Consider the following 112953-nt stretch of genomic DNA (forward strand, 5'->3'; position numbering starts at 1 on the left):
ACCTCCTACACGAACGGCACGCCCGAATATCGACACCCCGCACGACCGGATCCGGGGAATTTTCCCGCCGAGCGCTCGGGGACGGGGGGCCGGCGGCCGATACCGCCGGAGGGAGGGACGGGCACGAACCTCTCGCCCTGCGCCACCCCGACCGTCCCCCCATGGCCCCGCCCAGTCCGACCGTCCCTCCATCGCCCCGCCCCCGCCCAGTCCGACCGTCCCGCCACCACCCCGCCCCCTCCCAGTCCGACCGCCCCGCCATCACCCCGCCCCCGCCCAGTCCGACCGTCCCACCATCGGCCCGCATCACCCCGCCCCCGCCCAGTCCGACCGCCCCGCCATCACCCCGCCCCCGCCCAGTCCGACCGCCCCACCATCGGCCCGCATCACCCCGCCCCCGCCCAGTCCGACCGCCCCACCATCACCCCGCCCCCTCCCAGTCCGACCGTCCCACCATCGGCCCGCCCCACCCCGCCCCCGCCCAGTCCGACCGTCCCTCCACGGCCCGTCCCGCCTCCCTACGGAGTTCCGCCCCATGAACACCTCCGTCGTCCTGTTCACCGCCGACCTGCGGGTGCACGACCACCCGCCGCTGCGGGCGGCCCTGCGCGATGCCCGTGCCGTGGTGCCGTTGTTCGTGCGGGACCCGGCCGTGGCCGCGGCCGGTTTCGCGGTGCCGAACCGGCTGGGTTTCCTCGCCGACTGTCTGCGCGACCTGGACGCGAGCCTGCGGGCGCGGGGCGGCCGGCTGGTCGTGCGGTCCGGGGACCTGGTCGCGCAGGTGTGCCGGGTGGCCGCCGAGGCCGGGGCCGACGAGGTCCATCTGGCGGCCGACGTCAGCGGGTTCGCCCAGCGCCGGGAGGAGCGGCTGCGGCGGGCGCTGGAGGCGCGGGGCGTACGGCTGCGGGTGCACGAGACGGTGACCGGGGCGGTGCCGCCCGGCGCGGTGACGCCGGCCGCCTCCGATCACTTCGCCGTCTTCACCCCGTACTTCCGCCGCTGGAGCGAGCAGCCGCCGCGCGCTCCGCTCGGCGCGCCCCGCGCCGTGCGGGTGCCCGACCAGGTGGCCTCGGAGCGGATGCCCGCCCGCGAGGACGTGCCCGGCCTGTCGCCGGGGCTGGCGCCGGGCGGCGAGTCCGAGGGCAGGAGACGGCTCACCGCGTGGCTGCGCACCGGCCTCGGCGCGTACGAGGAGCGGCACGACGACCTGGCCGGGGACGCCACCTCGCGCCTCTCCCCGCATCTGCACTTCGGGACGCTGTCCGCCGTGGAACTCGTGCACCGGGCGCGCGCGGCGGGCGGAGCGGGCGCGGACGCCTTCGTACGGCAGCTCGCCTGGCGCGACTTCCACCGCCAGGTCCTCGCCGCCCGCCCCGCCGCCGCGCGCGCCGACTACCGCACCCGGCACGACGGTTGGCGCACCGGGAGCGAGGCCGGTGACGACATCGCCGCCTGGCGGGAGGGCCGTACCGGATACCCGGTCATCGACGCGGCGATGCGCCAACTGCGCCACGAGGGCTGGATGCACAACCGCGGCCGGCTGCTGACCGCGAGCTTCCTCACCAAGACCCTGTACGTCGACTGGCGGGTGGGCGCCCGGCACTTCCTGGACCTGCTGGTCGACGGGGACGTCGCCGCCAACCAGCTGAACTGGCAGTGGGCCGCGGGCACCGGCACGGACACCCGGCCCCACCGGGTCCTCAACCCCCTTGTCCAGGCACGGCGGTTCGACCCCGACGGGTCCTATGTGCGGCGCTGGGTGCCCGAGTTGGCCCGCATCGAGGGACCCGCCGTGCACGAGCCGTGGCGACTGCCGGGACCGGAGCGGGCCGCGGTCGGCTACCCGGACCCGATCATCGACCTGGCGGAGGGGCTCGCCCGGTTCAGGCGGGCGCGCGGGCGCGACTGAGGGCCCGTACACCGATCCACCCCAGCTCTACACATAAAGGGAAAATAAGCGCAAAATGCAGATACGCGGCGGCGGTCACCCGTCACCGCACCAGACGCGGTCAGGCCCTGCGAGTCAAAGGAGACGAGTCATGGCCAACGTCTCGCACCCCAGAGGTGACATCACCAGTCACCCCGACGCCCCGGAAATGCGGGAACGCTACGCCCGCATGCTCGGCGGCCGTGATGTGGCGCTCGTGGACGGACCGGTGTTCCTGCTCGGTCTGTACTGCGCCGTATCCCCGTGGACAGTCCACTACACCACCAGCCAGCCCGACCTCGTGCCGCACAACCTGATCATGGGCATCGCCATCGCCCTGCTGGCCCTGGGCTTCACCCGGGCCCCGGAGCGCATGTACGGCCTGAGCTGGGCCATGTGCGCGCTGGGCGTGTGGATGATCGTCTCGCCGTGGATCGTCGGCGACAGCCCCGACGCGGGCGTGATCTGGAACAACGTCATCGTCGGCGCCCTGGCCGTGATCCTCGGGTTGATGTGCGCCGGTACGGCGGCGAAGAGCGTGCCGAAGCCGTAGGCGCCGGCCGCGACGAGGGGTCGGTCCGCCCTCGGCGGACCGGCCCTCGGCACGCGTCACACGGGACCGGAGGACTGCATCCCCCGCCGCGGGGGACCCGAGCAGCGGGTTTCTGACATGTAAGGGGCAGAGATGGAGATCTCCGGCATCATCAGCGCCATCGTCATCGGCATCGTGATCGGCGTCCTCGGACGGCTCGTCGTCCCCGGACGCCAGCGCATCGGCGTCCTGTGGACCATCGCCGTCGGTATCGTCGCCGCCCTGCTCGGCAGCGCGATAGCGCACGGTCTCGGCGTGGCCGACACGGACGGCGTCGACTGGGTCGAGTGGCTGATCCAGATCGCCCTCGCCGCATTCGGCGTCCTGGCCCTGGACCGGGCGCGGGCCCGCCGCTGACGCCCGCCCGCGCACAGGAACCGCACCCGCCCTCGCGGCCGTCGGCCAACTCCGGCACGCCGTAGGGTGGGTGCGGACGATCGTGCCGCGAGGAGGGTCCGGGTCATGGTGAGCGATGCCGAACTGGCGTATCTGCGCCGGTGCGTGGAGCTGGCGGCGGAGGCCGTTCAGGCCGGGGACGAGCCGTTCGGTTCGGTGCTGGTGGACGTGGACGGCAAGGTGCGCGCCGAGGACCGCAACCGGGTGGCCGGCGGCGATCGCACCCGGCACCCCGAGTTCGAGCTGGCCCGCTGGGCGGCGGCGCACCTGCCCCCCGAGGAGCGGGCCGGCGCGACCGTGTACACCTCCGGCGAGCACTGCCCGATGTGCGCGGCCGCCCACGCCTGGGTGGGCCTGGGCCGGATCGTGTACGTGGCCTCCTCGCAGCAGCTCGGCACCTGGTTCGGCGACCTGGGCGCACCCCTGCCTCCGGTCCGCACGCTGCCGGTACGGGAGATCGCCCCGGACGTGACCGTGGAAGGCCCGGTACCCGAACTCGTACCGGAGGTGCGGGCCCTGGTCCACCGCTTCTACGGGCGGCAGGACGCACAGGGCTGACGAGCCGACGGAGCCGGGCTCCGGTCCGGCCGCCCCCGCCTTGACGTAGGCCGACGAGGCGCGCAAAGTCGTATATATACGACGTAAACGTACTGCATCAGCGTACAGCGCCAACCGCAGGAGCGTCCCCATGACGCACACCGAGCCACGCGGCAGCCGGGCGCCGGTCCCGAGGGAGCCGGTCGGGGCCGGGCCCGCGCCGCCGGGCGGGCACCGGGCGGCCCCGCGCACGCGCGTCGCCCCCGGCGCCCGCCGCCTCCCCGCTCCGAGGGACCGCCGGACCGGACCCGGCCTCGCGATCCCTGCTCTGCCGTTCGCGTCCGCCGCGGCCGGCGGCCCCTCGGAGCCCGCCGCGGTCGCCTCGTGGGCAGTCCGGGGACGGCTGTACCGCGGGGCGGCCTCGCGGGGCCGGTGAGCACCGTGGACGCCAGGACGTCGTACGGCGGGGCCCGGACCGCGAGCACCCCCTCGACGGTCCTCGTCACTGGCGGCGCCGGCTTCATCGGCAGCCACGCCTGCGTCGATCTGCTCGACCACGGCTACGAGGTGATCGTGGTCGACGACTACTCCAACAGCACCCCCCAGGTCCTCACCCGCGTGGAACGGATCGCCGGCCGCTTCGTCGGCGCCGTCTACGAACTGGACATCCGTGATCGGCGCGCCCTCTCGGCCGTCTTCGACCGACACTCCGTGGACGCCGTCGTGCACTTCGCCGCGCACAAGGCCGTGGGCGAGTCGACACGGATGCCCGTCCAGTACTACGACACCAACGTCGGCGGCACCACCTCCCTGCTGTCCGTCATGCACGAACACCGCGTCCACCAGCTGGTCTTCTCCTCCTCCTGCGCGGTCTACGGCGACACCGGCGGCGGTCCGCTGGCCGAGACGACGCCCGCGCGCCCCACCAACCCCTACGCCACCTCCAAGTGGCTGTGCGAGCAGATCCTCGCCGACGTCTGCCGGTACTGGCCCCAGTTCGCGGTGCTCTGCCTGCGCTACTTCAACCCGGCCGGCGCCCATCCCAGCGGCCTGCTCGGCGAGGACCCGGGCGGGGTGCCCGACAACCTCATGCCGTACGTCGCCCAGGTCGCCGTGGGCCGCCGGGAGCGGCTGCGGGTCTTCGGCGGCGACTACCCCACCCCCGACGGCACCGCGATCCGCGACTATCTGCACGTCATGGACACCGTCGAGGCCCACCGCGTGGCCCTGGACCATCTCGCCGACGCCCCCGGCATGCGGGTCTTCAACCTCGGCACCGGGACGGGCAGCTCCGTCCTCGACGTGGTCACCGCCTTCGGTTCGGCCTGCGGACGGGCGATCCCGTACGAGATCGTCGGCCGCCGCCCCGGCGATGTGGCCGAGCTCGTCGCCGACGCGAGTGCGGTGGCGCGCGCCTGGGGCTGGCGGCCCACCCGGGACCTGGCCGCGATGTGCCGGGACGCCTGGCACTTCCAGCAGCTCAACCCGCGCGGCTACGCCGGTTCCGCCCGGCGTCCGAGCGGTGAGGAGTGAGACATGCGGCCGACATCCGGCGCCGCCGCCCGCGCCACCAGGGCCTGATCCCCACGAGATGCAGGCGCGGACCGGCGATGCCTACCATCGAGTTCCGCCCGGACCAGGCAGACGGCCCGGCGCCCTCCCCCACAAGGAGGCGACCGCCCTTGCTGCCGCCGCAGCGGCTGATGGCCGCGCATCTGACCCTGGTCGTGATCCTCACGGCCGTCTATCTGACCGTGCCCGCGACGCGTGCCGCGCTGTGGGCCGTCATCGGACTGGCGGGGGTGGCGGCCGTGGTCACCGGCACCCTGATCCACCGGCCCGCGCACATGTGGCCGTGGTGCGTGCTGGCCGCCGGGCTGCTGTTCTTCGTCACCGGCGACACGTACTACAACGTGATGGAGGAGTACTTCGCGGCCTCCAATCCGTTCCCCTCCCCCGCGGACGCCTGCTACCTGGTCTGCTACCCGCTGTTCGCGATCGGACTGTCCGGCCTGGTGCGCTACCGCTGGTCCGGGTACGACGTGCCCAGCCTGCTCGACGCGCTGATCGTCACCGCGGGGCTGGCGCTGCCGGTGTGGGTGTACGTGGTGGAGCCGACCTCGCGGGTGGCGGGGCTGACCTGGCAGCAGCGGGCCATCAGCATCGCCTACCCCCTCGGTGACGTGCTCGTCCTCGCCCTGCTGGCCCGGCTGCTGATCCGCGGCCCGCTGACCGGCCCCAACCGTTCGGTGCAGTTGCTGGTCCTGGGCACGGCGACGCTGCTCAGCTTCGACATCGCCTACGGCGTCCTGCAGCTCAACTCGATGTGGGAGACGGGCACCCTTCTGGACGCCGGGTGGATCGTCTTCTACACCGCCTGGGGCCTGGCCGCGCTGCACCCGTCGATGGTCGAGCTGACCGCCCCGGCGCCGCGCCGCGAGTCGCTGCTGCCGCTCCCGCGCCGGCTGGTGCTGCTGGCGCTGGCCACCCTGATCGCGCCCGGCATCCTGCTCGTGGAGAGCCTGACCGACCGGCCCCGGCACGCGTCGGTCATCGCCGCCTTCTCCGGCGGGCTGTTCCTGCTGGTCATCCTGCGCCTGGCGGGGATGGTGGTGGCGCACCGCCGGGCCATGACCCGCGAGCACGCCCTGCGCTCCGCGGCCGCCTCGCTGGTGTCGGCGGTCCGCACGGAGGAGGTCGCCCGGTCCTGCGAAGGCGCGGTGGACACCCTGCTCGGGCCGGCCGTGCCCCACCGCACGCTGCTGCTGTCCGCGGAGCGGGTCACCGAGCTGGGTCTGCGCGGCCCCCGGCTGATGCGGCCCGAGGGCCTGGGCCCGGCCCTCGGCGAGGACCTCGTCGGTCTGGAGACGGTGCTGCTGTGCCCGCTCACCCCGCGCGAACGGGTCGCCGAGCAGACCCATGGCGTCCTGCTCGTCGCCGGCCCGTCCCGGCGGCTCACCGAGACCCGGCGCTCCTTGGAGATCCTCGCCTCCCACGCGGGGCTCGCCCTGGAGCGGGTCAAGCTGCGCCAGGAGATCATCCGCAAGGAGAGCGAGGCGTACTTCCGCACCCTGGTGCGCAACGCCTCCGACGTGATCCTGATCGTGGAGGACGACGACCGGATCCGCTACGCCAGCCCCTCCGCCGCCTCCGTGTTCGGCACCGCGGACCTGACCGGCCGGCGGCTGCCCGAGCTGCTGGACCCGCGCGACCGGCCGCGCGCCGCGCGGGAGCTGTCGGCCCTGCGGACGGGCGGGCCGCGCAACGCGCACGACCACTGGTGGGTGCGGCGCGGCGACGAACGGGTGGAGGTGGAGGTCAGGTGCAGTGACTTCCGGGACGAGTCCACGGTCGTCGGGCTGGTGGTGACCCTGCGGGACGTCACCGAGCAGCGGCGCCTGGAGCACGAGCTGACCCAGCGGGCCTTCCACGACTCGCTGACCGGCCTGCCGAACCGGACGCTGCTCCTGGAGCGCATCGAACGCGCTCTGCTGCGGGGCCGCCGCGGATCGTCCCTGACCTGTCTGCTCTTCATCGACCTGGACGACTTCAAGCTGGTCAACGACACGATGGGGCACTCGGCGGGCGACCATCTGCTGATCGCCGTCGCCGGGCGCCTCACCCGCACCTTGCGCCGCACGGACACCGCGGCTCGCCTCGGCGGCGACGAGTTCGCGGTGCTGATGGAGGACGCCCGCCGGCCGCTGGACGCCGAGCTGCTGGCCGCGCAGGTGGTGCAGACCCTCAGCCGCCCCTTCGACCTCGCCGACGAGAAGGTGACCGTCTCGGCCAGCGTCGGCGTGGCCACCGCCCGCGACAGCGTCGACGCGGAGGAGCTGCTGAGCCACGCCGATCTCGCGCTGTACGCGGCGAAGGCGGCCGGGAAGCGGCAGTGGCGGCGCTTCCAGCCGCTGCTGCACACCCGCATGGTGGAGCGGCACGATCTGCAGAGCCGGCTGGGGCAGGCGATCGCGGGACGGGAGTTCGCGCTGCGCTACCAGCCGGTGGTGGACATCGCGGCCGGTGAGGTGGTCGGCTTCGAGGCGCTGGTGCGCTGGCCGCACGCCACGCGCCGCCCGGTGCCGCCGGAGCAGTTCATCTCCCTGGCCGAGGAGACCGGGCACATCGCGGTGCTGGGCTCGTGGGTGCTGCAGAACGCCGTCCACGACATCGCCGGGCTCCAGCGCCTCCCGGCGTCCGGCGACCCGCCGTACATCAGTGTGAACGTCTCCGCCCGCCAGTTCCGTGACGTCGGCTTCCTGGACCAGGTGGCGCAGGCGCTGCGCACGCCGGGGCTGGCGCCGGGGTCGCTGCAACTGGAGCTCACCGAGACGGTGCTGCTGCGCCGGGACGCGCAGATCCAGTCCGTGCTGGCCTCCCTGAAACGGCTCGGCGTGCACATCGCGGTCGACGACTTCGGCACCGGGTTCTCCTCGCTGCGCTATCTGCGGGACTTCCCGATCGACGTACTGAAGATCGACAAGACGTTCATCGACGACATCACCCGCGATCCCCAGCAGGTGGCTCTCGTCGAGGGCATCGTCCGGATCGCCGACACCCTCGGGCTCCAGGTCATCGCCGAGGGCATCGAGGACGTGGAGCAGCGGGATCTGCTGGCGCACATGGGCTGCCGGTTCGGGCAGGGCTATCTGTTCGCCCGGCCCATGACGGTGGAGCAGAGCGAGCGGGTGCTGCGCGACGGCGGGGGCACCCGGCTCGCCCCGCCCGCCCCGGCCACGCCCGTGCCCGTGGCACCGCCGCGGCCCGCGGCCCGCTCGGCGGGCCTTGAGCGGCTGCGGCGCAGCAGCCCGATGAGCGACGCGGTCCTGGACGAGGTGCGCGGCCGGCACATCCGCAGCGGCGACCACTGGCTGATCGACTACGCCTCCTGCAACTACCTCGGTCTGGACTGGGACCCGGAGGTCATCTCCGCGGTCGAACCGGCGGTGCGCCGCTGGGGCACGCACCCGAGCTGGTCGCGGCTGCTGGGCAGCCCCCGGCTGTACCCGGACATCGAGGAGCGGCTGGCCGCTCTGCTGGGCGCCGAGGACACCCTGCTGCTGCCGACGATCACCCTCATCCACTCCTCGGTGATCCCGGTCCTGGCCGAACAGGGCAGCGTGTTCGTGGAGGCCACCGCCCACCGGACGATCTACGACGGCTGTGTCGCCGCCCGCGCCCAGGGCGCCGCCCTGCGTCGCTTCCACGCCGGCCGCGTCGAGGAGCTCGACGGCCTGCTGGCCGCCGCGCCGCCGGGCACGCCCCGGCTGGTGTGCCTGGACGGCGTCGACAGCATGAGCGGCAACCTCCCCGACCTGCCGCTGCTCGCCGATGTGTGCCGGGCGCGGGGTGCCACGCTGTACGTCGACGACGCGCACGGCTTCGGGGTGATCGGGGAGCGCGGCCCGGGCGAGCTGTGCCCGTACGGCTCGCGCGGCAACGGGGTGGTGCGGCACACCGGGGAGTCGTACGAGGGGATCGTGCTGGTCGGCGGCTTCTCCAAGGCGTACTCGTCGCTGCTGGCGTTCCTGGCGCTGCCCACGGAGCTGAAGAACCGGCTGAAGACGGCGGCGGGCCCGTATCTGTACTCGGGCCCCTCGCCCACGGCGTCGCTGGCGACCGCGCTGGCCGGGCTGGACGTCAACGACCGGCGCGGCGATGTCATCCGCGCCGAGCTGTACCGCAAGACGACGCGGGTGCTGGACCACCTGGACGCGCTCGGGGTGGCCACCCTCAACCGGGACCGGCTGCCGATCATGGAGGTGCCGCTGGCCCGCGCGGAGGACCTGGACGCGGTCGGCGCCTTCCTGTGGGACGCCGGGATCTACGTGACGCTGGCGGCCTATCCGCTGGTGCCGCGCGACCGGGTGGGTTTCCGCATCCAGGTGACCGCGCTCAACTCGGACGCCGACATCGAGCGGCTGAACGCGACGCTGACCCGGCTGGCGGAGCGCTTCCCGCTGCGGACGAGGGGATGAGGGACAGGCGATGGAGATCCGTACCACCCACAACGACGACGTGGACTGGGACCGCTGGCCGGTGGCGGACTATCTCGCCGAGAACTACCGGGCGCTGCACCCCTCGGACGCCGCGGTGATCGCCCATCACTCGGCCTTCTACCGCGGCCTGCCGCGCGGCGGCGTGGCGCGGTCGGTGGAGTTCGGCGCCGGGCCCAACCTGTATCCGCTGATCCTGGCCTCCGGCGCCTGCCGGCGGATCGAGGCGGTGGACACCGGGGCGAGCAACATCGCCTATCTGGAACGGCAGATCCTGTGCGCGCCGGACGCGAGCTGGCTGCCGTTCCACGCGCTGTGCCGGCAGCTGAACCCGGACGTGCCGGCCACCCTCGCGGGCGCGCTGGCCGGGGTCACGGTGGTGCACGCGGACGTACGGGACCTGGAGCCGGGCGGCTACGGGCTGGCGTCGATGCACTTCGTGGCGGAGGGCGCGACCGAGGACTTCGCCGAGTTCGCCGAGTTCTGCGGGCTGTTCGTACGGTGTGTGGCGCCGGGCGGGTTCCTGGTGGCCGCGTTCATGGAGAACATGCCCACCTACCGCATCGGGCCCGAGTCGCGCTGGCCGGGCTGCCCGGTCGACCCGGACGCGGTGCGGGAGGTGTTCGCGCCGCTCACCGGTGCGTTGTCGGTGACCCGGATCGACGCCGACCCGACGCTGCCGGACTACGGGGACACCGGGATGGTGCTGCTCACCGGGACGGCGGCGGAGCGTCCCGCAGCGCGAACGCCGTCCCGATGAGCGCGACATGGCTGAAGGCCAGCGGGGCGTTGCCCAGTTGGCGGTGGGCGTCGGGGTCCCAGTGGGCGGCGAGCAGCCCCACGTCGTTGCGGATGGCCAGCACCCGCTCGAAGGCGGCGTGGGCGGGGCCGGTCTCGCCGAGGGCGGCGAGGGCGGCCGCGTACCACAGCGAGCAGGCCACCGAGGTGCCCTCGGGGCCGTCGTCGGGGGTGTGGCGGCGCAGGAACCCGTCGTGCTCCAGGGCCCGCAGGGCATGCACGGTGTCGCGCATCCGGGGGTCGTGGGCGGGCAGGAACCCCAGCGGGGGCAGCAGCAGGGCGGAGGCGTCGAGGCGGTCGCTGCCGTAGGACTGCACGAAGGAGCGCAGGCCGGCGTGCCAGCCGTACCGGCACACCTGGGCGCGCACCCGGTCGCGCAGCTCCCGCCAGGCGTCCGGCACCTCGGCGCCGAGCAGGGCACCGAGGCGGAGGGCGCGGTCGGCGGCGACCCAGGTCATGACCTTGGAGTGGACGAACTGCCGGGCGGGGCCGCGGGTCTGCCACAGGCCCTGGTCGGGTTCCCGCCAGTGCGCCTGGAGGTGGCCCATGAGGGCCTTGACCACGCTCCACATGTGCGGGGGCAGGTCGATGCCGGCCGCGAGCGCCTGGCAGAGGGTGTCCAGGACCTCGCCGTGCGCATCGAGCCGGCGCTGGCCGATGGCGGCGGTGCCGAAGCGTACGGGTGTGGAGCCCTCGTAGCCGGACAGCCAGGGCGCCTCGGTCTCGGGCAGCAGCCGCTGGCCGGCGACGCCGTAGACGGTCTGGAGCTGGGCGGGGTCGCCGGCGACCGCGCGCACCAGCCAGCCGAGCCAGGCGGTGGCCTCCTCGTGGTAGCCGCTGCGCAGCAGGCAGGACAGGGTGAAGGAGGAGTCGCGCAGCCAGCAGTAGCGGCTGTCCCAGTTGCGGGTGCCGCCGATGGTCTCCGGCAGCGAGGTGGTGGGCGCGGCGACGATGCCGCCGGTGGGGGCGTAGGTGAGGGCCTTCAGGGTGATCAGCGAGCGGACCACGGCGTCCCGCCAGGGTCCCTGGTAGCGGCATCGGGCGGTCCAGTGCCGCCAGAAGTCGCCGGTCTCCTTCAGCGCGGTGTCGGCGGGGACGCACAGCTCGGCGGGCGGGGTGCCGTGGTGCGAGGGCGCCCAGGCGAGGGTGAGGGCGAGTCTGCGGCCGGCGGTGACGGTGAAGTCGGCGTCGGTGCCGTCCTGGCCGCGGTCGTCGACGGGTCCGTCGGTGCTCAGCCACACGGCGTCGGGTCCGGCGACGGCGACCCGGCAGCGTCCGGTGTCGCCGTGCGTCCAGGGCACCACGCGGCCCTGGTGGAAGCGCGGCCGCAGTTCGCTGCGCACGGTCACCGCGCCGGCCAGCCCCTCGACGATCCGCACCAGACAGGGGTGCCGGGCGCGCGGCGGCATGAAGTCGGTGACCCGGACCCGGCCCGATCCGGTCTCCCACTCGGTGTCCATCACGAGGGTGTCGCGCCGGTAGCCGCGCCGGGCGCAGGGGCCGGTCGCGCCGCGCGGGGCGATGCGCCAGTAGCCGTTGTCGGCGGTGCCCAGCAGTGCGGCGAGGCACGCGGGCGAGTCGAAGCGGGGCAGGCACAGCCAGTCGACCGACCCGTCCCTGCCGAGCATCGCGGCGGTCTCCAGGTCGCTGAGGAGGGCGTAGTCCTCGATGAGGCTGCTCATGATCGGGATCACGCCGTCGTACACCTGGCCGCATGTCCAGGGTACGCCCGGGTCCGCGCGCCGGCGCGGGCGGACGGGCCCCACCGGGTGGGGCCGGTGGGGAGGACGTCCGGGCGAGGAGGACGCCCGGACGGACGCGGGACGTCCGGAGCGGGGGGTGCCCGTCAGTCGCGTGCGCGGCGGCGGGCGGTGCGGTGCAGGGCGAGCCCGCCGAGGAGGAGGGCGGCGCTGCCGACGGCGGCGGGCAGGGTGGCGTCCGTGCCGGTGTGGGCGAGCGCGGCGTGCTGGGGCGGGGCGTCCTCGCGCGCCGGCGGGCCGGCGGGGTGGGTGCGGGGCGGCTCGGCGTGGGGGGCGGGCCGCGACGGGGGCTCGGGCTTCGGCGGGTGCTGCGGGGTGCGCGGGGGTTCCTGCGGGCTCGCGGGTTCGCCGCCGGGGGTGTTGACGGACTCGTTGCCGAGCACGGGGTTGCCGATGCCGACCACGTTCACGGTGTTGCCGCTGACGTTCACCGGCAGCTCGACCGGCAGATGGACGCCGTTGCCGGAGATCACGCCGGGCGAGCCGGTGGTGCCGCCGCCCGCGGCGGATCCCGGCGGCGGGCCCTCGGGGTGCGCGGCCTCGGCCTCGTTCACACAGGTGGTGCCCGCGGCCGGGTTGAGCAGCCCCACCACGTTCACGGTGTTGCCGCACGCGTTCACGGGGATCTGCACCGGAAGCTGGATGCTGTTGCCGGAGATCACGCCCGGCGAGCCGGCGGCGGTCCCGTCGGCCGAGGAGTCGGCGTGCGCGGCTCCCGCCGCGGCCATCGCACCGGAGGCGGCGACGACGGCGAGCACACCGTTTCGGGTAACCCGTCTCATAGGTTCCCTGCCTTCCAGACATGGATACGGGCACTTGCCCGCACCGGATAAAACGCGGGCGAACCATCGGAGTTATGGCTAAACGACCTTTCACCCCGTCGAGTGCCAGGTTTGACGAACAGGCGGTAAAGGATCGAAAACCGCTCTCGACCCTTGAAAAGGGGCGCATGGTACGCCTGCCGCCGCCGTCCCGCCCGCCCGCGGGCGGCGTCCGCGGGGCCCGCTTATCGTGAGCGAGGGCCCCGTTTCCCGGTCCGTGGCTGTCCGTGGCTGGAGGGATCGATGCCGAGCAAGCTGTCCGCGTGGTGGCCCGCGGTCCGGTGCCGCACGCTCACCGCCGCCGCGGGGCTGGCCCTGCTGGGCACGGCGCTCCCCGCCGCGGCCGACGACGGCGACGCCGCTCTGTCCCGCTTCTACGACCAGAAGATCTCCTGGTCGGCGAAGGCGTGCGAGGGCCACGAGCCACCCAAGGGCATGGAGTGCGGCAAGGTCACCGTCCCCCTGGACTACGGACGCCCGAACGCCGGGACGCTCGAACTGGCGCTCGCCCGCTACCGGGCCACGGGTGACGCACGGGGCTCGCTGGTACTGAACTTCGGCGGCCCCGGAGGCTCCGGCGTCACCGAACTCGCCTTCGGCGCCGACGACTTCATGGACCTGGCCGAGGGCTACGACATCGTCTCCTTCGATCCGCGCGGGGTGGGCCGTTCCTCCCCCGTCAGCTGCGGCGACACCGGCTTCGCCACGGCGAAGGAGACGGAACGCGCCGACGTCCTCGCCGACCCCCAGGCGGTGCTGCGCCGGCTGCGCGCCGAGGCGAAGAAGTGCGTCGAGCACTCCGGACCCGTGCTGCCGCACATCGGCACCGTGAACGTCTCGCGCGACCTGGACGTCATCCGCGCGGCACTGGGCGAGGACAAGCTCAACTACCTGGGCTTCTCCTACGGCACACGGCTCGCCGCGGTGTACGCGGCGCAGTTCCCGGACAACGTGGGCCGGATGGTCCTGGACGGGGTGGACACCCTGACTGAACCGCTGACCGAGCAGGGGATCGCCGGGGCCAAGGGCCAGCAGACCGCGCTGGAGTCGTTCATCGAGTGGTGCGCGAAGGACATCGCCTGTCCCTTCGGGCAGGACACCCGCACCGCCCGCGAGGAGGTCGTCCGCCTGGTCCGCTCGCTCGACGAGGATCCGGTGCCGACGAGCTTCGGCGGCACGTTCAGCGGCCAGGACCTGGTGGGCGCCATCGGACAGGCGCTGTACAGCGAGGATCTGTGGCCGTCGCTGGAGCGGGCGCTCGCCTCCCTGCTGGAGGACGGCGACACCCGCGCCATCGAGACGTTCGCGACCGGCGGCATCACCTGGCCGGTGCGCGAGGGGACCGGGGAGGAGACGGGGGAGGAGACCGAGGGCACGCTCGCGGACGAGGAGGACGTCCCGCCGGACAACCTCCCGGCGGCGCTGATGGCGGTCAACTGCGCGGACGATCCCGACCGCCCGACCGCCGGGCAGATCACCCGTGATCTGGCCCGGCTGCGCGCCGACTACGAGCGTGCCTCACCGGTCTTCGGCACCTACCGGCTCACCCAGGTGCTGATGTGCCACGGCCGCCCGAAGGGCACCGAGTTCATCCGCGAGGAGGTCAAGGACGTCGACACCCCGAAGATGCTGCTGGTCGGCACCCGCGGTGACCCGGCGACGCCGTACCGCTGGACCGTGCAGACCGCCGAGCGCCTCGGCTCCTCGGCGGTGGTGCTGGACAACCGCGGGGAGGGCCACACCGGCTACTCGTCCTCCACCTGCGTGCACCGCAAGGTCGACGACTTCCTGCTCCACGGCGACCTGCCGTCCAGCGGAAGCTCCTGCGGCACCGACGAGGACCGCTGAGCGAGAGCCGCACCGGGCGCACCGAACGCCCTCTTTACCCCGAATGCCCGACAAGCGAATCGGAATTATGGTGCTGTCATGGAGCACGCACTCAGTCCCACGACCCTCAGCGAACTGCGGCGTCCCCGCCCCTATCCCGCGGTGTCCGTGCTGACCCCGACGCACCGCCGGGAACCCGAGAAGACCCAGGATCCGGTCCGGCTGCGCAATGTGGTGGCCGAGGCCAAGCGGCAGCTGGAGGCCGATCCCTCGGTCACCCGGGACCGCCGCGCCGATGTCGTGGCCCACCTCGACCGGGCGCTCGCCGAGATCGACCTCACGCACGCCGAGGACGGTCTGGTGATCTTCGCGGCCCCCGGTGAGCACCAGGTCTGGTCGCTCGCCCGGCCGGTGCCCGAGCGTGTGGTGCTCTCGGACACGTTCCTCACCCGCAACCTGGTCTCCGCGCAGGCCGCCGAGCAGTCGTTCTGGGCGCTGTCGGTCGCGGCCGACCGGGTCACGCTGTGGAACGGCGGCGAGGGCCGGGTGGCCGAGGAGCGCTCCGGCGGCTTCCCGTTGACGCGGCGGGAGGAGAACTTCGACCCCGAGCGCCGTGAACGCATCGGCGACAGTCCCAGCACCTTCCGCGACGAGGACACCCGCCGCTTCCTGCGCGACGCCGACACCGCACTGGGCGCCGTGCTGCGGGTCGCCCCGCGTCCGGTCTACGTCACCGGCGAGCCGGCCGCGCTGGCCGCGCTCGACGAGATCGGCCTGCACACCAGGGACGCGCCCCGCGTCCCGCGCGGCGGGCTCGCCCACGCCTCCCCCGAGGCGGTCTGGCAGGCCCTGCGGCCCCTGGTCGAGGAGGAGACCCGGCGCGGCACCGACGCGGTCGCCAAGGAGCTCGAAGCGGCGCGCGGCCGCCGGGAGTTCGCCGCCGGACTGGACGAGGTCTGGCAGAACGCCCGTGAGGCGCGTGTGCGGTTGCTGGCCGTCGAGGAGAACTACCGGGCCACGGTGCGCGACGACGGCGGGCACCTGGTGCCGGCCGCGAGCGGTGATCTCGACGCCCGTGAGGACATCGTCGACGAGATCGTCGAGCAGTGCCTGGAGACCGGCGCCGAGGTCCGCTTCGTCCCGGACGGCACGCTCGGCGACGCGGGCGGTATCGCGGGCGTCCTGCGCTACTGAGGCCCCGGCCCCCTCTCCCCCTTGTCGCCGCCCGTCCGCCGCGGCCTACGCTACGGCGGGACGGACGGCGACGAGGGAGTGCGTACGTGGGTGACCTGCTGGGCGTGGCGGTGCTGGGTGCCGGACACATGGGAGCCGACCACATACGCCGCCTGGACAAGGTGGTGAGCGGCGCCAGGGTCGCCGCGGTGGCCGACCCGGACACCGACCGCGCCGGGCGGGCCGTCGCCGGGATCGACGGGGCGAGCGTGCACAGCGAGGTCGAGGCGGCCCTGGACGCGCCCGGCGTGCGGGCGGTGCTGATCGCCTCTCCCGGGGAGGCGCACGAGGAGGCGCTGCTGGCCGCGTTCGCGCGGGGGCTGCCGGTGCTGTGCGAGAAGCCGATGGTGCCCGGGTCCGCGGGCGCGCTGCGGGTCGTGGAGGCGGAGGCGCGGCTCGGGCGGCGGCTGGCGCAGATCGGGTTCATGCGGCGCTACGACGCCGAGTACCGGCGGTTGAAGGCGGTGCTGGACGAGGGGCGGCTCGGGCGGGTGCTGATGCTGCACTGCGTGCACCGCAATGTGTCCTCGCCGCCCGGCTTCAGCTCCGCGATGCTCATCGAGAGCTCGGTCGCGCACGAGATCGACGCCGCCCGCTGGCTGCTGGGCCAGGAGCTCACCGCGGTGACCGTGGTGCGCCCGCGCCCCTCGGGACGGGCCCCGGAGGGGCTGCTGGACCCGCAGTTCGTGCTGTTCGAGACCGGCGGCGGGGCCCTGGTGGACGTGGAGGTCTTCGTCAACTGCGGCTTCGGCTACCAGGTGCGCTGCGAGGCCGTGGGCGAGACGGGCAGCGCCCGGATCGGCGAGGGGCACGGCATGGTCCTCACCTCGGCGGGCGCCGCCCGCGAGGAGGTGGCGCAGGACTATCTGGTGCGGTTCGCCGACGCCTACGACCGCGAGGTGCAGTCCTGGGTGGACGCCACCCGCCGGGGCCGGGTGACCGGGCCGAGCGCCTGGGACGGCTACGCGGCCTCCGCGGTCGCCGAGGCCGGGGTCCGGGCGCAGGAGAGCGGCGGCCGGGTGACCGTCGAACTCGCCCCGCGCCCGGCGCTGTACGCCTGACGGGCCGGCCCTCACACCTCGTCGAACAGGGCGCTCAGCCCCTCCTCCAGGGCCTCGCTGACGTCCTCGCGTCCGGCGCCCACGACGGCGTAGGTGCGCGCCAGGAAGCGCTGCAGGGCGGCGGTGTCGAACTGGAGCAGGGCGAGCCCGTAGGGCGAATGGAACTCCAGCACCGTACGGGCCCGGCCGCAGGGCCAGATGTGCACGTCCCCGCTGCCGGCCGGCCCCTGGAGCCCCTCCGACAGCAGCGAGCGGGCGAAGGTCCAGGTCACCCCCGCCTCGTCCAGGGAGACCTCGGCGGGGAAGTCGAGGTGCACGGCGAGGGGGTCCTGCGAGACGTACCGGAGCGTGGCGGGCACCGGCAGCTCCTGTTCCTCCGCGGTGATCAGCCGGGCGCGGGCGGGCTGCTGGAGGGTGATGTCGATGCGCGGGTCCATGTGCGTTCTCCCCCGAGAGTGTTGGGCGCCGGTTTTCCGGCATGTCAGTAGGACCCCGCTGGGGGCGTTCGCATTACACCGGGAGCCGAAAGAATTATGTGACCTGCATCACGCCCGAACAGCAGTCGGCCCCTCGGGAACACATGACCGTCGGACAGGCGTCCGAACCTCGCGCCCGACGACCCGACGGGGCGTCAACTCACGTAGAGTCTCTACGACTTGCCATGGAACGGGCGTAGGCGAAAGACGTGCGACAGCCCCACCGTGAAGACCCTGGCATATGCCAGAAGCACCACCGTATCGTGTGTTGCCAAATCCCTTACAGGGCGTCGCGGGCTGTGCCACAGTCGTAGCGGTCCCCATCGACAGCCTTGGTCGTCCGTTCCCCACTCGGAGTGCGTCATGCCGCCCCATCTCTCCGCGGACCGCCCCGCCGCCCAGCCTCCCCCGCGCGGCGCCGTCGAGGCGCTGATCACCCAGACGCGGCGGCTCAAGGGCGACGTGGACGCGGTGCGCCGGGATGTGCCGGGCGACGGTGCGGACCCGCAGGAGCGCTGGCAGCGCGCGCTGTACGACCTCGCGCTGCACCAGCTCAACGACCTCGACGAACATCTGGCGCAACTGCGCGACGGCCCGGCGGACCCCGCCCCCGAGGCACCGCCCGCCCCGCGCCCCGCGCCCGAGTCACTGCTCAGCCGCGTCGGCAGCGCGGAGTGGAACCTCCTGACCGACGAGGCGCACTGGTCCGCGGAGCTCTACGAGATCCTGGGCCGCGACCCGGCCGGCGCCCCCCTCACCCTCGACGAACTGCCCTCGGTCGTGGCCGAGGAGGACCGTCCGCGGCTGACGGCGATGGTCACGGGCTGCCTGGTCGACGGCAGGCGCATCGACGGGGAGTTCCGGATCGTACGGCCCGACGGCGAGAGCCGGACCGTGCACATGATGGGCGAGCCCGTGCTCGACGGCGACGGCAGCACCGCGTCGATGTGGGCCGTGCTGCGGGACGTCAGCGCACTGCGCCGCAGCCAGCGGGCCGTGAGCGAGACCCGTGACTCGCTCCAGCGCCACCGGCAGCGCGCGCAGACCGAGCACCGGCTCGCGGTCGAGCTGCAGGAGGCCGTGCTGCCACCGTGGCGCGGCTCCCTGCGGCTCCCCCACCAGGGACCGCAGCCCCTGGACCTCGCCGCCCGCCGGCTGCCGCCCCCGGCTCCGGCGCCGGTCGGCGGCGGCTGGTACGACGCCCTCGAACTGCCCGACGGCGAGACGCTGCTGAGCGTCGGCGACCTCACCGGCCACGGGGTCGCCGCGACCTCGGGCATGGCCATGCTGCTCGGCGCGCTGCGCGGCATGGCGATGGCCGGCACCCGGCCCGGCCGGCTGATGTCCTGGCTGAACCAGCTGCTGGACGCCACCGTCCAGCCCGCCCTCGGCAGCGCCCTGTGCTGCCGCTACCGGCCCGCGACCCGCACCCTGGTGTGGGCGCAGGCGGGACACCCCGCCCCGCTGCTGTTCCGCGACGGGACGGGGCACAGGCTGGACGCCCCGAAGGGCCTCCAGCTCGGCGCGAGCCCCGGTGCCGCCTACGGCGAGGCCGAGGTGCCCCTGGAGGCCGGCGACGTCCTGCTGCTGCACACCGGTGGCCTGATGCCCGGAGACGACGAGGAGACCGCCGTGCGGCGCCTCCTCGACCTCGCCCCGCGCCTCGGCGCGGAACGGACCGCACAGGACTGTCTGCGCACGGTCGTGGAGGAGTCGGGCGAGGCGGCGCGCGAGAACGAGGTCTGCGTGCTCGTCGCCAAGGTCATGGCATGAGCCGAGCCGGCCTGGCATAAAAGCCGAACCACGGCACTGGGCGGGCCGCGCCCGCCGGCCGTCACGCCGGTGCGGTCTCACCCCCCTTGCCCCTCGCCTTCGGCAGCGCCTGCCGGATCTCCTCGCGCAGGTCGTTGATCTTCGGGAACTCGGCGTACTCGGCGGTGAGCCGGTACATCTGGCGCAGCCGGTCCCAGGTGCGGCGGGAGGAGTTGGAGCCCATCGACATCAGGGCGAGGCGGGCGTAGCGGTCCGCCTGTTCCGGGTCGTCGGCGATGAAGCAGGCGGAGGCCATGGACAGATGGTCGAAGATCTTCGACCGCTCCCGTCCGTCCACCCGCAGGGCCAGCGCCTTCTCCGCGTAGTGCTGGGCGTGCACGGCCGCGCCCGGGTCGAACTCGGCCAGCGTGCGGTAGGCGAGTGCCTGCATGCCGTACAGGTCCTCGTCCTTGAAGGTCTGCATCCAGTCCGGGGTCTCCACGTCATTGCGCTCGGAGACGAACAGGTCCTCCGCCTGGCCGAGGGTGCGGCGCATCGCCTGCCCCTTGCCCATCGACGCCTGCGCCCATGCCTCGATGGTGTGGAACATGGCCTTGGTGCGCGGCAGCAGCCGGTCGCCGGAGCCGGACTGGGCGAGCTTCATCAGGTCGAGCGCCTCGCCGGGCCGGCCCAGGTGGACCATCTGGCGGGCCGCTCGGGAGAGCGCCTCGCCGGCCCGGGGCCGGTCACCGCCCTCGCGCGCGGCATGGGCGGCGATGACGAAGTACTTCTGGGCCGTGGGTTCGAGGCCGACGTCGTGGGACATCCAGCCCGCGAGGACGGCCAGGTTGGCGGCGACGCCCCACAGGCGCCGCTGAAGGTGAGGAGGATGGCGGTAGGCCAGCATGCCGCCCACTTCGTTGAGCTGGCCCACCACCGCCTTGCGCTGGAGCCCGCCACCGCGGGCCGCGTCCCAGGCCCGGAACACCTCCACCGAGCGCTCCAGTTCCTCGATCTCCTGCGACCCGATGGGGGCGGCCTCGTAGCGGTCGAACCCAGCGGGGTCGGCGTGCAGGGGATGGTCGAGGACGGGGGCGTCGGCGGCGAGAGCCGGGTCGGTGTGCAGCCAGTCGTGCATGGCGCTGCTGAGCGCTGATCCCGCGGCGAGCGCGGCACCCGCGCCCACCAAGCCGCGTCGGTTGAGCATGAGGTCCATTCCCGTGAATTCGGTGAGGACCGCGGCGGTCCGCTCGGGCGCCCACGGCACACCGTCGGGATGCTCCTGACTCCCGCCGCTCGGCCGTTTCCCCGCGCGCCCGTGCCGGACCAGACCGAGATCCTCGATGGTCACGACACGGCCGAGACGCTCGGTGAACAGGGCCGCCAGCACCCGCGGCACCGGATCGCGCGGGATCTCTCCCATGTCGATCCACCGCCGCACGCGCGAGGTGTCGGTCGCCAGCTGCGGGTGGCCCATGGCCGCCGCCTGCCGGTTCACCAGCCTCGCGAGCTCCCCTTTGGACCAGCCGGCCAGGCCGAACAGGTCCGAAAGGCGGGTGTTGGGTTGTCCGCTCACGTCAAGCCCCCAGGTTCTCGGCTGAGTTGACCGTAGCCCCTGAAAAGTTGCCGGGCGACTATTCGCCAGGGTTCGCCAGGGTGCGCCAGATGGTGTGCCACGGGCCACCGGGTGTCAGGTAGGAACGCGCCACCCCGACCCGGTCGCCGGACGAGCACCATCAGGTGCATTCCCCAGGGTGCACCTCGGCGGCCGGGCCGGGCAGCGCATTGTCGTCGGGCTCACGAAGGGATCTGTATCGCCCATGTACGCAGCATCGTCCTCCGTGTCCGCCCCGCCCCGGTCGCTGCGCCCGCGCCCCCCGGCGCCCGGCTCCGCCCGAGTGGGGGAAGCCCCCCTGCCGGCCAGCGGCCCGTACCTCGCCCCCGCGCGACCTGCCGCCCCCGTGCTGGGCCCGGGCCGGGCGCGGCGCGGCGCGGGACTCGGCAACCAACCGCTCAGCGGGAGAATCGACTTGTCCGGCCCCCAGGGCGCCCAGCTGCGCGCGGCGATCGCCGCGGTGCACCGGATCTGCCCGGAGTTCGCCCCGGTGCAGGTGCTGCGCCGCAGCGGCCGCTGCGTCCTCCTGGTCGGCACGACCGGGCGCAGCACGGCCGTAGCCAAGTGTTTACTGGACCAATCCCCCGCCTGGGCCGAGCGGATCCGGCACGAGATAGCCGCATACCGCTCGTTCGTCCGGCACCGCCCGCCTGTGCGGGCGCCCCGGCTGATCGCGGCGGACCCGGACAACTGCACGCTCGTCCTCGAGCGGATGCCCGGACGGCCTGCGGCCCTGCAGCGCCACCCCTCCGAGGCCCCGCAGCGCGCCGACATCCGGGCGGCGCTGGGGGCGATCTGCCGGCTCAACGCCTGGCGGCCGCCCGCGGGCACCTTCGACGCGCCGCTGGACTACGCGGCCCGGATCTCCCGGTACCACGAGCTGGGTCTGCTCACCGACCGGGACCTCGGTGACCTGCAGAAGCTGCTGCACGGCATCGCGGCGAGCGCGGGCCGCCACGGCATGGGCCAGTTCTGCCACGGCGACGCGCTGCTGAACAACGTGCTGCTGTCGCCGGCCGGTCCGGTGCTGGTGGACTGGGAGCACGCGGGCTGGTACCTGCCGGGCTACGACCTGGCGACCCTGTGGTCGGTGCTCGGTGACGCGCCGGCCGCGCGGCGGCAGATCAGCCAGATCGCGCAGTCGGCGGGCCCCGCCTCGCGCGATGCCTTCCTGGTGAATCTGATGCTGGTCCTCACCCGCGAGATCCGTACCTACGAGACGGCCGTGCAGCGTTCGATGCACGATCCGACCCCGGCGGCACCGGGTACGGCCCACCCGGGTGCTGCGCCGTCCGGCGAGGAACAGCGGCTGCTGCTCAGGCGGCTGCACGACGACTGCCAGATGGCCCGGCGGGCCGTCCGCGCGGCGGTCGGCACTCGCTGACGGGGACGGCGGTCCGTGGTGCGCCCGACAGGGCGGCGCACCACGGACCTCGCTGTGTCACGGGGCGGCGCACCACGGACTCGCCGTGTCCAGGGGCCATTGGTGTACTCCACTGACGCCCCGCAGGCCCGTGGCCCGCCGCCACGAAACTCCCGCCCACCCGCGCTGACATGGGAAATCGTCCTCCTGCGGGCATGATTGACGGATCGTCGGAGAGCCGGTAGCACTGACAGGCCCGGCCCCGCACGGCTCATCGCGCCCGACCGTCACAGGAGGCTGCTTTGCGACGACCCGTCACCGATCCCCTCAGAGCCGCCCGCGCGCTGGCGTCGGCCGCGCTGCTGCTGCCCCTGCTCGGCGCCGCCCCGGCCGCGCCGTCGGGCACCGCGGAGGGCGGACTGCAGCGGGCGTTCGCGACCGCGGCCGCCGAGTACCGCGTCCCGCAGAGCGTCCTGCTCGGCGTCTCCTACCTCCAGTCCCGCTGGGACACCCACGCCGGAGCGCCCAGCGTCACCGGCGGCTACGGCCCGATGCACCTCACCGATGCCCGTACGGCGCTGGAGAACGCCCCCCACCACAGCGAGGGCACCGAGGACCCGCGCGGCGACGACGCCCGGACCGCCCTGCTGCCGACCGCCGGACCGCCCGCGCCCGCCGAACTCCCGGCACGGCTGCGCACGCTGCTGCGCGCCGCCGAGCTCACCGGCCTCTCGCCCGAGGAACTGCGCACCGACCCGGCCGCCAATGTGGCGGGCGGCGCCGCGCTGCTCGCCGCCGCACAGCGGGAGCTGGGCAAGCCGCTGAGCGAGGACCCGGCCGACTGGTACGAGGCGGTGGCCCGCTTCGCCGGCGCGGGGGACGCCACGACCGGCACGGCGTACGCCAACGACGTCTACGACGTGATCCGCACCGGCCAGGAACGTTTCACCGACGACGGCCAGCGGGTGGCGCTGGCTCCGCAGCCGGCGGTGGCCCCCGCCGAGGAGCGCCGCCCGCGCCCGGCGGCCGGCACCGAATGCCCTCCGACGGTGTCCTGCGAGTGGATCCCGGCCCCGTACAAGGAGTTCGGGGACGACGACTACGGCAACCACGACCTGGGCGACCGGCCGGTGTCCCAGCCGATCGAGTACATCGTCGTCCATGACACCGAGGGCCGCTGGGAGGGCGTCCTGAACATGGTGCAGGACCCGACGTATGTGTCCTGGCAGTACTCGCTGCGCTCCACCGACGGTCATATCGCCCAGCACGTCAAGGCCAAGGACGTGGCCTGGCACGCGGGCAACTGGTACGTCAACGCCAAGTCGATCGGGCTGGAGCACGAGGGCTTCCTGGCCTCGCCGGACGCCTGGTACACGGAGGCGATGTACCGCTCCTCGGCGCGGCTGGTGCGCTACCTGGCGAAGAAGTACGACATCCCGCTGGACCGGCAGCACATCCTCGGCCACGACACGGTGCCCGGCCCGACCACGGCGACGATCCGCGGGATGCACACCGATCCGGGCCCGTACTGGGACTGGGCGCACTACTTCCGGCTGCTGGGCAGCCCCATCGAGCCGACCGCGGGCCCGAACGGCGGCCTGGTCACCATCCGGCCCGAGTACGCGGTGAACCGTCCCGCCTTCACCGGGTGCGTCAAGCGGGGCGAGCCGTGCGCGGTGCACGGGTCGAGCGCGGTGCGGCTGTACTCGGGGCCCGGCACGTCGTATCCGCTGATCAAGGACATCGGGCTGCGGCCGGGCGGGCAGGACTCGACGATCGACGTCAACGACATCGGTTCGCGGGTCTCCACGGGCCAGCAGTACGCGGTGGCGGACCGTGCGGGCGACTGGACGGCGATCTGGTACCTGGGCCAGAAGGCATGGTTCCGCAACCCGAAGGCGCAGCCGACGGCCGTGCACGCCAAGGGGCTGGTGGTGACGCCGAAGGACGGCCGGGCGAGCGTGCCGGTGTACGGCCGCGCCTACCCCGAGGCGAGCGCCTATCCGGCCGGGGTCCCGGTCCAGGCGGTCTCCCCGCTGCCGTACAAACTGCTCGCGGGGCAGAAGTACGTGGTGGGCGACAAGGTTCCGGGCCAGTACTACTACGCGGTCACCTTCGACCCCGCCGACCACCGGGTGGTGACCGGCAAGGACCTCTACTACGAGATCCAGTTCGGCCACCGGGTGGCGTTCGTACGGGCCGCCGATGTGGCGGTCGCGGCGTCGGGGTCCTGACAGGGACGGGCCGGGCCACCATCGGGACGGTGGCCCGGCCTGGCCCCTCGCGGGCTCCTCAGCCCTGCTGGAACAGCTCGGCGGGCAGCGGCTTCAGCAGGGCGTACAGATCGTCGGTGATGGGGCGGTCCCAGGCGGCGATGGTCACCAGGACGTTGTCGCTGCGGTCGAACTGGACGCAGGAGATACGGCTCTCCGACAGCTTCAGGCGGCGCACGATGAGCAGGTTGTCGCCCTGCATCACCGGCACGTCCTCGACGCCGACGACGGTGACCTCCTCGTCGTTCTCCAGCGCGAGCAGGAGCTGGGCCACCTCGAAGGGGATCTGGCCCTCGGCGACCTCGCGGGCCGGGGAGCCCTCGGGCAGGTTGCCGATGATCATCGCGGGTCCGCGGCCGCCGAAGAGGTCGTAGCGCAGGAAGACGCCCTGGCAGGAGCCGTCGGGGGCGGGCAGCAGCCCGGCGCCCAGATTGCCGGGCCAGTCGCCCGGATCCATGGCCAGTACGTCGAAATCGGGGCCGGCGGGGGTGGCGCTGCGGCGGCGGAGGAACGACATGTCGTCATCCTACGGCGGTGAGGGCGCGGGAGCGCCTGCGGGGCTTGGGTTGCCGGCCGGTGTGCGTCCGTCGCGGCCGGTCACCCGGTTCCCCGCGCCCCGGGGGGCGTCAGCTCGTGGTCTGCTTCCTGTGGCGGTCGTGGTGGCGGGCCACTCTCGCCCTGTTTCCGCAGGACGGCTTGCACCACTCCTGGCGGGGGTGGTCCTTGAGGAAGTACCGCACACAGCGGGGGGCGTGGCAGGCACGGAGTCTGTCGCGGTCGGGGCCCGCCAGGAAGGTCATGGCGGCCCTGGCCAGGACGGCGGTCAGGGCGTCCTCGCCCGCTGCCGGGCGGTGCTCCACCGCCGGGTCGGGCCAGCGCAGGACCGGGATCGTCGGGACGCTCGCCGCTGCCCTGTTCAGGCGGGTCACCGCCTCCTCGACCGGCAGCAGCCGGCCCGCGTCGGCGCGGCTCGGCCCGCCCGGTACACAGCGGGCGAAGAGGGCGCGGACGGCCGCGCGCAGCTCGCGGACGGCGGTGAGGGCGGCGTCGTCCGCCGTGTACCCGTCGGCGAGCAGGCCGTGGTCCCGGACCCAGGCCGTCAGGCCCGCGGGGTCGGTCAGGTCGTCGGCGACGCCGCCGTCGCCGTCGTGGCGGAGGGTGAGGGCGAGGTCGAGGGTGAGCTGGGCGTCCCGCATGGGCTAATGATACGTACGGGCTCATCCATTAGGTTCGTCGACCGGGTGCGGTGGCACGACGGCGACCGGGCTCGCCGCGTGGAGCAGGACGGCGTGGGTGACGGAGCCCAGCATTCGGGCGGGGGCGAGGAGGCGTCGGCGGTGGCGGCCGACGACGGTGAGTTCGGCGCCCTGGGAGGCGGTGACGAGGGCGCCGGCGGCGTCGCCGGGGACCGGGACCGGTTCGGCGCGGACTTCGGGGTAGCGGGCGCGGTGGGGGTCGAGGAAGCCGTCGGCGAGGAGGCGGGTCTCGGCCTCGACGGAGGTGCGGTCGACCATCACCGGGGCGAGCTCGGCGGACACCGACCAGTCCTGGACGGGCCACGGATAGGCGGCGACGGCTTCCAGGCGGGCGCCGCGCAGGGCGGCCTCGGTGAAGGCGAAGGCGAGCGCGGCCTCGTCCGGGCCCTCGACCTTGAGGCCGACGACCACGCGCGGGCCCGGTTCGCGGGGCGGGGCGTCCGGGTCCTCGCGTCCGGGCCGGGGCACCACGACCACCGGGCACTCGGCGTCCCGTGCCGCGGCGATGCCGTTGGAGCCGAGGACCAGGCTGGCGAAACCGCCCCGGCCGCGGGAGCCGAGGACCAGCAGCTGGGCCTCGGCGCCCAGCTCCGGCAGCAGGACGCCCGGGGCGCCGTCGAGCGCGGCGTACTGGACGTCCAGCCCGTCGGCGCGCTCGGCCAGCCGGGCGCGGGCGTCGGTGAGCACCGGGTCGTTCTCGGCCGGCGGGGGCAGGACGACCGGCGCGCCCGGCTGGGTCCACGCCGTCTCGTGCCGCACATGGACCACCGTGACCGGCGCCTGGCGGCGCCGGGCGGTGTCGAGGGCCCAGTCCAGGGCGCGCAGGCTGTCGTCCGAACCGTCGACCGCCGCGATGACGGGCAGGGTGCTCATGGGTTCCACCTCTGGAGTGCGACCTTCCGATTGCTGGGGCCAGCCTGGCGCAGCCATCGGCCCCGGAACCGGGCGTGCGGTCGCGTGTCCGTGAAATGGACGGGAAGACCCCCGGTTCGGAACACTCCGGGCGGTACCCGGTTCGGCTAGGTCAGGTCGAACTCCCCCTCACGCGCCCCCGACACGAAGGCACCCCACTCGGCGGGGGTGAAGATCAGGGAAGGGCTCTCGGGTCGGCCGCTGTTGCGCATCGCGATGAAGCCCTCGACGAAGGCGATCTGGACATCCCCCAGGCCCCGGCTGCTGGACTGCCACTCGGCGTTGCTGAGGTCCAGCTCCGGCTTGTCCCAGCCCGCGAACGGCTGCTGCTGGATGGTGCTCTCGGCCACGTCCGGCTCCTCCCGGTCTCACGTCGTCCGCGGTCAGACTATCGATCGCCCCGCGCCCCCGACAGGCCACGTGAGGAGGACCTTTCAGGAGTCGGGGGGACGCGCGCCCACCAGCCACATGGAGAAGAACTGCGCTCCGCCGCCGTAGGCGTGTCCGAGCACCCGGCGGGCCCGTGGCAGCTGGTGCTCCCCGGCCTGTCCGCGCACCTGGAGCGCGGCCTCGGCGAACCGGATCATGCCGGAGGCGCCGATGGGGTTGGTGGACAGCACCCCGCCGGACATGTCGACGGGCAGGTCGCCGTCCAGCGCGGTCACGCCGGACTCGGTGAGCTTCCAGCCCTCGCCCTCGGCCGCGAAGCCGAGGTTCTCCAGCCACATCGGCTCATACCAGGAGAACGGCACGTACATCTCCACGGCGTCGATCTCCCGGCGCGGGTCGGTGATCCCGGCCTGCCGGTAGACGTCGGCGGCGCAGTCCTGTCCGGCCCGCGGGGAGACGAAGTCCTTGCCCGCGAAGAGGGTCGGCTCGCTGCGCATGGCGCCGCCCAGCATCCAGGCGGGCGGGCGGGGCGCGCGGGCGGCTCCCGCGCGGTCGGTGAGCACCATGGCGCAGGCGCCGTCGGAGGAGGGGCAGGTCTCCGAGTAGCGGATCGGGTCCCACAGCATGGGCGCGTTCCGGACCTTCTCCAGGGTGATGTCGTGCTCGTGGAGGTGGGCGTAGGGGTTCTTCAGCGCGTTGCGCCGGTTCTTGTACGCCACCAGGGAGCCGATCGTGTCGGGGGCGCCGCTCCTGCGGATGTACGCCCTCACGTGCGGCGCGAAGAAGCCGCCGGCCCCGGCCAGCAGCGGCTGCTGGAAGGGGATCGGGAGGGACAGTCCCCACATGGCGTTGGACTCGGACTGCTTCTCGTAGGCGAGGGTGAGGACGGTGCCGTGCACGCGGGCGGCGACCAGGTCGGCGGCGACCAGTGCCGTGGACCCGCCGACCGAGCCTGCCGTGTGGACCCGCAGCAGGGGCTTGCCGACCGCGCCGAGGGCGTCGGCGAGGTACAGCTCGGGCATCATCACGCCCTCGAAGAAGTCGGGCGCCTTGCCGATGACGACGGCGTCGATGTCCGACCAGTCCAACTCGGCGTCGGCCAGCGCCCTTTGTGCGGCCTCACGGACCAGTCCGGCGATCGAGACGTCCCGGCGGGCGGCGACGTGCTTGGTCTGGCCGATCCCGACGACGGCCACGGGTTCCTTGCTCATCGCGGATCCCCTTGGAGTACGGCGACCAGGTTCTGTTGCAGGCACGGGCCGGACGTGGCGTGCGCGAGGGCCCGGTCGGACGCGCCCCGGTGGATGCGGGCGGCTGCCTCGCCGATGCGGATCAGTCCCGCGGCCATCATGGGGTTGGCGGCGAGGGCACCGCCGGAGAGGTTGACGCGCACGCTGTCGTCGAGCCGCAGCGCCTTGCGCAGCACGACCTCCTGGGAGCTGAACGGGGCGTGCAGCTCGGCGGTGTCGACGGTGGGGGTACCTCCCCTGCCCTGGCTATGGGGGAGTTCGAAGGCGCCCGCCTTCTCGGCGGCGAGGCGGGTGGAGGGCGAGTCGGTCAGATCGCGCACCCCGAGCGAGTGGGCCTCGACGCGGTGGTCGATGCCGGTGATCCAGGCGGGCCGCTCGCACAGGTCGCGGGCCCGCTCCCCCGCCGCGAGGATCACCGCGGCGGCGCCGTCGCCGACGGGCGGGCAGTCGCCGGTGCGCAGGGGACGTACGACGTACTCGCCCTGTGGCACCGAACCCCTCAGCTGGGCGTTGGGGTTGAGGGTGGCGGCGCGTCGGCTGCGGGCGCCGATCGCGGCGAGTTCGCGCTCGTCGGTGTCGCCCGCGTCGATGAGGGCCTGCGCCTGGAGGGCGGCGAGGGCGACGGAGTCGGGCCACAGCGGGGCGAGGTAGTACGGGTCGAGCTGGCGGGTGAGGACGTCCCGGAGGGAGCCGGGCGAGGACTTGCCGTAGGAGTACACCAGCGCGGTGTCGGCCGCGCCGGACAGCAGCTTGGTCCACGCCTCGTACAGCGCCCAGGCGCCGTCCGTCTCGACGTGCGACTCGGAGATCGGCGGCCAGGCGCCGACGCCGTCGAGGGCGAGGGTGAAGGAGAAGGCGCGTCCGGCCAGGTAGTCGCAGGAGCCGGAGCAGGTGAAGCCGATGTCGGCGGTCTTCAGGCCGGTGCGGTCCAGCACCTCGTGCAGCACCGGCATCAGCATCTCGACCTCGGAGAGGTCGTCGGTGGTGCGCCGGATGTCGCTCTGGGCGAAGGCGACGACCGCGATGTCCCGGCTCACAGCAGCTCCTTGTACGTCTCGTAGTCCGCGTCGGGTTCGCCGGCCGGCCGGTAGTGGTCGGGGTAGCGGGAGCCCTCGGTCCACACCGGTTCCACGCGCAGGCCCATGCGGACCTGGTCGTACGGGATGCCGGCGATGCGTCCGTGCAGGGCGAGGTCGGCGCCGTCGAGGGCGATGTGGGCGTAGACGTAGGGGACGTCGATGTCGAGGTTCTTCGCCTTGATGTTGACGATGCAGAACGTGGTGACGGTGCCGCGCGGCCCGCACTGCACCTGTTCCGCCGTCGCCACGCCGCAGGTGGGGCAGGCGCCGCGGGGCGGGACGTAGACCTTGCGGCAGGACGGGCAGCGCTCGCCCACGGTGCGGCGCTCGGCGAGGGCGTGGAGGTAGGCGGACTGGGCGCGGCCGGGGGCGTAGGTGTAGTCGAGGCGGGCCGGGGCGACGATGCCGGTGACGGGGTCCGCGAACGCGCCTCTGTGACCGCCGATTTCGGGTGTCGCGCCGTCGTACGGCTCGAAGCAGGCGATGTCGGTGATGGCGCCGGCGCGCTGTGCGGCCCAGCGGACGCGGACCCGCATACCGGTGCGCACGGCGTCGGGGCCGGGGGCGTCGAGGGCGTGCAGCAGGGCGGTGTCGGCGCCGTCGAGGCGGACCAGGGCCCAGGCGAAGGGGGTGGTGAGGGGCTGGCCGCGGCGGGGCCGCCCGTTCCAGGCCCAGGTGGTGACCGTGCCGGTGGGGGCGACCTCGACCAGGTCGCGGATCTCCTCGGCGGTGACGGGGTCGTACTCGACGGGCGGGACGAGGGTGCGGCCGTCGGCGGTGCGCACACCGAGCACGACGCGTTCGCGCAGGCCGGTGAGGAAGGCGCTCTGGACGGGGCCGAGGGAGCGGGTGAAGGGGAACTCGACGACGAGGGGGGCTTTCAGGACTTCGGGCACGGTGGCTCCCTGGGGGGTGTCTTGTCGATCAGGCCGGATCAGCGAGCGGCGTCTGGTGCCGTGCGTCGCACGGCGGAGGGGGGAGTCGATGCGGAGCATCGGGGGCCGACGACAACGCGGCGAGGCGCGGTGCCAGACGCCGGGAGCCCGGCCTGATCGGCACGACACCCCCTAGGCGCGCTGGTAGACGGGCGGCCGCTTCTCGGCGAAGGCTCGGGCGCCTTCCTTGGCGTCGGCGGTGTCGAACACCGGCCAGCCGCGCCTGAGTTCGGCGGCGAGGCCGTCGGTCTCGGTCATCTCGGCGGTCTCGTAGACGGACGCCTTGACGGCCTCGACCGCCAACGGGGCGCAGGCGTTGACGCGTTCGGCGATCTCCAGGGCCTTGGCGAGGGCGGTGCCGTCGGGGACGACATGGCCGATCAGACCGATGTCCGCGGCTTCCCGCGCGGTGTAGGGCCGTCCCGTGAGCAGCATCTCCAGGGCGTGGGTGCGCGGGATCTGCCGGGGCAGGCGGACCGTGGAGCCGCCGATGGGGAAGAGGCCGCGCCGGACCTCGTACAGCCCGAAGACGGCGGACTCGCCGGCGACGCGGATGTCGGTGCCCTGGAGGATCTCGGTGCCCCCGGCGACGCAGGGGCCCTCGACGGCGGCGATGACCGGCTTGCGGGGGCGGTGGTGGCGCAGCATCGCCTTCCAGTGCAGGTCGGGATCCGCCTTGAGGCGGTCGCGGTGCTCCTGTCCGGCCATGCCGTTCCCGGCCAGGGCCTTGAGGTCCATGCCGGCGCAGAAGGAGCCGCCCGCGCCGGTGAGGACGATCGAGCGGACGCCGTCGTCCTCGTCGGCCTGCACCCAGCCGTCGTAGAGGCCCACCAGCATGGGGATCGAGAGCGCGTTCCTGGCCTCGGGCCGGTCGAGTGTGAGGACGAGGGTGGCCCCCTCGCGTCGCACGGTGAGGTGTTCCGTTCCGCCCATGACTGCCGTCTCCCCTCTGCCGGACGAGAACAGGTTGCAGGAGGGGGGCGGACAGGACAAGAGGTTTCTGACAGGTAGTCAGATTTCCTCGCCGAGGCCCTTCACACTTGTGCCGCCCTTTGCTCTGATGACCGGCAGCCGATGCGCAACGGGGTCAGGAGGAGCGGTGGAGTACAACCTTGCCGACCTGTTCGAGTCGGTCGCCGACGTGGTGCCGGACCGCGAGGCACTGGTGTACGTCGACCATCCGGGGACCGGGGCCGAGCGGCGGCTGACGTACGCGCAACTGGACGCGGCGGCCTCCCGGATCGGCCACCATCTGCTCGACAGCGGCATCCGGCCCGGCGAGCACCTGGGGCTGCACCTGTACAACGGGGTGGAGTATCTGCAGACGGTACTGGGGTGCCTGAAGGCGCGGATCGTGCCGGTCAATGTCAACTACCGGTATGTGGCCGAGGAGTTGGCCTATCTCTATCGGGACACCGATCTGGTGGCCGTCGTCTTCGACGCGGAGTTCGGTGAGCGGGTGGCGCAGGCGCTGCCGCGCGCGCCTGGGGTCCGGCATCTGGTGGAGGTGGGGGCGGGCTCGGGGGCGGTGGACGCGGTGGCGTTCACCCAGGCCGAGGCGGCGGGGTCGCCGGAGCGCGGGTTCGGGGACCGGTCGGGGGACGATCAGTTCATCATCTGCACCGGGGGCACCACCGGGATGCCCAAGGGGGTGATGTGGCGTCAGGAGGATCTGTTCTTCGCGGCACTGGGCGGCGGGGCGCCGACCGGGGAGCCGGTGAAGCGGCCCGAGGAACTGGCCGAGCGGGTCGCGGCGAGCGGCTACGGCATCACGTTCTTCCCCACTCCCCCGCTGATGCACGGCACCTCGACACTGACCGCGTTCATCGGCTTCAACTTCGGCCAACGGGTCGTGCTGCACCGCAAGTTCGTGCCCGAGGAGGTGCTGCGCACCATCGAGAGGGAGCGGGTGACCAGCCTCTCGCTGGTGGGCGACGCGATGCTGCGGCCGCTGATCGACGCGCTGTCCGGGCCTCTGAAGGGCACCGACTGCTCGTCCCTGTTCAGCGTGTCCTCCTCGGGGGCGATCATGTCGGAGACGGTGCGGCGGCAGTTCCTGGAGCTGGTGCCGCAGGCGATGCTCCTGAACAACTTCGGCTCCTCGGAGTCCGGCTTCAACGGCACCGCCACCCCCGACTCCGGGCCCGCGCGCGGGTTCCGCATCCGCGTCAACTCCCGTACGCGGGTGGTCGACCCGGTCACGCGCGAGCCGGTGCCGGTGGGCGTCCCCGGCCGGATCGCCCAGCGCGGCCATGTCCCGCTCGGCTACTACAACGACCCCGCGAAGACCGCCGAGACCTTCTTCGAGCGGGACGGCGAGCGCTGGGTGCTGCTCGGGGACATGGCCACCGTCGACGAGGAGGGTGTCGTCACCGTCCTCGGGCGGGGCTCGCAGTGCATCAACACCGGGGGCGAGAAGGTGTACCCGGAGGAGGTCGAGCAGGCCCTGAAGTCCCACCCCGATGTGTACGACGCGCTCGTGGCGGGCGTGCCGGACGCGACCTGGGGCAACCGTGTGGCGGCCGTGGTGCAGCTGCGCGAGGGCGCGGCGCGGCCGTCCCTGGCGGACATCCAGGCCCACTGCCGCACCCATCTGGCCGGGTACAAGGTCCCCCGGCACCTGGTGATCACCGACGCCGTGCGGCGCTCGCCCAGCGGGAAGGCGGACTACCGGTGGGCACGGGAGGTGGCGGCGGCACGCACGGGCGAGTCGGGGGACGGGGCGGGCTGAGACGGGGTGCAGCGGTCGGTGGGCGAGGCCGAGCGGACGGGCGAGTCGGGGGACGGGGCGGGCTGAGACGGGGTGCAGCGGTCGGTGGGCGAGGCCGAGCGGACGGGTGAATCGGGCACGGGGCGGGCTGAGACGGGTGCACCGGTCGGTGGATGAGGCCGAGCGGACGGGTGAATCGGGCACGGGGCGGGTTCAGGCGGCGTGCACCGGTCGGTGGTGTGGCCGGGCGGACGGGTGAATCGGGGTGCGGCGCGGTTGAACGACGCGTGACGTACGGACGTACTGGAGGGCGCAGCCTCTGCTTCGCCCTGCCCTCGTACGGCCGCCCGGAAGGACTCGCACGTGTCGCTCTCCACCCGCCCCAGCCGGCCGCCCGAAGCCCCCGAGGGTGAGGCGGACGAGGGCGCGGAGCGGGCGCCGGGTCGGTTCGGCCGGCTGCTCCGGCATCCGCGCACCGCGCGTGGTGTCAGGGTCGGCACGACCCTCCTGGCGGGCGCCCTGGTGTCGGCGGCGCTGCTGCTGCCCAACCGCCTCGACGCCCTCTCGGCCGGCACGTTCCTCCGCATCCCCGCGGAGGGCGTGCTGCTGGCGGGCGTGCTGCTGGTGCTGCCGCCCCGGCCGCGGCGGATCACGGCGGCCGCGACGGGGGTGCTCCTCGGGCTGCTCACCGTCCTGAAGTGCCTGGACATGGGCTTCTACCAGACCCTGGCCCGCCCCTTCGACCTCGTCCTGGACTGGATACTGCTGGACTACGCCGTGGACTTCCTGGGCGAGTCCTTCGGACGCACCGGCCAGGTGCTGATCGTGGCGGGTGTCCTGGCGCTGGCCGCCGTCGTGCCGGTGCTGACGACGCTGGCGACGGTCCGGCTCACGGCGTCGATGCATCGTCACCGTCCCCTGGCGGTCCGTACGACGCTGGTGCTCGGCACCGCCTGGATCGTCTGTGTGACCTTCGGTGTGCAGGTCGCCGGTGTCCCGGTGGCGACCAGGGGGACCTCCTCGTGGCTCGGCAACCGTGTCGAGATGGTGCGCGCGGGTCTGCGGGACGCCCGTGTCTTCGAGGAGCAGGCGGCCGTGGACGCGTTCGCCGCGACCCCGCCCGACCGGCTGCTGACCGGGCTGCGCGGCAAGGACGTGCTGTTCACCTTCATCGAGAGCTACGGCCGCACCGCCCTGGAGGACCCGGACATGGCGGGCCCGGTCGGCGCGGTGCTGGCGGAGGGCGAGCGGACCCTGGAGGCGGCCGGGTTCCGGGCGCGCAGCGGCTGGCTGCGCTCACCGGTGACGGGGGCGGGCAGCTGGCTGGCGCACTCCACGTTCCTGTCCGGGCTGTGGATCAAGAACCAGCAGCGGTACCGGACCCTGACGAACAGCGACCGCATGACACTGACCGGCTACTTCCGCAAGGCCGGCGCCTGGCGCACCGTCGGCATCGTGCCCGGTGTGCGGCGCGCCTGGCCGGAGGGGAAGTTCTTCGGGCTCGACCACGTCTACGACTCCGAGCACCTCGGTTACCGCGGCCCCTACTTCAGCTGGACGCCGGTGCCGGACCAGTTCAGCCTGGAGGCGTTCGAACGCCTGGAGCACGGCCGCGCGGACCGCGAGCCGATCATGGCGGAGATCATCCTCGCGTCCAGCCACAACCCGTGGGCGCCGCTCGCCCGGATGATCGACTGGGAGGACCTGGGCGACGGATCGGTGTTCCACGGCATCAAGGCGCAGGGCAAGGACCCCGAGGACGTCTGGAAGGACCCGGCCGGTGTGCGCACCGAGTACCGGCGGGCCGTCGAGTACTCCCTGCGCAGCCTGACCGGCTGGCTGGAGCGCTACGGCGACGACGACACCGTGCTCGTCTTCCTCGGCGACCACCAGCCCGTGCCCACCGTCACGGCGGGCAGCCCCAGCAAGGACGTGCCGGTGACGCTTGTCGCCCGCGATCCCCGGGTCCTGGACCGCATCGCCGACTGGGGCTGGACGAAGGGGCTCAGGCCGGCGAAGGACGCGCCGGTGTGGGGCATGGACCGTTTCCGGGACCGCTTCATGAGGGCGTACGGGCCGCGGGCGGCGGCGCCTTCCCCGGCGGCCGTGCCCTCGTCGCCCTCTCAGCCGGCCTCCCCCTCGAAGAACGCGGCCACACGCCGAGCGAACGCCGGGCCGTCGTCCAGCCACGGATAGTGCCCGGCGCCCGGCTGCACCACGAACTCCGCGTCCAAGAAGACCTCTGCCGCGCGGCGGGCCAGCTCCGGGCGGGGGCCGCCGTCGAGTTCACCCGCGTACACGAGGACGGGGGCGGTCAGCGTGGCGAGCGCGGCGCGGGTCGCGGGCGGGTCCCAGGCGCCCTCGGAGAGGTAGATCTCGGCGGCCTCCTCGGTGTCCCCGTCGTCGGCCGCGGCGTGTGCGGCGGCGGTCTCGTCCCAGCGGCCGTAGAAGAAGGGCAGGACGGCGTCGTCGAAGTCCCCACCGCCGAGCCACTTCTGGAACGCGGGGAAGGCCGTGGCGAACCACGGCTCGCCCTCGCGCAGCCGGGCCGCCGCCAGCCGCTCCTCGGGCGTGGCGGCCATGCCGAGCGCCCTGGGGATGGCGGTGATCAGCGCCATCCGCCGCACCCTCGCCGGGTACCGGGCGGCGTAGAGCATGGCCAGGCTCGCGCCCGCCGAGTGCCCGAGGAGGTCGATCCGCTCCAGGCCGAGGTAGGCCCGCAGCGCCTCGACGTCGTCCACCTGCCGGTCGCAGCGGTACGTCGCCGGGTCCGCGGGCACGGCGGAGTCGCCGGTGCCGCGCAGGTCGAGCAGGGCCAGCCGCCGGTGCGCGGCGAGCCCGCCGAGGTCACCGAGGTAGGACGAGGCCAGCATCGGCCCTCCGGGCAGGACGACGAGGGGCTCGCCCCGGTCGCCGAGCGAGTGATGGGCGAGCACGGTCCCGTCGGGGGCGGTGAAGGTCGGCATACGGCCGATCATGGACGTACGGCGTCCGGGGCCGCAATGGAGTAACGGCGGCGCGGCCGAGCGGCCGTCCGGGCGCCGGCACAGCGGGCCCCTGGGGCGGGGGCCCGGCCGAGAAAGTCGGCGCCGCCCCCTTGCCTCGCCCCCGGCGGCCTGGATTACTGATCCACAACACCTCGACCGAATGATCGGTCGCCCGGATTGCTGCGGTTGGTGAGGGAGACGTCCCCATGGCGGACACGACGGAGCTGCTGGACGCGGGAGAGCGCCTGGACCCGGACGAGCTGCGGGCGCTGCAACGGGAGCGGCTGCGCGCCTCGTTGCGGCACGCGTACGCGAACGTGCCGTTCTATCGGGAGGCGTTCGACAAGGCGGGCGTCCACCCCGACGACTGCCGCTCGCTCGCCGACCTCGCCCGCTTTCCGTTCACCACCAAGGCGGACCTGCGCGAGAACTACCCGTACGGGATGTTCGCGGTGCCGCGCGAGCGGATCCGCCGGATCCACGCCTCCAGCGGTACGACCGGCCGGCCGACGGTGGTCGGCTACACCGACGACGATCTGTCGATGTGGTCGGACATGGTGGCCCGTTCGATCCGCGCGGCGGGCGGCCGGCCCGGCGACACGGTCCATGTCGCCTACGGATACGGCCTGTTCACCGGCGGCCTCGGCGCCCACTACGGAGCCGAGCGCCTGGGCTGTACGGTCGTCCCGGCCTCCGGCGGGATGACGTCACGTCAGGTGCAGCTGATCCAGGACCTGAAGCCGCGGATCGTCATGGTGACGCCCTCCTACATGCTGACCCTGCTGGACGAGTTCGAACGCCAGGGCGTCGACCCGCGCTCCACCTCGCTGGAGGTCGGCGTCTTCGGTGCCGAGCCGTGGACGGAGGAGATGCGGCGGGAGATCGAGGAGCGGTGCGCGATCGACGCGGTCGACATCTACGGCCTGTCGGAGGTGATCGGCCCCGGGGTCGCGCAGGAGTGCGTGGAGACGAAGGACGGGCTGCACATCTGGGAGGACCACTTCTACCCGGAGATCGTCGACCCGGTCACCGGCGAGGTGCTGCCGGAGGGCGAGGAGGGTGAGCTGGTCTTCACCTCGCTCACCAAGCAGGCCATGCCGGTCGTGCGGTACCGCACCCGCGATCTCACCCGGCTGCTGCCGGGCACCGCGCGCGTCTTCCGCCGGATGCGCAAGGTGACCGGACGCAGCGACGACATGGTGATCCTGCGCGGGGTGAACCTGTTCCCGACCCAGATCGAGGAGATCGTCCTGCGCACCCCGGCCGTCGCCCCGCACTTCCAGCTCCGCCTCACCCGCGAGGGCCGCCTGGACGCGCTCACGGTCCGCGCGGAGGCCCGCCCGGACGCGCTCCCGCAGGACAGGGAGGCGGCCGCCCGTGCGATCGCCGCCGCCGTGAAGGACGGCATCGGGGTGTCGGTCGCGGTGGAGATCGTCGACCCGGAGACCCTGGAGCGGTCGGTGGGCAAGATCCGCCGGATCGTGGACGAACGGCCGAAGTGATCAGGCGAGGCGGTCCCGCAGCTCCCGTTTCAGGATCTTGCCGCTGGCGTTGCGGGGCAGGGCGTCGACGAACACCACGCGCTTGGGCGCCTTGAAGGACGGGAGGCGTTCGCGGGCGTGGGCGATCAGGTCCTCCTCCGTCACCTCGGCGCGGGGCACCACCACCGCGGTGACGGCCTCGATCCACTTCTCGTCCGGAAGGCCGATCACGGCGGCCTCGGCCACGGCCCCGTGCGTGTACAGCACGTCCTCGACCTGGCGGGAGGCGACCAGTACGCCACCGGAGTTGATGACGTCCTTCACGCGGTCGACGATCGTGAGGTAGCCGTCGGCGTCGCGCACGGCCAGGTCGCCGGAGCGGAACCAGCCGTCGCGGAACGCCTCCTCGGTCTCCTCGGGCTTGTCCCAGTAGCCCTCGCACAGCTGCGGTGAGCGGTAGACGATCTCACCGGGCGTGCCGTCGGGGACGTCCTTGCCGTGCTCGTCGACGACCCGCGCGTCGACGAAGAGGACGGGGCGGCCGCAGGAGGCGGGGCGGTCCTTGTGCTCCTCGGGGCCCAGCACGGTGGCGAGCGGACCGATCTCGCTCTGCCCGAAGCAGTTGTAGAAGGCCAGCTTCGGCAGGCGCTCGCGCAGCCGCTCCAGGACCGGCACCGGCATGATCGAGGCGCCGTAGTACGCCTTGCGCAGCCCGCCCAGGTCACGGGTGGCGAAGTCGGGCCGGCCGGACAGCCCGATCCACACCGTCGGCGGGGCGAACAGGCTGTCCGCGCGGCCCGTTTCGATGAGATCGAAGAGGGTGTCGCCGTCCGGGCCGTCCAGGATCACGTTTGTCGCCCCGACCGCCAGATAGGGCAGCAGGAACACATGCATCTGGGCCGAGTGGTACAGCGGCAGCGCGTGTACGGGGCGGTCGCCGGCGCTGAGGTCGAGGGCGGTGATGGCGCTCAGGTAGGCGTGCACCAGCGCCCGGTGCGTCATCATCGCGCCCTTGGGCCGGGCCGTGGTGCCGGAGGTGTACAGCAGCTGGAGGAGGTCCTCGCTCCGCGGTTCGGGACCGTCGTACGGGGGCGCCTGGGGCAGCCGGGCGAGCAGTGAGTCCTCGCAGTCCCGCAGCGGGAGCGTCCGTACGCCGTCGGTGACGCGGTCCGCCAGACCGGGGTCGGCGAGGACCAGGGAGCTGCCGGACTGGCCGAGGAGATAGGCCAGTTCGTCACCGGTGAGGTTCTGGTTGACCGGCACATGCACCAACCCGGCGCGGGCGCAGGCCAGGAAGGCGATCAGATAGGCGTCGGAGTTGTGGCCGTAGGCGGCGACCCGGTCGCCGGGGGCCAGGCCCTCGGCGCGCAGGAGGGAGGCCGCGCGCGAGACGGCGTCGTCGAGCTGCTCGTACGTCCAGGTGCGGTCGCGGTGTTCGACCGCGGTCCGTGCCGGGGTGCGGCGGGCGCTGCGGCGCAGCACCCCGTCGACCGTGCTGCCGTGTCCGGGCGTCATGGCACAGGATCCTCGGCCCGCCGCCCACGAAGGTCAAGCATCCCGCCCCCTCCCATACGGACCAGTTGGTACGCTCAACCGCTCCTTCCCCCGACGACGTTGGGAGGCACCCTTGCGTACCCGTGTGAGACGGCTGGTGGTCACGGCCGTCGCCCTGGTCACCGCCGCGTCCACGCTTCCGGCGGCCGCGGCCCAGGGGCAGTCGCGTCAGGAACGTCCTTCGTCCGGTGGCCTCTCGGCCGTCATCCGCTACACCGAGTACGGCATTCCGCACATCGTCGCCCGCGACCACGCCGGGCTCGGCTTCGGCACGGGGTGGGCGCAGGCCGCCGACCAGGTGTGCACGCTGGCCGACGGGTTCGTCACCGTGCGCGGTGAGCGGTCCCGGTTCTTCGGGCCGGACGCGGCACCCGACTTCTCGCTGTCCTCGGCGAGCCGGAACCTCTCCAGCGATCTGTACTTCCGCGGGGTGCGGGAGGCCGGCACGGTCGAGCGGCTGCTCGCCGAGCGCGGGCCCGCCGCGCCGAGCCGCGCCGCACGGGAGCTGATGCGGGGCTACGCGGCCGGGTACAACGCCTGGCTGAAGCGGAACAGGATCACCGACCCGGCGTGCGCGGACGCCCCCTGGGTGCGCCCGATCACGCCGCTGGACGTGGCGGCCCGCGCCCATGCCCTCGCCGTCCTCGGCGGTCAGGGGAGGGCCGTGGACGGCATCACGGCCGCCCGCCCGCCGGGCACGGGGGCCGCCCCGGCCGCCCCGTCCTCGCCGGACGCGGCCGGTACCGCCCGCGCGGCCCGCGAGCTGTTCGCCGCGGACAGCGCCGACATGGGCTCCAACGCGGTCGCCTTCAGCGGGGCGACCACCGCGAACGGCCGCGGCCTGCTCCTCGGCAACCCGCACTACCCGTGGCAGGGCGGCCGCCGCTTCTGGCAGTCGCAGCAGACGATCCCCGGCGAACTGAACGTCTCCGGCGGCTCCCTGCTCGGCTCGCCCACGGTCTCCATCGGCCACAACGCCCATGTGGCGTGGAGCCACACCGTCGCCACCGGCGTCACCCTCAACCTGCACCAGCTGACCCTCGACCCGTCCGACCCCACCGTCTACCTGGTCGACGGCCACCCGGAGCCGATGACCCGACGGACCGTCAGCGTCCCGCTCCCGGACGGTGCCACGGTGGTACGGACCCAGTGGTGGACGCGGTACGGGCCGGTCGTGACCGGCCTCGGCGCCTCCGTGCCGCTGCCGTGGACGACGAGCACGGCGTACGCGGTCAACGACCCGAACGCCGACAATCTGCGGGCCGCCGACACCGCTCTCGGCTTCAGCACGGCGCGCGACACGGGTGACGTCCTGGACGCCCTGCGCCGCACCCAGGGCCTGCCGTGGGTGAACACCATCGCCGCGGACTCCGGCGGGCACACCCTGTTCACCCAGTCCCAGGTGCTGCCGCGCATCACCGACGAGCTGGCGCGGCGCTGCTCCACCCCGCTGGGCCGGGTCACCTACCCCTCCGCCGGACTGGCGGTCCTGGACGGCTCACGCGGCGACTGCGCGCTCGGCAGCGACCCCGACGCCGTGCGGCCGGGCATCTTCGGGCCCGCCCGCATGCCGACGCTGCGGGACGCGCCGTACGCGGAGAACTCCAACGACAGCGCCTGGCTGGCCAACGCCGACCGGCCGCTGACGGGGTACGAGCGGGTCTTCGGCACCGTCGGCACCCAGCGCTCGCTGCGCACCCGCGGCGCGCTCCAGGACGTGGCGTCCCTCGCCGGGCGGGGCGGGCTGACGGTCACCGACCTCCAGGAGCAGCAGTACGCCGACCGGGCGCCCGCGGGTGACCTGGCGGCCGACGAGGCCGCGACGGCGTGCGCCGCCCTGCCCGGCGGGACGGCGACGGGCAGCGACGGCCGTGCGGTCGACGTGTCGGAGGCGTGCCGGGTGCTGGCCTCCTGGGACCGGACGACGGACACCGCGAGCCGGGGTGCCCTGCTCTTCGACCGGTTCTGGCGCAGGTTCACGGCCCGGGTCCCGGCCGCGCAGCTGTGGAAGGTGCCGTTCTCGGCTGCCGACCCGGTGGGCACGCCGCACACGCCCGACACCTCGGCGCCCGGTTTCGCGACGGCCCTCGCGGACGCGGTGGCCGAGCTGCGGGCGGCCGGCATCGCCCTGGACTCCCCGCTCGGGGCGCACCAGTTCGTCGTACGGAACGGGCGGCGCCTGCCGGTGCCGGGCGGTACCGAGGCGCTGGGCGTGTGGAACAAGATCGAGCCGGTGTGGGACGCGGCCGGCGGCGGCTACACCGAGGTCACCACCGGTTCGAGTTACATCCAGGCGGTGGGCTGGGACGGCAGCCGGTGCCCGGTGGCCCGGACGGTCCTGGCGTACTCCCAGTCCTCGAACCCGAACTCGCCGCACTACAGCGACCAGACGCGGCTGTTCTCGGGTCAGCGGTGGGTGAGGTCGCGGTTCTGCGAGAAGGACATCCTGGCCTCTGCGGCCCTGAAGGTGGTCGTGGTCCGCGAGCGGCGCTGAGCCCGGCCCGGGACCTCTCGGACGGCGCGGCCGTGCACGGGCCGTCGCGGCACCGCTTCGGCGGGGCCGCGGCGGCCCGCGCGAGCAGCCGGTCCCCGGCCGGTCAGACGGAGCGGTCCCGGCCTTCCCAGTACGGGTCCCGCAACCGCCGTTTGTACAGCTTGCCGTTGGGGTCGCGGGGCATCTCGGCGATGAAGTCGACGCTGCGGGGCCGCTTGTACCCGGCGAGGTGTTCGGCGCAGTGGGCGAGCAGGGCGGCGGCGAGGCCGGGTCCGGGGGTGTGGCCGGGGGCGGGTTCGACGACCGCCTTGACCTCCTCGCCCCAGTCGTCGTGCGGGATGCCGAAGGCGGCGGCGTCGGCGACGGCGGGGTGGGCCAGGAGGGCGGACTCGATCTCGGCGGGGTAGATGTTGACGCCACCGGAGATGATCATGTCGATCTTGCGGTCGCGGAGGAAGAGATAGCCGTCCTCGTCGAGCAGGCCGAGGTCGCCGACGGTGAAGAAGTCGCCGATGCGGTTCCTGCGGGTCTTGTCGTCGTCCCTGTGGTACGAGAATCCGCCGGTGTTCATCTTCATGTACACCGTGCCCACGTGCCCGGGCGGCAGGCGGTTGCCGTCGTCGTCGAAGACGGCGAGTTCACTGATGGGCCACGCCTTGCCGACGGTGCCGGGCTTCTTCAGCCAGTCCTCGGCGGTGGCGAAGGCGCCGCCGCCCTCGCTGGCCGCGTAGTACTCCTCCACACAGGTCCCCCACCACTCGATCATGGCGCGTTTGACGTGGTCGGGGCAGGGGGCGGCGCCGTGGACGGCGTGCCGCAGGGAGGAGACGTCGTAGCGGGCGCGGACGTCCGCCGGGAGGGCGAGCAGACGGTGGAACTGGGTGGGGACCATATGGGTGTGGGTGCATCGCTCCCGGTCGATCAGGCGGAGCATCTCCTCGGGCGTCCACTTGTCCATCAGCACCAGGCGGTGGCCTATGTGGAGCGAGGCGCCCGCGAACTGCAGGACGGCCGTGTGGTAGAGCGGCGAGCACACCAGGTGGACGTCGTCGTCGAAGGGGCGGATGCCGAAGATGCCGAGGAAGCCGCCGAGATGGGCCTCCTCGGGGAGTGTGCCGGGCAGGGGGCGGCGGATGCCGCGGGGGCGGCCGGTGGTGCCGGAGGTGTAGTTCATGACCCAGCCGAGGGTGCGGTCGGCCGGGGGTGACTCCGGTTGCCCGTCGAGGAGTTCGGCGTACGGCCGCAAGCCCTCGGCCGTGCCGACGCAGTGCCGGCGGGCGGCGGGCAGCCCGGCCTCGTCGGCCGCCCGGCGTGCCGCGTCGGCGAACCTCTGGTGGGTGATCAGCACCTTGGCGCCGGAGTCGGCGACGATCCAGGCGATCTCGGGGCCGACCAGGTGGTGGTTGACCGGCACGAGATAGAACCCGGCCTGCTGGGCGGCCAGATACGCGGTGAGGAATTCAGGGCCGTTGGGCAGCACGACGGCGAAGGCGTCGCCGCGTTCCATTCCCGCGGCCCGCAGTCCGTGGACGAGCCGGTTGGCGGCGGCGTGCAGCCGTCCGGCGGTCCACTGCTCGCCGTCGGGGGCGACGAGGACCGTCCTGGCGGGGTCTTGGGTGGCCTGGGCCCAGAAGCCGACGGGGGTCGTCACCGTTCGCTCCTTCCTGCGATGCGGTTCAGGCGGTGCACGGCCTGTTCGAAGCCGCGGGTGAGGTCGTCGAAGACGGCCCGGACGCTGCGTTCGCTGTTCATACGGCCGACGATCTGGCCGACGGGGGTGCCGAGGAGGGGTTCGACCTCGTACTTCTGGATGCGGGACACCGCTTCGGCCACCAGCAGCCCCTGCAATGGCATGGGCAGGGCGCCGGGTCCGGCCGGGTCGTCCCAGGCGTCGGTCCAGGCGGTGCGCAGCTGGCGGGCGGGCTTGCCGGTGAGGGCGCGGGAGCGCACGGTGTCGCCGGAGCCGGCGGCGAGGAGCTTGCGGGTCAGGGCGGGCGAGTGCAGGTCGGCCTCGGTGGTGGTGAGCCAGACCGAGCCGAGCCACACGCCCTGCGCGCCGAGGGCGAGCGCGGCCGCCGCCTGCCGTCCGCTGCCGATGCCGCCCGCCGCGAGGACGGGCAACGGGGCGACGGCGTCGACGACTTCGGGGGTGAGCACCATGGTGGCGATCTCGCCGGTGTGGCCGCCCGCCTCGTAGCCCTGGGCGACGACGATGTCGATCCCGGCCTCCCGGTGCTTGACCGCGTGCCGGGCCGAGCCCGCGAGGGCGGCGACCAGCACGCCGCGGTCGTGGGCGCGGGCGACGACGTCGGCGGGCGGCGAGCCGAGGGCGCCCGCGAGCAGCCGGATGGGGTGGTCGAAGGCGACGTCGAGCTGGGTGCGGGCCACCTGCTCCATCCAGCCGGTGATCCGCCAGCCCGCTGCCTCTCCGTCGGGCAGCTCGGGCACGCCGTGGCGGGCGAGGGTGTCGGCGACGAACCGCCGGTGCTCCTGCGGGATCATCGCCTCGACGTCGGCCTCGGTGACGCCCTCCACCTTCTTCGCGGGCATGACGACGTCCAGGCCGTAGGGCCTGCCGCCGGCGTGCGCGTCGATCCAGTCCAGGTCGCGCCTGAGGTCGTCGGGGGCCGTGTAGCGGACCGCGCCGAGCACGCCGAGGCCGCCGGCCCGGCTGATGGCCGCGGCGACGGCGGGGAACGGCGTGAAGCCGAAGACGGCGTGCTCGATTCCCAGCTGCTGGCTCAGCTCCGTCTGCATGCGCGCAGCATGCCGGAGCCGAACGGAGGACGGAAGAGCTGAACTGACAGTCCGTCAGATTTATGGCGGTGTCGGGACGGACTCAGGGACGGCGTTCGGTGGACATACTGGCGACGACATCCGGGCGGCTCGACGGGAGGGACCTGTGGTGACGGAAGGTGCGCGAGAAGGCGGACTGACCAGACGTCAACTCGGCCGTGGCGCCCTGGTCCTCGGCGGCGCCCTCACCCTGGCGCCCCTCCCCGCGGCCCCGGCCACGGCGGCCGGGCAGGGCGGCGGCCGGCCCACCCTGCGGCACGGCTCCCCCGAGCGCGCGGGTCTGCTCCCCGGCCCGCTCGGCCGACTCGTCGCCGACGCCGAGGCGTTCCTCGCCCCCTCCCCCCGGCGCCCCTGGTACGCGGGCGCGGTGCTGCTCGCCGGCCGCGGCGGCACCGTGGCCCTGCACCGGCCGATCGGCAAGGCGGTGCGCTACGCCGACTACGACGCCACGACCGACACCGGCGTCGAGTTCCCGCCCGAGCGGCAGATCGACATGGCCGAGGACACCGTCTTCGACCTCGCCTCGGTGTCCAAGCTGTTCACCTCGATCCTCGCCGTCCAGCAGATCGAGCGGGGCACACTGGAGCTGGAGGCGACCGTCGCCTCGTACCTGCCGGAGTTCGGCGCCGCGGGCAAGCAGGACATCACCGTACGCCAACTCCTCACCCACACCTCGGGGTTCCGCGCCTGGATCCCGCTGTACAGCGCACCGACGTACGAGGAGAAGCTGCGGCTCGTCTGGAACGAGGCGCCGGTCAACCCGCCCGGCACCCGCTACCTCTACTCGGACCTCAACCTGATCTCCCTCCAGCTGGTCCTGGAGCGCATCACCGGCCGCACGCTGGACGCCCTGCTGCACGAGGAGATCACCGCCCCGCTCGGCATGCGCAGCACCCGTTTCAACCCGCCCGCCTCCTGGAAGCCGCGCATCGCGGCCACCGAGGTGGCGCGCAGGCCCTGGTCGGGGCTGGACCGGGGGCTGGTGTGGGGCGAGGTGCACGACGAGAACGCGTTCAGCCTCGGCGGGGTGGCCGGGCACGCGGGTGTGTTCTCCGACGCGTGGGACCTGGCGGTCCTGGGCCGGACCCTGCTCAACGGCGGCTCCTACGGCCGGGCGCGGATTCTGCGGCCGGAGTCGGTGGAGCTGATGTTCACCGACTTCAACACCGCCTTCCCCGGCGACGAGCACGGACTCGGCTTCGAGCTCTACCAGCACTGGTACATGGGCGCGATGGCCACCCCGCGCACCGCGGGGCACACCGGCTTCACCGGCACCTCGCTGGTGCTCGACCCGACGACCGACTCCTTCCTGATCGTGCTCGGCAACTCGGTGCACCCCGTGCGCGGCTGGCGTTCCGGTTCGGCGCCGCGGGTCGCCGCCGCGAACAACCTGGCGCGGGCCGTCCCGGTGCGCCCACGGCACGGTCGTACCGCCTGGTTCTCCGGGATGGCGAGCGCGACCACGGCCACGCTCGCGCTGCCCGCGCTGGACACCTCCGGCGGCGGGGCGTCGCTGCGCTGCGCGCTGTGGTGGGACACCGAGCCGCAGGCGGACGTGCTGCGGCTGGAGGGCTCGGCGGACGGCGGGGCGACCTGGGTTCCGGTGCCGTTCGCCACCGACCGCCCGGACGGGGAGCACCCCTCCGGTGCCGTCTCCGGCTGGTCGGGGCGCGTCTGGCACCGGCTGACGGCCGCACTGCCCGCCGAGCGGCAGCTCGTGCTGCGCTGGCGGTACACCACGGACCGGCTGTACGTCGGCCGGGGCGCCTATGTCGACGGGCTGCGCGTGCAGACGGCGGACGACGTCCTCTTCGACGAGGCGCGCCCGGCCGACCGGGCGCGGATCACAGCCACGGGCTGGAGCGCGTCGGCCGACTGAGCGCGGCGTGGGCGGCGCGGGCGGTCGTCGGGGCTCAGCCCTTGAAGACCGCCTTCTGCACCTCGTTGGGCCCGTCGAAGCGGTCCTCCTTGAGACCGTCGAGGCTGCGGACGACCTTGTCGTCGGCGTGGTTCTGGCGGGCCTTTTCGACCAGGTGCTTCTTGTCCGTCGGGTAGCTCATCCCCTTGAGGGCTTTCTGCAGGTCGGTGGGGCTGAGGTCGGCCATGGGAGCCTCCCTGGGAGACGTACGGTCTGCCGTCCCTGCCCGCAGTACCCAGCGGTTCCCGAGGCGTAAACGGCCTCAGCCGTCCCCCGCCTCCAGCACCGCCATCGCCGCGTTGTGCCCCGGCACCCCGCTCACCCCTCCCCCGCGCACCGCGCCCGCCCCGCACAGCAGCACGTTGGGGTGCTCGGTCTCCACGCCCCAGCGGCCGGTGCCCTCCTGCGCGTAGGGCCACGACAGCTCCCGGTGGAAGATGTTGCCGCCGGGCAGCCCGAGGTCGCGCTCCAGGTCGAGCGGGGTCTTCGCCTCGATGCAGGGCCGTCCGTCGGCGTCGGTGGCCAGACAGTCGGCGAGCGGTTCGGCGAGATGGGCGTCGAGCTGGGCGAGGGTGAGTTTCAGCAGCTCCTCCCGTACGCCGTCGTTGTCCCGCTCGAACAGGCGGGCCGGGGTGTGCAGACCGAAGAGGGTGAGCGTCTGGTGGCCGCGCTCGACCAGGTCCGGACCCAGGATGGTCGGGTCGGTCAGGGAATGGCAGTAGATCTCCGAGGGCGGGGCGTCGGGCAGCTCACCGGCGGCGGCCCGCGCGTGGGCGGCGGCGAGCTGCTCGTAGCCCTCGGCGATGTGGAAGGTGCCGGAGAACGCCTCGCGCGGGTCGACGTCCCGGTCGCGCAGCCTGGGCAGCCGCTTGAGCAGCATGTTCACCTTCAGCTGGGCGCCCTCGGCGGGCGCGGGCGGCGCGGCGCCGGTCAGCTGGGCGAGCGCCCGCGGGGAGGCGCCCACGAGGACGTGCCGGGCGGCGGCCGTGCCCTCGCCGTCGGCCGTGCGGTAGGTCACCTCGGCGCTGCGGCCGTCCGTGTCGACCCGTACCGCCTCGTGACCGGTGGCGATCACGGCCCCGGCCTCCCGCGCGGCCGCGGCCAGCGCGTCGGTGAGGGCTCCCATACCGCCGACGGGCACGTCCCAGGCGCCGGTGCCGCCGCCGATGACGTGGTAGAGGAAGCAGCGGTTCTGGGCCAGACCGGGGTCGTGGGCGTCGGCGAAGGTGCCGATCAGGGCGTCGGTGAGGACGACGCCCCGGACCAGGTCGTCGGTGAAACGCTCCTCGATCGCGACACCGATCGGCTCCTCGAACAGGGCGCGCCAGGCCCCCTCGTCGTCGATCCTGCGGCGCAGCTGGGCGCGCGTGGGCAGCGGTTCGGTGAGCGTCGGGAACACCGCGCGGGCCACGCGGCCCGTCATGTCGTAGAACCGCCGCCATGCCTCGTACTCGCGTTCGCCGCCGGTCAGCCGGGCGAACGCCTCCCGGGTGCGCCGCTCGCCCCCGCCGACGAGCAGCCCCGTGGGCCGCCCGCCGCGCTCGACGGGGGTGTACGAGGAGATGGCGCGGGTGCGGAGCTCGAACCGCAGGCCGAGGTCCCGGACGATCTTCTCGGGGAGCAGGCTGACCAGGTAGGAGTAGCGCGACAGCCGGGCGTCGACGCCGGCGAACGGGCGGGTGGACACCGCCGCGCCGCCGGTGCGGCCGAGCCGTTCCAGCACCAGCACGGAGCGTCCGGCGCGGGCCAGATAGGCGGCCGCGACCAGGCCGTTGTGACCGCCGCCGACGATCACGGCGTCGTAGGAGCGGGCTGCGGGGGCTTCCTCGAGTGCGGACATGGTTCTTCGTAGCACGCGGTGATCACGGTCGGCCAGAGGGCGGCCGGGCGTCCGCGGGACCTTCGGTGCCTTCCGGGCCTTGAGGGCCTTGGGGCCTTCGGAGCGCGCACCGCCGGTCTACGGGGCGAGTCTGCGCGGGGTCGGGCGGGCGCCGGGGCCCAGCCGGGCCATGGCGCGCAGGATGTGCTTCGGCGGCAGCTGCCAGCGCACCCGGGCGGGGATCCGGCGCAGCAGGGCCCCCGTGACGCGCAGCCGGCGGGTGACCTGCGCGGGCGCGGGAGCCGGTCTGCCGTACAGCGCGTGGGCGTACGACGGCAGGGAGGCGTAGGCCAGGTGGGCGACGGGGCGCCACAGCACGGCGCGCAGCGGTACGAGGAGGGGGTGGACGGGCGGGCGGCACAGGAAGTCGTCGACGTCACGGGCCTCCCGTCCGGCGGCGAGGTGCGGGCGGACCCGCTCGAAGTAGGCGGCCAGTTCGGCCCGGTCGGCGGGCACCGCGGCCGGGTCCAGGCCCACCAGGCGGGCGCTGACGCGGTGTTCGCGGATGTAGCGGTCGGCCTGGGCGTCGGTGAGGGGGTAGCCGGAGCGGCGCAGGACGTGCAGATAGGAGTCGATCTCGGCGCAGTGGACCCACAGGAGCAGGTCCGGCTCGTCGACGCGGTACCGCTCGCCGGTGCCGGGGTCGGTCGCCCGGAGCAGGGTGTGGATCCGGCGGACGCGGGCGCCCGCCTTCTCGGCGGCGTCCGTCGTGCCGTACGTCGTGGTGCCGACGAAGTGCGCGGTGCGCATCAGCCGGCCCCATGCCTCGCCCCGGCCGCTCTTGCGGCGATCGAACGCAGTGCTGTTCTGTGTGACGCCGCGCAGCGCGCGGGGGTGCAGCGCCTGGAGGTAGAGCGCCCGCACCCCGGCGATCCACATCATGGGGTCGCCGTGGCACTGCCAGGTGACGGAGTGGGGGCCGAACAGCCCTGGGTCCGCCGTCGTCGTGTCCGCCATACGGGGGGTGTGCCGGGGAGGGGCCGTTCCTGACGAGACCGGGCCGGGTTCCGCGGTGTCCCCCGGTGCCCTGCCGGGCGGGCGCGTAGCCAGGGGCTTGGGTACGTTGCGGGTATGGGGACCGATGTCGACGCCTTCCTGCGTCGCCTGGCACGCTCGCTCGGGCCGCGGGCGAACGAATCGGCCGACGCGCTGCTCGAGCGGCTGCGCGGCGAGCTGCCCGAGCTGTGGGGGGACGAGGACCTCACCCCGCTGGCCGTGGAGGAGACGGCCGCGCATGTGACCGCCTTTCTGAAGGTGCTGGAGCACGGCCTCGAACCGGGCCGGATCGAGACGCCTCCCGTCGCCGTGGAGGTGGCCCGCAGATTCGCCCGCCGGGGTGTGCCGGTCAGCAAGCTGCTGCGGGCCTACCGGCTGGGTCATGTGGCCCTGCTCCAGCTGATCCAGGCCGAGGCGGCGCGGCTCACCGACGACTGGGGGCTGATCAACGCCGCCGGGGAACGGCTGATCTCCACCGGTTTCGAGTACGTCGACCGCGGCTCGGAGGAGGTCGTCGCCGCCTACCAGGAGGAGCGCGACCGCCGGTTGCAGCGGCGGCTGATGCTGACGCACGAGGCCAGCCGGCGGATCGGCACCACGCTGGACACCGCCCGCACCGCGCAGGAACTGGCGGACGTGGGCACCGAGGACTTCGCCGACCTGGTCACCGTCGACCTGTTCGAGTCCGTCCTCCAGGAGGACGGGGCGCCCGCGCCGGCGTTGCGCCGCATCGCCCAGTGCTCGGTGCCGGGCGGCCTGCCCGACTCCACCGTCGCCACGGGCAGCACGCACACCTACCCCCCGCTGTCCGAGGCGGCCCGCGCGCTCGCCACCGGACGGCCCGCGCTGCGGCGGAGCCCGGACGGCGAGACCTTGCAGGGCGGCATCCACTCGGCGCTGCTGCTGCCGCTCCAGGCCCGCGGCAGCACGCTGGGCCTCGCCCAGTTCTTCCGCCATCGCACGGCGGCCCCCTTCGACGAGGACGATCTCCAGCTGGCCCAGGAGATAGCGGCCCGTGCGGCGGTGTCCATCGACAACGCCCGCCGCTACACCCAGGAGCGCTCCACCGCGCTGACCCTTCAGCGCAGCCTGCTGCCGCGACGGGCGGTGGCGCAGTCCGCGGTGGACACGGCGTCCCGCTATCTGCCCAGCGGGTCCCGTGCGGGCGTAGGCGGCGACTGGTACGACGTGATCCCGCTGTCCGGGGCGCGGGTGGCGCTCGTGGTGGGCGACGTCGTGGGGCGCGGGCTGCACGCCGCCGCCACCATGGGGCGGCTGCGCACGGCGGTGCGGGCCTTCGCCGACATCGATCTGATGCCGGACGAGTTGCTCACGCACCTGGACGACGTGGTCATCCGCCTCCAGCGCGAGGAGGCCCATGAGGACGGCGAGACCAGCGCCACCTGTCTGTACGCCGTCTACGACCCCGTCTCGCGCGTGTGCTCGCTGGCCAGCGCCGGGCATGTGGCCCCGGCGGTGGCAACCCCCCTGGCGCCGGGCTCCGCTGCGGGCGTGTCGAGGTCGGTGGACTTCCCGGAGATCCCGATCGGGCCGCCGCTGGGGCTGGGCGGACTGCCCTTCGAGACGGCCCAGTTCGAGCTGCCGGAGGGCACGGTGCTCACCCTGTTCACCGACGGCCTGCTGGAGAGCCGTACCCGCGACGTGGACACCGCACGCGCGCTGCTCGGCGATGCCCTCGCCCACGCGCCCGACGCGCCCGACGCGGTCTGCGACCGGGTGCTGACCGCGCTGCTGCCCAGCCGCCCCGCCGACGACGTCGCCCTGCTGGTCGCCCGGACCCGGGCGCTCGACCCCGGCCATGTGGCCACGCTGGAGCTGCCGTCGGACCCCGTGGCCGTCTCCGGGGCGCGCCGGTTCACGGACGACAAGCTGGCCGAATGGGGGCTTGAGGAGCTGTCGTTCACGACGGAGCTGATGGTCAGCGAGCTGGTGACCAACGCCATCCGCTACGGCAAGGGCCCCGTCCGGCTGCGGCTCATCCTCCAGTCCACCCTCACCTGCGAGGTCTTCGACGCCAGCAGCACCTCCCCGCATCTGCGCCGCGCCCGCACCTACGACGAGGGCGGCCGGGGGCTGCTGCTGGTCGCCCAGCTCGCCGAGCGCTGGGGGACGCGGCACGGCCGGGAGGGCAAGGTCATCTGGGCCGAGCAGGGCCTGCCGGGCGGGCCACCACCGCACGCCGCCTAGGCGTACGCCCCCGCGGGCACCCGGTCATCATGCGGCGCGCCTTGTCATGGGCGTGCGCGGTCGGAACGCCGCGTCGGGACGCGGGGCGGGGACGCGCGGTCGGGACGTCAAGATCGGGGCGCGGGGCGGGGGTGAGATCGAGCCTTTCTACGCCGTCGCCGGACCCGGCCCGGCCCACGGCCGTCACCGGTCACCGGCCGCCGGGGCGCGGGCACCGTGCTCCCAGGGCTGAGGCACCGGGTTGCCGGGGGCGCGGGCACCGGCTGCCAGGACGCGGGCACGGGGCACACGGCGCGGGCCGACCGCGGTCATGTGCGGCGGGGAATCGGCCGGTTCCGGCGGGCGGGCGTCCATGGCCCGTGGACGGGGCGGCGGCCTGCGAGAAGGATGGCGAGCGGCCGGGTGAGGGGCCGGTCGAGGACACCGCCTCGAAGACCACGGCCCGGCGTGCGGCGGCGAGGGGCGCGAGCCACCGGCAGGGGGGCGGCGGGCTGTGCGGCCATGGTGCGCGGCCTCGGCGATCCCGGTCCTTCCCGCGCCCCAAGACCCGGCGCGACCGTAGAAGTACCTTGTCGATCAGGGGAGTTGGCATGAGCGAGTACGACTACGTCGTCGTCGGCGCCGGTTCGGCGGGCTGTGTGCTGGCGGCACGGCTGTCGGAGGACCCGGACGTGCGGGTGGCGCTGATCGAGGCGGGCGGCCCCGACACCGCGCAGGAGATCCATGTCCCGGCCGCGTTCCCGCAGTTGTTCAAGTCCGGCCTCGACTGGGACCTCGACTCCGACCCCGAGCCGGGACTCGACGGGCGGCGGGCCTATCTGCCGCGGGGCAAGGTGTTCGGCGGGTGCAGCTCCCTCAACGCCATGATCTACATCCGGGGCAGCCGGGCCGACTACGACGGCTGGGCGGCGGCCGGGGCGACCGGCTGGGGCTATGCCGACGTCCTGCCGTACTTCCGGCGGGCGGAGGACAACGAGCGCGGTGAGGACGAGTTCCACGGAGCGGGCGGGCCGCTGACGGTCAGCGACGGGCGTTCGGAGCATCCGCTGGCGTCGGCGTTCGTGCAGGCCGCCGTGCAGGCCGGGTTCAAGCCCAACGACGACTTCAACGGCGAGACACAGTTCGGCGTCGGGCGCTACCAGCTCACCCAGCGCGGCGGTCTGCGGTGCAGCACCGCCGTGGCCTATCTGCACCCGGCGCTCGAGCGGCCCAACCTCACCGTGCTGTCCGCCACCCGCGCGCACCGCGTGGTGCTGGAGGGGGGCCGGGCGACGGGCGTGGAGGTGGAGCGGGGCGGCACCCTGGAGGTCGTACGCGCCGAGCGGGAGGTCGTGCTGTCCGCGGGCGCCTACGAGTCGCCGAAGCTGCTGATGCTGTCCGGCATCGGCCCGGCCGCCGCCCTCACCGCGTTCGGCATCGACGTGGTCCGTGATCTGCCGGTCGGCCAGGGGCTGCAGGACCACTACATGGCGCTGCTGAACTTCCGGACCGGCGTGGAGTCGCTGCTCGGCGCGGCGACGGCGGAGAACGCGGCGCTGCTCCAGCGCGAGGGACGCGGGCCGCTGACCTCCAACCTCGGTGAGGCCGGCGGGTTCTTCCGCAGCCGTGACCGGCTGGACGCGCCGGACCTGCAGTTCCACGCCGCGCCCGTGCTCTTCCACCAGGAAGGGCTCGGCGCGGCCACCGAGCACGGGCTCGCCTTCGGGCCGTGTGTGCTCGCGCCGACCAGCCGGGGTGCGGTGGCGCTGCGCTCGCCGCGCCCGGACGCCGCGCCGCGGATCGTGCACAACTACCTGACGACGGCCGAGGACCGCGAGGCGCTGGTCGCCGGCGTCCGGATCGCGCTGGAGATCGCGCGGCAGCCGGCGGTGGCCGACCTCGTCACGGGCCCGTTCGGCGACACACCGGCGGCCTCCGCCTCCGACGCCGACCTGCTCGCCTGGGCGCGGCGCTCCGGGCAGACGCTGTACCACCCGACCTCCTCCTGTGCCATCGGCACGGTGGTCGACCCCGAGCTGCGCGTGTACGACGTGGCGGGGCTGCGGGTCGTGGACGCCTCCGTGTTCCCGTCGGTGCCGCGCGGCAACACCAACGCGCCCACGGTGATGGCGGCGGAGAAGGCGGCCGACCTGATGAAGGGGCGGCCGGGCAGCCGCTAGGTCGTGTCCGCAAAGTCCCGTCGTCCGCCCGGAGGGCTGGACTTTGCGGACACGGCCCAGGCGGAGGCGGCGGCCACGAAGAAGGGCAGGGCGATCAGGAGGCGGTCGGCGTCGGCTCGTCGGCGCTGTTCGGCGAGCCACGCGTCGGCACGGTCACGGTCGATCGCGCCGCCCGCGCAGGCCGGTTCGGTGAGCCTGGTGAGCAGCGGCAGCATCGCCGGATCGGTGAAGACGGTGGTGTGCACCTCGACGGTCACCTCGTCGAAGCCGCCGTCCAGGAGCAGGTTGCGGTAGGCGCGGCCGGCGCGGGGCGCGCCCAGGAGGTCGGCGCGGGCGTGCACGATCGTGCGGGTGAGCGCCGCGTCGTCGGAGTCGATCATGATGGCGTCCCAGTCCTGCCCGGTCAGGACGATCCTGCCGCCCGGACACAGGACGCGCCGCGCTTCGGCCACCGCGCGCTGCGGCTCGCGCAGGACGTGGAAGACCTTGTCGGCACGGTAGCCGCGCACGCTGCCGTCGGCGAACGGCAGGTCCTCCGCCCCGGCTTCCCGGAACTCGGCCGCCGGCCACCGTTCCCGGGCGGCGGCCAGCATCCATGGGTCGGGGTCCACGCCGACCGCGTGGACGCCGCGTTCGGCCAGCTCGGCGACGGCGCGTCCGGCGCCGCAGCCGACGTCCACGACGGTCGAGCCCGGCGTGAGAGACAGCAAGGTGTAGGAGCGTTCCCGGAGTCGAGCGGCGCTCGGCATCCGGTCCGCGGTGTCGAGGACGGCGAGCAGGGCTTCGGTGTCGCGGTGTTTCGCCACCGCTTCCTGGTGGTTGGACATGCACGCCAGCGTGCGACTTAATGTCGGCATGAAGTCAAGCGCGGACAGCGCCGAGAGCGCGATGAGCATCGGCGCCCTCGCGGCACGGTTCGGACTGGCCACGCATGTGCTGCGGCACTGGGAGTCGATGGGCCTGCTGCATCCGGCGCGGGACGCGAACGGACGCCGCCGCTACGGGGCGGACGACGTCACCCGTGTGGCGACGATCCTCCTGCTCAAGAAGGCCGGCCTCGGTCTGGACACCATCAGGAGCCTGTCCGGCGCGGTCGACCGGGCCACCCGGCACGAGATCCTGCGCGCCGAGGCCGAGGACCTGCGGTCGAGGATCGCCGCGGCCCGAGCCTCGCTGGAGCTCCTCGAGGGCGGCCTGAGCTGCGAGCACGAGGACGTCACCCGGTGCCCGAACTACCGGCGGCTCATCGCCGAGCAGGTCGGCTCGCCGTGATCGCGGTGCCGGGCGCCGGGAGCCGGCCTGATCGGCGAGACACCGCCTAGCGCCGCACTCGGGGCATGCCCAGGCCGATCCAGGAGATGATCTCGCGCTGGATCTCGTTGTTGCCGCCGCCGAAGGTGAAGATGACGGCGGAGCGGTAGCCGCGCTCCAGTTCACCCTGGAGGATCGCTCCGGCGGAGCCTTCCTGGAGGGCGCCGGGGGCGGCGGTGATCTCCAGGAGCCAGGCGTAGGCGTCGCGGCGGGCCTCGGAGCCGTAGACCTTGACGGCGGAGGCGTCCTCGGGGGTGAGGGTGCCGTTCTGGAGAGCGCCGACCATCTGCCAGTTGAGGAGCCGGAGAGCGTCGAGGCGGGTGTGCGTCTGTGCGAGGCGGCGGCGGACCCAGGGCAGGTCGATCACGCGGCGCCCGTCGGCGAGCTTGGTGCCGGCCGCCCAGCGCTGGACGTCGTGCAGGGCGCGGACCGCCATGGTGCCGTGGGCGGCGAGGGTGACGCGTTCGTGGTTGAGCTGGTTGGTGATCAGCCGCCAGCCCTGGTTCTCGGCGCCGACCCGGTGGGAGACGGGGACGCGGATGTCGTCGTAGTAGCTGGCGGTGGTGTCGTGGCCGGCGAGGGTCCTGATCAGGGTGCAGGAGTAGCCGGGGTCGGAGGTCGGTACCAGCAGCATGGTGATGCCGCGGTGGGCGGGGGCGTCGGGGTCGGTGCGCACGGCGAGCCACACCCAGTCGGCGGTGTCGCCGTTGGTGGTCCAGATCTTGTGGCCGTTCACCACGTAGTGGTCGCCGTCGCGCACCGCCCGCGTCTTCAGCGCCGCCAGGTCCGTGCCCGCGTCGGGCTCGCTGTAGCCGATGGCGAAGTCGATCTCGCCGGCGAGGATGCGGGGCAGGAAGTACGCCTTCTGCTCCTCGGTGCCGTACCGCATGATCGTGGGGCCGACGGTGTTCAGGGCCATCAGCGGGAGCGGGACGCCGGCCTGGGCGGCCTCGTCGAAGAACACGAACTGCTCCGTCGGGGTCAGGCCGCGGCCGCCGTACTCCTTCGGCCACCCCACCCCCAGCCAGCCGTCGCTCCCGAGGCGGCGGATCGTCTCGCGGTAGAAGCGCTTCTGGGCGGCCGGGTCGGTGTGCCGGGAGTGGGCGTCGTCGGGCAGCAGCCCGGCGAAGTACGCGCGCAGTTCGCTCCGCAGTCGCAGCTGCTCGGGGGTGTGGTCGAGATGCACGGCGCCTCCAGGCTCCCGCTGGGCCGTTCCTGACGGCGCACACCGTAGAACGTGTTCCAGAAATTGGGAATGCACGCCGTGCCCCTCGGCGCCGGGCGCGACAGGCCGCGCGTCGCCCGCGACGGGGTCAGCCCAGGGTCGCCATGAAGTCCGTACAGGCCCGCGCGCAGGCCCGGCACGCGGCGACGGTCTCCTCCGCTCCGGGGTGATCCTCCAGGGCGTGGGCGCACTCGAGGCAGACGGTGCGGCACCACTCCAGCTGGACGCGGATGCTCTCCTCGTCCACCCGGTTCTCCTCGGACAGCACCCGGCAGGTGGCGTCGCACACCTCCGCGCACATGATGCCTTTGCGGCGCAGTCGTTCCTGCTCGACGGTCCCGTCGGGAGTCACCAGGCTCGCGCGCAGCGCGCACAGACGGGCACACTCCGTGCACGCCTGGGCGCACGCGAACCGGTCCTCCAGGAACCGGAAGAGCTCCTGTTGGCTAGGCGGCGTCGTAGTCACACCGCGCGGGTAGCCGGGGCGGCACGGAGTCAAACCCCACCTCGGCGGGACCCGGCCGGCAGGATGCGGCGCCACCGCCCGCTCACGCAGGGTCACGGCCGCCCCCGCCCGGTTCGCTGTCCGATACGCGGGTATTCGCCAGGTATGAGTACCGCAACGATGCAGCTAGCCGAGCAGAGCGGCCTCCTGAGTCTGGGACTCTTCCTGGCCGCCGCGGGCGTGCTGGTCCTCCTGGCCGGCAGCTTCTGGTTCGGCGCACGCATTCGGAACCGAGAGCTGCCCCGGCCCACGCCGGACGAGCAGCCCAAGATGCCGCCGGGCGGTCCGGTGCACGAGGTCCGCGAGAACCGCGAACCCGACGAGGTGCCCCGGATCCCCAAAGACGGCCGCCCGCTCACACCGTACGAGCTGACCAATATGCAGACCCGCCCCAGCGCGAAGAAGGAACGCCCGCGGTGGAGCCGCGGTTCCAGCGGCTCGTTCGGCGGGGGCGGCCTCGGCGCCCACTGAGAGGATGTGAGATCCATGGCCGAGTCCGGCCGCAGCTCCCTGCCGCTGCCCGACTACGACCATCTGCCGATCGGCGGCCTGGAGAGCCGGGTGCGGTCCCTGAACGCCGACGAGGTGGAGGTGCTCATCGCCTACGAGCACGAGCACGCCGACCGCCTCCCGGTGAACGAACTGCTCTCCGCCCGGCTGGACCAGCTGCGCTCCGGCGCGGAGCCGACCTCCGGCGATCCGTCGGCGCTGCGTCCCGAACAGGGCACGCGCCGCGCGGGTTCGCCCGTGTCGCCCGCGACCCAGGCTCAGCCTTTCGGTCCGCCGCCGCACGGCACACCCGACCAGCGGGGCAAGCCGAAGGGAGACCGCAGCGCCTGACCGCAGCACGCGAGGTACCGTCCCCGACCGGCGCCCGGCCGCCCGGTCTCCGTCCCGCAGGGGGTCAGTCGGGCAGCGGCAGCTGCACCGTCTCCCCCGGCTCGACGCGGACCGCCCGGCCGGGCAGTCGTACGTCGATGGGGTCCGCGTCGGAGGGCGGGACCGTGATCTCCAGCCGGCCGTGGCGCAGCCGCAGCCGGACGCCCCAGTGGCCGTGGAACCGCAGCGAGAAGTGGTAGGAGGACAGCTCCGGCAGCGGTACGGGGTCCAGGCACAGGGCGCCGTCGCGGGTCTCCAGGCCGGTCAGTCCGCGCTGGACCAGGTCGAGGGTGCCGGCCATGGCGCCGAGGTGGATGCCCTCGCCGGTGGTGCCGCCCTGCACGTCGGCGATGTCGCCGCGCAGCGCCTCCTGGACGAACTCCCATGCCTCCGCCCGCCGGTCGCGGGCCAGCACCCAGCCGTGCACCAGTCCGCTCAGCGTGGAGCCGTGGCTGGTGCGGTGCAGATAGTGGTCGACGGTGCGCCGCCAGATGTCGTCGTCGAGATGGACGCCCAGCCGGGCGAACAGGCTCTTCAGGCCGGCCGGCTGGAAGAGGTAGCCCAGCATCAGCACGTCGGCCTGCTTCGAGGCCCGGTAGCGGTTGACGGTGTCGCCCTCGGCCTCCAGGATCCGGTCCAGTCGCCGGATGTCGCCGTAGCGGGCCCGGTAGCCGGCCCAGTCGAGCTCGGCGAGGTCGCCGTAGCCGTGGAACTGGCTGATGACCCCCTCGTGGAACGGCACGTACAGGGTCCGTGAGACCTCCTCCCACTCCTCCAGCTCGCCCTCGTCCAGACCGGTGCGCTCGCCCAGTTCGCGGCGGCGCGGCTCGGGGAGGTTGCGCAGCACCTCCAGGGTGCGGGCGAGCACCCAGGCGGCGGTGACGTTCGTGTACGCGTTGTCGTCGAGGCCGGGTTCGGTGGCGCCGGGATAGGCGTCGTGGTACTCGTCGGGGCCCATGACGCCCTTGATGCGGTGCCGGCCGAGGTCGGCGTCCCAGGTGGCCGCGTCCGCCCAGAACCGGGCGATCTGGAGCAGCATCTCGGCGCCCTTGGTGTGCAGGAACTCGGCGTCGCCGCTGGCCTCGCAGTACCTGAGCACGTTGTAGGCGATGGCCGAGCCGACGTGGTACTGCAGGTGCGAGCGGTCCGGCAGCCAGCGGCCGGAGCGCGGGTTGAGATGCAGCTGCTGGGTCTCCTCGCGGCCGTCGCTGCCGCTCTGCCAGGGGTACATCGCGCCCCGGCGGCCGGCGGCACGGGCCGCGGTGCATGCCTGCTCCAGACGGCGGTGGCGGTAGCGCAGCAGGGCACGGGCCGTCTCCGGGAAGTGCAGGTCCAGGTACGGCAGCACGAACAGCTCGTCCCAGAAGACGTGCCCCCGGTACGCCTCCCCGTGCAGTCCGCGGGCCGGCACGCCGACGTCCAGGTCGGCGGTGTGCGGGGACAGCGTCTGCAGGACGTGGAACAGGTGCAGGCGCAGGATGCGACCGGCCTCGCCCGGCACCTCCAGGTCGGCCCGGCGCCACAGCTGGGCCCAGGCCGTGCGGTGCGAGGTGAGCAGCGCGTCGAAGCCGGGGGCGCGCTCGACCCGGGCGGCCGCCGCGAACAGCGGGTCGCTGATCGCCGGGTCGCGCGAGGTGTGCAGGGCGACGATCTTGTCGACGGTGACGGTGCGGCCGGGGGCCAGGTCCAGGCGGGTGCACTGCACGGTACGGGGCCGGGTGTGCCGTACCGCGACGGGTGCCTCGCAGTCCAGGCGGCAGGCCATGCCGATCCGGATGTCGGAGGTGCGGGTGCGGCAGCGCAGCCAGACCGTGTCGGTGTCGGCGCTGCCGGTGTGCACATGGGTGAGGTGGTGGCCGTCCAGATCGCGGTAGCGGGGCACTCCGGCGTTGGTCACCCCGCCGTCCAGGGCCGCCTCGACCTCCAGCTCCCCGGTGTGGCCCTCGGCGGTGAACTCGGTGCGCAGGGCGGCCAGATGCGGGTCGGCCATGTGCACCAGGCGCAGCTGCCGCACCGCCAGGGTGCCGCCGCCGGGCAGCGCGTAGCGGGTGTGGCGCTCCAGCACGCCCGAGGTGAGCTGGAGGATCAGGGTGTGCTCCAGGACCTCGGCGGTGTCCGGCGTCAGCCAGGCGCCGCCGTGCGGGCGGAAGCGCAGCGGCAGCCAGTTGGGGACGTTGACCATGTCCTCGTTCTCGACGCCGCGGCCCGCCACCTGGGAGATCAGCCGGTTGTAGCAGCCGGCCACATAGGTGCCCGGGTAGTGCACGTCGTCGGCCACACACTCGGGCAGGGCTCCGCGCGTGGCGAAGTAGCCGTTGCCGAGCGTGCACAACGACTCCCTCAGCCGTTCCTCGGTGGGCTCGTAGCCCTTGTACTCCCAGGTCCAGTCCGTCACCGCGCCTCCTCACCGGCGGCTTGCGTACGGTCGTGACCCCCCGGGCCTCCGTGCCCCTCCGTGCCCTCCGTGCCCTTCAGTGCCTGTCGCTGACCTTGGCGGCCCCCGTTCGGGCGGGTGCCGTGCGGTCCGCGTCCATGCGGGCGACGCGGGCCACGTTCTCCCGGTCCTCGGCGTCCTCGCTGGGCGCCGAGGCGAACCAGGCGTCCAGGATCTCCGTCAGCAACGGCTCCGAGGTCAGGCGCAGACTGAGCGCCAGCACATTGGCGTCGTTCCAGCGCCGGGCGCCCTGTGCGGTGCCGGCGTCGGTGCACAGCGCGGCGCGCACGCCGGGTACCTTGTTCGCCGCTATCGACGCCCCCGTGCCGGTCCAGCAGCACACCACCGCCTGGTGGGCGGTGCCGTCGGCGACCTCGCGGGCGGCCGCGGCGGAGCACACCGCCCACTGCGGGTCGTCGCCGGGGCGCAGCGCCCCGTGCGCGCTGACCTCGTGGCCGCGCTCGCGCAGTTCCGCGACGAGCCGCCGGGCGACGGGTTCGTCCATGTCGGAGGAGACGGAGATCCGCATGCTTCGGAGCGTACCCGTGCGCGGGCGGGTCAGCGCCGCTTGAACTCCACCGGACCGGCGTTCATCTCGATGGTGCCGTCGGTGTGCAGCACCGGGCGGCGCTCGGTCATCCGGGCGCTGTATGCCTCGATGTGCCGGATCGCGGCGCCCTCGGGGTCGGTGAAGTCGACCAGGGCGATGGCCACCCAGTAGCGGGTCTTGGTGTTCTCGTACAGCGGCACGGTGACCGTGGAGCCCCGGCCGTCGGTGACGACGACCTTGGCACCGAAGCTGCGGAAGGAGCCGAAGCCGTTGCTGACCGCCGAGTACGCGCACAGCAGGACGTAGCCCTGCTGGTCCGGGCGGACGATCCGCACGGTCTCCTTGCCGGGGACGCGGGCGTCGCCGTCGAGGTGGATGTACGGCGCCTTCTCCAGCGACCCGAGCTGCTTGTAGTAGACGACGTCCTGGCCCTTGCCGCCCTTGGCCCTGGGGCCCGACTTGACGAGGGTGCCGGGCTCCTTGGCGCCGCGCCGGGCCGTGTCGCCGGGCACGAACAGGGCGTACAGGTCGAGGTCGGCGCCCCGGCGGCGGCGGTCGTCGCTGCCGCCGTCCCACTCCAGGGTGGCGGTGACGACGAGTTCCTGGTCCTTCTTGTCGAGGCTGAGGGAGACCTGCCCGCCCTTGTCGAGGCTGACCTTGCCGAGCGGGGGCTTGCGCAGGCTCATGGGGGCGGGGGCAGCCGGGGCGGGGACGGGGGCCGCCGGGGTGGCGGGAGCGGGCGGCTGCTGGGGCTCGGGCCGGTCGGGCGCTACGGGCTGCGCGGCCGCCGGTGCCGTGTCCTCCTCCTCGGCCACGTCGATGCCGAAGTCGGTGGCCAGGCCGGCCAGGCCGTCGGCGTACCCCTGGCCGATGGCGCGCAGCTTCCAGCCGGTGCCGCGGCGGTAGAGCTCCAGCAGCAGCACGGCCCGCTCCCCGTCCACCAGCGGCGGCGGCCGGAAGTCGACGGTCTCGGCGCCGTCCTGGCGGGCGCGCACGAGGACGTCACGGACGCCGCGGAAGGTGCGGCCGGCGTCGTCGGGGTCGCAGCTGCCGACGAGCACGACCCGGTCGACGTCCGCGGGCAGGGCGCCGGGTTCCATCTCGACCCGTTCGGGCCCGTCGGCGTCGGCGGGCCGGTGGCGGACGGCGCCGGACTCGGCCTCGGGCTGGTTGTAGAAGACCAGGTCGTCGTCGGAGCGGACCTTGCCGTCCGTGCCGACCAGCAGCGCGCTGAGGTCGACCTGGTCGCCCTCGGCGTGCAGCTCCGCCGTGATGAGCCCCTCGCCCACCGCCGTGTTGCCGCCCTTGGCGAGCTCCGCCACCTCGACCACCCCCCACAACGTCTCCCCTGCGGTCTCAGGTCACCTTGTCACATCCGTTCGGTGTTCAGCGACGCGTCGCACAGGCGTTCCCGCGGGGTGGGAGTGCCGCGTCGGGCGTACGCGTCGAGGTGGGCGCGGACGTACGGGACGGCGACGGTGTGCAGTTCGCCGTCGACGAAGGCGGGCTGCACGTTCACCTCGAACACCACCCCGCCGTTCTCGACGGCCAGGTCCACCCCGGCGAAGGGCAGCCCCACCGACGCGGTCGCGGCGACGGCCAGTTCGGTCAGGCGCGGCGGCAGGTCGGGCGGGGCGATGTGCAGGGGGACGGCGCCCTGGCAGGTGTTGCAGGGGGTGTCGGGCGCGGACTGGACGTGCTCGCGGGCGTGGATGACGCGACCGCCCAGGACGAAGACGCGGAACTGGTGGCGGGCTCCGGTGGCGGTGAAGTTCCCCGCGTCGCGCGACAGCAGCCAGTCGGTGCCCTGGCGGGCGTAGTAGCCGGCGGCGTCCAGCAGCGCGTCGGGGCCGGTGACATGGAAGGTGTCGTTGCCGCCGGTGCCGACGACGGGCCGCGCCCAGGCGTCGCCGCCGAGCTTGTCCAGGGCGGCCAGCGCCTCCTCGGGGCCGGGCGCGGACAGCAGGAGGGTCTCCATGTGGGCGATGCCGTCGCGCCGGAAGCGTTCGACGGTCAGGTTCTTCTCGGTCGCCGCCCGCCAGGCGTCGGGGCGGCCGGCGAGGGTGACCGTTGCGTGCCGGTCCAGCAGGAGCTGGAGCGGGGCGAGGGCGCTCCTGCGGTGCGGCGGGATCTCGTAGAGGACGACGATGTCCGGCACCAGGTCCAGTCCCTGTGCGGGGACGACCAGCCGTAACCGGTCCCCGTCCGGCTCGGCGCGGCCTGAGCCGCCGATGGCGAGGTGGCGGGAGTCGACCCGCACCGGCGGGGCGCCGGTGAGCACGTCCACGGCCTGCGCGAGGACGTCCGCACAGCCTTCGGGGGACGTGGGGTCGGAGATCAGGGCGATGCACGGTCGGGACACAGCGGCCTCCAGCGGTCCTCGACACGCCGGGCGCGCGCACGGGCGGGCGCGGACCGGACGGTCTCACGGGTGGTGCCTGACACGCGGGCGGTCATCGGCACGCCGGGTACGCGGTGACCGTGGGTCCGCGACGGCCGCTGACCGAAGAGGTGGGCCACGCCCTGGCGCCGGTGCCCAGGGCCGTGGGGAGCCAACACTGTAGGCCCCGGCCCCCACCCGTGGCAGGGCGCACGCGCCCGGACGTTCTGCTCCCGCCTCTGCGCCGTCCGCCCCACCCGTGCGCCCGCGACTTCTCGGCCACCCGGCGTCCGCGACCGGCCGACGGGCCCGGCGGCACACCACGCCTGACGCCGGTGACCGGCCGCCGCCGTACGGGCCCGCGTCAGGCGTCCGCAGCCGGCCCCGTACTGCGGCGCACGACCAGCTCCACCGGAACCACGGGGTGGACCGGCCTGCACCGGACGGCCTCAGGGCACCATGGGTCATCGCCCGGTCTCGCCAACGCCTGGACGGAGAAGCCGCTTTGACCCCACCTCATGTGCGTACGACCACGGCCGCGCTGCTGGTCGACGACGCCGGCCGCTATCTGCTGCACCTGCGCGACGCCAACAAGAACATCGCGGAGGCCGGGCGGTGGTCCCTGCCCGGCGGTCATCCGGAGCCGGGCGAGAGCCTGGACGCGACGATCGCGCGGGAGCTGGAGGAGGAGGCCGGACTGCGGGTGCCGGACCTGACCCCGTACGCCGTGGTGGAGGCGACCGACGGGGACGAGACGCTCGCCCGCGTCCAGGTGTACTCGGGCACATGGCGGGGCGACCCGGCCACGCTCCCCCTCACCGAGGGGATCATGCTGCGCTGGACGGACGCGGCTCAGCTGCCCTGGCTGACGATGGACCCCAGGACCACGGCCGTCATCGAGCACCACCGCACGGGCCGGGGTCGCACCGGCGGCACCCTGCCCGTCGTCAGGGTCCGCGTCCCCGGCACACGGACGGTCCCGAACGTCATCGGCGTCCACCTGTATCTGGAACGGGAGGGCCGCGTGCTGCTGGGGCTGCGGCACCCGGAGTCGGCGTACGCCCCGTCGTACCACCACTTCCTGGCCGGTCACTGCGAGCGGGAGTCCGCCGTCGCCTGTCTGATCCGGGAGGCGAAGGAGGAGGCCGGGCTGGTCGTGGACGCGGCGGACGTGGAGTTCGTGCACGCCGTCCACCTCGTGGATGCGCCGGGGGCGCAGCCGCGGCTGCAACTGGTGTTCCGGGCACGCAGGTGGGTGGGCGAGCCCGAGGTGAGGGAACCGGACAAGTGCGCCGGCTGGGGCTGGTGGCCGCTCGACGCGCTGCCGGAGCCGATCGTCGGGTACACGCGTGCCGCGATCGAGGGGATACGGCAAGGGAGCCTGTACACGGAGATGGGCTGGACCTGACTCCGCGTCGGCCGCCGCCGCGGCGGAGCCGGACCGCCGCCGTCCGCGTCATCGCGTACCGGCGGGCCGGCCGTCACCGACCTCGGCCGGCGGACTTCTCCATCCCGGTGGTCACCCGTGCCCCGCGGAGGAGCACCGGGAGCCACAGGAGGCACGCCAGCAGGGGGACCGCGGCGTAGGCGGCCATGCCCACGCCGGAACCCAGCCCGTCCATGAGCGCGCCGAGGAGGAGATAGCCGGTCCCGATGAGCGCCGACTCCACGAAGGCGATCATCGACAGCAGGCTCGCCCGGTGGCGCGACGGCACCGCCTCGTTGAACACGTTGTCCACGATCACGGCGGTGATCTCGGGAATGCCGACCAGGACCAGGAACGCGGCGACGGTGACCTGGACGAGGCCGAGACCGCTCAGGCCGAGCGCCGCGGCGAGCGCCAGAAGTGACACCGGGACGACGACCCGGTACCCGAGGCGCCGGTCCGCGCGGTCCGCCAGCAAGGGGGTGAGCCCGCCGACGAGGAATCCCGCCGATATGACCACGCCGACCCACGCGGTGCCCGCTCCCTGATCGGAGAGGGTCTTCTGCGTGAAGATGATGTACGGCGTCAACGTGGCATGCATCAGACCGGACACCACGACCAGCGTCACGAGCGCCGGCGTGGCGACCCGGAGCATCGCCCGCCAGGCCGTGGCGTCGCCGTGCCCCTCCTCGGCTCCGTCCCGCTCGTCCACCGCGTCCGCGCCGCGGATCTCGGGCACCCGTGCCATCAGCACCACCACGGCCAGGGCGAGGCACGCCGCCGAACCGGCGTAGACGGCTCCCCAGCCGATCTGCTGCAGTTGGCCGCCGAGGACGATGGCGGTGCCCGAGGTGACCGTCCCGAGCATGGTGAACCGGGACCTGATCCTGACGTAGCCGGCCGTCGCCCCACGCCGCACGAGCAGGTCGTACAGCAGGGCGGTGTCCGAGCCGGACACGCATGCCATGCCCACGCCCTGTCCGATGAACAGCGCCACGAACACCCAGTAGTCGCTGGACACCGCCTGACCGAGCAGACAGGCGGCCGTGAGCACCTGGCCGATCGCGATGCCGGCCCGCCTGCCGATCCGGTCGGCGACGATTCCCGTCGGCACCTCCGCGAGTCCGCTCACCAGATACAGCAGTGTCTGCAGCAGGGCCACCTGCCCGGCGGAGAAGCCTCGCTCGTAGAGGAAGAGGACGAACACGCCGCGCTGGAACAGCGCGTTGGCGAGCACGGCGTAGACGAAGAACGGGCGCGCGACAGGTCGTGCCGCATCGCCGACCGCAGCGGCCCCGGCCACGGCCTGCGTGGTTCCGGTCATGCCGCGGGCCCCCTGGTGGTTCCGGTGATCATCGGTGCTCGCCCCCCGCCGCCGACCGGAACCTCCGGTCCGTACGTCGCGCAGGATACGGGGCCGCCGGCGGGGTGCTCCCGGCGACGGGTCCGCGAGCGCGGCTTGCGAGCCCTGCTCCCCGGCGTGGACGCGGCGACCCGCCGCGCGTGACCTTCGCTGCCGCAAGGCCGATACTGCCGAAGGTAAGGGTTCCGGCCAGGGCGGCACCGAGCACCGGGCAGGTGGGTGACGCCGTGTCCCGGCAGTCCGCGACCGGTACGACAGCAGGTCCTCAGCCCACCCGCCGTTCTCACTGGGAGGTCCCCATGAAGATGTTGATCAACGTCCCGGAAACCGTCGTCGCCGACGCGTTGCGCGGGGTCGCCGCCGCGCATCCCGAGTTGATCGTGGATGTGGAGAACCGGGTGATCGTGCGGAGGGACGCGCCGGTGGAGGGGAAGGTGGGGCTGGTGTCCGGGGGCGGGTCGGGGCACGAGCCGTTGCACGGGGGGTTCGTGGGGCCGGGGATGCTGTCGGCGGCGTGTCCGGGAGAGGTGTTCACCTCGCCGGTGCCGGATCAGATGGTGCGGGCGGCGGCGGCCGTGGACAGCGGTGCGGGCGTGCTGTTCATCGTGAAGAACTACACCGGTGACGTGCTCAACTTCGACATGGCGGCCGAACTCGCCGAGGACGAGGGCATCCAGGTCGCCAAGGTGCTCGTGGACGACGACGTGGCGGTCACCGACAGCCTGTACACGGCCGGGCGGCGCGGCACGGGGGCGACGCTGTTCGTGGAGAAGATCGCGGGCGCGGCGGCGCAGGAGGGGCAGCCGCTGGAGCGGGTGGAGGCGATCGCCCGGCAGGTGAACGAGAGCTCCCGCAGCTTCGGGGTGGCGCTCAGCGCGTGCACCACGCCCGCCAAGGGCAGTCCCACCTTCGATCTGCCGCCGGGCGAGCTGGAGTTGGGCATCGGTATCCACGGCGAGCCCGGCCGGGAGCGGCGGCCGATGATGACCTCCGGGGAGATCGCCGACTTCGCGGTGCACGCCGTGCTGGAGGATCTCCGGCCCCGCAATCCGGTGCTGGTGCTGGTCAACGGCATGGGCGCGACCCCGCTGCTGGAGCTGTACGGGTTCAACGCCGAGGTGCAGCGGGTGCTCGGCGAGCGGGGCGTCGCCGTGGCCCGCACACTGGTCGGCAACTACGTCACCTCCCTGGACATGGCCGGCGCCTCGGTGACGCTGTGCCAGGTGGACGAGGAGCTGCTGCGGCTGTGGGACGCGCCGGTCAGCACGCCCGCCCTGCGCTGGGGCATGTGAGACAGCGGTCAACGCACCTACCAGGCAAGGAGATCCAGTGCTCGACGCCGACTTCTTCCGCCGTTGGATGACGGCGACGGCCACGTCCGTCGACCGGGAGGCGGAGCGGCTCACCGCCCTCGACTCCCCCATCGGTGACGCCGACCACGGCAGTAATCTGCAGCGCGGCTTCCGGGCCGTGGCCGCCGCCCTCGACAAGGAGGCGCCCGGCACTCCGGGGGCGGTGCTGATCCTCGCCGGACGCCAGCTCATCTCCACCGTCGGCGGGGCCTCGGGCCCGCTGTACGGCACGCTGCTGCGGCGCACCGGCAAGGCGCTCGGGGACGCCCCGGAGGTGGGCGAGAAGGAGTTCGCCGACGCCCTGCGCGCGGGCGTGGACGCGGTGATGCAGCTCGGCGGTGCCGCGCCGGGCGACAAGACGATGATCGACGCGCTGGTCCCGGCCGTGGAGGCGCTCGGCGAGTCCTTCGCGGCGGCCCGCACGGCCGCGGAGCGGGGCGCCGAGGCGACGACCCCGTTGCAGGCCCGCAAGGGGCGTGCGAGCTATCTCGGTGAGCGCAGCATCGGTCACCAGGACCCGGGGGCGACCTCGGCGGCCCTGCTGATCGCCGGGCTGGTGGAGGCCGCGGGTGAGTGATGTGAGCAAGGAGAAGCCGGTCGGGATCGTGCTGGTGTCGCACAGCGCGCAGGTGGCCGCGTCGGTGGCCGAGCTGGCACGCGGGCTGGCGGGCGGCGGCGCCCAGGTGCCCCTCGCCCCGGCGGGCGGCACCGAGGACGGCGGGCTCGGTACGAGCGCCGTGCTGATCGCCGCCGCGGCCGCCTCGGTGGACCGGGGCGCGGGGGTCGCCGTGCTCACCGACCTCGGCAGTGCCGTCCTCACCGTCAAGGCGCTGCTCGCCGAGGGCGACGAACTCCCCGAGGGCACCCGCCTGGTGGACGCGCCGTTCGTCGAGGGCGCCGTCGCCGCGGTGGTCACGGCCGCCACCGGGGCGGACCTGGACGCGGTCGCCGCGGCGGCCGCCGAGGCGTACGACTACCGCAAGGTCTGAGCGCTCGCGGGAGCGGGGGCCTGCTTCGGCCCCCGTTCCCCCGCCCCCGCACCGCGGTCCGGCTCCGCCCGCACGAACTGCCGCGCCAGCCGCTCCCCCATCTCCTCGGCGGCGTCGCGGCTCTCGATGGGTGTCGCGCGGGAGTCCTTGAAGACGATGTAGGTGACGCCCGAGGGCGTCCCCCCGCCGTGCGGGTCGGGGTCGATGCCGAGCGCCCGGGCGGTGGCGTACGACGCCTCGCCGATGATGTCCCGCGGACCGGCGTCGCCGACGACGGCGTACTGGACGCGGCCGCGGTGGACGACGGCCGCCACGGCGCCGCCGCGCACCCCGTGGTCGCGGTGGTCCCAGATGCGGCTGGGGACGGGCACGACGATGTAGGGCAGTTTCTCGGCGTTCAGCGGGCGCCCGTCGGACTGCGGGTAGGCGGTGCCGGCGGAGAAGTAGGGGTCGGTACGGCTGTTGCAGCGGCGGGTGGGCTGTCCGTCGCAGTCGATGTCCATGTCGGCCTTCCAGAAGACGGCGTCCCTGGTGCCGCACACGGGGATGGTGGGGGGTGTGCCGCTGTCGGTGCGGTAGCGGCCGCGCGAGACCGGGGCGCACTCGCGCACCTTGGCCAGCAGGTCGGCGGCGCGCACGGGGGCGTCGGCGCGTACCGGCGGGGGTCCGGGCAGGCCCAGGGGCGTGGTGGCGGTTGCTGCGGTGGGCTGCGTCGTCGGGGCGAGCAGAGCGGCGCTCGCCGCGACCAGCGACAGCGACTGGGCACGCACGATAGGGGTCCCTCTCCTGGGCGATCTGACGGACACTCAGCCCAATCTGATGCCGTTCCGGCCGGGCGGCCATTCCGAGGGGGCCGGACGGGGTGCGGGGCGTGCCGGGAGGGAGACCCGGGGCCCGCAGCCTGCCTTCGGCTGCGGGCCCCGGCCGCCGGCGCGGGGATCAGCGACGACAGCGGTCCGCGCCACAGGCATGAACTTCCCGTCCTGCGAGGAGAGTTCAGCCGCGAAGAGGTTCAGCATACGTAACCGGGGCGGGTGCTCATCAACACCCCCCTTGATGTGATCGCGTCAGTCACGCCATATTGGTCCGTACCATTGCTGCCGTGCCGCCCCTGGGAGACAGAGCCGTGCGACGCGCCCCCGTTCCCGCCGCGCTGGTCTGCGGCACGCTCCTGCTGCTGAGCGCCTGCGCCCGGAGCACCGGCGCGGAGCGCCCGCCCGGCGTGCCGACGGGGGTGACGGCCGAGGCCGGCAGCGCCACCAGCGTGCATGTGATGTGGAACCGCGTGACCGGTGATCCCCCGGTCACCGCCTACTGGGTGTACCGCGGTCGCGCGAAGGTCGCGGAGGTGCCCGGCGACCGGCACATGGTGGACGTCCCGCGGCTGCGGCCCGGCACCTCGTACGTCTTCACGGTGCGCGCCCGTGACGCCGACGGGCGGCTCGGCCCCGCCAGCCGGAGCGTGCGGGCCTCGACCCCGGCCGCCGTGGCCGCCGACGCCTCCCCTCCCTCCCGGCCGGGCACTCTGCGCGGCAAGCCGGTCGGCAGCCGCGCGGCGCAGTTGTCCTGGGGTGCGGCGCGGGACGACCGGGAGGTGGTGTCGTACGACGTCTACCAGGGTGACACCAAGATCCACAGTGTGGGCGGGCAGCAGACCGCCACCGTGGTGACCGGGCTGCGGCCCGGCACCCGCTACCGCTTCACCGTGCGGGCGCGCGACGCGGCGGACAACCTCTCGCCCGCCAGCGCCGCCGTCCGGCTCACCACCGCGCCCGGCGCCGACCAGGGCGCGGCGACGGCCCCGGCCGGTTTCCGCGCCTCCACGCACCGCGCGGACGGGGCGTACCACATCGACCTGAGCTGGGTGCCGCCGCGCACCGACGGGGTGGTCACCGAGTACGAGGTCCACCTGGACGGACGCCCCGCCACCTCCCTCGTCTTCGGCGGGAACCCCCCGCGGGACCGGGCCTCGTACAGCTTCTACGTGGGCCGCGAGCCGGGCGTCGAGCACCGGGTGCGGCTACGGGCCCGGCTGCCCGACGGCACCTGGGGCGCACTGTCGGAGGAGCGGACGGTGACGACCGGGGCGGACGGCTGAGGCGGCGTCGGCGGGGACCGCCTGGGCGGGCGGCTGAGGTGACGCCGACGGGGACCGCCTGAGCCGACGGCTGAGGTGACGCCGACGGGGACCGCCTGAGCCGACGGCTGAGGCGACGCCGACGGGGACCGCCTGAGCCGACGGCTGAGGCGGCGTCGGCGGGGACCGACTGGGCGGGCGGCTGAGGTGACGTCGACGGGGACCGCCTCGTCCCGGTTGTCGGCCGGACGGGTTAATCCGTCACCTGCCCGGGGGCGGCCGGAGTGCGGGGCGGGGCGGGTGCGCGTTGGCTGCCCCTGAGGCAGCACGGGCGTTCCCCTATTCGGCGGCGCAAGGGATGTACCGCCAACCGTGCCGCCGGAGGACACTCCCATGCCGATCTCCACACCCCTGCTCCGCGGCCTGACCGCGGCAGCCGCCGCCGCGCTGCCGCTGACCCTCGCCGCCCCCTCCGAGGCCCAGACAGGCATCTCCGTGAGCACCAGCGGCTCCACGGTGTCGGTCACGACCAGCGCCTGTTCCCAGCAGATCAACGGCAGCTGGGGCAACGCCTCGCTGCTCAGCAGCGGCCAGGCGAACTTCGCCCAGGGCCGGCAGGTGGCCCTCTCCGGCTCCAGCGCCCTGCAGTCGGCCGCCTGGGCCAACGTCGGACCGGGCACCTACACGGTCGTCGTGGTGTGCGCCAACGGCTCCACCGCGGGCACCCAGTCGGTGATCGTCTCCGTCCCCTCCACGCCGACCATCTCGGCCACCGCCACCCCCTCGCCGTCGCGCGGCGTGATGGGCGGTCTGGGCGGCGGCACCAAGGACTACGGCACGCTCACCCTGGTCGGCGGCGGCACGCTGGTGGCCGTCGGGGCGGGGGCCACGGTGTGGTTCCTGCGGCGGCGCTCCAAGCCGTACCGCCTCTGAACGGGTTCCGTACCGCCGCTGAGCGCGCTCACTCGGCCTCGGGCAACCGCGCGAACTCCTCCAGGGCGTGGGTGAGCCACTGCGTCCAGAAGGTCTCCAGCTCGATGCCGGCCCGCAGCACCAGGTGCTGGAGCCGGTCCTGGGCACTGTCCTTGCCGGGCGGGAAGTCGCGCTTCTCGATCTCCTCGTACTCGGCCAACTGCCGCCGGTGCAGATCGAGATGGCGGCGCAGGTCGTCCTCGACGCCCTCGGTGCCCACCACGGCCGCGGCCCGCAGCCTGAGCAGCAGCGGGTCGCGCAGCGCCCTGGGCTCCTGGGCGGTGGCCGTCCAGCGGGCCAACTCGGCGCGACCCGCGGGCAGGACCTCGTAGCTCCTCTTCTGCCCGCGGGCCGGCTGCTCGCTCGGCAGGGCCCGGATGTACCCCTCCGCCTCCAGTTTCCCCAGCTCGCGATAGATCTGCTGATGCGTCGCCGACCAGAAGTAGCCGATCGACCTGTCGAACCGGCGGGTCAGCTCCAGCCCGGAGGACGGCTTTTCCAGCAGGGCGGTGAGGATCGCGTGCGGGAGAGACATGGGGGTCATCCTAGGGACGGCCGCTACAGGGCGGCCGCGACCTCGGTGCCCTGCTTGATCGCGCGCTTGGCGTCCAGCTCCGCCGCCACGTCGGCGCCGCCCACGAGATGGACGCTGCGGCCGGCGGCGACCAGCTCCTCGTAGAGGTCGCGGCGCGGCTCCTGGCCGGTGCACAGCACGACGGTGTCGACCTCCAGGACCATGCTCTCCTCGCCGACCGTGATGTGCAGTCCGGCGTCGTCGATCCGGTCGTAGCGCACTCCGGGGACCATGATGACGCCGCGGTGCTTGAGTTCGGCGCGGTGGATCCAGCCGGTGGTCTTGCCGAGTCCGGCGCCGACCTTGGTGGTCTTGCGCTGGAGCAGGTGCACCTGGCGCGGCGGGGCGGGCCGCTCGGGGGCGGCGAGTCCGCCGGGCGCCCGGTAGTCCATGTCGACGCCCCAGTGGCGGAAGTACGTCTCGGGGTCCTCGCTCGCCTTGTCGCCGCCGTCGGTGAGGAACTCGGCGACGTCGAAGCCGATGCCGCCGGCGCCGAGGACGGCGACGCGCTCGCCGACGGGGACGCGGTCGCGCAGGACGTCGAGGTAGCCGACGACCTTCGGGTGGTCGACGCCGGGGATGTCGGGGGCGCGGGGGGTGACGCCGGTGGCGACGACGACCTCGTCGTACTCCGCCAGGTCGTCCGCCCCGACGGGGGTGTCGAGCCGTACGTCCACGCCCTCCTCGGTCAGGCGGTGACCGAAGTAGCGCAGGGTCTCGTCGAACTCCTGCTTGCCGGGGACCTGGCGGGCCACGTTGAGCTGGCCGCCGATCTCGCTCGCGGCGTCGAACAGGGTGACCTGGTGGCCGCGTTCGGCGGCGGTGACCGCACAGGCGAGGCCGGCCGGACCGGCGCCGACGACGGCGACCTTCTTGCGCAGCCGGGTCGGGGAGAGCACCAGCTCGGTCTCGTGGCAGGCGCGCGGGTTGACCAGACAGGAGGTGATCTTGCCGCTGAAGGTGTGGTCCAGGCATGCCTGGTTGCAGCCGATGCAGGTGTTGATGGCCTCGGAGCGGCCCTCGGCGGCCTTCTTCACGAACTCGGCGTCGGCGAGCATCGGGCGGGCCATGGACACCATGTCCGCGGTGCCGTCGGCGAGCAACTGCTCGGCGAGCTCGGGGGTGTTGATGCGGTTGGTGGTGACCAGGGGCACCGACACCTCGCCCATCAGGCGCTTGGTGACCCAGGTGTAGGCGCCGCGCGGCACGGAGGTGGCGATGGTGGGGATGCGGGCCTCGTGCCAGCCGATGCCGGTGTTGATGATCGTGGCGCCGGCCGCCTCCACCGCCTTGGCGAGGGTGATCACCTCGTCGAGGGTGGAGCCGCCGGGGACCAGGTCCAGCATCGACAGGCGGTAGATCAGGATGAAGTGCTCGCCGACCGCCTCGCGCACGCGCCGCACGATCTCCACCGGGAAGCGCATCCGGTTCTCGTACGAGCCGCCCCAGCGGTCGGTGCGGTGGTTGGTCTGCGCCGCGATGAACTCGTTGATGAGGTAGCCCTCGGAGCCCATGATCTCCACGCCGTCGTAGCCGGCCCGCTGGGCGAGGCGGGCGGCGCGGACGTAGTCGTCGATGGTCCGCTCGACCTCGGCGTCGGTGAGCTCGCGCGGCGGGAAGGGGCTGATCGGCGCCTGGACGGGACTGGGGGCGACCAGGTCCTCGTGGTAGGCGTACCGGCCGAAGTGCAGGATCTGCATCGCGATGCGGCCGCCCTCGCGGTGCACGGCGTCCGTGATGACCCGGTGCTCCTCGGCCTCGGCCTCGGTGGTGAGCTTGGCGCCGCCGCCCCAGGGCCGCCCCTCCTCGTTCGGGGCGATGCCACCGGTGACGATGAGACCGACCCCGCCGCGGGCGCGCTCGGCGTAGAACGCGGCCATCCGCTCGAAGCCGTTCTCGGCCTCCTCCAGGCCGACGTGCATCGAGCCCATCAGAACGCGGTTGGGCAGCGTGGTGAAGCCCAGGTCGAGCGGGCTCAGCAGGTGGGGATAACGGCTCATCGGGCCCTCCGTGCGCGGTGTCGTCCTCGTAGTTGTAGAGGACCGCGCACGGATTATGCAACTAGTTGCAGAAGGGCTCCGGGGTCATGTGTCCGACGTCACCGGCTCTCCAGGAGGACATGCAGTTCGCGCTCCTGGTCGCCGGAGGCGGTGGACAGGTCGCGCACGGTGAACAGGGGGTCGAGGGTCTTGCGGAGCCGGTCGATCGCCCAGTAGCCGCCCTGGGCGTCGACCTCGACGCTGGACGACAGCCGGGCCGGCGGCGGACAGCTGTGCGCCTCGGTGACCTCGAAGGTGCCGAGCCACACCATGGGCCGGGTCTCGTGCAGCTGCTGGGGGACGTCGTCGCTGCCGCGGTCGGATGCGAAGCAGGTGCTCAGCGCGTCGAAGACGATACGGGCGTCCTCCTTGCTGCATCCGCTGATCTCTACGGAGACGGATTCCTCGTGGGGTCGCTCTCGGGCCATCGGGGTCGCTCCTCTCGTGGCGCTCTATCCCAGAAAAGCATCACTTCGCCCCCTGGGCACCCATGGGAGGGTTCGATCGCGTCCGGGGTGATCCAGGTGGGTCGGCGGGTGCGGATGCGTCGTGGTTACTCGCGCAGTTCCCCGCACCCCCGAGGGCATGCCCCTAGCCGCGGGTGAATCTGTATGTCTTGCTGTCGGTGAGCACACAGAAGCCCGGTGACAGGACGATCACCCGGAGGGTGCCGGTGCGGCGGTCGTAGTCGATGCCCTCCGTCTCGAAGGAGCCGGAGCAGCCGCTGCGCAGGGGGAGCTGCCGCAGGGCCGTGACATGGCCGGTGACGTCCGCCGATCCGCCGGGCCTGGCCGAGAGGTCGATCTGCAGGAGCGGCTTGGTCATGCCGAAGAGCGCGCCCTCGGGGTCGTCGGAGGAGCACAGCAGCGTCGTGGGGCCGGAGAAGTCGCAGCCCTGGACGTCCCGTACGGCGTGGTCGAGGTGGACGGTGGTCGCCTGGGGGAGGTTCGCCGAGGGGGAGGTGGCCGGGTTGACGCCGGGCGTCGGGAAGACCAGCAGGCGCGTCATCGTGCCCCACTCCCCCGCCAGCATCCACTGCCCGTCCGGGGAGACGGCCACCCAGGAGTTGTTCGACGCCTCTCCGGGGCTCAGCGCGTGCACATACTCCGACCAGGCCCCGCCGGGCGCCTGCACCCGGAACATCTTCGCCCCGCCGGAGTCCCGCTGGTAGGGCTCGATGTAGTGGCCGTCGTAGGCGGCGTCGGGGTCGCCGACATGGTTCCAGCCGCGGCTGGAGACGCTCATCGGGATGGTGCCGATGCCCGTGTAGCGGTTCGGGCTGCCGGCCGGGACCTCGACGGACGTCAGACCCTGGCTCTCGGTGAGCGGACGGGCCCGGTCGGAGCCGACCTCGGTCCAGGTGTCGGCGGCCGCGGCGGGCGGCGCGGCGGCGGTGACGGCGGCCGCGGCGGGCGGCCCGGCGGCGGTGACGGCGGCCGTCAGCGCGGCGAGTGCGGTCAGAGCGGCGTGGCGGCGTTTCCGGGCGGGCAGGCGCATGGCGTCGGCTCCTCGGTAGGGGGTGGCGCCGGTCGGCGGACAGTCTGGCCGAGCCGGATGGTCATGTACAGACCAAGCGCCGGGCGGCAGTGCCCCCGCTCAAGGGGGCACGGTGAGCGGCGCGCCGCGACGAGCCCGCTCCCCGCGGGCCCCCGAACGGCGCAACCCCACGAGCCCGCTCCCCGCAGGCCACCCCGCCCGGAACGGCGCGACCCGACGCGCCCGCCCCCTGCCCAGGACGACTCACCCGCTCCTGAGGGATGGTGGAGAAGGACGCGGTGGCGTAAGAGAGATGGTTGAGCGTGGTACGGCATGGGGAGTCGGCACGGGGGACGGCGTGCCGTGAGGACGGGCGAAGGCGGTGCGTGCGATGGCGGCAACCGGACCTCCCGTGACAGCGGGCGGCGAACCGATCCGCGGTCCGGTGCGGCCCAGCGGCCTGCTGGACGTGATCGGCGTGGCCTCGATCGTCCTGGACGACCAGGGCCGCATCGTGCTGTGGAGCCCGCAGGCCGAGGAGCTGTTCGGTTACTCGGCCGAGGAGGCCCTCGGCCGGTACGCGGCGCACATCATGGTGCACGACCAGCAGATGGACCTGGTCGTGAAGCTGTTCGCCGATGTGATGGCCACCGGCGAGGGCTGGGCCGGCGCCTTCCCGGTGCGGCACAAGGACGGCTCCACCCGGCTGGTGGAGTTCCGCAACATGCGGCTGCTCGACGACCGGGGCGACACCTACGCCCTGGGTCTGTGCGCCGACCAGTCGACCGTGCGCCGGCTGGAGCGGGACGTGGCGCTGTCCACCCGTATGGTCGCCCAGTCCCCCATCGGTCTGGCCGTCCTGGACACCACGCTGCGCTATGTCTCGGTCAACCCGGCGCTGGAGCGCATCGACGGCGTGCCCGCCGAGGAGCATCTGGGCCGCACCATCGGCGAGGTGCTGCCGCTGCTGGACGTCGACGGGCTGGAGGGGCTGTCCCGGCAGGTGCTGGCGACCGGGCGGCCGGTGGTGGACCGGTCGGTGGTGGGGCGGATCCCGGCCGACCCGGACGAGGAGCACGCCCTGTCCGTGTCGCTGTACCGGCTGGAGGACGCCCTGGGCACGGTGCTCGGCGTCGCCGTGTCCGTGGTGGACGTCACCGAGCAGTACCGTGCGGGCGTCGAGGCGGAGGCGGCCCGCCGGCGTCTCGCCCTCATCGCCGACGCCTCCGCGCTGATCGGCACCACGCTGGAGCTGGACCGCACCGCGGGCGAGCTGGCGGCCGTGGCCGTCCCGGAGCTGGCCGATGTCGCGGCCGTGGATCTCCTGGACGCGGTGGTCAGCGGCCGGCGGACCAGTCTCAGCCCCGCCCAGGCCGCCGTGATCCGGGCGCTCGCCGTACGCGCCGACCGCTCACCGCTGGCCCTGGAGGCCGCCGACCCGCCCGGCCAGGTCGCCCGCTACGGCCCCGACCGCCTGGTGACCGAGTGCGTGCGCTCCGCCCGGCCCGTGCTGATCCAGCACGTCCAGGAGGCCGATCTGCCGCGCATCGCCCGCTCCCCCGAGGCGGCCGGGCTGCTGGCCCGCGCGGGCGTCCACTCGTATCTGGCCGTCCCGCTCATCGCGCGCGGCGAGGTGCTCGGCGCCCTCGACCTCAAGCGCACCCGCAATCCGGTGCCGTTCACCGAGGACGACGTGCTGCTGGCCCGGGAGCTCGCGGCCCGCGCGGCCGTGCAGATCGACAACGCCCGCTGGTACCAGAACGCCCGCGACACCGCCCTCACCCTCCAGCGCAGCCTGCTGCCCAGCCATCCGCCGGTGACCGGCGGCCTCCAGGTGGCCTCGCGCTACCAGCCGGCCGGCGCGACGACCGAGGTCGGCGGCGACTGGTTCGACGTCATCCCGCTGGAGGGCGGCAAGACCGCCCTGGTGGTGGGCGATGTGATGGGCAGCGGCATCTCGGCCGCCGCCACGATGGGCCGGCTGCGCACGGCCACCACCACGCTGGCCGCCCTCGACCTGGACCCCGCGCTGCTGCTGGAGCACCTCGACCGGATCACCGCCGGCCTCGACCAGGCCATCGCCACCTGCCTGTACGCCGTCCACGACCCGTCCGTCGGACAGTGCCGGATCGCCAACGCCGGCCATCTGCCGCCCGCCCTGGTGCGCGCCGGCCAGGGCCCGGAACTGCTCGACCTGCCCACCGGGGCGCCGCTCGGCGTGGGCGGGGTGGCCTTCTCGACGACCGCGTTCGACTTCTGCCCCGGCGACCAGCTGGTCCTGTACACCGACGGGCTGGTGGAGACCCGCCGGCACTCGCTCGACGAACGCCTCGACACCCTCCTCGACCTGCTGCGGGGCCCCACCCGGCCGCTGGACGAGGTGTGCGACCTGCTGGTGCGCACCCTGCACCACCCCGACAACCACGACGACGTGGCGCTGCTCATCGCCCGGGCGCGGGAGGAGGACCGAGGCCGGCGGGAGGAGGACTGAGCCGCGGGAGGAGGACCGAGCGGGGTCCCTCCTGGCCCGGCCGCGTCCCCCGGTCCTCGCCGTAGGGCACCGGGCGGCCGGTGAAGGCGTCCACGAGAGCCCGGTCGCCGCAGGAGGCGAGCGGTGCGGGCGCGGATGGATTCCCCTGATGCGGGCAGTGTGGTGCTCCTACGACGCCCAGGGGTGGGACGGCGTTCACGTCCCGCGTCGGAAATTCGGTCGCCTCGCCCCCGCAACGCCCCCTACAGTGGCCGCACTTCACCGTGACGTTCCCCGGAAGTGCGCCGCAGAGCGGGAGCGTCCCACCTCGACGAGGTGCCGGAGGGGCGGCGAGTGTCTTTGTCGACCCTTCCTTTCGGAGGTATCTCCCGTGCACATAGGCATCGGCCTGCCCATCGCCGACCCCGCCGCCCTGCCCGACTGGGCCCGGCGCGCCGACAGCGGCCCCTTCAGCACCCTCGGCCTGCTCGACCGGCTCGTCTACGACAACCCCGAACCGCTCGTCGCCCTCGCCCTGTTGGCGGGCGCCACCTCCCGCGTCCGGGTGCAGACGGAGGTGCTGCTCGCGCCGCTGCGGGACACCGCGCTGCTCGCCAAGCAGACCGCCACGCTCGACCGGATGACCGGCGGCCGGCTGGTCCTCGGCATCGGGATCGGCGGCCGCGAGGACGACCACCTGGCCACCGGCACCGACCTGCGCACCCGCGGCCGGCGCCTGGACGGCCAGATGGAGGTGCTGCGCCGCCTGTGGGCGGGCGAGCCCTACGGCGACGGCGTCGGCCCGATCGGCCCGGCCCCCGCCCGCCCCGGCGGCCCGGAGGTCCTGTTCGGCGGCTTCCGGCCGGTCGCCCTGGAACGCGTCGCCCGCTGGGGCGACGGCTTCCTCGCCGCGGCGCCGCCCTCCTGGGCGGCCGGCCTGTTCGACACCGTGCGCACGTTCTGGAAGGAGTACGGCCGCACGGGCGAGCCCCGGATGGTCGCGCAGGTCAACATCGCCCTGGGCCCCGACGAGGTGGTCGAGGACGCCCGCCGCGCGATGCACGGCTACTACGCCTTCACCGGCACGCCCGACCGGATGACCGCCGGTCTGCTCACCACCCCGGCCGAGGTCCGCGAGGCGCTGGACGCCTTCGAGGACCTCGGCGCGGACGAGGTCATGTGCTACTGCTACGGCCGCGACGCGGCCCAGGTGGACCGCCTCGCCGATCTGCTGTGAGCGCGCTCAGCCGGCACGCGTGCCGATGACCACCTGGGCGTAGAGCTCGTCGTCGACGGCCAGCCGGGTGCTCAGCCCGGCGGCGGTGAACTCCTCGACGGCCACCGGGGCTTGACGCTCGCTGGTCTCGATCAGCAGCCGTCCGCCGGGCGCCAGCCAGCGGGGTGCCTCGGCGGCGACGCGGCGCAGGACCTCCAGTCCGTCCGCACCGCCGTCGAGGGCGACCAGCGGTTCATGGTCGCGGGCCTCGGCGGGCAGCAGACCGACCTCGCCGGTCGGTACGTAGGGGACGTTCGCCGCCAGGATGTCGATCCGGCCGCGCAGTTCGGCGGGCAGCGCCGTGAACAGGTCGCCCTCGTGGACGCGGCCGCCCGCGGCGGCGGTGTTGCGGCGGGCGCAGCGCACCGCGGCCGGGTCGATGTCGGCGGCGTGCAGTTCGACCGGGCCGAGGGCCGCGGCGAGGGCCGCGCCGACCGCTCCCGAGCCGCAGCACAGGTCCACCACCACCTGGGCGCCGGGGACTTCGGCGAGGGCCTGCCGGACGAGGAACTCGGTGCGGCGGCGGGGGACGAAGACGCCCGGTTCGACGGTGATCCTCAGGCCGGCGAACTCCGCCCAGCCGACGACGAGTTCGAGGGGCAGCCCGGCCGCCCGCCGGTCGGCCATGGCGGCGGCCTCGTGCGGGGTGCGGGCGGCGGCGAGGATCAGCTCCGCCTCGTCCTCGGCGAAGACACAGCCGGCCGCGCGCAGGGTGGCGATCAGGGAGGAGCGAGAGGAAGGGTCGTACACGGAGGAGGACATGGAAGCCCAGGGCCTTTCGACGAGCCGAAGGGCGCTCCCCGGAATCACCGGCCGACGGTGATCCACTCGGGCATGAGGCGAGAGCACCCGAACTGACCAGCGGTAATGGGTCTCACCTCCTCGGTCTCGCGGGGCCGGGACGGTCCGCGGCCGGATGCCACCCTACACCGGTGATCACACGGCCACGGCCTCCTCGGCCTCTTCCTCGGCCTCGGCCCGCGGATGCCGGTCGGGGTGCGCCGCGGGGACGGCGGCGGTGGCGCGCTCACGGCGGGCGGCGACCGCCGTCAGGACCAGTCCCGCGGCCAGCCAGGCGGCCAGGGTCCAGGCGCTGCGGGCCAGGCCGTCGCCGTCGAAGTAGAGCAGTCCGCGCAGGCCCTCGACGAACCCGGCGCCGTTCCAGAAGGCGTGCAGGGTGCCGAAGAAGCCGTTCTGGAGCTCGGGGCGGAACAGACCGCCGGAGCTGGTGAAGTTGAGCATCACGAACAGCACCATCATCGCCAAGGTGGTCCAGCGCCCCAGGAAGGTGTGCAGTCCGACGCCGATGAAGAGGATGCCCGCCGAGTAGAGCCAGGCCAGCGCCCACAGGCCGGCCAGGTCGTGGTGGGCGAGGTGGAACACGGGTCCGGCGAGCACGGCGCCGATGCCGCTGACGACGGCGGAGACGCCGAGCGTGAGCAGCGCCCGCACCCGCATCGGCAGGGCCCCGCCGGCCGCGCCGAGCACGGCGACGGAGGCGTAGGAGCCGATGCTGACGGCGATCATCAGGAAGAACAGGCCCTGTCCGCTGGGGTCGTCGTCGACGGGCGTGGCCACGTCGGTCACCCTCAGCGGGACGCCCTGTCCGGCGGCGACCGGCGTGAACACCCTCTCGACGGCGAGCGCGCCCATGTCGGAGGAGGCGGTGGCCACGATCAGCTCGGGCGACGTGGGGCTCGGCACATAGGCGCCGGTGATGTCGCGGTCCTGGAGCAGATCCACGGCGGCGGCCCGGTCCGGCACGGTCCGTACGTCGAGCTTGTCCCCCGCGCGGTCCTTGACGGTCCGGGCGAACGCCTTGGCCTCCGCGCCGGAGCCGACGACGGCCACGGGCAGATGGTTCGGCTCCGGGGTCACGAAGGCCCCCATATAGGCCAGCCCCATGCCGATGCACATCAGCAGCGGGGTGATCAGGTGCGTGAGCACATGCCGCAGCGCCGGGGACCTCATGGCGCGTGACCTCCAGATAGTTGGCTTATACAACTCTCACTTAAGTTGTACTATACAACTAGAACGCGTCGGAGGCGAAGAAGGAGGGTCCGATGGCTGCCGAGACGGCCGTGGAGACGATCCAGCGGGAGATGACCCGCTTCGCCCGGCGGGCCCGTGCCGCGGCCGCACGGATGCACCCGGAGCTGTCCCTGGTCGCGTACACGCTGCTGGGGCATCTGGAGGAGGTCGGCGGCTGCCGCGCCACCGACCTCGCCGCCCATTACGCCCTCGACAAGTCGACCGTCAGCCGGCAGGTCGCGGCCCTGGAGCGGGCCCGGCTGATCGAGCGCCGTGTCGACCCCGACGACCACCGCGTCCAGCTCCTGCACCTCACCGACGCCGGGCGCGGCATCCTGGACCGGGTGACCGAGAGCCGCCGGGCGGCCGTCCGCGAGCGCCTCGGAGACTGGTCCGAGGAGGACCTGGAACGGTTCGCGGACTTCCTGGTCCGCTACAACGGGTGGACGCCGGCTCGGGGGGACGACGGAGCGCCGCGGGGTGGCGACGGAGAACCGCAGGAGGCGTAGGCCACGCCCGGCGTCTGCCGGGCCTTCACAGACCTAGCCCACGCCCAGCATCTGTGGGGCCTTCGCCACCAGGAACGCCGTGCGTCGGCGCAGGCGGAAGCCCAGGGACTCGTACAGCCGGACGGCGGTGGTGTTGTGGGCGCCGGTGTGCAGGAACGGGGTCTCGCCGCGGGCGCGGATGCCGTGGGCCACGGCGCGGACGAGGCGGCCGGCGAGGCCCTGGCCGCGGAGCTCGGGATCGGTGCAGACGGCGCTGATCTCGGTCCAGCCTGGCGGGTGCAGCCGCTCGCCCGCCATGGCGACGAGGGCGCCGTCACGGCGTATGCCCAGGTAGGTGCCCAGTTCGATGGTGCGGGGCAGGAACGGGCCCGGCTGGGTGCGCCGGACCAGGTCGAGCATTTCGGGAACGTCGGCGGGGCCCAGGCGCACGGCCTCCGGGTCGGGCGCGGCGGCCACTCCGTCGTCCACCAGCTGTACACCCTCCACGTCGAAGGTGATCTCCCAGTCCGGGGGCACCTCGCCCACATAGCCCGACAGCGGCACCTCCGCCCCCGGCCCGGCGAGTGCCCCGAGGTCGGCCCAGTCGCCGGCGTCGGGGTCGTCGGGCATCGCCAGCCAGGGCGAGACGTCCGGCGGGTAGCGCAGGACCCGGCCGCGCCGCTCGGCGAAGGCGGCGTGCGGGCCGGTGAGGGAGGCGAGGGCCGGGTTGTCCAGGACGTGTGCGCTCATGTGGAGATCAATCCCGGCCCGCCGGGGCGCTATTCCTCGCAGCTCGGAGAGTTCATACGGCCTTCATGAACCCCCGGCTGCCGCGACGGCCGAGGGCCGGGGGCCGGGCGGTGTCCGGCGGCACGTACGGTTGAATATGTAAGCAACGAACGCGTCACCTCGTAGGCAGGCACCCCCTCCATGAATGTCACCCGAGGCTTCTCCGGGCGGCCGCGCGTCGACAACCCCGGGCTGCCGCCCGGCCAGTACGACGCGGGCGACGACTGGCCCGTGCTGTCCGCGGAGGTCACCCCCGACCTCGCGCCCGCGGACTGGACCTTCCGGATCGACGGTCTGGTGGAGCGGCCGCTGACCTGGGACTGGGACGAGGCGCACGCGCTGCCCGCGTCGGTCTACGAGGGCGACATCCACTGCGTGACCAGCTGGTCGAAGTTCGGTGTGCGCTTCGGCGGGGTGTCGCTGGACACCTTCCTGGAGGCGGCCGGACCGCTGCCGTCCGCGACCCATGTCGTGGCGTACTCGCACACCGGTTACACCACCAATCTGCCGCTCGCGGACGTCACCGGCGGCAGGGCGTGGATCGCCTGGGAGTTCGACGGCAAGCCGCTGGCGCCCGAGCACGGGGGTCCGGCGCGGCTGCTGGTGCCGCATCTGTACTTCTGGAAGAGCGCCAAGTGGATCGCGGGCGTCCGTCTCCTGGACCACGACGAGCCGGGCTTCTGGGAGCAGAACGGCTACCACCAGCGTGGCAACCCCTGGGAGGAGCAGAGGTTCTCCGGTGACTGACACGACCTTCGCGCCCGTGACGCGGTTCGCGATCCCCGGCCGGATCTCCGTGCCCACCGATGTGGCCACCGTCTGGCAGACCGCGACGCTCACCGAGATCCGCCGCGAGACCCCGCGCGCCGCCACGTTCCGCTTCGCGGTGCCGTCCTGGGCCGGCCATGTCCCCGGCCAGCACCTCCAGCTGCGACTGACCGCGCCGGACGGCTACACCGCCCAGCGCCACTACTCCCTCGCCTCCGCGCCGGACGACTCCGGCCACATCGAGCTGACCCTCGACCATGTCGAGGGCGGCGAGGTCTCCGGCTGGTTCCACACCGAGGCCCGCCCCGGCGACACCGTCGAGGTGCGCGGCCCGCACAGCGGCTTCTTCGCCTGGCCCGGCGACCGGCCGGCACTGCTGATCGGCGCGGGCTCCGGCGTCGTACCGCTGATGTCGATGCTCCGCCACCACCGGGCGCAGGGGCTGACCGTGCCGCTGCGGCTGGTGGTGTCCGCGCGCAGCCCCGAGGACCTCATCTACGCGCGTGAGTACGGTGCCGAGACCCTGCCGGTGTTCACCCGCAGCGCCCCCGAGGGCGTCCCGGTGGGGCGGCTGACCGGCGCCCATCTGGCGGGGCTCCTGGCCGAGCCGCCCGCCGGCGGCTGGGAGGCGTACATCTGCGGGTCCAACTCCTTCGCCGAGCACGCCTCCCGGCTGCTGGTCGCGGCCGGCCAGCCGGTGGACCGGATCCGCATCGAACGCTTCGGCTGATCTCACCGCTGCCCCGCGTCGGCCTCCGGCGCTCCGGCCCCTGCGCCCGCACACGGCGGCGCGGGGGACTGCGGCCCCTCTCGGTTCACTCCCCCGCGCCGCCGCCCGTGTCCTGCGCCGCCCGCCCCGCGATGAACAAGGCGGCGTCTGCGGGGTACGCGAGGGGTGGAGGGCACTCCGCGCCCCGGCGAGGAGGTCGGTATGCGGACACTGTTGGGTGACTGGCGATGGCGTCCCAACGAGCTGCGCCGCAGGTCGGACGTGGTCGAGGCGTGGACCGTGCTGGCCGTGGCGGTCCTGCTGGTGCTCGGCGCGCCCCTGACGGGGTTCGCGGCGGCCTGGTGGGCGTACGGCGACGCGCACGCCCGTGCCGAGGTGCTGCGGGCCGAGCGGCACGCGGTGCGGGCGGAGGTGGTCGGCGACACCCGGCCGCCGGTTCCCTCCGCGCAGATCGGACGGCCCGTCACCCAGCGGGTGGCGGTCCGCTGGACGGATCCCGACGGAGCGGTACGGACCTCGCGCGCGGCGGTGCCGGCGGAGGCCCGTCGCGGTGAGGTGGTCGATCTGTGGCTGGACTCCGGCGGCCGCACGGTCCCGCCGCCGCCCGGCTCCTCCGCGGTGTGGCAGCACTCCCTCGCGATGGGCATCTGCGGTACGGCGGGCGCGGCGGCCGTGGTGCTGCTGGGCCACAGCGTGGTGCGCCGCACGGCGGAGCGGCACCGGCTGGCCGAATGGGAGCGGGACTGGGCCCGCACCGAACCCGAGTGGACCCGGCGCCGGGCGTGAATGCACCGGGATGGTCCACGAGGGCCCGCCAAGACCCTGTGAACAGGGGCGGTGCACGAAGACCCTGGCGACTGTGCACGCTCCCACGTACGGTGTGATCGATCATCCCCCAGAGAAGTCACCTACCGAAGGCGGTCCTGCATGGCCCTGTTCGACCTCCCCGTCGACGAACTCCGCGCCTACCACAGCGACTCGGTGGCACCCGACGACTTCGACGCCTTCTGGGCCAAGACGCTCCAGGAGGCGCGCGAGTTCGACCTGGACGCCCGGTTCGAGCCGGTCGACGCGGGTCTCTCCACGGTCACCGTCTACGACGTCACGTTCGCCGGGTTCGGCGGCCACCCGGTGAAGGGCTGGCTGCGGCTGCCCGCCGACGTGACCGAACCGGTACCGCTGGTCGTGGAGTTCGTCGGATACGGCGGCGGGCGCGGCCTGCCGCACGAGAACCTGCTGTGGGCGTCCACCGGCCGGGCGCACTTCGTGATGGACACCCGCGGCCAGGGCAGCGCGTGGGGCGGCGGGGGCGGCACCGCGGACCCGGTGGGCGGGGCGCCGTCGTACCCCGGTTTCATGACGCGGGGCATCGACGCTCCCGAGAACTACTACTACCGGCGAGTGTTCACCGACGCCGTGCGCGCGGTGGAGGCGGCCCGGTCGCACCCGCTGACGGACGCCTCGCGGACCGCGGTGCTGGGCGCGAGCCAGGGCGGGGGCATCACGATCGCGGTGGGCGGCCTGGTGCCGGACCTGGTGGCGGTGGCGCCGGACGTGCCGTTCCTGTGCGACTTCCCGCGCGCCACGACGCTGACGGACCGTCATCCGTACCGGGAGATCGGCCTCTACCTCAAGACGCACCGCGGCCGCACCGAGGACGCCCTGCGCACCCTGTCGTACTTCGACGGCGTGCACTTCGCGGCGCGCGCCCACGCCCCCACCCTGTTCTCGGTGGCGCTGGAGGACCAGACCTGTCCGCCGTCGACCGTGTTCGCGGCGTTCAACGCCTGGGGCGGCGACGACAAGACCATGGAGATCTACGACTTCAACGACCACGAGGGTGGCGGCCCCTTCCACGAGGCGGCCAAGCTGCGGTGGCTGCGGTCCTACGCCTGACGGCCGTCGGGAGGGGGGTCCGTGCGGTGCGCCGGTTTCCGGAAGCGGCGGTGCCGCTCGGTTGTGTGACGCACCGCATGGAGCTTTCCACCGCCCGCGCTCCGGGCGCATCGGCGCTGGTGGGAGGACCTGCACGCGGCCGTGCGAAAGCGGCGGCGTGCGTACGGTTTCAGCCGAACCCGCAGGCCGCTCTTCCCTAGTGGTTTAGACCAATGCTAGATCTGGTGGCGCACTGAACCGGAACGACTACGGCACGTCACCAACAGGAGGCGCGGCATGGCCCGCACCACCCCGCACGACCACCCTCCCGCGGCGGAACCGCTCTACATGCGCATCGGCGCGGAACTGCTCGGCGAACTACGCGACGGCACCATCCCGCCCGGCGAACGCCTTCCGGGCGAACGGCAGTTGGCCGAGCACTTCGGCGTCAGCCGGGAGACCGTCCGCCAGGCGCTGGAACTGCTGCGCCGCGACGGCCTCGTGGCCACCGACCGGCGCGGCAGCCACGCCACGCTGCCCGCCGCGCCGGTCGAACCGCCCTCGGCGCTGGCCTTCCCGGTCGGCTGCCGCGGCCGACGCGGCCCCGGAGCCGTCGACCGGGCCACCGTCACCTGGGAGCCGCCCCCGCCGACGCACGCGGCGGCCCTCGGGCTCGCCCCGCACCGGCCGACCCTGGTCCACCGCTACGAGTCCGCGGGCACCGACGGGCACGGCCGCCGCACCGCCGTGACGTCGTTCTCGGCGGTGGCGCTCGCCGAGGTCGAGGAACTGGCCCGCTACCGCTACCGCGCGGACGGCACCGCCTCCGCCCAGCTGCGCCGGGTGTACGACTGGATGCGCCACGCCGGGCTGACCCTGCACCACCGCGACAGCATCACGCCTCTCCCGGACACGCCGTCCGTCCGGGTGACCCGCCTGGTGCACGACCAGTACGCGCGGCCGCTGGAGATCACCGACCTGGTGGTGGACGCCCAGCAGGACGCGCTGGTCTACGAGTTCACGGTGCCGGCGGCCGGCTGAGGCACCGCCTCGGGGCGCCGGGCCAGCACCGTCCGGACGCGGGGGCTGCCGTCCCGGCGCCGCCCGAACTCGGGCAGGGCCACCAACTCCACCTGGAATCCGGCCCGCTGGAGCTCCCGCGTCACCTCCCCGAGCGGGAAGGTGCGGTAGTACATCACGAACGGCGGCCGCCACACGGCGTTGCGCACCCGCATCACGGCGTCGAAGCCCAGCAGCGTCCAGTACGCGCGCGAGCCCGGACGGGGCGGGGCGACCACCGGAAAGGCGAAGACACCGCCCGGCCGCAGGACGGCGGCCACCCCGGCGAACAGGGCGGGCAGTTCGCGCGGCAGGAAGTGCCCGAACGCCCCGAAGCTCACCACCAGATCGAAGCCCTGACGGAACGGCAGCGCCCGCGCGTCCGCCCGCACCCAGGCGATCCGCGGCCCGGCGTCCCCGGTGCGGCGCCGGGCCACCTCCAGCATCCCGGCGCTGAAATCCACCCCCGTGACACTGCGCCGGCACACCCCGGCGAGCGCGCCCACCCCCGCGCCGGTGCCGCAGCACAGGTCGAGCCCGTCCTCGTACACGCCGGTCCGGCGCAGCGCGGACGCGACCGCGCGCAGCACCGAGTCCGGCGTACGGAACGGCGTGTGGTCGAACTTCGGCGCGAGCAGGTCGTATCCGCGCTCCACGGACGACAGGGCCTGTACGGCCAGTTCGCGCAGGCTGGGGCCCTCGGGACTGAACATCCTCGTCAGCCTATCCCGGTGCCCGAACGGGGGGCGTGCTACCGTGGCCGCAGCACGTGTGTACGCCCCGTCCGGGGCGCCGGTGCGAGTTCCATGTCGTTCAACTGATCTGCCGCCCCTTCGGGACCGGCACGTCGGTTTCCCGCACACACCTCCCGATCAGGGGCTTTCTCTCCCCGTACGCAGGTGATGTCCTCCGCCGCCCTGTGGGCGCGCTTTCTCTCTCCCCCGCATGCCTCATGCCGTCCGTCCGCGAAAGGACCACTCCTCATGACCACCACACTCGAAAACCCTCCTGTACGGCGGCCGGCGGCGCGGCTCGTCGCCGGTGTGCTGGACGTCGACGGCAGCGGGAAGGGGCGGCTGCGGGCCCCGCACTGTCTGCCGACGCCCGCCGATCCCGAGGTCCCGGCGGCCCTGGTGCGGCGGTACGGCCTGCGCAAGGGCGATGCCGTCGAGGGCCTGCCGGGTGACCGCGGGGCGCTCGCCGAGGTCGGTCTCGTCAACGGCCGTCCGCCCGCGGAGCTGCGCGGACGGCCGCGCTTCGGTGATCTGACGCCCCTGCACCCGCGTGAGCGGCTGCGGATGGAGCACCCCGCCTCCGGCCTTGCGGGCCGGGTTGTCGACCTGCTCGCGCCCGTCGGCAAGGGGCAGCGCGGGCTGATCGTGGCGCCGCCCAAGACCGGCAAGACCGTGCTCCTCCAGCAGCTCGCCGCCGCCGTCGCGGGCAACCACCCCGAGTGCCGGCTGATGGTCGTGCTGCTCGACGAACGCCCCGAGGAGGTCACCGACATGCGGCGCTCGGTGCGCGGCGAGGTGTACGCCTCCACGTTCGACCGCACACCGCGTCAGCACATCGCGCTGGCCGAGCTGGTGGTGGAACGCGCCAAGCGGCTGGTGGAGCAGGGTGAGGACGTGGTGATCCTGCTCGACTCCCTGACCCGGCTGTGCCGGGCGCACAACAACGCGGCCGCCGCCGGTGGCCGGACCCTCAGCGGTGGCGTGGACGCGGCCGCGCTGCACGGCCCCAAGCGGTTCTTCGGGGCGGCGCGGCTCGCCGAGGAGGGCGGTTCGCTGACCGTCCTCGCCACGGCTCTCGTCGAGACCGGGTCGCGGGCGGACGAGTTCTTCTTCGAGGAGCTGAAGAGCACCGGCAACATGGAGCTGCGCCTGGACCGCGAACCCGCCTCGCGCCGCGTCTTCCCCGCCGTCGACATCCGGCGCTCCGGCACCCGCCGCGAGGAACTCCTGCTCACCCCCGTCGAGTCGGCCGCCGTCCGCGCCCTGCGCCGCGCCGTCACCACCCGCGACGGCCACACCCACCTGGAGACCCTCCTCGACCACCTGCGCGCGACCCCGGACAACGCCGCCTTCCTGCACCGCGTCCGGCCGACCCTGCCGTCGGACTAGGCGCTCCGCACCGGCGCGTCACCCGCCTGCGGAGCTGAGGGCGCCCCTGTGGGGGACGACTCCTGGGGCGGACGGCCCTACGGCATCCGGGTGCTCGGCGGGTGCTCTCGGCCGGGGCAGCGCGGTGTGAGGCGGGTGCGTTCCTACGTTGACCGTATGAAGATCGCACTTTCCCGGCGACCCTCTCGGACGGCCGTGACCGGCTGGGTGTTCTGCCTGACGGGCGTGCTGGCGCTCGGCCCCGTCGCGGCCGCCGCGCCGGCCGGACCGGACCCCGGCGCTCCCGGCGGACGCCGGGCCGCGGCGGGCGCCTCGCTGCTGTACCGCCCGGGCACCCAGGTGCGGCCGCTGGCCGGGGCGCCCAAGGTGCCCGATGTGTCGGCGCTGTCGTGGGTGGTGGCCGACGCCCGCAGCGGAGCGGTGCTGGCCGCGCGTGACGCCCACCGCAAGCTGCCGCCCGCGAGCACCCTCAAGACGCTCTTCGCGCTCACCGTGCTCCCGGTGCTGCCGGGCGGTCTGCGGCACCGGGTCCGGGCGGAGGAGCTGGCGGGCATCGGGCCGGGCAGCAGCCTGGTAGGCGTCGCCGAGGACCGCACCTACCGGGTCTCCGACCTGTGGCGCGGGGTGTTCCTGAGCTCCGGCAACGACGCGGTGCGGGTGCTGGCCGCGCTCAACGGGGGCTGGCGCACCACGGCCGCCCGGATGCAGGCCAAGGCCCGCGCGCTGGGCGCCCGCGACACCCGTGTGCTCTCGCCGGACGGCTACGACGCACCGGGCCAGGTGTCCTCGGCGTACGACCTGGCGGTGTTCGGCCGGGCCGGGCTGCGCAACGCCGATTTCGCGCGGTACTGCCGCACCGTCGAGGCGCGCTTTCCGGGGCGCGGCGGATGGTCGTACGGCATCCGCAACACCAACCGCCTGCTGACCGGCTCCGACGGCGTGGCCCGCTATCCGGGGCTGATCGGCGTGAAGAACGGCTACACCAGCAACGCGGGGCACACGCTGGTCGCCGCCGCCCGCCGGGGCGGGCGCACCCTCGTGGTCACGGTGATGAACCCGCAGGCCGGCGGCGGTTTCCGCGTCTACGAGGAGGCGCGCTCCCTGCTGGACTGGGGGTTCGGGGCGGCCGGGCGGGTGGCGCCGGTCGGCTCGCTGGACGCGTTCAAGGCACGGCCCGTCCCCGGCCCGGAGGTGCGGCCCGCCGCGGCCGCGGCCGCTCCCGCCGAACCGGACAGGGGCTGGCCGAAGGGGCTGGCGGTCGTGGCGGCGGCCGCGCTGGGCGCCGGGGCGGTGGCCCTGGCGACGCGGAGGGCTGGCCGTCGTCCGGCCGTACGCGGCTGACCGGCCGGCAGGCACGGCAGCAGGCCGAGGGCGCCTCAAGTGCAGATGTATTGATGCGTGGTGGACGTGTTGATCAGTCCACTCAGAAGACCGACAGTCCCGTCAATGTCGTGAATCTGTCCAGGGCCGCCACTCCCGCCACCGAGTTGCCGCGCTCGTCCAGACCCGGGCTCCACACGCACAGGGTGCACCGCCCGGGGACGACGGCGATGATGCCGCCGCCGACTCCGCTCTTGCCGGGCAGGCCCACGCGGTAGGCGAAGTCGCCGGCGGCGTCGTAGGTGCCGCAGGTGAGCATGACGGCGTTGACCTTCTTGGCCTGACTGCTGGTGAGGAGACGGGAGCCGTCGGTGCGGACCCCGTGCCGGGCGAGGAAGGCGGTGGCGAGGGCGAGGTCGGCGCAGGAGGCGCGCAGGGAGCACTGGCGGAAGTACTGCTCCAGCAGCTCCGGGACCGGGTTGTCGATGTTGCCGTAGGAGGCCATGAAGTGGGCGAGGGCGGCGTTGCGGTCGCCGTGCGCGGCCTCGGAGGCGGCGACCTCCTCGTCGAAGTCGAGGTCGGGGTTGCCGCTCTCGGCGCGCAGGAAGGCGCGCAGCTCGCCGGACGCGTCGCCGGTACGGGTGTGCAGGCGGTCGGTGACGACGAGGGCGCCCGCGTTGATGAAGGGGTTGCGCGGGATCCCGTTCTCGTACTCCAGCTGGACCAGGGAGTTGAACGGGTTGCCGGAGGGCTCGCGGCCCACGTGCTCCCACAGTTCGTCGCCCTCGCGGGCCAGGTCCAGGGCCAGGGTGAAGACCTTGGTGATGGACTGCGTGGAGAACGGCTCGCGCCAGTCGCCCACGCCGTACACCGTGCCGTCCAGCTCCGCGACGGCCATGCCGAAGCGGCGCGGGTCGCAGGCGGCGAGCGCGGGGATGTAGTCGGCGGGGCGACCGCGGCCGGGAGTGTGCTCGATCTCCTCGGCGATGCGCTCCAGGACCGGCTGGAAGGTCAGGGACGATGACGCGACTGGCATGATCACCATTCTGCCTCCGGGCCGGTCCTGGCGCGCATCCGCGGGTCAGGCGAGCGGGGAACCGCTGCCGGCGACGACCTCGGGGCGCAGCAGCGCGGCCAGCTTGTCGGCGGGCAGCAGACCCTTCTCCAGGACGAGTTCGGCCACGCCACGGCCGGTGACGAGGGCCTCCTTGGCGATGTCGGTCGCGGCCGTGTATCCGATGTGCGGGTTGAGGGCGGTGACCAGGCCGATGGAGTTCTCCACGCTCGCGCGCAGCGCCTCGGTGTTGGCGGTGATGCCGTCCACGCAGCGCTCGGCGAGCGTGACGCAGGCCCGCTGGAGGTGGGTGATGCTCTCCGACAGGGAGTGCAGGATGATCGGCTCGAAGGCGTTCAGCTGGAGCTGGCCCGCCTCGGCGGCCATCGTGATCGCCACGTCGTTGCCGATGACCTCGAAGGCGACCTGGTTGACGACCTCGGGGATCACCGGGTTGACCTTGCCCGGCATGATCGACGAACCGGCCTGCACCGGCGGCAGGTTGATCTCGCCGAGGCCCGCGCGCGGTCCGGAGGACAGCAGGCGCAGGTCGTTGCAGCTCTTGGAGAGCTTGACGGCGATCCGCTTGAGCACGCCGGACATCTGGACGAACGCGCCGCAGTCCTGGGTGGCCTCGACGAGGTTGGCGGCGGTGATCAGCGGCAGGCCGGTGATGGCGGACAGGTGGCGGCGGGCGGCCTCCGCGTAGCCGGCGGGGGCGTTGAGGCCGGTGCCGATGGCGGTGGCGCCGAGGTTGATCTCATGGATCAACTGGATCGCCTCGTCAAGACGGTTGCGATCCTCGTCAATCATGACGGCATACGCGGAGAACTCTTGACCGAGCGTCATGGGCACCGCGTCCTGCAACTGTGTACGGCCCATCTTGAGCACATTGCGGAACTCGACGGCCTTGCGGGCGAACGAGTCCTGCAGTACAGCCATCGCCTTGAGCAACCCGCGCACCGCGAACACCGTGGCTATCTTGACGGCGGTCGGATACACGTCATTGGTCGACTGACCGAGGTTGACGTCCTCGTTGGGGTGCAGGAACTGGTACTCGCCCTTGGCGTGTCCCAGCAGTTCCAGCGCCCGGTTGGCGACGACCTCGTTGGCGTTCATGTTCGTCGACGTGCCGGCACCGCCCTGGATGACGTCCACGACGAACTGGTCGTGCAGCTTGCCGGAACGGATCTCCTGGCAGGCGGCGACGATGGCCCGGGCCTTGTCCGGCGCCAGCAGCCCCAGCTCCTCGTTGGCGAGGGCGGCGGCCTCCTTGACGGCGGCGAGGGCGTCGATCAGGTGCGGGTAGGCGGAGATCGGCGTCCCGGTGATCGGGAAGTTCTCGGTGGCGCGCAGGGTGTGCACGCCCCAGTAGGCGTCGGCGGGGATGTCCCGGTCCCCGAGGAGGTCGTGCTCACTGCGGGTGGCGACGGCGGTCATGCGAGAAGGTCTCTTTCTGAGAGGTGGAGGTGATGGCCCTCGGGGGCGCGGGGAACTGCGCGACCGGCCGCACACGGCCCGCGGGCCGGCGACGGCGCACAGTCCCCCGCTTCGGATGCGGCGTGTCGGCGCCGCGCGCTACGCACCAGTCGTCGGCGGAGCCGGGTCCAGCGCACGCACCGCCCGCACCGACCCCACCGGCGACCCGCCGCCGAGCAGCGGCTCCCCCGCGAACTCGGTGAGCAGTCCGGGATCGACCCCGGCCCTTGCCAGCGCCGCGGCGGCGACGGGTATCCGTGCCCGGTTCGCCCCGTCGGCGATCTTCACGGCGACGGCCCGGCCGTCCGGCAGCGCCGCGACCTCGACGCCTTCGAATCCGTCCTTGGCGAGCAGACCGGGCACGGCGGCCATCAGCGCGGCCACGTCCCGCCCGGCCCCGGACGCCATCTCGGCGTGTGAACGCATCGCGTCGGCGACCCGCGCCTCGGGCGTACCGGGCGCGGCGGTGACGATACGGGCGGCGGCCCGCGCCAGACCGTGCAGCGACACGGAGAACAGCGGCGCGCCGCACCCGTCCACCGTCACCCTCGCGACCCGCTGCCCGGTGAGGTCCTCGACGATCTCGGCGATGGCCTTCTGCAGAGGGTGGCCGGGGTCGAGGTAGTCCTCCAGGGACCACCCGTTGAGCTTGCAGGTGTACAGCATGGCCGCGTGCTTGCCGGAGCAGTTCTGCGCGAGCCGCGAGGGCTCCCGGCCGTCGCGGACCCAGGCGTCCCGCACGGCCGGGCCGAACGGCAGGTCGGGGACGTTGCGCAGGTCGTCCTCCGTGAGGCCGGCGAGCTCCAGGATGCGCCGGGTCCCGGCGATGTGGCGCTCCTCGCCGGAGTGGCTGGCCGCGGCGAGGGAGAGCAGTTCGCCCTCCAGCGGCAGTCCGGCGCGGACCATGGCGACGGCCTGGACGGGCTTGAGCGCCGAGCGCGGGTAGAACGCGGCCTCGATGTCGCCGAGCTGGAAGTCGACACGGCCGTCGGCGCCGAGGACCACGACGGAGCCGTAGTGGACGCCCTCGGTGATCCCGCCGCGGACGAGGCGGGCGACGGGGGCGTGGAGGGGTTCGCGGATCGCGGGGGCGTCCGCGAGGGTGCTGCTGTACATCTCTGCCTGGATCACTGGTGGGTTGGTGTCGGCCGGTGCGCGGGTCACGCGTCGGCCCCGGTGGAGGTGCGCTTGAGACGGCCGCGGATGGCGTACCACCCGGCGACCAGCGCGGCGGCGATCAGCGGCAGGCACAGCACGGTGGTGCGTCCGGCGCCGCCGTCGGCGTACATGAGGACCAGGACGGAGGCGAGGAACGCCAGCGTCACGAGTTCGGTCCAGGGGGAGCCCGGCAGTCGGTAGCCGGGGCGGGTCAGTTCGCCCTTCTCGGTCTTCCGCCAGAAGAGGAGGTGACAGACCATGATCATGCCCCAGGTGGCGAGGATGCCGAGGGCGGCGAAGTTGAGCACGATCTCGAAGGCGTCCTTGGGGACGACGAAGTTGAGGCCGACGCCGAGGACGCAGATGCCGCTGGTGAGCAGGATGCCGCCGTAGGGGACCTGGCTGCGGCTCATGGCGCCGGTGAACTTCGGGGCGGAACCGTGCACGGCCATGGAGCGCAGGATGCGGCCGGTGGAGTACAGGCCGGAGTTGAGCGAGGACATGGCCGCGGTGAGGACGACGAGGTTCATGATGCCACCGGCCGCGGGGACGCCGATGTTGGAGAGCACGGTGACGAAGGGGCTCTCCCCCGCCTGGTACGAGGACCAGGGCAGCAGCATGGACAGCAGGACGACCGAGCCGACGTAGAACAGGCCGACGCGCCACATGATCGAGTTGATCGCCTTCGGCATGATCTTCTCGGGGTTCTCGGTCTCACCGGCGGCGACGCCGACCAGCTCGACGGAGGCGTAGGCGAAGACGACGCCCTGGACGATCAGCAGCATGGGCAGCAGGCCGTTGGGGAAGATGCCGCCGTGGTCGGTGATCAGAGACGGGCCAGGGGTGGTGCCGTCGACGGGGTGCTGGGTGACCAGCAGGAAGATGCCGATGCCCATGAAGACGACGAGCGCGCCGACCTTGACGATGGCGAACCAGAATTCGAGTTCGCCGAAGATCTTCACGGAGATCAAGTTCACGGTCAGGACGACCGCGAGTGCGATCAATGCGATCAACCATTGAGGGACGTCGGAGAACATCCCCCAGTAGTGCGTGTACGTGGCGACCGCGGTGATGTCGGCGATGCCGGTGGTGGCCCAGTTCAGGAAGTACATCCAGCCGGCGGTGTAGGCGCCCTTCTCGCCCATGAACTCGCGGGCGTAGGAGACGAAGGCGCCGGAGGACGGGCGGTACAGGACGAGTTCGCCGAGGGCGCGGACGACGAGGAAGGCGAAGACGCCGCAGACGGCGTAGGCGACGAAGAGCGAGGGCCCCGCGTCGGCGAGGCGGCCGCCGGCGCCGAGGAAGAGGCCGGTGCCGATGGCGCCACCGATGGCGATCATGTTGACGTGCCGGTGCTTCAGGGACTTGCTGTAGCCGGCGTCACCGGCGTCCACATGACCGCCGGAACGTTTCTGCATCTGCACGTCGTTGTGCAGGGACTGCTCGCTCACGCCTCGGGTCCGCCTTCCGTAGGGCCGCTCGTGCGAGGGGAACGCACGATGTCGGTGAGGGTGGTCTCGACGCGGTCGAGGTGGTGGCTCATGGCCTCGATCGCGTCGTGCTCGGAACCGTCGATCAGCGCCTCGACGATGGCCCGGTGCTCGCGGTTGGACTGCTCGCGGCGGCCGCCGAGCTCGTTGAGGAACGCCGACTGACGCGCCAGCGCGTCGCGGATCTCCTCGATGACCCGGCGGAAGACCGGGTTCTGGGCGGCCTCGGCGACGGCCAGGTGGAACAGGGTGTCCATGGCGACCCAGGCCGTGGTGTCCGTCTCCCGCTCCATGCGCTCCATGAGGTGCGCGAGGTGGTCGAGGTTCTCCGGGGTGCGGCGCAGGGCGGCGTACCCGGCGACCGGGATCTCGACGTGGCGGCGCACTTCCAGCAGGTCGCTGGCCGCGTAGTCGCCGAAGGTGGGGTCCTCCACGGCGTTGGCGATCACGAAGGTGCCCTTGCCGGTGCGGGACATGGTCAGGCCCATGGTCTGCAGGGCGCGCAGCGCCTCGCGCAGGACGGGCCGGGACACCTCCAGGGTGCGGCAGAGCTCGGCCTCGGAGGGCAGCTTGTCGCCTATGGCGTACTCGCCGCGCTCGATGGCGCCGCGGAGGTGGGCGAGCACCGCTTCCATGGCGCTGACGCGCCGCGGGGCCGCTCCACCTGTCTGGCTGTCTGACAGGTTCACGGGAGAGATGTTCCGGGTGTCCGGAGGGTGATGTCAAGGTGGGTGAAAGGAAAGTTTCAGGGGTGCAGAGTGCATGTAAGCGGGCTTGCCGGGCGGGCGTACCCTGCGGGTGACGGCGTGACCTGCGGCGACGGGTGGAGCGTGGGACGGATCGGCTCGGGCGCGGCGTTGCCGACGACACTTCCGGGCGGTTGCCGACGACTCCTCCGCGCAGTTGCCGACGATGCCTCCGGGCGGTCTCGGGTGGGCCGGCCTATCCCCACAGCGCCCGGGCCAGGGCCACGCCGGCGAAGGCGGCGCCGAGGCCGGCGACGACGCTGACGGCCGCGTTGGCGAGGGCGTAGGCGCGGGCGCCGTCCTCGGCCAGGCGCAGGGTCTCGTAGGAGAAGGTCGAGTAGGTGGTCAGCGCACCGCACAGGCCCGTGCCGAGCAGCAGCTGGGTGTGCGAGCCCGCCGCGCCGGCCGCGGCGGCGCCGGTCAGCAGGCCGAGGATCAGGCAGCCGGTGACGTTGACCGCGAAGGTGCCCCAGGGCAGGACGGAGTCGTGCCGGGACTGCACCGCGCGGTCGGTGAGATAGCGCAGCGGGGCGCCGATCATGCCGCCGACGACGACCAGCAGCCAGTTCATGCCTCACCCGCTCCTTCGGCGTCGGTGAACTCGACGACCTCCACCTCGTCCAGGGTGACCAGCCCGTCGCCGACCAGCTCCGCCAGCCTCGGCAGGAAGTCCCGTACGCGCTGCTCGGCGTCGACGATCACCACGGCCACCGGCAGGTTCTCGCTGAGGGAGAGCAGCCGGGAGGTGTGGATCAGCAAGGAGGTGCCGAAGCCCTCGATGCCGCGGAAGACGGAGGCACCGGCGAGACCGGCCTCGTGCGCGCGGTGGACGATCTCCGAGTACAGGGGCCGGTGGTGCCAGGTGTCGTCCTCGCCGACGAGCACGGTCAGCCGCAGCGCCCGGCCGGCCGGGCCGCTCATCGGGGCCTCGGCAGGAACACGCGGCGGGCCGCCGTGACCGCCAGCCACACCGCGGCGAGGGCGGCAAGCAGGGTCGCGGCGAGGTAGGCGAAGGCGATGGCGGGGCGGCCGTCGTCGAGGAGGCGCTGGATGTCCACGGCGTAGGTGGAGAAGGTGGTGTAGCCGCCGAGCACGCCGGTGCCGAAGAACGGGCGCACCAGGCGGTGGACGGTCCGCGCCTCGGTGACCAGCACCATGAACACGCCGATCACGGCACAGCCGGTGACGTTGACCCAGAACGTCGTCCAGGGGAAGCCGCCGCTGTGCGCGGGCCACAGCACGGACGCGGCGTAACGCGCGGTGGCGCCGATCGCACCGCCGACGGCCACCGCAGTGACGACGGGTGCCTGGCCGTGGCGTGGTGCGGCTCGCACGGGGGTGTCCGTCCCGGTGTCCTGGGCCGTCATGTCGTCCTACGTCTCCTGCTCGCCGGGGCCGGCGTACGGGCCGCTGCCGTCGCGAGCGAGGACCGTCGGCGGCCTGCCGCAGTGTGGGTCCGGCGGGCCCCGCCCCGCCGCGTCACGCTGATCACGGACGGGCAACAAGCCTAGCGCGGGGTGTCCGGAGGGGGCATGTGGTGGGGGCGGACGGGAGCGCCCGCCGTCCACCGCCGCTCCCCCGCGCTGCACATCCCAACGCGCCGTGCATCCCGACGCACCGTGCATCCCCGTGCTGCGCACCGCGCCCGCGTCACCCGGCCGGGGGCAGGTCGCACACCGCCACGCCCCGTTCCCCCACGCTGCCCAGCACCAGGCGGCCCGCGGCCGCGCAGACGCTGGTGGTCATGCGGAAGCGGGAGTGGCGGGCGGTGAGGTGGTGGACGACGGTGCCGTGGTCGTCGTAGGCGAGGACGCCGATGGTGCCGGTGGGGCGGAAGGGGGCGTGCACGGCGGCTCGGGCGGCGGTGCGGCGGACGGCGGGGGCGGCGCGGTGGAGCAGCTCGAGGGGTGGGACGCGGGGGCCGGCGAGTGCCACCCAGATCGGTTCGTGGGGTCCGCCGCGCCAGAGGTTGTCCGGCATGCCGGGGAGGTTGTCGGCGAAGGGTTCGGCGTGTCCCGCGCGGGGCCCGGTGAGGTGGAAGCGGGTCAGGCGGCGGGCGCCGGTCTCGGCGACGACCAGGGAGGACTCGTCGGCGGACGGGGCGAGGCCGTTGGCGAACTGGAGGCCGTCCAGGACGACTTCGGGTTCGGTGCCGTCCGGCGCCAGGCGCAGCAGCCGTCCGGTGCCGGTGTGTTCGACGATGTCGCCGATCCACTGGGCGAGGGGGTAGCGGGTGCTGGAGACGGTGAAGTACACGCTGCCGTCGGCAAGGGCGACGACATTGCTGCAGAACCGCAGCCGCTCCCCTGCCGCCCGGTCGGCGAGGACGTGTACGGCACCGGAGGCGAGGTCGACGCGGAGCAGCCCGCGTTCGGCGTCGCACACCAGTAGGGCACCGTCGGGGAGGAGTTCCAGGCCGAGGGGGCGGCCGCCGGTGTCGGCGAGGGTTTCGACCCGTGGTCCGGCGGGGGGCGTCGTGCCGTCCAGGGCATCCAGGCCGTCCAGGCCGTCCAGGCGCAGGATGCGGCCGTCCTCGACGCCGGTCAGCACGCGTCCGCGCGCGTCGGTCACGACGTCCTCGGGGCCGCGACCGCCGAGGGCGATCAGCCGTCGGGGCACCAGCGTCAGGGGTGCGGTCATCGGTGCCTGCCCTTCGGTCGGGGGCCCGTCCTCGCGCCCGCGGCGACGGTGCGCCACTACGCGTCGCGCGGGGTGGACCCGGTCCGCAGCCGGCCTGCGGCCGGGCGTCACCAGCCCTTCTCGAACATGCGGGCCACCTCCGCGATCCGCACCTCGTCCCGACGGTAGCGGACGCGGCGCCGGACCCTGCGCACCCGCAACAGGCCCAGGTCGGCGAGGAGACCGAGGTGGGTGGCGGCGACCTCGGGACACAGACCGAGACGCTCGGCGACGGCGTCGGCGGTGACCCCGTCCTCGGCGGGATCACCGTGGCGTGCGGGCGGAAAGTGGGCGGCCGGGTCCTTGAGCAGTTCCAGGATTTCCAGGCGCAGTTCGCTGGTGGGAGTCCTCAGCATCTCGTCCCCCTCGACAACGGGCGCTCGTACAGCGCATTCCCACTCTGGCCCCGGGCACGCCGCCGCGTCCGGCACTTTGCCTCGCTTGTCCGGATCGAACTGTCGTGCGGGGAAGCCGTATCGGGCGTTCTGTGCGCCCTCGTACCCGCGCGCTCCCGAAGTGCGCCTCCGCACCACCGGCCGCGCACCGACGCCACCGGCCGCGCACCGACGCCACCGGCCTCGCAGCGTCGCCATCGCCAGCGACCACGCACGTCGCCGCCCACCGCGCACGTCGCCTCCGCAAACCGCGAAGGCCCGGCCGCCCCAGCGGCCGGGCCCCCTGCTCACGTCCGCGCCCGCCGCCTACCGGTGGCGGAACCAGGACATCGACGCCAGCGCCCGGTCGTCGTAGCCGAACAGGGCCTGGTTCTCCCAGGCGTTGCCCGAGGAGGCGTCGGTCGGGTCCCAGCCGTTGCCGGTGACCGCGGTCCAGGTGGCCTCCCAGTAGAAGACGCCGAGGCCGCGGCCGTTGGGGACGGCCTCCACGATGCTGGCGACGTCGTTCATCCACCGGGTCTGGCCGGCGACGGTCGCCGGGTAGCCGGAGACCAGTTCGCTGCCGAGGTCGATGACGTCCTCGTGGGAGTCCTCGCTGCCCAGCCGGAACGGGTAGGCCGTCTCGGCGACGAAGACGGGCCTGCCGTAGCGGGCGGCCGCGTCGTCCAGGGTGGTCTGGAAGTCGGACAGCGTGCCGTGCCAGTAGCCGTAGAAGGAGAGGCCGATCGCGTCGAACTTCACGCCGTTGGCCACCGCGCTGTCGAACCACGAGCGGGTGCCGGCGAGGTCGCCGCCCTCGGCGAGGTGCAGCGCGACCGTGGTGGAGGAGTTGACCGCCTTGACGGCGTCGTAGCCGGAGTTGAGCAGTCCGGCCAGCTGAGTCCAGTTGGCGGTGGAACCCTCGTTCCACAGCATGCCGCCGTTGATCTCATTGCCCACCTGGACCATGTCGGCGGTGGTGCCCTGCGCCTTCAACGCGTTCAACACGTCGTAGGTGTGCTGGTAGACGTCGCTCTTGAGCTGGGTGTACGAGTGCCCGGCCCACGCGGACGGCTTGTTCTGCTGGCCGGGGTCGCACCAGTAGTCGGAGTAGTGGAAGTCGACCAGCAGCTTCATGCCCTGTGCCTTGACGCGCTTGGCCGTCGCCAGGACCTGCGTCTTGGTGTTGTAGCCGTCGGCGGGGCCGACCCAGACCTTGAGGCGCGCGTAGTTCATGCCGGCGGACCTGAGGATCGCGACCGGGTCGCCGGCGGTGCCGGAACTGTTGCGGTAGACGCCGCCCTTGGCCTCGCTCTTGGCGAGGGACGAGATGTCCGCACCATGGATCGAGGTACCCGACGTACCGGACGCGAAGGTCAGGTCGTCAACATTGATCCAGTTGCCCGCGTTCGCGTCACTGTTGATGCTGATCGTGCACTGGTTGTTGGTCACATTGACCGGCACGACGATACGGATCCATCCGCTCGACGACACGGGCAGATCCGTGCGCTGCTCCGCACCGCCGCAGTTCTTCAGCGCTATGTACGCGGAGTTCTGGCCACCGCCCGAGCGCACCCAGGCGGTCAGCTTGTAGTTCCCGTTGGTCAGGCCCGACAGGTACTGGTAGGTCTCGACCTTGTAGGCGGAGGACGACCAGTGGCTCAGCCGGTAGCTGCCGCTGCGCCCGCCGGCCTCCGAGAAGGAGGCGCCGGTGTCGCCGTACTCGGACCAGCCGCTGGGGGTGGCGGCGGCCCCGCCGGTCTCGAACCCGCCGTTGGTGAGCGTGCCGGCCGCCTGGGCGGTCTGGGCGGGCAGGGAGGTGAGGGCGAGTCCCGCGGCGAGCGGCAGCAGCAGGGCCTTGATGGTGCGTCTGGGATGGAACATCGTCGTCCGTCGTCCCTTCGACGTGGTGGGGATGGGGGTGCCTCCCCCGGAAAGGGAGCAGCCCGGTGAGCCGGGGGCACACGGGGCCTGCGCAAGGCGCTCCCGGTGGGAGGCGGCCCCCTCCGCCCGCGGCTCGGTGCGGCTCGCGCGGGCGGAGGGGAGTCGGCTCAGCCGTCGAGTCGTACGACCCGGACGGCTCCCGCGGGCACGGGGAGGTGCCCGGCGGCGGCTTCGCCCGTCAGCAGTTCGGTGCCGGACCCGTCCAGCGGCACCTTGGCCTCGGTGGCGGTGTGGTTGATCGCGAAGAGGTAGCTGCCCTGCTCGCCGGTGCGGCGCACGACCTCCACGTCGCGGGGCAGCTCCGGGCGGGGGGCGATCCGCGCGTCCTCGGCGGCCCGGTCGAGGACGGCGTCGAGGCCGTCGGCGCCGAGGCGGGTGGAGACGTACCAGGCGGTGCCCTCGCCGAGGCGGTGCCGGGTCACGGCGGGGCGGCCGGCGGTCAGGCCGTCGGCGTAGGTCCAGACGGCCTCGGCGCCGCGCGGCACCACGAACTCCGTCCACACGTCCCCGCTGAGCTCGGCGCCGTCGGGGCCGGTCAGCCGCACCCGCTCGTCCTTCAGCAGCGGTGAGAACTCCTCGACGGTGAGGCCGAGGACATCGCGCAGCGCGCCGGGATGGGCGCCCTCGTGCACGGCGTCGTGCTCGTCGACGATGCCGGAGAAGTACGACACCACGAGGGTGCCGCCCTGTTCGACGTACCGCCTGAGGTTGGCGCCCGCGGCCTCGGTCATCAGGTACAGGGCGGGCACGACGACCAGCGGGTAGGCCGTGAGGTCGGCCTCCGGGTGGGCGAAGTCGACCGTGAGGTGGCGGTCGTAGAGGGCCTCGTAGAAGACATCGGCGCGTTCGCGGGCGTCGTGGTCCTCGCTGGGCCGCCACTCCAGGCTCTGCGCCCACCAGGAGTGCCAGTCCCACAGCAGGGCCACGTCGGAGACCGTGCGGGAGCCGCGGATCTCCTCCAACGCCCCCAGTGCCGCGCCCAGTTCGACGACCTCGCGCCACACGCGGGTGTCGGTGCCGCCGTGCGGGACCATCGCCGAGTGGAACTTCTCGGCGCCGCGCCGGGACTGGCGCCATTGGAAGAACATCGCGCCCTCGGAGCCGCGGGCCACGTGGGCGAGGGAGTTGCGGGCCATCTGGCCGGGGGCCTTGGCCGGGTTGCGGGCCTGCCAGTTGACGCCCGAGGTGGAGTGCTCCAGCAGGATCCAGGGGGCGCCGCCGGCCACGGAGCGGGTGATGTCGGCGGCCATCGCGAGGTTGACGTGGGTGCGGCGGCCGTCGGTGATCAGATAGTGGTCGTTGGTGACGATGTCGACCTCGCGGCCCCACGCCCAGTAGTCGATGGAGTCGCACTGGCTGAGGGCGGTCATGAAGTTGGTGGTGACCGGGACGCCGGGCGAGAGGCGGTGCAGGATGTCCCGCTCCCTCAGGAAGTTCTCCCGGATGGTGGCGTCGGCGAAGCGGCGGTAGTCCAGCGCCTGGGCCGGGTTGCCGACCGTCGGCGTGGTGCGCGGCGGGTTGATGTCGTCCCAGTCGCCGTAGCGCTGGCCCCAGAAGGCGGTGCCCCATGCCTCGTTGAGGGCCTCGACCGTGCCGTACGTCTCCCGCAGCCAGCGGCGGAAGTGCACCGCGCAGGAGTCGCAGTAGCAGGCCGAGACCGGGACGCCGTACTCGTTGTGCACGTGCCACATGGCCAGCGCCGGGTGGTCGCCGTAGCGCTCGGCGAGCCGGGTGGTGATGTTCGCCGCGGCCGTGCGGTAGGCGGTGCTGCTGTGGCAGATGGCGCCGCGCGAGCCGAACTCGTAGCGGGTGCCGTCGGCCGTGACCGGCAGGGCCTCGGGGTGGGCCCGGTAGAACCAGACGGGCGGGACGACGGTGGGGGTGCCGAGGTCGACGCGGATGCCGTGCTCGTGCAGCAGGTCCACCAGCCGGTCGAGCCAGGCGAAGTCGTACACGCCGGGTGAGGGCTCCAGCAGGGCCCAGGAGAAGATGCCCACGCTCACCATGGAGACGCCGGCCTCGCGCATGAGCCGGACGTCCTCCTGCCAGACGGTTTCCGGCCACTGCTCGGGGTTGTAGTCCCCACCGAAGGCGAGCCTGGTGAGGCCCTTGGGGCTGGCGTCCGGCATGGATCTCTCCCACGTAATCGATCATTTGAGAACGTGCACACACATGCTCAGCGGTGCGAGCCCAACATAACCGCACAGCAACAACCATTGACAAGTGTCCGGGATGTTTCTCTACTGTGAACGCTCACAGAAGCATGGCAGGTTCTCGCAGCAGGCGGGGACCCAGGTCAGGGGAGAGATCCATGCCCATCACGAAGCGCCGCGGGCTCCGTCGGGTCGCAGCCACCGCAGTCGCCGTCGCCGTCGGCTCCACCGCCCTCGCCGCCTGCGGCGGGTCCGACGACGAGGGCGGGGCCCGGTCCGGCCCGGTCTCGCTGACGTACTGGACCTGGACGCCCGGCATGGACAAGGTCGTCGACCTGTGGAACAAGGGCCCGGGCAAGGAGCAGCAGATCACCGTCACGGTGAAGAAGCAGGCTTCCGGCGACACCCTGGTCACCAAGATCCTCACCGCGCACAAGGCGGGCAAGGCCCCCGACCTGGTCCAGGCCGAGTACCAGGCCCTGCCGACGCTGGTCAGCAATGACGCGCTCGCGGACATCTCCGGCGAGGTGGGCGACGCCAAGGGCAAGTTCGCCGAGGGCGTCTGGCAGCAGACCACGCTGGGCACCGACGCCGTCTACGCGGTCCCCCAGGACATCGGCCCGATGATGTTCTACTACCGCGAGGACCTCTTCGAGAAGTACGGCCTGACGGTCCCCACGACCTGGGAGCAGTTCGCCGAGACCGCCCGCGCGCTGAAGAAGAAGGCGCCGGACACCGACCTGACGACGTTCTCCGCCAACGACTCCGGCCTCTTCGCGGGCCTCGCCCAGCAGGCCGGCGCCAAGTGGTGGACCACCGAGGGCGAGCGGTGGAAGGTCGGCATCGACGACCCGGCGACCCGGAAGGTCGCCGAGTTCTGGGGCGGCCTCGTCAAGGAGGGCGCCATCGACAACCAGCCGATGTACACCCCGGCCTGGAACAAGGCGCTCAACACCGGCAAGCAGATCGCCTGGGTCAGCGCCGTGTGGGCCCCGGGCACCCTGACCACCGCCGCGCCCGACACCCAGGGCAAGTGGGCCATGGCCCCGCTCCCCCAGTGGTCGACGAGCGAGAACGTCACCGGCAGCTGGGGCGGCTCCTCCACCGCCGTCACCACGGACTCCGCCCACAAGGAGGCCGCGGCGAAGTTCGCGACCTGGCTGAACACCGACGGCGACGCGCTCAACGCCCTGGTCAAGGAGAGCGGCATCTACCCCGCCTCCTCCTCCGCCCAGCTCAGCGGCGCCTTCGCCACCCCGCCGGCCTACTTCTCCAACCAGCCGGACTTCTACCGGCAGGCCGCCAAGATCGCGAAGACCACCGCGCCCGCCGCGTGGGGCCCGAACGTGAACGTCGCCTACACCGCGTTCAAGGACGCCTTCGGCGCCGCCGCGAAGAACAAGTCCGACTTCACCGCCGCCCTGAAGACGATGCAGGACGAGACGGTCGCCGACATGAAGAAGCAGGGCTTCGAGGTTTCCGAGTGACGACCGCAGAAGGGAAGCCGTACGGGGCCGAGGGGGCCCCGTACGCCCACCCGTCTCCCACCACCGCCGTCGCACGTGCGCGCAGCGCGCCCTATGTCTTCCTCCTCCCCGCGACGATCCTGTTCGCCCTGTTCTTCGCGCTGCCCATCGGGTACGCGGTCTGGCTCAGCCTGCACAAGGTGAAGGTCTCCGGGCTCGGGCTCGGGTCCGGCGCCCGCAAGGAGGTCTGGGCCGGACTGGAGAACTACACCGCCGCCCTCACCGACAGCGAGCTGCTGGACGGCGCGCTGCGCGTCCTCGGCTACGGCTGCGTCGTCGTGCCGGTGATGCTGGGCCTGGCCCTGCTGTTCGCGCTGATGCTGGACTCGGACAAGGTCAGGCTCGCCCCCTTCACCCGCCTCGCGATCTTCCTGCCGTACGCCATTCCGGGCGTCGTGGCGGCGCTGCTGTGGGGCTTCCTGTACCTCCCGGACGTCAGCCCGTTCTACTTCGTGCTGGAGAAGCTGGGCCTGCCGCAGCCGGACCTGCTGGACGGCGGGCCGCTGTATCTGGCCCTGTCGAACATCGCGATCTGGGGCGGCACCGGCTTCAACATGATCGTCATCTACACCTCGCTCCAGGCCATCCCGGCCGAGGTGTACGAGGCGGCCAAGCTGGACGGCGCCACGCCCCTGCAGATCGCGCTGAGGATCAAGATCCCGATGGTGGCGCCCTCGCTGGTGCTGACCTTCTTCTTCTCGATCATCGCCACGCTCCAGGTGTTCAGCGAGCCGATGACGCTCAAACCGCTCACCAACGCGCTGTCGACGACCTGGAGTCCGCTGATGAAGGTGTACCGGGACGCCTTCGGCACCGGTGACATCCACGCGGCGGCCGCCGAGGCCGTGATCATCGCGGTCGTCACGCTGGTGCTGAGCTTCGGCTTCCTGCGGGCCGCGAACCGAGGCAGCAAGCAGGAGGCGGCACGATGAGTTCTCTCGCCGTACGGAAGGCCCCGTCGGCGGCCGGCGCCACGGGGGCCGCGCAGGGCCGACCGCCGCTGCGCCGCCGGATCGCGCTCGTCCCGACGATCACCCTGCTCGTGGGCGCGATCTACTGCCTGCTTCCCGTCGCATGGGTGGTCGTCGCCTCCACCAAGTCCGGCAGTGAGCTGTTCTCCACGTTCACCTTCCTGCCGGGCTCAGGCTTCACCGACAATCTGAGCGACCTGAACGGCTACCGCGACGGCGTCTACTGGCAGTGGATGGGCAACTCCGCCCTCTACGCCGGTCTGGGCGCCCTGCTGTCGACGGTGGTCTCGGCGTTCAGCGGCTACGCGCTCGCCACGTACCGCTTCCGCGGCCGGGAGGCCATCTTCAACCTCCTGCTCGCGGGCGTGCTGATGCCGCCGATCATCCTCGCCGTTCCGCAGTATCTGCTGCTGGCCGAGGTGGACATGACGGACTCCTATCTGTCCGTGCTGCTGCCGCAGATCCTCTCGCCGTACGGGGTGTACCTGTCGCGGATCTACGCCGCGGCGGCCGTGCCCGGCGACGTGGTGGAGGCCGGCCGGATGGACGGGGCGAGCGAGTGGCGGATCTTCACGCGGATCGCGCTGCCGATGATGGTGCCGGGCCTGGTGACGGTGTTCCTGTTCCAGTTCGTCGCGATCTGGAACAACTTCCTGCTGCCGTACATCATGCTCAGCGACGACGAGAAGTTCCCGATCACGGTGGGTCTGCACACGCTGCTGGAGCAGGGTGCCAACACACCTGCCCTGTACACCCTGGTGATCACCGGCGCGTTCCTCGCGGTGTTCCCGCTGATCGCGCTGTTCCTGGTCATCCAGCGGTTCTGGAGCCTGGATCTGCTGTCCGGGGCCGTAAAGTCATGACCATGAGCAACACGGGGGGCCGGCGCAGGCCGCCGACGATCCATGACGTGGCGCGCGAGGCGGGTGTCTCGCGCGGCACGGTCTCGCGCGTCCTCAACGGCGGTCACTACGTCAGCCCCGCGGCGGCGGAGGCCGTGAACGCGGCCATCCGCAAGACGGGTTACGTCGTGAACCGGCACGCCCGTTCGCTGATCACCGGCCGCTCCGACTCCGTCGGCTTCCTGCTCACCGAGCCCCAGGAGCGGTTCTTCGAGGACCCCAACTTCAACGTGTTGCTGCGCGGTTGCACCCAGGCGCTGGCCGCGCACGACATCCCGCTGCTGCTGATGCTGGCGGGCACCGAGGACGAACGGCGGCGCATCACGCGGTACATCACCGCCGGGCACGTCGACGGGGTGCTGCTGGTGTCCAGCCACTCCGGCGATCCGGTGGCCCAGCAGCTGCGCGAGGCGGGCGTGCCGCTGGTCGCGTGCGGCAAGCCGATCGGGCTGGGTTCCAAGGTGAGTTACGTGGCCGCCGACGACCGCGACGGCGCCCGTGACATGGTGCGCCACCTGCTGTCGCGCGGGCGGCGCCGGATCGGCGTGGTCACCGGCCCGCTGGACACGCCGGGCGGTGTCGAGCGGCTCGCCGGGTACAAGGAGGTCCTCGCGGAGGCGGGCGTCCCCGTCGACGGACGCCTCATCGTCTCCGGGGACTACAGCCGGGCCAGCGGCGAGGCCGGTGCCGAGCGGCTGCTCGCGCAGGCCCCGGACATGGACGCGGTGTTTGTAGCCTCCGACCTCATGGCGCAGGGCGTCCTCACGGCCCTGCACCGGGCCGGGCGCCGCGTCCCCGAGGACATCGCCGTCGGGGGCTTCGACGACTCCCCCGCCGCGGTGGCCGCCAGCCCCGAGCTGACGACCATACGACAGCCCTGGGACCGCATCAGCGCCGAGATGGTCCGTGTGCTCCTCGCCCAGATAGGCGGCGAGGACCCGGCCGCGGTGATCCTGCCGACGGAGCTGGTCCAGCGCGCGTCGACGTGACGGGCGGGGCGGCGTGACCGGCGGGGGCGGCGTGACTGCCCAGGGGCGGACGTGACGGCCGGGGCTGCCGCGGCGGCATCACCGCCGGGGTGACGCCGGGCGCCGAAGCGCAGGCGTCGACCTGACCGCCGTAGCGCCTGCACCCCCGCCGTGGCGCCTGCGCCCCCGGCCTCGTGCCGGCCGCTCCGGACGTCGGTACGGCGGCCGGGGGGCCGGTTGCCCTTCGCACGGGCGCGCCGCGCTCGGCCGGAGCAACCGGTCAGGATCGGAGAAGCCGCCGTCGGTCCGCCGGACCTAGCGTGGGATCACCGGCGCGAGAGGCGCGCCGGGGACCCTTCGAGGAGCACGGTATGACCGCCGGACTGAAGACGATCATCTACCCCGTCAAGGACCTGGAGCGGGCGAAGGCCCTGTTCGGCGCCCTGCTGGGGGTGGAGCCGTACGCGGACGAGCCGTACTACGTCGGCTACAAGGACGCCGGACAGGACGTGGGCCTGGACCCGAACGGCCACGCCCAGGGGATGACGGGTCCGGTGCCGTACTGGCACGTCTCCGACATCCGGGGGACGCTCGCGGCGCTGCTGGAGGCGGGTGCCGAGCCGCTGCAGGACGTGCGGGACGTCGGCGGCGGCCGGCTGATCGCCTCCGTGAAGGACGCGGACGGCAACCTGGTCGGGCTGCTGCAGGATCCGGCGGCCTGAGCGGGCACACCGGGCCCCGCCACCCCGAGGTAGTTGCACTCTCAACGAGTGGCCGGAACGGTGTTACCGTGCGGGTATGGCAGTCAACACGGCCGGGACCCGGCTGGAAGAGCGGTGGCGGGACATCCTGTCGGTGCACGCGCGCACGATGTGCGAGATCGACCGGGCCCTGCACCCGCACGGCCTGGGCGCCAGCGACTTCGAGGTGCTCGACCTGCTCGCCGCGGACACCCGCGAGGACGGCGAGCAGTGCCGGGTCCAGAACCTCGTCGGACGGGTGCATCTCAGCCAAAGTGCGCTGTCCCGGCTGATCGGCCGGCTGGAGAAGGACGGACTCGTCGCCCGCTCGGTGTGCGCCGAGGACCGGCGCGGTGTCTGGGTGACGCTGACCCCGAAGGGCCGTGCCCTGCACGCGCGGGTGCTGCCGCTGCAGCGGGAGGTCCTGGCGCGCATGCTGGGGTCGGCCGAAAACCAATGATCGTCCCGGCGGCCGTATGCCTACCCTCTGGGCATGTCCGAGAACACTGAGTTCGACCTCGACGCGTATCTGCGCCGCATAGGCTGGGAGGGGCCGCGCCGCCCCGACCTGGAGACGCTGCGCGGTATCCACCTGGCGCACATCCTCTCCATCCCCTTCGAGAACCTCGACCCGCTGGCCGGCCGCGTCCCCTCGCTGGAGCCGGCCGACGTCGTGGCCAAGCTGGTGCACGGCGAGCGCGGCGGCTACTGCTACGAACACAACTCGCTGTTCTGGGCCGCCCTGCGGGCCCTGGGGTTCGAGGCGCGGGGACTGGCCGGCCGGGTGCTGGTCGGCGCGGAGTACGGGCGCGGCCGTCCGCGCACCCATATGGCGCTGCTGGTCCGGGTGCCGGGCGAGGAGACGCCGTACCTGGCCGACGTCGGCTTCGGCAGCGACGGAAGCCTGCTGGAGGCCGTGCCGCTGGTCAGGGACACGGAGTTCCGCTCCGGACCGCGACGCCACCGCCTGGTGTTCGGGCCGGACGTCAACCCGTCGCCGACCTGGGTGCTGCAGGCGTACCAGAACGGCGGCTGGAGCGATCAGTACGCCTTCACCCTGGACGTCTTCGAGCTCGGGGACTACGAGGTCTTCAACTGGTACGTGGGCGGGCACCCGCGGTCGCCGTTCACCAAGCGCGCGTACGCGCAGCACACGACGGCCGAGGGCCATGTGCTGCTGTTCGGCTCGGTGCTCACCGAGAGCACGGCGGAGGGCGTGACCGAGCGCACCCTCACGGACGAGCAGGAGGCGCGCCGCGTTCTGAAGGAGCGGTTCGGCATCGCCGCGCCCGAGGACGTGACGCTGCTGTCCTGACGGCGGTCAGCGCTGCGGCCGGGCGAGCAGGGTGCGGACGCCCTCCGAGGTCAGGGTCAGCCCGTGCTCGGAGGCGGCGTCGATGGTCAGGGACAGCTCCTCCTCGGCCGGCCACTGCGAGGCGAGGGCGCCCAGCGGGACCAGGCGGTAGCGGGAGACGTACGGCAGCAGATGCGCCATCTCCGGCTCCGAGGTGAACACCGGCACCACGGGCGCCCCGCCCGGATGCTCGATGACCGGCAGCGTCACCATCGTGGGGTCGGTGGCCTCCGCGTCGGTGGCGTCGTCGGGCACGGGCACCAGCACCTGACTTCCGGCCAGGGTGTCCAGTGCGGCCGTGTCCTCGGTGTTCTCCGCGAGCGCGTCCAGGGCGCGCTGCGCGGGCGTGTAGTTGTTGCGGTGCGCGGGTGTGTCCATGGCGTTGTCCCTGGTGGCGGCGGTCCTGTGCGGTCCGGGGGCAAGATCGGCCCCGGTGCGGTGTCCCCCGCGTACCCGGTGCGGCCCGGACCATGCCCGCCGCCGGGCTCTGGGCCGCGGGCCGCCCGCCGTACGGCGGTCCGGAGGCCGTCCGCTCGGCGGGTGCCGTCCGCTCGGCGGGCGGTGGCCTCCGTCCAGGTGGTGCCGCCGTCGTCGGACGGGAAGAGGGTCGGCAAACCGCGGGAGACCACGTCCGCCTTCCGGTGGTGGAGGAAGGCGCTGGTCACGGCGTGGTGGGTGCGGGGCGCCGGGAATCGGCCATTGCGGCGCGCGGGTCTTCCGGGGTGCGGGTGCCGTCCGTATGCTCCTGCGCCGACCATGAGGTTACCTGCGGTAAGGGGGCTGGCGGCCATGGAGCGGCAGGCGGACGGCACGGGCAGCGCACGGCGAACCTTCCTGGCCGGGGCGGGGGCCGGCGCGGCCGCCGCGGCGATCGGCCTTCCGGCGGCGGGGCGGGCGGCCGCGGCGACGGGTACGGGTACGCAGGCGGCGGGTGCGCGGGCCGGGGGCGCGCCCACGGTGGCCGTGCTCGGCGGCGGGGTCGCCGGTCTGACGGCGGCTCATGAACTGGCCGAGCGCGGCTTTCGCGTCACGGTCTACGAACGCCGGGCGCTGGGCGGCAAGGCGCGCTCCTTCGACGTGCCCGGCAGCGCGCGGGGCGGACGGCGGCCGCTGCCCGCGGAGCACGGCTTCCGCTTCATTCCGGGGATCTACCACAACCTGCCCGACACGATGCGGCGCATCCCCTTCCCCGGCAACGCCAACGGCGTCTGGGACAACCTCGTGGCGCCGCCCGAGATGGCCTTCGCCCGCACCGGCCGGGAGGACCTGCGCGCCCCGCTGCCCTGGCCGGGCCACCGGGGCGCCGAGCTCACCCTGGACGACATCCGGCGCGCGCTGACCGCGCTGCTGGAGACGGCGACCGGCATCCCGCCGCACGAGGTGGCGTACTTCGTCAACCGGGTCGTCGTCTTCCTCACCAGCTGTGCCGAGCGGCGCGACGACACCTGGGAGGCCCGCCCGTGGTGGGACTTCACCGGCGCCGCCCGCATGTCGCACGACTACCAGCGCATCCTCGCGATCGGCGTCACCCGCAACATCGTCGCCACGAAGGCCGAGGAGGCGTCCACCCGCACCGTCGGCTCGCTGCTGGAGGCGTTCTTGTTCAACGGGCTCGGCCGCGGCGCCGACGGCCCGCTCGACCGCATCCTCAACGCGCCCACCAACGAGGCGTGGATCGACCCCTGGACCGACCATCTCGCCTCGCTGGGCGTGGAGTTCAGGATCGGATGGACCGTACGGGAGGTGGTGTACGGCGACGGCCGGGTCACCGCCGCGCTGATCGAGGACCCCCGGGGCGTACGGCAGCGGGTGACCGCCGACCACTACATCTCGGCCATGCCGGTCGAGCACGCCCGCCGCACCTGGGGCGCCGCCCTGCGCGCGGCCGACCCCCAACTGGCCCGCTGCGACGCGCTGCGCACGGACTGGATGACCGGCATCCAGTTCTATCTGACGGAGTCGGCGCCCCTGCTGAAGGGCCACCTCAACCTCATCGACTCCCCCTGGTCGCTGACCGCGATCCAGCAGGCCGAGCACTGGCCGGACCGCGACTTCGCCGCGGACTACGGCGACGGTACGGCGGTGAACTGCCTGTCCGTGGACATCTCCGAGTGGGACCGCCCCGGCATCCTCTACGGCAGGACGGCCAAGCAGTGCACCCCGGACCAGGTGGCGCGCGAGGTGTGGGCCCAGCTGAAGGCGGCGCTCAACGACACCGGCCGCACGGTGCTGAAGGACAGCGCGCTGCACTCGTGGTACCTCGACCCGGGCGTCTCCGGCCTCGGCACCCCGCATCCGGTGAACGACGACGAACTCCTCATCCACCCGGTCGGCACCCTCCACCACCGCCCCTCCGCCCGCACCCGCGTGCCCAACTTCTATCTCGCGGGCGACTATGTGGCCGTCGACATCGACCTCGCGACGATGGAGGGCGCCAACGCCTCCGCCCGCCAGGCGGTCAACGCCCTGCTGGAACGCACCGGTTCCACCGCCCCGCGCTGCACCGTCACCCCGCTCTTCCAGGCGCCGGAGCCGGCACCGCTGCGCCGCCACGACCTGACGCGCTACCGGATGGGCCTGCGCAACCTCTTCGACCTCGGGTGACGGCCGGGGCCGCTCACGTGCCGAAGTAGCGGCCGAAGGCGCCGGTGTCCACCGCGAACATCCCGGTGAACGGGCTGTTCATCTGGTGGATGAGCAGCACCGTGAAGGCGATCAGGGCGGTCAGGCCCATCACCATGACGACATGCGTGGCACTGCGCTTGACGCCGAACATGAACATGAAGGCGATGGTGAGCAGCGCCCCGACGATCAGACCGAACCACAGCACCGGAGACAGACTCTCCCCGGCGTCCGACTCCCGGCCCCGGCGCGCCTCACCCAGCGCGCTCAGCTGGGCCAGCCACTCCTGCGCCGTGACCTGCTGCGCGGGAGTGGCGTCGGCCGGGATCTGGCCCTCGGCCCGCAGCCGGTCCAGCAGCGTCCAGCCCTGCCGCGCGGGGAAGTCGCCCTCGGCCATGGCCGGCCACTCGGTGCCGGTGACATGGCGGACGTACGCCTCGATGCCCTCCCGCGTGCGCTCGGCCTGCGCGAGGGGAAGGCCCTCGGCGAGCAGCCGGATCTGGTGGGCGGCGCTCGCCTCGGACCTGACGTGCTCCTCGGCGCTGGCGCGCGTGTCCCACACGGAGACCATCGCCAGTCCGAGGACGAGGGCGTAGAGCACGCCGACCATCATCGAGATGTACTCCGCCACGTCCTCGCGCGGCTCGTCGTCCGGGCCCAGCGGCCACAGACGGTGCTTGAGCAGGACAGCGGCGGCCGCGAGCAGGGCGCAGCCGAGCACGATGGCAAGGGTCTCGATCATGGAGGGTCGCCGCCTCCTCGGGGGCTGGGACGGTGGGTGGTCCGGGGCGTGCGCCGCGGGGTCGCGGTGCGGGGTGAGTCGCTGGGGGCGGGGCGGTGGGGGGCGGGACGAGGCGCTGGGGCAAGGTGCGGGACGGGTG

At 73.3% G+C, this 112953-nt stretch carries 97 protein-coding genes; 47 read left to right on the forward strand and 50 right to left on the reverse strand.

From position 1 onward, the window contains the following. The first annotated feature begins 535 nt into the window (after positions 1 to 535). From ACSU6M_RS03050 to ACSU6M_RS03080, 7 genes are all read left to right on the forward strand, one after another. Complete coding sequence (locus tag ACSU6M_RS03050; RefSeq protein WP_437066784.1) at positions 536 to 1909, forward strand: cryptochrome/photolyase family protein; 1374 nt, start codon at positions 536 to 538, stop codon at positions 1907 to 1909. A 130-nt stretch (positions 1910 to 2039) separates the two neighbouring features. Further along, positions 2040 to 2480, forward strand: coding sequence for an SPW repeat protein (locus tag ACSU6M_RS03055; RefSeq protein ID WP_437066786.1), 441 nt, complete (start codon positions 2040 to 2042; stop codon positions 2478 to 2480). Between the two features lie 132 nt (positions 2481 to 2612). Beyond that, complete coding sequence (locus ACSU6M_RS03060; protein WP_437066788.1) at positions 2613 to 2876, forward strand: GlsB/YeaQ/YmgE family stress response membrane protein; 264 nt, start codon at positions 2613 to 2615, stop codon at positions 2874 to 2876. A 105-nt stretch (positions 2877 to 2981) separates the two neighbouring features. Continuing rightward, positions 2982 to 3473: a nucleoside deaminase gene (locus ACSU6M_RS03065; protein WP_437066789.1), complete on the forward strand. Its 492-nt coding sequence runs from the start codon at positions 2982 to 2984 to the stop codon at positions 3471 to 3473. Positions 3474 to 3893: 420 nt separating this feature from the next. Beyond that, entirely contained in the window at positions 3894 to 4985 is a 1092-nt protein-coding gene (galE, locus tag ACSU6M_RS03070) for a UDP-glucose 4-epimerase GalE (RefSeq protein WP_437074986.1), read from the forward strand. Between the two features lie 170 nt (positions 4986 to 5155). Beyond that, entirely contained in the window at positions 5156 to 9430 is a 4275-nt protein-coding gene (locus ACSU6M_RS03075; protein ID WP_437074987.1) for an aminotransferase class I/II-fold pyridoxal phosphate-dependent enzyme, read from the forward strand. 10 nt (positions 9431 to 9440) lie between these two features. Beyond that, positions 9441 to 10208, forward strand: a complete 768-nt coding sequence (locus ACSU6M_RS03080; RefSeq protein ID WP_437066791.1) for a class I SAM-dependent methyltransferase — start codon at positions 9441 to 9443, stop codon at positions 10206 to 10208. Here ACSU6M_RS03080 and ACSU6M_RS03085 read toward each other — a convergent pair. Together ACSU6M_RS03085 and ACSU6M_RS03090 are read right to left on the reverse strand one after the other, a co-directional pair. Then, positions 10159 to 11928 carry a glycoside hydrolase family 15 protein gene (locus ACSU6M_RS03085; RefSeq protein WP_437066793.1) on the reverse strand — a complete coding sequence of 590 codons (1770 nt, stop codon included), beginning with the start codon at positions 11926 to 11928 and terminating at the stop codon, positions 10159 to 10161. The genes ACSU6M_RS03080 and ACSU6M_RS03085 overlap by 50 nt on opposite strands. 164 nt (positions 11929 to 12092) lie before the next feature. Then, a complete protein-coding gene (locus ACSU6M_RS03090) occupies positions 12093 to 12788 on the reverse strand; it encodes a chaplin (RefSeq protein ID WP_437066795.1) in 696 nt (231 codons plus the stop codon). 282 nt (positions 12789 to 13070) lie between these two features. Between ACSU6M_RS03090 and ACSU6M_RS03095 the strand changes: the two genes are divergently transcribed. The 3 genes from ACSU6M_RS03095 (at position 13071) to ACSU6M_RS03105 (ending at position 16948) form a co-directional block, all read left to right on the forward strand. Next, entirely contained in the window at positions 13071 to 14675 is a 1605-nt protein-coding gene (locus ACSU6M_RS03095; RefSeq protein ID WP_437066796.1) for an alpha/beta hydrolase, read from the forward strand. 78 nt (positions 14676 to 14753) lie between these two features. Beyond that, on the forward strand, positions 14754 to 15848 hold the full coding sequence (locus tag ACSU6M_RS03100; protein WP_437066798.1) for a chemotaxis protein: 1095 nt from the start codon (positions 14754 to 14756) through the stop codon (positions 15846 to 15848). 86 nt (positions 15849 to 15934) lie between these two features. Then, positions 15935 to 16948 (forward strand): Gfo/Idh/MocA family protein, encoded by a 1014-nt coding sequence (locus tag ACSU6M_RS03105; RefSeq protein ID WP_437066799.1) that lies wholly within the window; start codon positions 15935 to 15937, stop codon positions 16946 to 16948. A gap of 11 nt (positions 16949 to 16959) precedes the next feature. Here the strand turns inward: ACSU6M_RS03105 and ACSU6M_RS03110 are convergent, their stop codons facing one another. Beyond that, positions 16960 to 17373: an SsgA family sporulation/cell division regulator gene (locus ACSU6M_RS03110; RefSeq protein WP_437074988.1), complete on the reverse strand. Its 414-nt coding sequence runs from the start codon at positions 17371 to 17373 to the stop codon at positions 16960 to 16962. A gap of 414 nt (positions 17374 to 17787) precedes the next feature. Here ACSU6M_RS03110 and ACSU6M_RS03115 point away from each other — a divergent pair, with 414 nt between their 5' ends. Continuing rightward, positions 17788 to 19197 carry a PP2C family protein-serine/threonine phosphatase gene (locus ACSU6M_RS03115; RefSeq protein WP_437066801.1) on the forward strand — a complete coding sequence of 470 codons (1410 nt, stop codon included), beginning with the start codon at positions 17788 to 17790 and terminating at the stop codon, positions 19195 to 19197. A 61-nt stretch (positions 19198 to 19258) separates the two neighbouring features. Here ACSU6M_RS03115 and ACSU6M_RS03120 read toward each other — a convergent pair whose 3' ends face one another. Beyond that, positions 19259 to 20752, reverse strand: coding sequence for a DNA-binding protein NsdB (locus tag ACSU6M_RS03120; protein WP_437066802.1), 1494 nt, complete (start codon positions 20750 to 20752; stop codon positions 19259 to 19261). Positions 20753 to 20996: 244 nt separating this feature from the next. On the opposite strand from ACSU6M_RS03120, the gene ACSU6M_RS03125 reads away from it, so the two are divergent. After that, positions 20997 to 22175: an aminoglycoside phosphotransferase family protein gene (locus tag ACSU6M_RS03125; RefSeq protein ID WP_437066804.1), complete on the forward strand. Its 1179-nt coding sequence runs from the start codon at positions 20997 to 20999 to the stop codon at positions 22173 to 22175. A gap of 281 nt (positions 22176 to 22456) precedes the next feature. Continuing rightward, entirely contained in the window at positions 22457 to 24388 is a 1932-nt protein-coding gene (locus tag ACSU6M_RS03130; protein ID WP_437066805.1) for an N-acetylmuramoyl-L-alanine amidase, read from the forward strand. A 58-nt stretch (positions 24389 to 24446) separates the two neighbouring features. Here the strand turns inward: ACSU6M_RS03130 and ACSU6M_RS03135 are convergent, their stop codons facing one another. From ACSU6M_RS03135 to ACSU6M_RS03170, 8 genes are all read right to left on the reverse strand, one after another. After that, a complete protein-coding gene (locus ACSU6M_RS03135; protein WP_437066806.1) occupies positions 24447 to 24944 on the reverse strand; it encodes a hypothetical protein in 498 nt (165 codons plus the stop codon). A 109-nt stretch (positions 24945 to 25053) separates the two neighbouring features. Beyond that, complete coding sequence (locus tag ACSU6M_RS03140; RefSeq protein ID WP_437066808.1) at positions 25054 to 25623, reverse strand: CGNR zinc finger domain-containing protein; 570 nt, start codon at positions 25621 to 25623, stop codon at positions 25054 to 25056. A 21-nt stretch (positions 25624 to 25644) separates the two neighbouring features. Next, on the reverse strand, positions 25645 to 26556 hold the full coding sequence (locus tag ACSU6M_RS03145; protein WP_437066809.1) for a universal stress protein: 912 nt from the start codon (positions 26554 to 26556) through the stop codon (positions 25645 to 25647). A 146-nt stretch (positions 26557 to 26702) separates the two neighbouring features. Next, positions 26703 to 26945, reverse strand: coding sequence for a DUF397 domain-containing protein (locus ACSU6M_RS03150; RefSeq protein WP_437066811.1), 243 nt, complete (start codon positions 26943 to 26945; stop codon positions 26703 to 26705). A gap of 84 nt (positions 26946 to 27029) precedes the next feature. Beyond that, entirely contained in the window at positions 27030 to 28196 is a 1167-nt protein-coding gene (locus ACSU6M_RS03155; protein ID WP_437066813.1) for a thiolase domain-containing protein, read from the reverse strand. Continuing rightward, complete coding sequence (locus ACSU6M_RS03160) at positions 28193 to 29272, reverse strand: thiolase domain-containing protein (RefSeq protein WP_437066815.1); 1080 nt, start codon at positions 29270 to 29272, stop codon at positions 28193 to 28195. The genes ACSU6M_RS03155 and ACSU6M_RS03160 overlap by 4 nt, the downstream gene beginning before the upstream one ends. Then, on the reverse strand, positions 29269 to 30210 hold the full coding sequence (locus ACSU6M_RS03165; protein ID WP_437066816.1) for a Zn-ribbon domain-containing OB-fold protein: 942 nt from the start codon (positions 30208 to 30210) through the stop codon (positions 29269 to 29271). Before ACSU6M_RS03165 ends, ACSU6M_RS03160 begins: the two co-directional genes overlap by 4 nt. Before the next feature lie 171 nt (positions 30211 to 30381). Beyond that, positions 30382 to 31182 (reverse strand): crotonase/enoyl-CoA hydratase family protein, encoded by an 801-nt coding sequence (locus ACSU6M_RS03170; protein WP_437066818.1) that lies wholly within the window; start codon positions 31180 to 31182, stop codon positions 30382 to 30384. Between the two features lie 166 nt (positions 31183 to 31348). Between ACSU6M_RS03170 and ACSU6M_RS03175 the strand changes: the two genes are divergently transcribed. Then, a complete protein-coding gene (locus tag ACSU6M_RS03175) occupies positions 31349 to 32980 on the forward strand; it encodes an acyl-CoA synthetase (RefSeq protein ID WP_437066820.1) in 1632 nt (543 codons plus the stop codon). Positions 32981 to 33262: 282 nt separating this feature from the next. Then, positions 33263 to 35155, forward strand: a complete 1893-nt coding sequence (locus ACSU6M_RS03180) for a sulfatase (RefSeq protein WP_437074990.1) — start codon at positions 33263 to 33265, stop codon at positions 35153 to 35155. Here ACSU6M_RS03180 and ACSU6M_RS03185 read toward each other — a convergent pair. Continuing rightward, positions 35083 to 35925, reverse strand: a complete 843-nt coding sequence (locus ACSU6M_RS03185; protein WP_437066821.1) for an alpha/beta fold hydrolase — start codon at positions 35923 to 35925, stop codon at positions 35083 to 35085. The genes ACSU6M_RS03180 and ACSU6M_RS03185 overlap by 73 nt on opposite strands. A gap of 227 nt (positions 35926 to 36152) precedes the next feature. On the opposite strand from ACSU6M_RS03185, the gene paaK reads away from it, so the two are divergent. Beyond that, positions 36153 to 37448, forward strand: a complete 1296-nt coding sequence (gene paaK / locus ACSU6M_RS03190; protein ID WP_437066822.1) for a phenylacetate--CoA ligase PaaK — start codon at positions 36153 to 36155, stop codon at positions 37446 to 37448. Here paaK and ACSU6M_RS03195 read toward each other — a convergent pair whose 3' ends face one another. Next, complete coding sequence (locus ACSU6M_RS03195; RefSeq protein ID WP_437066824.1) at positions 37449 to 38942, reverse strand: acyl-CoA synthetase; 1494 nt, start codon at positions 38940 to 38942, stop codon at positions 37449 to 37451. 112 nt (positions 38943 to 39054) lie between these two features. Here ACSU6M_RS03195 and ACSU6M_RS03200 point away from each other — a divergent pair, with 112 nt between their 5' ends. Next, on the forward strand, positions 39055 to 41475 hold the full coding sequence (locus ACSU6M_RS03200; RefSeq protein WP_437066825.1) for a penicillin acylase family protein: 2421 nt from the start codon (positions 39055 to 39057) through the stop codon (positions 41473 to 41475). Positions 41476 to 41578: 103 nt separating this feature from the next. On the opposite strand, the gene ACSU6M_RS03205 is transcribed toward ACSU6M_RS03200, so the two are convergent. Both ACSU6M_RS03205 and ACSU6M_RS03210 read right to left on the reverse strand, forming a co-directional pair. Then, positions 41579 to 43126, reverse strand: a complete 1548-nt coding sequence (locus ACSU6M_RS03205; protein ID WP_437066827.1) for an acyl-CoA synthetase — start codon at positions 43124 to 43126, stop codon at positions 41579 to 41581. Further along, positions 43123 to 44232, reverse strand: coding sequence for an NAD(P)H-dependent flavin oxidoreductase (locus ACSU6M_RS03210; RefSeq protein WP_437066829.1), 1110 nt, complete (start codon positions 44230 to 44232; stop codon positions 43123 to 43125). Before ACSU6M_RS03210 ends, ACSU6M_RS03205 begins: the two co-directional genes overlap by 4 nt. Positions 44233 to 44377: 145 nt before the next feature. Here ACSU6M_RS03210 and ACSU6M_RS03215 point away from each other — a divergent pair, with 145 nt between their 5' ends. After that, on the forward strand, positions 44378 to 46150 hold the full coding sequence (locus ACSU6M_RS03215; RefSeq protein ID WP_437066831.1) for a serine hydrolase: 1773 nt from the start codon (positions 44378 to 44380) through the stop codon (positions 46148 to 46150). Positions 46151 to 46184: 34 nt separating this feature from the next. Here the strand turns inward: ACSU6M_RS03215 and ACSU6M_RS03220 are convergent, their stop codons facing one another. The 3 genes from ACSU6M_RS03220 to ACSU6M_RS03230 all read right to left on the reverse strand — a co-directional run bounded on the left by ACSU6M_RS03220 (position 46185) and on the right by ACSU6M_RS03230 (position 49025). Continuing rightward, positions 46185 to 46376 carry a DUF2795 domain-containing protein gene (locus ACSU6M_RS03220; RefSeq protein ID WP_437066833.1) on the reverse strand — a complete coding sequence of 64 codons (192 nt, stop codon included), beginning with the start codon at positions 46374 to 46376 and terminating at the stop codon, positions 46185 to 46187. 75 nt (positions 46377 to 46451) lie between these two features. Next, the gene (locus ACSU6M_RS03225; protein ID WP_437066834.1) at positions 46452 to 48029 is read right to left on the reverse strand and encodes a phytoene desaturase family protein; all 1578 of its coding nucleotides are present in this window, start codon (positions 48027 to 48029) and stop codon (positions 46452 to 46454) included. Between the two features lie 117 nt (positions 48030 to 48146). After that, a complete protein-coding gene (locus ACSU6M_RS03230; protein ID WP_437066835.1) occupies positions 48147 to 49025 on the reverse strand; it encodes an oxygenase MpaB family protein in 879 nt (292 codons plus the stop codon). 114 nt (positions 49026 to 49139) lie between these two features. Here ACSU6M_RS03230 and ACSU6M_RS03235 point away from each other — a divergent pair, with 114 nt between their 5' ends. After that, positions 49140 to 51272: an ATP-binding SpoIIE family protein phosphatase gene (locus ACSU6M_RS03235; protein ID WP_437066837.1), complete on the forward strand. Its 2133-nt coding sequence runs from the start codon at positions 49140 to 49142 to the stop codon at positions 51270 to 51272. Positions 51273 to 51862: 590 nt separating this feature from the next. After that, positions 51863 to 53431 (forward strand): GMC family oxidoreductase, encoded by a 1569-nt coding sequence (locus ACSU6M_RS03240; protein WP_437066838.1) that lies wholly within the window; start codon positions 51863 to 51865, stop codon positions 53429 to 53431. Here the strand turns inward: ACSU6M_RS03240 and ACSU6M_RS03245 are convergent. Continuing rightward, a complete protein-coding gene (locus ACSU6M_RS03245) occupies positions 53428 to 54258 on the reverse strand; it encodes a methyltransferase domain-containing protein (RefSeq protein WP_437066840.1) in 831 nt (276 codons plus the stop codon). The two genes, ACSU6M_RS03240 and ACSU6M_RS03245, sit on opposite strands and share 4 nt — an antisense overlap. A gap of 28 nt (positions 54259 to 54286) precedes the next feature. On the opposite strand from ACSU6M_RS03245, the gene ACSU6M_RS03250 reads away from it, so the two are divergent. After that, the gene (locus tag ACSU6M_RS03250) at positions 54287 to 54703 is read left to right on the forward strand and encodes a MerR family transcriptional regulator (protein ID WP_437066842.1); all 417 of its coding nucleotides are present in this window, start codon (positions 54287 to 54289) and stop codon (positions 54701 to 54703) included. Between the two features lie 46 nt (positions 54704 to 54749). On the opposite strand, the gene ACSU6M_RS03255 is transcribed toward ACSU6M_RS03250, so the two are convergent. Then, positions 54750 to 55928, reverse strand: coding sequence for an acyl-CoA dehydrogenase family protein (locus ACSU6M_RS03255; RefSeq protein ID WP_437066843.1), 1179 nt, complete (start codon positions 55926 to 55928; stop codon positions 54750 to 54752). Between the two features lie 127 nt (positions 55929 to 56055). Further along, on the reverse strand, positions 56056 to 56433 hold the full coding sequence (locus tag ACSU6M_RS03260; RefSeq protein ID WP_437066844.1) for a ferredoxin: 378 nt from the start codon (positions 56431 to 56433) through the stop codon (positions 56056 to 56058). 144 nt (positions 56434 to 56577) lie between these two features. Between ACSU6M_RS03260 and ACSU6M_RS03265 the strand changes: the two genes are divergently transcribed. Continuing rightward, positions 56578 to 56943 (forward strand): DUF6479 family protein, encoded by a 366-nt coding sequence (locus tag ACSU6M_RS03265; RefSeq protein ID WP_437066846.1) that lies wholly within the window; start codon positions 56578 to 56580, stop codon positions 56941 to 56943. A 15-nt stretch (positions 56944 to 56958) separates the two neighbouring features. Then, complete coding sequence (locus tag ACSU6M_RS03270; RefSeq protein ID WP_437066848.1) at positions 56959 to 57312, forward strand: hypothetical protein; 354 nt, start codon at positions 56959 to 56961, stop codon at positions 57310 to 57312. A 64-nt stretch (positions 57313 to 57376) separates the two neighbouring features. Here ACSU6M_RS03270 and ACSU6M_RS03275 read toward each other — a convergent pair whose 3' ends face one another. The 4 genes from ACSU6M_RS03275 to ACSU6M_RS03290 all read right to left on the reverse strand — a co-directional run bounded on the left by ACSU6M_RS03275 (position 57377) and on the right by ACSU6M_RS03290 (position 62697). Beyond that, positions 57377 to 59746 carry a glycoside hydrolase family 65 protein gene (locus ACSU6M_RS03275; protein WP_437066850.1) on the reverse strand — a complete coding sequence of 790 codons (2370 nt, stop codon included), beginning with the start codon at positions 59744 to 59746 and terminating at the stop codon, positions 57377 to 57379. A 76-nt stretch (positions 59747 to 59822) separates the two neighbouring features. Beyond that, positions 59823 to 60314, reverse strand: a complete 492-nt coding sequence (locus tag ACSU6M_RS03280; protein WP_437066852.1) for an RpiB/LacA/LacB family sugar-phosphate isomerase — start codon at positions 60312 to 60314, stop codon at positions 59823 to 59825. A gap of 29 nt (positions 60315 to 60343) precedes the next feature. Continuing rightward, positions 60344 to 61666 carry a TerD family protein gene (locus ACSU6M_RS03285; protein WP_437066853.1) on the reverse strand — a complete coding sequence of 441 codons (1323 nt, stop codon included), beginning with the start codon at positions 61664 to 61666 and terminating at the stop codon, positions 60344 to 60346. 38 nt (positions 61667 to 61704) lie between these two features. Then, positions 61705 to 62697, reverse strand: coding sequence for an ATP-grasp domain-containing protein (locus ACSU6M_RS03290; protein WP_437066855.1), 993 nt, complete (start codon positions 62695 to 62697; stop codon positions 61705 to 61707). 538 nt (positions 62698 to 63235) lie between these two features. Between ACSU6M_RS03290 and ACSU6M_RS03295 the strand changes: the two genes are divergently transcribed. Beyond that, positions 63236 to 64123: an NUDIX hydrolase gene (locus tag ACSU6M_RS03295; protein WP_437066857.1), complete on the forward strand. Its 888-nt coding sequence runs from the start codon at positions 63236 to 63238 to the stop codon at positions 64121 to 64123. A 73-nt stretch (positions 64124 to 64196) separates the two neighbouring features. Here ACSU6M_RS03295 and ACSU6M_RS03300 read toward each other — a convergent pair whose 3' ends face one another. Then, positions 64197 to 65465, reverse strand: coding sequence for an MFS transporter (locus ACSU6M_RS03300; protein WP_437066859.1), 1269 nt, complete (start codon positions 65463 to 65465; stop codon positions 64197 to 64199). A gap of 338 nt (positions 65466 to 65803) precedes the next feature. Between ACSU6M_RS03300 and dhaK the strand changes: the two genes are divergently transcribed. From dhaK to dhaM, 3 genes are read left to right on the forward strand one after another with little or no spacing between them, the layout of a single operon-like run. Then, positions 65804 to 66796, forward strand: coding sequence for a dihydroxyacetone kinase subunit DhaK (dhaK, locus tag ACSU6M_RS03305; protein WP_437066861.1), 993 nt, complete (start codon positions 65804 to 65806; stop codon positions 66794 to 66796). Positions 66797 to 66833: 37 nt separating this feature from the next. Continuing rightward, entirely contained in the window at positions 66834 to 67433 is a 600-nt protein-coding gene (gene dhaL, locus ACSU6M_RS03310; RefSeq protein WP_437066863.1) for a dihydroxyacetone kinase subunit DhaL, read from the forward strand. 1 nt (position 67434) lies between these two features. Continuing rightward, positions 67435 to 67845: a dihydroxyacetone kinase phosphoryl donor subunit DhaM gene (gene dhaM / locus ACSU6M_RS03315; protein ID WP_437074992.1), complete on the forward strand. Its 411-nt coding sequence runs from the start codon at positions 67435 to 67437 to the stop codon at positions 67843 to 67845. On the opposite strand, the gene ACSU6M_RS03320 is transcribed toward dhaM, so the two are convergent. After that, complete coding sequence (locus ACSU6M_RS03320) at positions 67830 to 68615, reverse strand: glycoside hydrolase family 75 protein (protein ID WP_437066865.1); 786 nt, start codon at positions 68613 to 68615, stop codon at positions 67830 to 67832. The genes dhaM and ACSU6M_RS03320 overlap by 16 nt on opposite strands. A 356-nt stretch (positions 68616 to 68971) precedes the next feature. Here ACSU6M_RS03320 and ACSU6M_RS03325 point away from each other — a divergent pair, with 356 nt between their 5' ends. Further along, a complete protein-coding gene (locus ACSU6M_RS03325) occupies positions 68972 to 69943 on the forward strand; it encodes a fibronectin type III domain-containing protein (protein ID WP_437066867.1) in 972 nt (323 codons plus the stop codon). A gap of 372 nt (positions 69944 to 70315) precedes the next feature. Continuing rightward, positions 70316 to 70855 (forward strand): hypothetical protein, encoded by a 540-nt coding sequence (locus tag ACSU6M_RS03330; RefSeq protein WP_437066869.1) that lies wholly within the window; start codon positions 70316 to 70318, stop codon positions 70853 to 70855. Between the two features lie 28 nt (positions 70856 to 70883). On the opposite strand, the gene ACSU6M_RS03335 is transcribed toward ACSU6M_RS03330, so the two are convergent. From ACSU6M_RS03335 to ACSU6M_RS03350, 4 genes are all read right to left on the reverse strand, one after another. Next, positions 70884 to 71429, reverse strand: a complete 546-nt coding sequence (locus tag ACSU6M_RS03335; RefSeq protein ID WP_437066871.1) for a PadR family transcriptional regulator — start codon at positions 71427 to 71429, stop codon at positions 70884 to 70886. Between the two features lie 23 nt (positions 71430 to 71452). Continuing rightward, positions 71453 to 73468 carry an FAD-dependent oxidoreductase gene (locus ACSU6M_RS03340; RefSeq protein WP_437066873.1) on the reverse strand — a complete coding sequence of 672 codons (2016 nt, stop codon included), beginning with the start codon at positions 73466 to 73468 and terminating at the stop codon, positions 71453 to 71455. 98 nt (positions 73469 to 73566) lie between these two features. Continuing rightward, the gene (locus ACSU6M_RS03345) at positions 73567 to 73935 is read right to left on the reverse strand and encodes a hypothetical protein (RefSeq protein WP_437066875.1); all 369 of its coding nucleotides are present in this window, start codon (positions 73933 to 73935) and stop codon (positions 73567 to 73569) included. A 163-nt stretch (positions 73936 to 74098) separates the two neighbouring features. Then, positions 74099 to 75004 (reverse strand): hypothetical protein, encoded by a 906-nt coding sequence (locus tag ACSU6M_RS03350; RefSeq protein WP_437066877.1) that lies wholly within the window; start codon positions 75002 to 75004, stop codon positions 74099 to 74101. 370 nt (positions 75005 to 75374) lie between these two features. On the opposite strand from ACSU6M_RS03350, the gene ACSU6M_RS03355 reads away from it, so the two are divergent. Next, a complete protein-coding gene (locus ACSU6M_RS03355; protein ID WP_437066879.1) occupies positions 75375 to 77474 on the forward strand; it encodes a SpoIIE family protein phosphatase in 2100 nt (699 codons plus the stop codon). 370 nt (positions 77475 to 77844) lie between these two features. After that, complete coding sequence (locus ACSU6M_RS03360) at positions 77845 to 78690, forward strand: LLM class flavin-dependent oxidoreductase (RefSeq protein WP_437066881.1); 846 nt, start codon at positions 77845 to 77847, stop codon at positions 78688 to 78690. Positions 78691 to 78696: 6 nt separating this feature from the next. Here ACSU6M_RS03360 and ACSU6M_RS03365 read toward each other — a convergent pair whose 3' ends face one another. Both ACSU6M_RS03365 and ACSU6M_RS03370 read right to left on the reverse strand, forming a co-directional pair. After that, a complete protein-coding gene (locus tag ACSU6M_RS03365) occupies positions 78697 to 79491 on the reverse strand; it encodes a putative protein N(5)-glutamine methyltransferase (RefSeq protein ID WP_437066883.1) in 795 nt (264 codons plus the stop codon). Between the two features lie 174 nt (positions 79492 to 79665). Next, positions 79666 to 80700, reverse strand: a complete 1035-nt coding sequence (locus ACSU6M_RS03370) for a hypothetical protein (RefSeq protein WP_437066885.1) — start codon at positions 80698 to 80700, stop codon at positions 79666 to 79668. Positions 80701 to 80792: 92 nt separating this feature from the next. On the opposite strand from ACSU6M_RS03370, the gene ACSU6M_RS03375 reads away from it, so the two are divergent. Then, the gene (locus ACSU6M_RS03375; protein ID WP_437066886.1) at positions 80793 to 81269 is read left to right on the forward strand and encodes a MarR family winged helix-turn-helix transcriptional regulator; all 477 of its coding nucleotides are present in this window, start codon (positions 80793 to 80795) and stop codon (positions 81267 to 81269) included. Between the two features lie 33 nt (positions 81270 to 81302). Here ACSU6M_RS03375 and ACSU6M_RS03380 read toward each other — a convergent pair whose 3' ends face one another. After that, positions 81303 to 81998: a GNAT family N-acetyltransferase gene (locus ACSU6M_RS03380; protein WP_437066888.1), complete on the reverse strand. Its 696-nt coding sequence runs from the start codon at positions 81996 to 81998 to the stop codon at positions 81303 to 81305. Positions 81999 to 82178: 180 nt separating this feature from the next. On the opposite strand from ACSU6M_RS03380, the gene ACSU6M_RS03385 reads away from it, so the two are divergent. The 5 genes from ACSU6M_RS03385 (at position 82179) to ACSU6M_RS03405 (ending at position 86451) form a co-directional block, all read left to right on the forward strand. Beyond that, complete coding sequence (locus ACSU6M_RS03385) at positions 82179 to 82784, forward strand: sulfite oxidase-like oxidoreductase (RefSeq protein ID WP_437066890.1); 606 nt, start codon at positions 82179 to 82181, stop codon at positions 82782 to 82784. After that, complete coding sequence (locus tag ACSU6M_RS03390) at positions 82777 to 83535, forward strand: ferredoxin reductase (RefSeq protein ID WP_437066892.1); 759 nt, start codon at positions 82777 to 82779, stop codon at positions 83533 to 83535. The genes ACSU6M_RS03385 and ACSU6M_RS03390 overlap by 8 nt, the downstream gene beginning before the upstream one ends. Positions 83536 to 83736: 201 nt before the next feature. Continuing rightward, on the forward strand, positions 83737 to 84321 hold the full coding sequence (locus tag ACSU6M_RS03395; RefSeq protein WP_437066894.1) for an Rv1733c family protein: 585 nt from the start codon (positions 83737 to 83739) through the stop codon (positions 84319 to 84321). 141 nt (positions 84322 to 84462) lie between these two features. After that, positions 84463 to 85431, forward strand: a complete 969-nt coding sequence (locus ACSU6M_RS03400; RefSeq protein WP_437066896.1) for an acetylxylan esterase — start codon at positions 84463 to 84465, stop codon at positions 85429 to 85431. Between the two features lie 276 nt (positions 85432 to 85707). Then, positions 85708 to 86451, forward strand: a complete 744-nt coding sequence (locus ACSU6M_RS03405; RefSeq protein ID WP_437066897.1) for a GntR family transcriptional regulator — start codon at positions 85708 to 85710, stop codon at positions 86449 to 86451. Here ACSU6M_RS03405 and ACSU6M_RS03410 read toward each other — a convergent pair. Beyond that, entirely contained in the window at positions 86421 to 87182 is a 762-nt protein-coding gene (locus ACSU6M_RS03410) for a class I SAM-dependent methyltransferase (protein WP_437066899.1), read from the reverse strand. The two genes, ACSU6M_RS03405 and ACSU6M_RS03410, sit on opposite strands and share 31 nt — an antisense overlap. 270 nt (positions 87183 to 87452) lie before the next feature. Here ACSU6M_RS03410 and rho point away from each other — a divergent pair, with 270 nt between their 5' ends. Together rho and ACSU6M_RS03420 are read left to right on the forward strand one after the other, a co-directional pair. Beyond that, on the forward strand, positions 87453 to 88592 hold the full coding sequence (gene rho / locus ACSU6M_RS03415; protein ID WP_437066900.1) for a transcription termination factor Rho: 1140 nt from the start codon (positions 87453 to 87455) through the stop codon (positions 88590 to 88592). Positions 88593 to 88748: 156 nt separating this feature from the next. Next, a complete protein-coding gene (locus ACSU6M_RS03420; protein WP_437066902.1) occupies positions 88749 to 89933 on the forward strand; it encodes a D-alanyl-D-alanine carboxypeptidase family protein in 1185 nt (394 codons plus the stop codon). A gap of 82 nt (positions 89934 to 90015) precedes the next feature. Here ACSU6M_RS03420 and ACSU6M_RS03425 read toward each other — a convergent pair whose 3' ends face one another. The 12 genes from ACSU6M_RS03425 to ACSU6M_RS03480 form a co-directional block, all read right to left on the reverse strand. Beyond that, on the reverse strand, positions 90016 to 90957 hold the full coding sequence (locus ACSU6M_RS03425; protein WP_437066903.1) for a glutaminase: 942 nt from the start codon (positions 90955 to 90957) through the stop codon (positions 90016 to 90018). Positions 90958 to 90993: 36 nt separating this feature from the next. Further along, on the reverse strand, positions 90994 to 92406 hold the full coding sequence (gene aspA / locus ACSU6M_RS03430; RefSeq protein WP_437066904.1) for an aspartate ammonia-lyase: 1413 nt from the start codon (positions 92404 to 92406) through the stop codon (positions 90994 to 90996). 138 nt (positions 92407 to 92544) lie between these two features. After that, positions 92545 to 93561: an asparaginase gene (locus tag ACSU6M_RS03435; RefSeq protein WP_437066905.1), complete on the reverse strand. Its 1017-nt coding sequence runs from the start codon at positions 93559 to 93561 to the stop codon at positions 92545 to 92547. A gap of 44 nt (positions 93562 to 93605) precedes the next feature. Then, positions 93606 to 95054, reverse strand: a complete 1449-nt coding sequence (locus ACSU6M_RS03440; protein WP_437066906.1) for an amino acid permease — start codon at positions 95052 to 95054, stop codon at positions 93606 to 93608. Continuing rightward, a complete protein-coding gene (locus ACSU6M_RS03445) occupies positions 95051 to 95728 on the reverse strand; it encodes a FadR/GntR family transcriptional regulator (RefSeq protein WP_437074994.1) in 678 nt (225 codons plus the stop codon). The genes ACSU6M_RS03440 and ACSU6M_RS03445 overlap by 4 nt, the downstream gene beginning before the upstream one ends. Positions 95729 to 96035: 307 nt before the next feature. Further along, the gene (gene crcB, locus ACSU6M_RS03450) at positions 96036 to 96410 is read right to left on the reverse strand and encodes a fluoride efflux transporter CrcB (protein ID WP_437066907.1); all 375 of its coding nucleotides are present in this window, start codon (positions 96408 to 96410) and stop codon (positions 96036 to 96038) included. Beyond that, positions 96407 to 96760: a DUF190 domain-containing protein gene (locus ACSU6M_RS03455; RefSeq protein WP_437066909.1), complete on the reverse strand. Its 354-nt coding sequence runs from the start codon at positions 96758 to 96760 to the stop codon at positions 96407 to 96409. Before ACSU6M_RS03455 ends, crcB (ACSU6M_RS03450) begins: the two co-directional genes overlap by 4 nt. Further along, positions 96757 to 97206, reverse strand: a complete 450-nt coding sequence (crcB, locus tag ACSU6M_RS03460; RefSeq protein ID WP_437066911.1) for a fluoride efflux transporter CrcB — start codon at positions 97204 to 97206, stop codon at positions 96757 to 96759. The genes ACSU6M_RS03455 and crcB (ACSU6M_RS03460) overlap by 4 nt, the downstream gene beginning before the upstream one ends. Positions 97207 to 97489: 283 nt before the next feature. Next, positions 97490 to 98479 (reverse strand): SMP-30/gluconolactonase/LRE family protein, encoded by a 990-nt coding sequence (locus ACSU6M_RS03465; RefSeq protein WP_437066913.1) that lies wholly within the window; start codon positions 98477 to 98479, stop codon positions 97490 to 97492. A gap of 107 nt (positions 98480 to 98586) precedes the next feature. Continuing rightward, positions 98587 to 98874: an ArsR family transcriptional regulator gene (locus ACSU6M_RS03470; RefSeq protein WP_437066915.1), complete on the reverse strand. Its 288-nt coding sequence runs from the start codon at positions 98872 to 98874 to the stop codon at positions 98587 to 98589. 345 nt (positions 98875 to 99219) lie between these two features. Beyond that, the gene (locus ACSU6M_RS03475) at positions 99220 to 100776 is read right to left on the reverse strand and encodes a glycoside hydrolase family 53 protein (protein WP_437066917.1); all 1557 of its coding nucleotides are present in this window, start codon (positions 100774 to 100776) and stop codon (positions 99220 to 99222) included. A 167-nt stretch (positions 100777 to 100943) separates the two neighbouring features. After that, positions 100944 to 102965, reverse strand: a complete 2022-nt coding sequence (locus ACSU6M_RS03480; RefSeq protein WP_437066918.1) for a beta-galactosidase — start codon at positions 102963 to 102965, stop codon at positions 100944 to 100946. 182 nt (positions 102966 to 103147) lie between these two features. Between ACSU6M_RS03480 and ACSU6M_RS03485 the strand changes: the two genes are divergently transcribed. The 7 genes from ACSU6M_RS03485 to ACSU6M_RS03515 all read left to right on the forward strand — a co-directional run bounded on the left by ACSU6M_RS03485 (position 103148) and on the right by ACSU6M_RS03515 (position 109411). Then, complete coding sequence (locus ACSU6M_RS03485) at positions 103148 to 104476, forward strand: ABC transporter substrate-binding protein (RefSeq protein WP_437066920.1); 1329 nt, start codon at positions 103148 to 103150, stop codon at positions 104474 to 104476. A 116-nt stretch (positions 104477 to 104592) separates the two neighbouring features. Further along, positions 104593 to 105447: a carbohydrate ABC transporter permease gene (locus ACSU6M_RS03490; RefSeq protein ID WP_437074996.1), complete on the forward strand. Its 855-nt coding sequence runs from the start codon at positions 104593 to 104595 to the stop codon at positions 105445 to 105447. Continuing rightward, entirely contained in the window at positions 105444 to 106349 is a 906-nt protein-coding gene (locus ACSU6M_RS03495; RefSeq protein ID WP_437066921.1) for a carbohydrate ABC transporter permease, read from the forward strand. Before ACSU6M_RS03490 ends, ACSU6M_RS03495 begins: the two co-directional genes overlap by 4 nt. Further along, positions 106346 to 107377, forward strand: coding sequence for a LacI family DNA-binding transcriptional regulator (locus ACSU6M_RS03500; protein WP_437066923.1), 1032 nt, complete (start codon positions 106346 to 106348; stop codon positions 107375 to 107377). Before ACSU6M_RS03495 ends, ACSU6M_RS03500 begins: the two co-directional genes overlap by 4 nt. Positions 107378 to 107727: 350 nt before the next feature. Then, positions 107728 to 108078 carry a VOC family protein gene (locus ACSU6M_RS03505; protein ID WP_437066925.1) on the forward strand — a complete coding sequence of 117 codons (351 nt, stop codon included), beginning with the start codon at positions 107728 to 107730 and terminating at the stop codon, positions 108076 to 108078. A gap of 76 nt (positions 108079 to 108154) precedes the next feature. Next, positions 108155 to 108556 carry a MarR family winged helix-turn-helix transcriptional regulator gene (locus ACSU6M_RS03510; protein ID WP_437066926.1) on the forward strand — a complete coding sequence of 134 codons (402 nt, stop codon included), beginning with the start codon at positions 108155 to 108157 and terminating at the stop codon, positions 108554 to 108556. Positions 108557 to 108589: 33 nt separating this feature from the next. Beyond that, positions 108590 to 109411, forward strand: a complete 822-nt coding sequence (locus ACSU6M_RS03515; protein WP_437066928.1) for an arylamine N-acetyltransferase family protein — start codon at positions 108590 to 108592, stop codon at positions 109409 to 109411. Positions 109412 to 109417: 6 nt separating this feature from the next. Here the strand turns inward: ACSU6M_RS03515 and ACSU6M_RS03520 are convergent, their stop codons facing one another. Further along, a complete protein-coding gene (locus ACSU6M_RS03520; protein WP_437066930.1) occupies positions 109418 to 109828 on the reverse strand; it encodes an SseB family protein in 411 nt (136 codons plus the stop codon). 411 nt (positions 109829 to 110239) lie between these two features. Between ACSU6M_RS03520 and ACSU6M_RS03525 the strand changes: the two genes are divergently transcribed. Beyond that, positions 110240 to 112054, forward strand: coding sequence for a hydroxysqualene dehydroxylase (locus tag ACSU6M_RS03525; RefSeq protein WP_437066932.1), 1815 nt, complete (start codon positions 110240 to 110242; stop codon positions 112052 to 112054). A gap of 13 nt (positions 112055 to 112067) precedes the next feature. Here ACSU6M_RS03525 and ACSU6M_RS03530 read toward each other — a convergent pair whose 3' ends face one another. Continuing rightward, a complete protein-coding gene (locus ACSU6M_RS03530; RefSeq protein WP_437066934.1) occupies positions 112068 to 112814 on the reverse strand; it encodes a DUF4239 domain-containing protein in 747 nt (248 codons plus the stop codon). Between the last annotated feature and the right edge of the window lie 139 nt (positions 112815 to 112953).

The organism is Streptomyces sp. enrichment culture (genome assembly GCF_964272895.1).
Lineage (GTDB): Bacteria > Actinomycetota > Actinomycetes > Streptomycetales > Streptomycetaceae > Streptomyces.

Excerpts from the sequence above, each read along its gene's own strand:
- ACSU6M_RS03050 (WP_437066784.1), top strand. The coding sequence starts at position 536 with ATGAACACCTCCGTCGTCCTGTTCACCGCCGACCTGCGGGTGCACGAC.
- ACSU6M_RS03055 (WP_437066786.1), top strand. The coding sequence starts at position 2,040 with ATGGCCAACGTCTCGCACCCCAGAGGTGACATCACCAGTCACCCCGAC.
- ACSU6M_RS03060 (WP_437066788.1), top strand. The coding sequence starts at position 2,613 with ATGGAGATCTCCGGCATCATCAGCGCCATCGTCATCGGCATCGTGATC.
- ACSU6M_RS03065 (WP_437066789.1), top strand. The coding sequence starts at position 2,982 with ATGGTGAGCGATGCCGAACTGGCGTATCTGCGCCGGTGCGTGGAGCTG.
- ACSU6M_RS03075 (WP_437074987.1), top strand. The coding sequence starts at position 5,156 with ATGGCCGCGCATCTGACCCTGGTCGTGATCCTCACGGCCGTCTATCTG.
- ACSU6M_RS03080 (WP_437066791.1), top strand. The coding sequence starts at position 9,441 with ATGGAGATCCGTACCACCCACAACGACGACGTGGACTGGGACCGCTGG.
- ACSU6M_RS03085 (WP_437066793.1), bottom strand. The coding sequence starts at position 11,928 with ATGAGCAGCCTCATCGAGGACTACGCCCTCCTCAGCGACCTGGAGACC.
- ACSU6M_RS03090 (WP_437066795.1), bottom strand. The coding sequence starts at position 12,788 with ATGAGACGGGTTACCCGAAACGGTGTGCTCGCCGTCGTCGCCGCCTCC.
- ACSU6M_RS03095 (WP_437066796.1), top strand. The coding sequence starts at position 13,071 with ATGCCGAGCAAGCTGTCCGCGTGGTGGCCCGCGGTCCGGTGCCGCACG.
- ACSU6M_RS03100 (WP_437066798.1), top strand. The coding sequence starts at position 14,754 with ATGGAGCACGCACTCAGTCCCACGACCCTCAGCGAACTGCGGCGTCCC.
- ACSU6M_RS03115 (WP_437066801.1), top strand. The coding sequence starts at position 17,788 with ATGCCGCCCCATCTCTCCGCGGACCGCCCCGCCGCCCAGCCTCCCCCG.
- ACSU6M_RS03125 (WP_437066804.1), top strand. The coding sequence starts at position 20,997 with ATGTACGCAGCATCGTCCTCCGTGTCCGCCCCGCCCCGGTCGCTGCGC.
- ACSU6M_RS03135 (WP_437066806.1), bottom strand. The coding sequence starts at position 24,944 with ATGTCGTTCCTCCGCCGCCGCAGCGCCACCCCCGCCGGCCCCGATTTC.
- ACSU6M_RS03140 (WP_437066808.1), bottom strand. The coding sequence starts at position 25,623 with ATGCGGGACGCCCAGCTCACCCTCGACCTCGCCCTCACCCTCCGCCAC.
- ACSU6M_RS03145 (WP_437066809.1), bottom strand. The coding sequence starts at position 26,556 with ATGAGCACCCTGCCCGTCATCGCGGCGGTCGACGGTTCGGACGACAGC.
- ACSU6M_RS03155 (WP_437066813.1), bottom strand. The coding sequence starts at position 28,196 with ATGAGCAAGGAACCCGTGGCCGTCGTCGGGATCGGCCAGACCAAGCAC.
- ACSU6M_RS03170 (WP_437066818.1), bottom strand. The coding sequence starts at position 31,182 with ATGGGCGGAACGGAACACCTCACCGTGCGACGCGAGGGGGCCACCCTC.
- ACSU6M_RS03185 (WP_437066821.1), bottom strand. The coding sequence starts at position 35,925 with ATGCCGACCTTCACCGCCCCCGACGGGACCGTGCTCGCCCATCACTCG.
- paaK (WP_437066822.1), top strand. The coding sequence starts at position 36,153 with ATGGCGGACACGACGGAGCTGCTGGACGCGGGAGAGCGCCTGGACCCG.
- ACSU6M_RS03195 (WP_437066824.1), bottom strand. The coding sequence starts at position 38,942 with ATGACGCCCGGACACGGCAGCACGGTCGACGGGGTGCTGCGCCGCAGC.
- ACSU6M_RS03210 (WP_437066829.1), bottom strand. The coding sequence starts at position 44,232 with ATGCAGACGGAGCTGAGCCAGCAGCTGGGAATCGAGCACGCCGTCTTC.
- ACSU6M_RS03220 (WP_437066833.1), bottom strand. The coding sequence starts at position 46,376 with ATGGCCGACCTCAGCCCCACCGACCTGCAGAAAGCCCTCAAGGGGATG.
- ACSU6M_RS03225 (WP_437066834.1), bottom strand. The coding sequence starts at position 48,029 with ATGTCCGCACTCGAGGAAGCCCCCGCAGCCCGCTCCTACGACGCCGTG.
- ACSU6M_RS03230 (WP_437066835.1), bottom strand. The coding sequence starts at position 49,025 with ATGGCGGACACGACGACGGCGGACCCAGGGCTGTTCGGCCCCCACTCC.
- ACSU6M_RS03235 (WP_437066837.1), top strand. The coding sequence starts at position 49,140 with ATGGGGACCGATGTCGACGCCTTCCTGCGTCGCCTGGCACGCTCGCTC.
- ACSU6M_RS03240 (WP_437066838.1), top strand. The coding sequence starts at position 51,863 with ATGAGCGAGTACGACTACGTCGTCGTCGGCGCCGGTTCGGCGGGCTGT.
- ACSU6M_RS03245 (WP_437066840.1), bottom strand. The coding sequence starts at position 54,258 with ATGTCCAACCACCAGGAAGCGGTGGCGAAACACCGCGACACCGAAGCC.
- ACSU6M_RS03250 (WP_437066842.1), top strand. The coding sequence starts at position 54,287 with ATGAAGTCAAGCGCGGACAGCGCCGAGAGCGCGATGAGCATCGGCGCC.
- ACSU6M_RS03265 (WP_437066846.1), top strand. The coding sequence starts at position 56,578 with ATGAGTACCGCAACGATGCAGCTAGCCGAGCAGAGCGGCCTCCTGAGT.
- ACSU6M_RS03270 (WP_437066848.1), top strand. The coding sequence starts at position 56,959 with ATGGCCGAGTCCGGCCGCAGCTCCCTGCCGCTGCCCGACTACGACCAT.
- ACSU6M_RS03280 (WP_437066852.1), bottom strand. The coding sequence starts at position 60,314 with ATGCGGATCTCCGTCTCCTCCGACATGGACGAACCCGTCGCCCGGCGG.
- ACSU6M_RS03300 (WP_437066859.1), bottom strand. The coding sequence starts at position 65,465 with ATGACCGGAACCACGCAGGCCGTGGCCGGGGCCGCTGCGGTCGGCGAT.
- dhaK (WP_437066861.1), top strand. The coding sequence starts at position 65,804 with ATGAAGATGTTGATCAACGTCCCGGAAACCGTCGTCGCCGACGCGTTG.
- ACSU6M_RS03330 (WP_437066869.1), top strand. The coding sequence starts at position 70,316 with ATGCCGATCTCCACACCCCTGCTCCGCGGCCTGACCGCGGCAGCCGCC.
- ACSU6M_RS03335 (WP_437066871.1), bottom strand. The coding sequence starts at position 71,429 with ATGTCTCTCCCGCACGCGATCCTCACCGCCCTGCTGGAAAAGCCGTCC.
- ACSU6M_RS03340 (WP_437066873.1), bottom strand. The coding sequence starts at position 73,468 with ATGAGCCGTTATCCCCACCTGCTGAGCCCGCTCGACCTGGGCTTCACC.
- ACSU6M_RS03345 (WP_437066875.1), bottom strand. The coding sequence starts at position 73,935 with ATGGCCCGAGAGCGACCCCACGAGGAATCCGTCTCCGTAGAGATCAGC.
- ACSU6M_RS03350 (WP_437066877.1), bottom strand. The coding sequence starts at position 75,004 with ATGCGCCTGCCCGCCCGGAAACGCCGCCACGCCGCTCTGACCGCACTC.
- ACSU6M_RS03355 (WP_437066879.1), top strand. The coding sequence starts at position 75,375 with ATGGCGGCAACCGGACCTCCCGTGACAGCGGGCGGCGAACCGATCCGC.
- ACSU6M_RS03365 (WP_437066883.1), bottom strand. The coding sequence starts at position 79,491 with ATGTCCTCCTCCGTGTACGACCCTTCCTCTCGCTCCTCCCTGATCGCC.
- ACSU6M_RS03370 (WP_437066885.1), bottom strand. The coding sequence starts at position 80,700 with ATGAGGTCCCCGGCGCTGCGGCATGTGCTCACGCACCTGATCACCCCG.
- ACSU6M_RS03375 (WP_437066886.1), top strand. The coding sequence starts at position 80,793 with ATGGCTGCCGAGACGGCCGTGGAGACGATCCAGCGGGAGATGACCCGC.
- ACSU6M_RS03380 (WP_437066888.1), bottom strand. The coding sequence starts at position 81,998 with ATGAGCGCACACGTCCTGGACAACCCGGCCCTCGCCTCCCTCACCGGC.
- ACSU6M_RS03385 (WP_437066890.1), top strand. The coding sequence starts at position 82,179 with ATGAATGTCACCCGAGGCTTCTCCGGGCGGCCGCGCGTCGACAACCCC.
- ACSU6M_RS03395 (WP_437066894.1), top strand. The coding sequence starts at position 83,737 with ATGCGGACACTGTTGGGTGACTGGCGATGGCGTCCCAACGAGCTGCGC.
- ACSU6M_RS03400 (WP_437066896.1), top strand. The coding sequence starts at position 84,463 with ATGGCCCTGTTCGACCTCCCCGTCGACGAACTCCGCGCCTACCACAGC.
- ACSU6M_RS03405 (WP_437066897.1), top strand. The coding sequence starts at position 85,708 with ATGGCCCGCACCACCCCGCACGACCACCCTCCCGCGGCGGAACCGCTC.
- ACSU6M_RS03410 (WP_437066899.1), bottom strand. The coding sequence starts at position 87,182 with ATGTTCAGTCCCGAGGGCCCCAGCCTGCGCGAACTGGCCGTACAGGCC.
- rho (WP_437066900.1), top strand. The coding sequence starts at position 87,453 with ATGACCACCACACTCGAAAACCCTCCTGTACGGCGGCCGGCGGCGCGG.
- ACSU6M_RS03420 (WP_437066902.1), top strand. The coding sequence starts at position 88,749 with ATGAAGATCGCACTTTCCCGGCGACCCTCTCGGACGGCCGTGACCGGC.
- ACSU6M_RS03425 (WP_437066903.1), bottom strand. The coding sequence starts at position 90,957 with ATGGTGATCATGCCAGTCGCGTCATCGTCCCTGACCTTCCAGCCGGTC.
- aspA (WP_437066904.1), bottom strand. The coding sequence starts at position 92,406 with ATGACCGCCGTCGCCACCCGCAGTGAGCACGACCTCCTCGGGGACCGG.
- ACSU6M_RS03435 (WP_437066905.1), bottom strand. The coding sequence starts at position 93,561 with ATGTACAGCAGCACCCTCGCGGACGCCCCCGCGATCCGCGAACCCCTC.
- ACSU6M_RS03445 (WP_437074994.1), bottom strand. The coding sequence starts at position 95,728 with ATGGAAGCGGTGCTCGCCCACCTCCGCGGCGCCATCGAGCGCGGCGAG.
- crcB (WP_437066907.1), bottom strand. The coding sequence starts at position 96,410 with ATGAACTGGCTGCTGGTCGTCGTCGGCGGCATGATCGGCGCCCCGCTG.
- ACSU6M_RS03455 (WP_437066909.1), bottom strand. The coding sequence starts at position 96,760 with ATGAGCGGCCCGGCCGGCCGGGCGCTGCGGCTGACCGTGCTCGTCGGC.
- crcB (WP_437066911.1), bottom strand. The coding sequence starts at position 97,206 with ATGACGGCCCAGGACACCGGGACGGACACCCCCGTGCGAGCCGCACCA.
- ACSU6M_RS03465 (WP_437066913.1), bottom strand. The coding sequence starts at position 98,479 with ATGACCGCACCCCTGACGCTGGTGCCCCGACGGCTGATCGCCCTCGGC.
- ACSU6M_RS03470 (WP_437066915.1), bottom strand. The coding sequence starts at position 98,874 with ATGCTGAGGACTCCCACCAGCGAACTGCGCCTGGAAATCCTGGAACTG.
- ACSU6M_RS03475 (WP_437066917.1), bottom strand. The coding sequence starts at position 100,776 with ATGTTCCATCCCAGACGCACCATCAAGGCCCTGCTGCTGCCGCTCGCC.
- ACSU6M_RS03480 (WP_437066918.1), bottom strand. The coding sequence starts at position 102,965 with ATGCCGGACGCCAGCCCCAAGGGCCTCACCAGGCTCGCCTTCGGTGGG.
- ACSU6M_RS03485 (WP_437066920.1), top strand. The coding sequence starts at position 103,148 with ATGCCCATCACGAAGCGCCGCGGGCTCCGTCGGGTCGCAGCCACCGCA.
- ACSU6M_RS03495 (WP_437066921.1), top strand. The coding sequence starts at position 105,444 with ATGAGTTCTCTCGCCGTACGGAAGGCCCCGTCGGCGGCCGGCGCCACG.
- ACSU6M_RS03500 (WP_437066923.1), top strand. The coding sequence starts at position 106,346 with ATGACCATGAGCAACACGGGGGGCCGGCGCAGGCCGCCGACGATCCAT.
- ACSU6M_RS03505 (WP_437066925.1), top strand. The coding sequence starts at position 107,728 with ATGACCGCCGGACTGAAGACGATCATCTACCCCGTCAAGGACCTGGAG.
- ACSU6M_RS03510 (WP_437066926.1), top strand. The coding sequence starts at position 108,155 with ATGGCAGTCAACACGGCCGGGACCCGGCTGGAAGAGCGGTGGCGGGAC.
- ACSU6M_RS03515 (WP_437066928.1), top strand. The coding sequence starts at position 108,590 with ATGTCCGAGAACACTGAGTTCGACCTCGACGCGTATCTGCGCCGCATA.
- ACSU6M_RS03520 (WP_437066930.1), bottom strand. The coding sequence starts at position 109,828 with ATGGACACACCCGCGCACCGCAACAACTACACGCCCGCGCAGCGCGCC.
- ACSU6M_RS03525 (WP_437066932.1), top strand. The coding sequence starts at position 110,240 with ATGGAGCGGCAGGCGGACGGCACGGGCAGCGCACGGCGAACCTTCCTG.
- ACSU6M_RS03530 (WP_437066934.1), bottom strand. The coding sequence starts at position 112,814 with ATGATCGAGACCCTTGCCATCGTGCTCGGCTGCGCCCTGCTCGCGGCC.